The organism is Atlanticothrix silvestris CENA357, assembly GCF_016056295.1.
Classification (GTDB): domain Bacteria; phylum Cyanobacteriota; class Cyanobacteriia; order Cyanobacteriales; family Nostocaceae; genus Atlanticothrix; species Atlanticothrix silvestris.
Map to the genome: position 1 here is coordinate 1 of NZ_JAECZB010000012.1, position 80,807 is coordinate 80,807.

57 protein-coding genes and 2 pseudogenes are annotated in these 80,807 nt (G+C 40.5%); 39 read left to right on the forward strand and 20 right to left on the reverse strand.

Annotated features, from left to right (window positions below; genetic code table 11):
• From I8751_RS07715 to I8751_RS07790, 16 genes are all read left to right on the forward strand, one after another.
• Nucleotides 1-3,031, forward strand: a 3,031-nt coding sequence (locus I8751_RS07715) for a type I polyketide synthase (protein WP_225894022.1), incomplete at its 5' end; no start/stop codon positions are given.
• 172 nt (nt 3,032-3,203) lie between these two features.
• Nucleotides 3,204-8,249, forward strand: a complete 5,046-nt coding sequence (locus I8751_RS07720) for a non-ribosomal peptide synthetase (protein ID WP_214438589.1) — start codon at nt 3,204-3,206, stop codon at nt 8,247-8,249.
• A gap of 253 nt (nt 8,250-8,502) precedes the next feature.
• On the forward strand, nt 8,503-9,456 hold the full coding sequence (locus I8751_RS07725) for a hypothetical protein (RefSeq protein ID WP_225894023.1): 954 nt from the start codon (nt 8,503-8,505) through the stop codon (nt 9,454-9,456).
• Nucleotides 9,457-9,532: 76 nt separating this feature from the next.
• Nucleotides 9,533-10,615, forward strand: coding sequence for a spondin domain-containing protein (locus I8751_RS07730; protein WP_214438591.1), 1,083 nt, complete (start codon nt 9,533-9,535; stop codon nt 10,613-10,615).
• Between the two features lie 522 nt (nt 10,616-11,137).
• Nucleotides 11,138-11,572 (forward strand): hypothetical protein, encoded by a 435-nt coding sequence (locus I8751_RS07735; protein WP_214438592.1) that lies wholly within the window; start codon nt 11,138-11,140, stop codon nt 11,570-11,572.
• 215 nt (nt 11,573-11,787) lie between these two features.
• Complete coding sequence (locus I8751_RS07740; RefSeq protein WP_214438593.1) at nt 11,788-12,384, forward strand: cupin domain-containing protein; 597 nt, start codon at nt 11,788-11,790, stop codon at nt 12,382-12,384.
• A gap of 87 nt (nt 12,385-12,471) precedes the next feature.
• Entirely contained in the window at nt 12,472-13,224 is a 753-nt protein-coding gene (locus I8751_RS07745) for a DUF4386 domain-containing protein (RefSeq protein ID WP_214438594.1), read from the forward strand.
• A 104-nt stretch (nt 13,225-13,328) separates the two neighbouring features.
• Nucleotides 13,329-14,084, forward strand: a complete 756-nt coding sequence (locus I8751_RS07750; protein WP_214438595.1) for a thioesterase II family protein — start codon at nt 13,329-13,331, stop codon at nt 14,082-14,084.
• Nucleotides 14,085-14,220: 136 nt separating this feature from the next.
• Nucleotides 14,221-15,351 (forward strand): 3-deoxy-7-phosphoheptulonate synthase, encoded by a 1,131-nt coding sequence (locus tag I8751_RS07755; RefSeq protein WP_214438596.1) that lies wholly within the window; start codon nt 14,221-14,223, stop codon nt 15,349-15,351.
• Nucleotides 15,352-16,031: 680 nt separating this feature from the next.
• Nucleotides 16,032-16,277 carry an acyl carrier protein gene (acpP, locus tag I8751_RS07760; RefSeq protein WP_214438597.1) on the forward strand — a complete coding sequence of 82 codons (246 nt, stop codon included), beginning with the start codon at nt 16,032-16,034 and terminating at the stop codon, nt 16,275-16,277.
• Between the two features lie 8 nt (nt 16,278-16,285).
• Nucleotides 16,286-17,542, forward strand: coding sequence for a beta-ketoacyl-ACP synthase II (fabF, locus tag I8751_RS07765; protein ID WP_214438598.1), 1,257 nt, complete (start codon nt 16,286-16,288; stop codon nt 17,540-17,542).
• A gap of 193 nt (nt 17,543-17,735) precedes the next feature.
• Complete coding sequence (locus tag I8751_RS07770) at nt 17,736-18,746, forward strand: beta-ketoacyl-ACP synthase 3 (RefSeq protein ID WP_214438599.1); 1,011 nt, start codon at nt 17,736-17,738, stop codon at nt 18,744-18,746.
• A 198-nt stretch (nt 18,747-18,944) separates the two neighbouring features.
• The gene (locus I8751_RS07775) at nt 18,945-20,648 is read left to right on the forward strand and encodes an HAL/PAL/TAL family ammonia-lyase (protein ID WP_214438600.1); all 1,704 of its coding nucleotides are present in this window, start codon (nt 18,945-18,947) and stop codon (nt 20,646-20,648) included.
• Between the two features lie 145 nt (nt 20,649-20,793).
• Nucleotides 20,794-22,314: a long-chain-fatty-acid--CoA ligase gene (locus tag I8751_RS07780; protein ID WP_214438601.1), complete on the forward strand. Its 1,521-nt coding sequence runs from the start codon at nt 20,794-20,796 to the stop codon at nt 22,312-22,314.
• Nucleotides 22,315-22,344: 30 nt separating this feature from the next.
• Nucleotides 22,345-24,099 carry a ScyA-related TPP-binding enzyme gene (locus tag I8751_RS07785; protein ID WP_214438602.1) on the forward strand — a complete coding sequence of 585 codons (1,755 nt, stop codon included), beginning with the start codon at nt 22,345-22,347 and terminating at the stop codon, nt 24,097-24,099.
• A 296-nt stretch (nt 24,100-24,395) separates the two neighbouring features.
• Nucleotides 24,396-25,547, forward strand: a complete 1,152-nt coding sequence (locus I8751_RS07790) for a 3-oxoacyl-ACP synthase III family protein (protein ID WP_214438603.1) — start codon at nt 24,396-24,398, stop codon at nt 25,545-25,547.
• Nucleotides 25,548-25,785: 238 nt separating this feature from the next.
• Here the strand turns inward: I8751_RS07790 and I8751_RS07795 are convergent, their stop codons facing one another.
• Nucleotides 25,786-29,322 (reverse strand): WD40 domain-containing protein, encoded by a 3,537-nt coding sequence (locus tag I8751_RS07795; RefSeq protein WP_214438604.1) that lies wholly within the window; start codon nt 29,320-29,322, stop codon nt 25,786-25,788.
• A 787-nt stretch (nt 29,323-30,109) separates the two neighbouring features.
• Between I8751_RS07795 and I8751_RS07800 the strand changes: the two genes are divergently transcribed.
• Nucleotides 30,110-30,451: a transposase gene (locus I8751_RS07800; RefSeq protein WP_214438605.1), complete on the forward strand. Its 342-nt coding sequence runs from the start codon at nt 30,110-30,112 to the stop codon at nt 30,449-30,451.
• Nucleotides 30,452-30,690: 239 nt separating this feature from the next.
• Here the strand turns inward: I8751_RS07800 and I8751_RS07805 are convergent, their stop codons facing one another.
• Nucleotides 30,691-31,989 (reverse strand): tyrosinase family protein, encoded by a 1,299-nt coding sequence (locus I8751_RS07805; RefSeq protein ID WP_214438606.1) that lies wholly within the window; start codon nt 31,987-31,989, stop codon nt 30,691-30,693.
• Nucleotides 31,990-32,527: 538 nt separating this feature from the next.
• Between I8751_RS07805 and I8751_RS07810 the strand changes: the two genes are divergently transcribed.
• Nucleotides 32,528-33,796: a glycosyltransferase family 4 protein gene (locus I8751_RS07810; RefSeq protein ID WP_214438607.1), complete on the forward strand. Its 1,269-nt coding sequence runs from the start codon at nt 32,528-32,530 to the stop codon at nt 33,794-33,796.
• A gap of 101 nt (nt 33,797-33,897) precedes the next feature.
• Here I8751_RS07810 and I8751_RS07815 read toward each other — a convergent pair whose 3' ends face one another.
• From I8751_RS07815 to I8751_RS07845, 7 genes are all read right to left on the reverse strand, one after another.
• Entirely contained in the window at nt 33,898-34,887 is a 990-nt protein-coding gene (locus I8751_RS07815) for a phosphotransferase enzyme family protein (protein WP_214438608.1), read from the reverse strand.
• A gap of 43 nt (nt 34,888-34,930) precedes the next feature.
• On the reverse strand, nt 34,931-36,040 hold the full coding sequence (proB, locus tag I8751_RS07820) for a glutamate 5-kinase (RefSeq protein WP_214438609.1): 1,110 nt from the start codon (nt 36,038-36,040) through the stop codon (nt 34,931-34,933).
• Nucleotides 36,041-36,300: 260 nt separating this feature from the next.
• Nucleotides 36,301-36,825, reverse strand: coding sequence for a YqeG family HAD IIIA-type phosphatase (locus I8751_RS07825; RefSeq protein ID WP_214438610.1), 525 nt, complete (start codon nt 36,823-36,825; stop codon nt 36,301-36,303).
• Between the two features lie 148 nt (nt 36,826-36,973).
• Nucleotides 36,974-37,558, reverse strand: a complete 585-nt coding sequence (locus tag I8751_RS07830) for a CPBP family intramembrane glutamic endopeptidase (protein ID WP_214438611.1) — start codon at nt 37,556-37,558, stop codon at nt 36,974-36,976.
• Between the two features lie 86 nt (nt 37,559-37,644).
• Entirely contained in the window at nt 37,645-38,706 is a 1,062-nt protein-coding gene (locus tag I8751_RS07835) for a DUF3326 domain-containing protein (RefSeq protein WP_214438612.1), read from the reverse strand.
• Nucleotides 38,707-38,820: 114 nt separating this feature from the next.
• A complete protein-coding gene (locus I8751_RS07840; RefSeq protein WP_214438613.1) occupies nt 38,821-39,000 on the reverse strand; it encodes a hypothetical protein in 180 nt (59 codons plus the stop codon).
• Nucleotides 39,001-39,078: 78 nt separating this feature from the next.
• A complete protein-coding gene (locus tag I8751_RS07845) occupies nt 39,079-39,399 on the reverse strand; it encodes a 2Fe-2S iron-sulfur cluster-binding protein (protein WP_214438614.1) in 321 nt (106 codons plus the stop codon).
• A 439-nt stretch (nt 39,400-39,838) separates the two neighbouring features.
• Between I8751_RS07845 and I8751_RS07850 the strand changes: the two genes are divergently transcribed.
• The 3 genes from I8751_RS07850 to I8751_RS07860 all read left to right on the forward strand — a co-directional run bounded on the left by I8751_RS07850 (nt 39,839) and on the right by I8751_RS07860 (nt 45,248).
• Nucleotides 39,839-42,310: a sensor histidine kinase gene (locus I8751_RS07850; RefSeq protein WP_318780302.1), complete on the forward strand. Its 2,472-nt coding sequence runs from the start codon at nt 39,839-39,841 to the stop codon at nt 42,308-42,310.
• Between the two features lie 98 nt (nt 42,311-42,408).
• Complete coding sequence (locus tag I8751_RS07855) at nt 42,409-44,187, forward strand: sensor histidine kinase (protein ID WP_214438616.1); 1,779 nt, start codon at nt 42,409-42,411, stop codon at nt 44,185-44,187.
• Between the two features lie 170 nt (nt 44,188-44,357).
• Nucleotides 44,358-45,248: an alpha/beta fold hydrolase gene (locus I8751_RS07860; RefSeq protein ID WP_214438617.1), complete on the forward strand. Its 891-nt coding sequence runs from the start codon at nt 44,358-44,360 to the stop codon at nt 45,246-45,248.
• A gap of 107 nt (nt 45,249-45,355) precedes the next feature.
• Here the strand turns inward: I8751_RS07860 and I8751_RS07865 are convergent, their stop codons facing one another.
• Nucleotides 45,356-45,685 (reverse strand): type II toxin-antitoxin system RelE/ParE family toxin, encoded by a 330-nt coding sequence (locus I8751_RS07865; protein ID WP_214438618.1) that lies wholly within the window; start codon nt 45,683-45,685, stop codon nt 45,356-45,358.
• Nucleotides 45,685-45,954, reverse strand: a complete 270-nt coding sequence (locus tag I8751_RS07870; RefSeq protein WP_214438619.1) for a type II toxin-antitoxin system ParD family antitoxin — start codon at nt 45,952-45,954, stop codon at nt 45,685-45,687. The genes I8751_RS07865 and I8751_RS07870 overlap by 1 nt, the downstream gene beginning before the upstream one ends.
• Nucleotides 45,955-46,040: 86 nt before the next feature.
• Between I8751_RS07870 and I8751_RS07875 the strand changes: the two genes are divergently transcribed.
• Together I8751_RS07875 and I8751_RS07880 are read left to right on the forward strand one after the other, a co-directional pair.
• On the forward strand, nt 46,041-46,289 hold the full coding sequence (locus I8751_RS07875) for a type II toxin-antitoxin system Phd/YefM family antitoxin (protein WP_214438620.1): 249 nt from the start codon (nt 46,041-46,043) through the stop codon (nt 46,287-46,289).
• 270 nt (nt 46,290-46,559) lie between these two features.
• Nucleotides 46,560-48,668 (forward strand): annotated as a pseudogene (locus I8751_RS07880) (pentapeptide repeat-containing protein).
• Between the two features lie 156 nt (nt 48,669-48,824).
• On the opposite strand, the gene I8751_RS07885 reads toward I8751_RS07880, so the two are convergent.
• Nucleotides 48,825-49,415: a hypothetical protein gene (locus I8751_RS07885; protein ID WP_214438621.1), complete on the reverse strand. Its 591-nt coding sequence runs from the start codon at nt 49,413-49,415 to the stop codon at nt 48,825-48,827.
• Complete coding sequence (locus I8751_RS07890) at nt 49,415-50,047, reverse strand: AAA family ATPase (protein WP_214438622.1); 633 nt, start codon at nt 50,045-50,047, stop codon at nt 49,415-49,417. The genes I8751_RS07885 and I8751_RS07890 overlap by 1 nt, the downstream gene beginning before the upstream one ends.
• 109 nt (nt 50,048-50,156) lie before the next feature.
• On the opposite strand from I8751_RS07890, the gene I8751_RS07895 reads away from it, so the two are divergent.
• The 4 genes and pseudogenes from I8751_RS07895 to I8751_RS07910 all read left to right on the forward strand — a co-directional run bounded on the left by I8751_RS07895 (nt 50,157) and on the right by I8751_RS07910 (nt 54,397).
• Nucleotides 50,157-51,536: a cytochrome P450 gene (locus I8751_RS07895; protein WP_214438623.1), complete on the forward strand. Its 1,380-nt coding sequence runs from the start codon at nt 50,157-50,159 to the stop codon at nt 51,534-51,536.
• A 719-nt stretch (nt 51,537-52,255) separates the two neighbouring features.
• Nucleotides 52,256-52,612 carry a hypothetical protein gene (locus tag I8751_RS07900; protein ID WP_214438624.1) on the forward strand — a complete coding sequence of 119 codons (357 nt, stop codon included), beginning with the start codon at nt 52,256-52,258 and terminating at the stop codon, nt 52,610-52,612.
• 367 nt (nt 52,613-52,979) lie between these two features.
• Nucleotides 52,980-53,576, forward strand: a pseudogene (recR, locus tag I8751_RS07905) (recombination mediator RecR); the annotation flags it as partial.
• A gap of 116 nt (nt 53,577-53,692) precedes the next feature.
• Nucleotides 53,693-54,397, forward strand: a complete 705-nt coding sequence (locus I8751_RS07910) for a Uma2 family endonuclease (RefSeq protein ID WP_214438625.1) — start codon at nt 53,693-53,695, stop codon at nt 54,395-54,397.
• A 23-nt stretch (nt 54,398-54,420) separates the two neighbouring features.
• On the opposite strand, the gene I8751_RS07915 is transcribed toward I8751_RS07910, so the two are convergent.
• The 4 genes from I8751_RS07915 to I8751_RS07930 all read right to left on the reverse strand — a co-directional run bounded on the left by I8751_RS07915 (nt 54,421) and on the right by I8751_RS07930 (nt 59,731).
• On the reverse strand, nt 54,421-55,452 hold the full coding sequence (locus tag I8751_RS07915; RefSeq protein ID WP_214438626.1) for a methyltransferase: 1,032 nt from the start codon (nt 55,450-55,452) through the stop codon (nt 54,421-54,423).
• Nucleotides 55,453-55,492: 40 nt separating this feature from the next.
• Nucleotides 55,493-56,473: an SGNH/GDSL hydrolase family protein gene (locus tag I8751_RS07920; protein WP_214438627.1), complete on the reverse strand. Its 981-nt coding sequence runs from the start codon at nt 56,471-56,473 to the stop codon at nt 55,493-55,495.
• 268 nt (nt 56,474-56,741) lie between these two features.
• Nucleotides 56,742-57,881, reverse strand: a complete 1,140-nt coding sequence (locus I8751_RS07925) for a 3-oxoacyl-ACP synthase III family protein (RefSeq protein ID WP_214438628.1) — start codon at nt 57,879-57,881, stop codon at nt 56,742-56,744.
• 14 nt (nt 57,882-57,895) lie between these two features.
• Nucleotides 57,896-59,731, reverse strand: a complete 1,836-nt coding sequence (locus I8751_RS07930) for a ScyA-related TPP-binding enzyme (protein WP_214438644.1) — start codon at nt 59,729-59,731, stop codon at nt 57,896-57,898.
• A 1,435-nt stretch (nt 59,732-61,166) separates the two neighbouring features.
• On the opposite strand from I8751_RS07930, the gene I8751_RS07935 reads away from it, so the two are divergent.
• Nucleotides 61,167-61,826, forward strand: coding sequence for a LuxR C-terminal-related transcriptional regulator (locus I8751_RS07935; protein WP_214438629.1), 660 nt, complete (start codon nt 61,167-61,169; stop codon nt 61,824-61,826).
• Between the two features lie 49 nt (nt 61,827-61,875).
• On the opposite strand, the gene I8751_RS07940 is transcribed toward I8751_RS07935, so the two are convergent.
• Both I8751_RS07940 and I8751_RS07945 read right to left on the reverse strand, forming a co-directional pair.
• Entirely contained in the window at nt 61,876-62,475 is a 600-nt protein-coding gene (locus tag I8751_RS07940) for a LysE family translocator (RefSeq protein WP_214438630.1), read from the reverse strand.
• Nucleotides 62,476-62,588: 113 nt separating this feature from the next.
• On the reverse strand, nt 62,589-63,296 hold the full coding sequence (locus I8751_RS07945) for a hypothetical protein (RefSeq protein ID WP_214438631.1): 708 nt from the start codon (nt 63,294-63,296) through the stop codon (nt 62,589-62,591).
• Nucleotides 63,297-63,711: 415 nt separating this feature from the next.
• On the opposite strand from I8751_RS07945, the gene I8751_RS07950 reads away from it, so the two are divergent.
• The 5 genes from I8751_RS07950 (at nt 63,712) to I8751_RS07970 (ending at nt 68,006) form a co-directional block, all read left to right on the forward strand.
• Complete coding sequence (locus I8751_RS07950; protein ID WP_214438632.1) at nt 63,712-63,918, forward strand: hypothetical protein; 207 nt, start codon at nt 63,712-63,714, stop codon at nt 63,916-63,918.
• Nucleotides 63,919-63,972: 54 nt separating this feature from the next.
• Complete coding sequence (locus I8751_RS07955; protein WP_214438633.1) at nt 63,973-65,262, forward strand: ABC exporter membrane fusion protein; 1,290 nt, start codon at nt 63,973-63,975, stop codon at nt 65,260-65,262.
• 343 nt (nt 65,263-65,605) lie between these two features.
• Nucleotides 65,606-66,766, forward strand: a complete 1,161-nt coding sequence (gene devC / locus I8751_RS07960; RefSeq protein ID WP_214438634.1) for an ABC transporter permease DevC — start codon at nt 65,606-65,608, stop codon at nt 66,764-66,766.
• 87 nt (nt 66,767-66,853) lie between these two features.
• Nucleotides 66,854-67,609 carry a DevA family ABC transporter ATP-binding protein gene (locus I8751_RS07965; protein WP_214438635.1) on the forward strand — a complete coding sequence of 252 codons (756 nt, stop codon included), beginning with the start codon at nt 66,854-66,856 and terminating at the stop codon, nt 67,607-67,609.
• Nucleotides 67,610-67,667: 58 nt separating this feature from the next.
• Nucleotides 67,668-68,006 carry a hypothetical protein gene (locus I8751_RS07970; protein WP_214438636.1) on the forward strand — a complete coding sequence of 113 codons (339 nt, stop codon included), beginning with the start codon at nt 67,668-67,670 and terminating at the stop codon, nt 68,004-68,006.
• Between the two features lie 25 nt (nt 68,007-68,031).
• On the opposite strand, the gene I8751_RS07975 is transcribed toward I8751_RS07970, so the two are convergent.
• Nucleotides 68,032-69,417, reverse strand: a complete 1,386-nt coding sequence (locus I8751_RS07975) for a cytochrome P450 (RefSeq protein WP_214438637.1) — start codon at nt 69,415-69,417, stop codon at nt 68,032-68,034.
• Between the two features lie 816 nt (nt 69,418-70,233).
• On the opposite strand from I8751_RS07975, the gene I8751_RS07980 reads away from it, so the two are divergent.
• From I8751_RS07980 to I8751_RS08005, 6 genes are all read left to right on the forward strand, one after another.
• Nucleotides 70,234-70,371 carry a hypothetical protein gene (locus I8751_RS07980; RefSeq protein ID WP_214438638.1) on the forward strand — a complete coding sequence of 46 codons (138 nt, stop codon included), beginning with the start codon at nt 70,234-70,236 and terminating at the stop codon, nt 70,369-70,371.
• Nucleotides 70,372-70,406: 35 nt separating this feature from the next.
• Nucleotides 70,407-71,267, forward strand: a complete 861-nt coding sequence (locus tag I8751_RS07985) for a response regulator transcription factor (protein WP_225894026.1) — start codon at nt 70,407-70,409, stop codon at nt 71,265-71,267.
• Between the two features lie 267 nt (nt 71,268-71,534).
• Nucleotides 71,535-72,701, forward strand: coding sequence for an MFS transporter (locus I8751_RS07990; protein ID WP_214438639.1), 1,167 nt, complete (start codon nt 71,535-71,537; stop codon nt 72,699-72,701).
• Nucleotides 72,702-72,747: 46 nt separating this feature from the next.
• Nucleotides 72,748-73,170 (forward strand): acyl carrier protein, encoded by a 423-nt coding sequence (locus tag I8751_RS07995; protein WP_214438640.1) that lies wholly within the window; start codon nt 72,748-72,750, stop codon nt 73,168-73,170.
• 33 nt (nt 73,171-73,203) lie between these two features.
• Nucleotides 73,204-73,950: a 4'-phosphopantetheinyl transferase family protein gene (locus I8751_RS08000; protein WP_214438641.1), complete on the forward strand. Its 747-nt coding sequence runs from the start codon at nt 73,204-73,206 to the stop codon at nt 73,948-73,950.
• A 387-nt stretch (nt 73,951-74,337) separates the two neighbouring features.
• Nucleotides 74,338-80,807, forward strand: a 6,470-nt coding sequence (locus I8751_RS08005; RefSeq protein WP_214438642.1) for a type I polyketide synthase, incomplete at its 3' end; no start/stop codon positions are given.

Genomic DNA, 80,807 nt, shown 5'->3' on the forward strand with positions numbered 1-80,807 from the left:
CCCTAGTCCCCAGCCCCTAGTCCCTCTTCCCCAAGCCAAAACTCAAAATATCCGGCGACTGGTTCGAGACATACTCAGTCAATATGTGACAATTCCCCAACAACAAGTAGAAGGATACAGGTCTTTTCAAGAGTTAGGGCTAGATTCTCTAGGCGCTGTAGAAGCAATCAAACAATTAAGCCTAACCTTCAAACATCAGTTATCTCCCACACTTTTCTTTGAGTATCAAACACCAGATGAACTAGCAGACCATCTAGAAAAACAGTATGGCGCATCTATGATTTCAACTCCAGAAACGCCAATAAACAACCATGAAGAAGGGGTCATTACGCCTTCTGCCTCTCTGACTAAAAAGGAAACTCCAGCTAATTTGATGCTGCAACAATCAAACTTTAAAGCAATGGATGTGAAACAAGAAGATATTGCCATTATCGGCATGGCTTGCAAAATTCCAGGGGCTGATAATTTAGAGCAATATTGGCAGTTTCTCAACGAGAAACGCTCTTTTATTAAAGAAGTTCCGAGCGATCGCTGGTTAATTGAGGATTATTATGAGAAGAATGGAACAGCCCCGCATACGACTTACTGCAAGCACGGTGGCTTTATCGAAAATCCCTTTGACTTTGACCCGATGTTCTTTGGCATTTCGCCACGAGAAGCAACGGCGATGGATCCCCAACAAAGGGTATTTTTAGAAGTATCTTGGCAAGCATTGCAACAAGCAGGTTACGGCGGCAAATACCGTACCAAAGACATTGCTGTAATTGTTGGTGGCGACCAAAATAACTATGTAGAACACTTCTTTAATTATCAGTACGGTACTGTCCTCAAGAGACGTTTGCACAAGAGTTCTTGGTTTAAGCAACTCACTCCTGCTGAACAGAAAAATTTACTCGATACCGTCTCAGATGTTCTCAAACCTAGCGAATTGATGCCCGAAGCAACCGCAGGTAACGAATTAAATCAAATCGCGGCGCGGGTGAGTCATTGCTTAGACCTCATGGGGCCAAGTTTGGAAGTAGGTACTGCATGTTCCTCTTCTTTAGTAGCAATTCACCTAGCTTGTGAGAGTATCCGGGCGGGAGATACTTGCATGGCGATCGCAGGCGGTGTTAACCTCAACCTCAGTCCTACTCCTTTTACTTTCCTCAGCCGCGTCCAAGCTTTTTCACCCACAGGTGAATGCTTCCCATTCGATAGCCGCGCTAATGGCATGGTTGTTGGCGAAGGTACAGGTGCAGTTGTTCTCAAATCTTTGCGGAAAGCCCTAGAAGATGGCGATTACATTCACGCTGTGATTAAAGGTTCCGCCATCAACAACGACGGACATTCCCAAGGAATCACCGCCCCGAAACCTGAAGGTCAAGCTGAAGCTATTCGTAAGGCTTACAATAAGTTTGGCATCGACCCCGAAACCATCTCCTACATTGAAACTCACGGCACAGGCACAATGTTAGGCGACCCTGTAGAAGTCGAGGGAATCACCAAAGCTTTTCGGGATTTCACCAGCCGTAAAGGTTTTTGCGGCATCGGTTCTGTCAAATCCTCCATCGGTCATTTGATGGCTGGTTCCGGCGTTGTTAGCTTGATTAAAGTTGTACTTGCCATGCAGCACGGCAAAATTCCGCCAACTGTCGGCTTTGAACAACCTAGTCCTCATATCGATTTTGCCAATACACCTTTATATGTAGTAGGTGGAGAAGGTAAACCTTGGACAAGCGATGGTGAATTGTTACGCGCCGGAGTTAACGGATTTGGATTTGGCGGCACAAATTGTCACCTAATTGTGGAACAATCTCCCATTTCACAATCTGTTAAATCCGAAGAATCAACTTCTCCACATTTATTGTGCTTAACTGGACGCAATCAAAAAGTCCTCAAAGAAATTGTCAAACAACTACACGAGCATGTTAGCAAACATCCAGAACACAAACTATCTGAAATTTGCTTAACGCTAAGTAATTCCCAACGAGAACTGTCTTTTAAAGCGGCATTGGTTGTAAATAATCGCCAACATTTATTAGATTCTCTCAACGCTATTTCTTCAGAGCAAAATCAGCCAAATATACAACTTGGTCGCTGTAATCCTCAGAAAGCTACACCAAATTATCTAGTTTTAGATAACAGTTGTACTTTTACACCAAAAGAGGCGAAAATATTAAGCGATCGCTATCCAGAATTTAGAAAAGCCTACGCTGATTGTGAGTTTCTCTGGCGACGCACACTATCAAACTCGGAGTTAAACAATAACACCAACCTCTCACAAAAAGCACATAGTTTTGCAGTTCAATATGCTTGGTGCAACTTGTTGATGTCTCTCAAAATTCAACCAAGCGCCATATTAGCAGAAGGAATAGGAATCTTAGTCGGGGCTTGTTTAACTGCAATGTCCTCTCTCAAAGAGGCATTCATTTTATTAGCAGAATTAGAAGGAAAACACACCAACAATTTTGTCGAAGAGCCAAGACTAGAAACCCCGCTAATAACAGTTTGGAATTGCTCATTAGTAACACCACTAGGTACTTACAAACCTTCTGGTAAATTTACAGCCACACAATTACAGTCACTCTTACATGTTTCTGGTTCATTAAAAACCGAACATTGCCAAGAAGCATGTAGTGAAACAGGAGCTTATTTTTATCTAGGAAACTCTGCATTGATTAGACAGCAACTAAATATTGCAGATGACCCCCAAACTTGGATTCATGCCGATACAAATCAGCCAGTCATTAATAGCTTGCTGACAATAATCGCTCGGTTATACACCGCAGGAGTTCAACTTAATAGCCTAGGTTTATTTCCTCAAGGACTGCGGAGAGTACCATTACCGACTTATCCATTCGAGCGTAAAACCTATAAAGCACCCATTGATTATAGCGAACCGACATTTACAGAATCTGTAGAAATTGATGGCTTGCTATTAATAGAACACCTAGTAACACTATCACCAGAACAGCGACAGACTAGCTATAATGCTTTACTTCAAGAATTTGGATTCGCTGCTAAAACTGTTGAGAATATCAATAATTAGAGTAGGAATTTAAACGCAAAGGGGCGCAAAGTTTAGCGCAGAGGAGCGCAAAGTTTGTTTTAATGCCGCCATAACGCAAAATCCCTTTATAACTCTTACTTCTTGGCGTACTTGGCGTACTTGGCGGTTCGTTTCTCTTCATTTTTCATTTACTAGTATGTATTGGAGCATTATGAGCCAGAACAACTTGCAACTACAAATCTTCACTTTTATTGCCAAAATCACGGGACACGATGTCGAAGATTTAGAACCAGATATGTATCTGGAAAGCGACATGGGGCTAGACTCTATCAAAATGGTAGAGCTACTCAACACCTTTATTCAAATGGTTCCGCAGGAAAAACAAGCTGAATTTTTGCAAGTTGTTCCAATGGAACAATTACTGCAACTCCAAACTTTAGCAGAAGTTTTGCAACTCGCTCAAACTTGGATTGCTCCTCAAGAATCAGTTACATCTACACCAACCGTTGCTGCGCCTCAAACCACTACTGTTGTATCATCCCAGCCAGAAACAAAAGCAGAAGAAGTACCAATTCTCGATGCTCAATATATATTTTTAGCTTCACACTGGGCTGTATCAACTTGCAGTTTATGCTCCACATTGCGGTTGAATGGGGCTTTTAATCCCCAAGTTTTTCGCCAAAGCTGGCAAGAGTTGCTGACTCGCCACCCCATGCTCAGAGCATACTTTTCCATCCCTGCGGGAGCAACTAGTTTTAAAGATTATCGTTTGATGGTTCTGGATAATCCGACTCCAGAAGAAATCGCTATTACAGATTTAAGACATTGCGATCGCCCTACTCAAGAATACCGCATCAACGAAGAAGTTCATCGTTGTATCAATTCCAGATGGGATATCTCACAGTGGCCATTGCATAAGTTCTTTATCTTCCAATTAGAAGATGCTGTTTACGAAGTCTTTTTCACCAATCATCACCTCATTTCTGATGGTTTGAGTAACCAAATTGTGTTACGCGACTTCATGGAAATTTATGGTGCAAGACTAAACGGCACTGAGCCGATTTTACCAGCTGCGATCGCAGTTGCAGATTATCAAGCGATCGCTAACACCCTCAATACCTGGGAAAATCAACAAGCAGAACAATCTCTGCACAAATATTTAAGTAAGCAGGGCAAAGATAAATCTGTTTGGAATCCCCAAGGCAGTACCGTCAAATATAACTCTACCAATATTCGGACTTTATCCTACCGTTTAAGTCGCAAAGTCACAGATGACTTAATCAGCCGTACCCGCGACTGGCGCTTACCACTAAATTCTTTGGTAGTTGGTGCTTATTTAAGAGCTGCTGCTAAGTTCTGTAAATTGCCTGACTCTGCAATTGTTAACGTCCCAACAAGTGGACGCATCTATCCTGGAATAGATATTCCTAATGAAATCGGCTGTTTTGCTCAAAATCTCGCATTGAGTTTCAAATCACCGACAGCTGATGAGAATTGGTCTAATTTTCTCTACGGGGTTCATTCGGAAATTCACACAACCCTAGCAGCAAATCATGACAACGCTCAAACCCGTCAAATGGGGATTTGGCTGCGTGACAAGGTAGCCCTCGAAAATGGCAAAATTCCCCCAACTGCTGCTAGTTTGATGCAGATGGGAATGAAAGCTAATTTATTCCTCTCCAACATGGGTCAAACCCATATCAAACCTGAGTATGGTTCCTTGAAGATTCTCAACTACCGTTCGGCTACTGTCACCAATGCTGGAACTGTAGACACATTAGTAGAGATATTCGACAACTGTTTGCACTTAAACACTAGCTACGATAGCAGTTTCTTTAATGAATCTCTCGTTGATAGTTTCTGCAAACAATTGATTGCAAATATTGAAGAATTAGCGTCTTTGCAAATTCAGCCCCAGCAAACGACTCAGCCACTATCATCGTTACCAACAGATACTCACATCAAGTCTATCCTCCAACAAATAGCCACAGAAATTTGCCATAATTCCATCACTGACACAGCTTTAGACCAAGATTTAGTAGTGGATTTGGGATTAGATTCCCTAGAACTTATCCGCATCATTACCAAATTAGAAAAGCAGTTAGGTAAGGTGAATCGTCAGGCTTTACTATCTTGCAGAAGTTTGCGAGAAATGCTTCATACACTCAGCGAAGGACAAGCACCTGCGATTGTTGCAGCCACTTCCCAGCCAATAGAAATTCCTTACTTAGAGATTATCGAACAAGTTAAACGCACTCCTGATGCAGTGGCTATTATTGATGGCAACATCAAGCTTACTTATCAACAATTGCATCGTCTGTCTAATCAAGTTGCTAATTACTTGCAAACTCTGGGAGTTAAACCAGGTGTTTTAGTAGGTATGATGCTCAACCCTGGTTACTTAATGTGGGTGGGCATATTAGGCATTCTCAAGGCTGGAGGAGCTTATGTTCCATTAGATCCTACTTATCCCAATGAACGCATTCAATACATATTAGAACATGCTGAAGTTCAAACTTTATTAACTGAGCATCAATTGAATGCAAAATTAACAGAATGTTTAACAGCACAGTTACCGTTGTCTACTTTAGTCTTCTTGGATGAAGGAGAGGCTTTAAGGGGGACAACTTTAACTCAAGTTAATCAGAGTGCTTGGTCTAATAGTTCTGAACAAGTTCCTGTTAGTGTTAACACCCCTGATGATTTGATGACCGTTTTATACACCTCCGGTTCTACAGGTCGTCCCAAGGGAGTAATGCTGAATCACCGGGGTTACATGAACCGCCTCAACTGGATGCAAAAAGCCTTTCAGTTGTCTGTTGGGGAGCGAGTCGCTCAAAAAACATCCTGCTGCTTTGATATCTCAGTTTGGGAAATATTCTGGCCGCTGATGGTAGGCGCTACAGCTTGTCCTGTGCAGCGGGAAGTTGTAAGAAATCCCTGGAACTTAGTGCAGTGGATGCATGACACCCAAATTAATATCATGCATTTTGTTCCTTCTCTATTCGGAGAGTTTGTCACTGCTTTAGAATCAGAAGCGTGGACATTTCCTCACTTGCGTTGGTTGGTGTTTAGCGGTGAAGCCTTACCGGTATCTTTTATTCAACGTTGGTTAGATAAATATGGCACTAAAGTTGGTTTAGCCAATCTTTACGGCCCCACGGAAGCATCTATAGATGTTACCGCCCATATTGTTTCTGATAGTGTGCGAGAAGCAACCAGTATTCCGATTGGGAAAGCAATTGACAATGTGAATCTCGTCCTCCTAGATGAACAAATGCAACCCGTGAAGCAGGGTGAGTTAGGAGAACTCTGGATTGGTGGCGTACAATTGGCACTTGGTTATCTGAAAAATCCGGAAAAAACAGAACAATCTTTCCGCCCCAACCCCTTTGCAGACATCAATAGCAAGTCTCTCTACCGGACTGGGGATTTAGCCAAGCAATTACCCGATGGTAGTTTTGAATATCACGGACGAATTGACCATCAGGTTAAAATACGCGGTTTCCGTGTGGAATTGGGAGAAATCGAGAACGTTCTTAACAGCCATCCAGATATTCGAGAAGCCGCTGTTGTAGCTATAGACTATGAATCAGGACAGAAAAAGCTGGTTGCTGGTGTAGTTGGTCAACAAGTAGATAACAAACAACTCAAAGAATATGTGGGACGTTGGCTACCTGATTACATGATTCCTCATCGGATAGAACTGCTAGACAGTCTACCTAAAAATCATAATGGTAAACTGGATCGTAAAGCGATCGCAGCTATCCTTAATGGCGAAACCCCTTGTACAGACGCGATTAATAGCGTCTCAATTAATGACAAAGACGCGATTAATCGCGTCTCTACAGAGGAATACGTACCTCTAGGCCCTGCACAACGCTGGGTAATGAAATACTTTGAACCTCCTTATCAATGGACTGGTTACACCCGTTTTCTTTACCGCCATCCTTTAGAACTTAGCGTTTTCCACCAAGCTTTTAACCTCCTCGTAGAACGCTATTCTGCTTTGCGGACAGTATTTGTTCAAAAAGATGGTCAATGGCAACAAAAAGTCATTCAACCAACTGAACCATTAAAGGCGGTACTATACGATGGCACTCATCTAACAGTTGAAAAACGAAATGAAGCAGTTCGTAACTTAATCCAACAAGCTGGTGAACAACTGCAAATTGACCAGTGGCCGTTAATTAAGATAATTATCGTCAAAGTCAATGATTCTTGTTACGATATTGCCTTCATTGGTCATCATTTAATTGGTGATTTACTCAGCAATGGTTTAGTTTTCCAAGAATTTTGGTTTACCTACACTCAAAATTTAGGCAACCCAAATAATATTAATCTGACAACAACCAATAAACCTTCCTACAATGATTATGTGCGTCTATTAATAGAAAAAGAAGCACAGGGAGATTTAGATAAGCACATTTATTACTGGTTGTACCAATTCCCTTCACAAAAATATGCTTTCCAGGTTCCTTTTGATCATGAAAAAGGAGAAAATATTGAATCTTCTGCGGCTCAAAAAAGATTTCTCCTACCCAAACTCCAAAGTGAAATTTTACTAACCAAAGGTAAGCAATATTATGTTTGCAATCTTTATAGCCTTTTACTTGCTCCTCTATATCGCTTACTGGCTGAATGGAGTGGACGAGGTGGAGTAGTATTAAGTCATCGAAGTCATGGTAGAGACTTAGGCGATAATTACAGATTCTTTGACAGTGTGGGTAATTTTGCAGTTAATTTTCCTATGGGTATTACGGTTGAAGAAAAAACCAGATGGGAACCAATAATTAAGCAAATCAAGCAACAATTTGAATGGTTGCCAATGAACGGTGTTACCTTCGATTGGTTATCTGACAAACTCCCAGATTATATGTATCCAGATACGCGTTTAACACCTGTGAGAGCTAATTATTTGGGCAATCGAACTATTCCTGATTCTCAGGTATTTGAGTTCATTCAAGAAGATTGGGATCGTCGTTTATCTCCTCCCCAACAAAAACGTACAACTCTGTTAGAGTTTTTCTTCACTCTTGCTAATGGATGTTTAGAGGTGGAGATTGAATACTCTAGTAATTTCCATCTACCAACGACTATTAATCAGTTGGGTGAAAGATATTTAGAATTAGTGAATGACATGGTAGGAGCAATACCAGTGACCTCTGTAACTAACGGGAGTAAAAGCCATCAATCTAAACTTAACTCTCATCGTCAAAATGGTCGCAGTACAAGTTTGCAGGAGCTAACAGTTTAACTAGTAGTTTGTTTGTAGTAAGGACTTTAGTGGTTAGGTAAATCAGAACTAAAGTCCTTACTACGAACTTTAATTCGTAATATCCTAATTAATTACGAATTACAAATTTTTAACCTAGCAATAACTTAATGCTAACCTCAAAGTTGCTAGAATAAAAAATTTGTAAAAATTAGCAGAAAAACAAAACTTGAATTAAGTGAAAGTACTGGTAAAGTACTGAAGAGAATAAGTAATGAAGGTGCAACTTTTAACTATGCGTAATTCCTTTTCAACTGTCCTTGTTACCACTACTGTTGCAGTTTCGGCTGCTTTACCAGTTCAAGCTGCGACTTTCGACTTCAGTAAATTACAATTAATTTCCACAAAACCCATTGCAGCTAGTTCTGAATTATCTTTTTTTGGAAGTTTAGATAATAACGAAGGTCAAACAGCATTCTTTAATCCTGACCCCAATGCTTTAGACAGAGGTCATACAGAAATTAGCCTCAACTCAGGAAACTTCGCACCTTATTACGCAACTGGCCGCAATGCTAGTCCTGAAAATAGTGGTGCTACTAGAGCCGCGAGTTTAGAAGGTGGGAAAAGTTTTCCTAATTTCTTCAATTATTTGAACAATAACTCAATTGCTCTCAACAACATTGGCTTTAGTTACGGTCAAAAAAGCGATCGCGATTTCAAGGAAGCCTGGAATTTAGGGGATGATCTTCTTGGTCAAGATTGGCTGGCTAGTCCTACTTCTACAATCGAAGAAAGAATTTATACAGCTAATCCTGATGCTGTAGAGAGCTATTTTTCTTTAGGTGATACCAAGATAGTCAATTTAGGATATACACCTTTTTACGTACTTTTTGAGTACGGTGAAACACTAGCACTTGAAGATAACATTGACCTCTTCTATACAGATCCAGTCAAAGCCACAAAAGTGGCTGGGCTAGATCCATTAGCAGAAGGTTTAGCAGATGCATTTTTACAAGACATTGAAAACAACGGAGGTAATGTTCAACTAGTTCTAGAAGACATTGCAGCTGAAGATGGTGCTTTTGCATTTGGCAATGGCTTTAATATATTAAACTTTCCATTACCTTTATCGGTTCGTGCAGTCTCCGTTTCTGAACCCTCTGCAATCTTAGGGTTTTTGATGCTTGCATTTTCAGGTATATTCTCTTTCTCTAAACAACAAAAAAAAGCCAAAAATACCTTGAAATAATACCAATTCTCTAAAATTCGGTAACAAACTCAAACCTCGAACTACGAATTACGAATTACGAATTGGAGAAACAGAGATGGCTATTTTGAGAAAAATGGGTATGTATTTTCATACCTTGCTCACAGCTACAATGATTACAACTGGAGCAGTCATAACACCACCATCTACAGCAGCAACTTTAAAAGTGACTATTGAAAATGTGGCTCCAGATAAAGGAATTAATTTAGGTCACTTCTGGCTAGGCTTTCATGATGGTAGTTTTGATGCTTTCAACGCAGGTGAGCCTGCTTCAGGTGCGATCGCTCTTTTAGCTGAAGAACAGGTGGTTGGCCTTGGCGCTAGGATTCTAGCGGATTTTAATATTCCTACCCCACAACTCACTGACATAGTTATTTTCACTTTTGCAGCGGGTACTGACTATGGTTTTATATCTCCAGAGCTGCAATCTGCGTTAGAAGGAGGTAGCGATCGCTCCGCCATATCTGCAATCCTAGATTCGATTTTTAACTCTGACTTGGACGTGAACGATTTACCTCCCTCACCAGGAACCATTGCTGCTGAGTTTGCTGATAGTCCCATAGGAAAAAATGGTGGTGTTCAAGATATCTTGTTTTATCCGACATTAGCACCAATTCCTGTAGTACAGCCTCCTGGTACAACTGCCTCCACAGTTTTTGAAGTCACAGATCCTCAAAAAAATCGTTTCTTCAGCTACGCTACAATGCTTTATCCTAGCGATGATGCCTTCATTGGTAATGATGATCCAAAAGCAATTCAAGTTTTTGATGAGCAAGGACAATTTTTAGGAGGTGACTTCGTTGTTTTTGGTAATCAATCTTGGGATGCAGGTACTCAAGTCAATAACGAGCAAATCTTTCCTACACGAGTAAAAGTACCTGAAAACGGTACTATTCAACCCCATCTCGGCTTAAAAGCATCTGGTGAAGGGGGGGTTGTAGATTCCCAATTAGATGGATTAAGCTTTGCCAATGCTAATTTTTTAAATCCAGGTTATCAGGTAGCACGCATCACTATCACACAAGTGGATGAACCAACCACAACTCAAGGTTTACTAGTTCTTGGTAGTTTATTGTCAATAGTTACAGTCGTGAGCAGATTAAAGCAAAAAAAAGACAATTTATCGTCACGTTTTGACTAAGAAAGTTGGCGTTGCTAAATCAAGGGATGAAATTTATGTATTGAAATCTAAAACTCCTTATTCTCTCTGCGCCTCTGCGTGAGATAATTCATCCCGCATTTATGCAAAGCCAGAAAGTTGTTTAAAGGAAGCCTACATTAGAAGTAGGTTTCCTCTCTCTTCGATCAGCCAAAAATTGTACAATAATAGTTTGTAGTGAGGGTTTCACCCCTCTTCAATAACAAAGCTTATGGCTAAAATCACTTACTACAAATTCACAACAATTGACTTGGCGGATTCTAGAAAAAACTCACTTCAATATTCATCACCATAAGTCCAAGATGTCAATTCAGTTCCAACTCAAAAATTTCTTTTTCATGTGAATAACGTTCATAAAATAAGGCTAGTCAAGAGTTCTGTCTAGTACTTGTTACCAGTTTCCATGCATAAATATCACAACCAAACATGAAACCAATCTCTACTACCTAGTTTCAAGCTAGATCAGAGTTAATTCAACTACATCATTCCCATAGGTTCAAAATTATGTCTACATCAACTCCAATTATGCCTGTATCAACTCAAATAACAACTCCTGAAATTATGTCTCTTTCCACTCCAACGATGCTTATCCCAACTCAAACAGCAACTCCTGAAATTCAGAAAGGCTTCAATCTTTTAGGATTAAAAGTTTCGGACATAGAATTAAATGAGCTTCAACATGGCAATACCGTTTCCCTAGAAAGTAGACGTTTAAGTGAAATTGGTTCAGTTTTGATACTTGCAGAAGCCCTTTCATCATTACATTCAGTTAAAAATATTACCTTCAAAGATTTGCCAAAAGTTGTTACAGAATCTTTAAGTTGTTCTGGAATTCCAGTTCATCGCTGGAATGATGATATACTTGGTAAGTGTTACCTTCTTTTAACTTTATTAGATGGTAAACCCGCATTTAAGATTTCATCTCAGAACGTAGCGTAAATCCCAAACACTTCAGGTACATTTTCTGGGTAAATAAACAATAAAAACTTCACCCATAAAGAGATGTTTTGTCAGTGGTCAGTGGTTGGTAGTCAGTAGTGAAAACGTTTTAAAACCACCCACAAGGGGAATAGATTATTAAACCAGATCAATAACAACTGACAACTGACAATTGACAACTGACACTACACATTTGAACACCAAAGGATTTTTCCATGACGACATCGAAATCTTATGAAGATTTGTCGGTTTTGCATGAAAGCTTGGTTTTATCGAAACAAATTGTCAATCCTGTAACAGGCGATCGCATGATAATTCTTTGCTCTAGCGCTGATAGTAATGGGGAGTATTTAAAAATTCAGTTTGACCTACCGCCAGGAGCGAAAGGTAGTCCCTTACACTACCACGGTTCTATGGGTGAGACATTTGAAGTTATCAGCGGCTCACTCAATATGGAACTGGGTGAAAAAAGAAACAAAAAAATATTGCGATCGGGAAACAAAATACACGTTTATCCTGGAATGCACCACAGTTTCTGGAATGAATCAGACGACTGGGTAACGTTCATTAATGAAATGCATCCTGCTGGTAATTTCGAGCAATTCATCAAAGCTTGGTACGGTCTAGGTGTGGATGGCAAAGTAAATCAGGATGGAGTACCTACCAATTTATTGCAACTAGCCTTGATTGTGCAAAAATCTGACACCACAGTTGTTGGACAGGCACCATTTCTACAAAACTTGATACTCAATGGACTAGCTAAAATTGGTCAAATTTTAAAAGTAGACCAAACCCTAGTTAAGTACTGGTAGTAACTCCCAAACGAATAACAGTAATTCGTAATTAGAATAATTTTTAATTACGAATTACGAATTACGAATTACAAATTAGAGGCAGCCATGACAAATCGTGTACAACTTTTGAGAACAACAGGAACTGTGCTGACTTTTCTATCTATCTCCATCAACATACCCTATATTTTGCTGATTCAAAACTTTGAATACGATGATATTTTGCGTGAACCTACTAACTATGTTCTAACTAAATTTTATGAAGGCGGTTCTGGACTTATATATACTTGGTTTATTTTTGCCTTATTAGCATTGCTGTTCATTCCAGCCAGTACTTTTATGCAAAAAGTATTAGCGCGAGAAGATACTACATATTTATCTGCTGCAACCTTTATGGGTGTGCTTTCGGGTATATTACAGTCTATTGGACTTATGCGCTGGGTGTTTGTAGTTCCAGTCTTAGCCGATCAGTATGTTCAACAAACAACCGATAGAGCAACTCGTGCTGCGATCGCTGTTGTCTTTCAAGCAGTTAATCAATATGGTGGCGTTGTCATCGGTGAACATTTAGGACAAACCTTACTTGCTTTTTGGACATTAGGAGTTGGTTTAGCAATGCTTGGTTCACCCTTTTTTAAACCTTGGATTGCTTGGTTGGGTTTTTTCACAGTCCCTCTTTTACTTCTCGGACAAAGTGAATTACTAGCAACAGTTATTCCATCTATACCTGTATGGGAAGTAACTCCTATTGGTTTCATGCTTTGGGAACTTTGGCTGCTAATTACAGGAATCAGTCTACTTTTGACAGCAAACAAGTATGAGAGTAGTGAAAAAAATAATAAACAAATCTCCAGAGTTTGATAACCAATAGATATTCCTAGAGTGTAATTAAAAATTAACTTAATCGAGTAATACAGTTGTTAATGCTCATTCATTAATAACACCACTAATTAAATTAAAAATTCATGATTAACACAAACAGATGGATTGTCCGCTATCAATCCCATCCTAGAGTTCGTTTACGCTTATTTTGTTTTCCTTATGCCGGAGGTAATGCTTCTATATATCGTCAATGGTCAGAGCTATTACCATCAGATATTGAAGTTTGTCCCATACAACTTCCTGGACGGGAAAACAGATCGACGGAACCTCCCTTCACGCATGTTACGCCACTCGTAGAGAGCTTGTTAAAAATATTAGTTCCTTACCTAGACCTACCTTATGCCTTTTTTGGTCATAGTATGGGAGCCTTAATCAGTTTTGAATTAGCTCGTCAAATCCGTAATCAATGTTACCCTGAACCTCAACATTTATTTGTTTCTGGTCGTCGTTCTCCTCATCTTTTTACCTCAGATTATCCTATTCATCAACTACCTGATACCGCTTTCTGGGAAGAACTTCGTTTATATGATGGTGTACCAGATATGCTACTACAAAATCCTCAAATAGCAAAATTTTTTCTACCGCTTTTACGAGCAGATTTTGCTATCAATGAAACATATAAATACACTCCAGGTATGCGATTTAATTATCCTATAACTGCCTTTGGAGGTTTACAGGATAAAAAAGTTGGTTCTGAAGAAATTATGGCTTGGCGAGAGATGACTAACAGCGATTTTTACGTACACTTATTTTCTGGCAATCATTTCTTTATCCGCCAAGAATATCATCAAATTTTATCAATCATAGCGCGATATTTTAGTAATGAAATTGCAGCCTAATTTATCCTATTGAATGGTCAACAAAAGGTAAAAACCCACCGAAAATTTTGCAGTGCCATCAATTTTCTGGACGGATATAATTAGTCAACTCCAGCTTTAGTCCGTATAAATTAGAACAATAGCGTGGTTTAACATCATGAAAATTAGCAAGTTACTTAATACTAATATCGAATCTTCGATGGTTTTAATGACTCCAATACAAATTAAGCAGCAGTTACCTTTAAACGAAATTGCTACAGAAACTGTATTGCATGGTAGACAAGCTATCCAAAATATTCTAGATGGTAAAGATTCCCGGAAATTTTTGATAGTTGGGCCTTGCTCTATCCACGATTTCAAAGCTACCTTAGCTTATGCACAAAAATTGAAAATTCTTGCCGATAAAGTCAAAGATGAACTCTTGGTTGTGATGAGAGTTTATTTTGAAAAACCTAGAACTACTATAGGATGGAAAGGGCTAATCAATGACCCAGATTTAGATGGTTCTTTCAATATTCAAAAAGGTTTATTTACAGCACGTAAATTACTACTTAAAATTGCTGAGTTAGGATTACCTACTGCTACAGAAGCTTTAGATCCTGTAACACCTCAATATTTCTCTGATTTAATTTCTTGGGCTGCAATTGGTGCGCGCACGATTGAATCTCAAACCCATCGGGAAATGGCAAGCGGCTTATCAATGCCAGTAGGTTTTAAAAATGGCACTGACGGTAACATTCAAGTTGCTCTTGATGCCATTCAATCAGCCAACAAATTCCATCATTTTTTAGGGATTGACCAAATGGGTCAAGTTTGTACCTTCAAAGCAAAAGGAAATCTCTACGGTCATATAATTTTACGTGGAGGAGATGGCAAACCAAATTTTGATGCCCCTACTGTAGCTTGGGTAGATAAAAAGCTAGAAGCACTTAAATTACCCCAGAGAATTGTCATTGATTGTAGTCATGGTAATTCTTATAAGGATCATAAGTTACAAGCTACAGTCTTTAATAATATTCTCCAGCAAATTACAGATGGAAATAAGTCTATTGTTGGCATGATGTTGGAATCAAATCTCTATGAAGGCAATCAAAAAATTCCTACAGATCTAAAAAAATTACAGTACGGTGTGTCTGTTACAGACAAATGTATTGGTTGGGAAGAAACAGAAGAAATTATTTTATCTGCTCATCAAAAATTAAGAGTCGGTAAAAAGATAAAACTACAAACTGCAAGAATGTTTGTATCTGGAACTCGTGCCCAAAACTTGTTGGCAACTGTAAAATAGCTGTTACCAATAGTATAGTTTGAAAATCGCTAGATAGATTTGGATAGGGCAGTCTCTCTAAGGTCTACGTCGAGTGCTACTGCCTACTTGTTCTTTAGTGCGTAAATTTAGAAAGTCTAATTCGTTACTAGTAATCTCTGTATGTCTGTTTCTAATTATTAGCATAACTCATAGATAGCTAGTTTGAGAAACAGGCTGAAGCTATTACCGTAGTATAAAATTTGCAAACTTAGTTAAGATGCAGAAAACAAAGAAAGCTTACCTTTTATTTGACTGCTCCTACTTTTTGCATAAATGGCAAAGATAAAGGCGATAAGTATTCAACAAGAGTAAAAATTAGTTTTTCTTAGAACTCAAATTATAGCAAGGCTAAAGGTATGCATTAATAAATCTCTTCCATCGGTGGTTTATTTGATCTAATTAATGCACTGTTTAAGTATGTCATATCAGTTTTTTTGCGCCATGACTAATATCCATAACGTACTTTATACGGTTAAATTTCATCTGCACAAAAACTACTATAAACACCATACAAATTACTATTAATAACAACCAACAAATATCCTAATAATTCAAACATAAGTCCCTTTGAATTATAGATCAACTAGCTTAAATTATAAGTGTCAACTTACTTGCAGAGTCCTGAAAAGTTTTTATATCAACAAAAAGAGAGGCCGATTATGACTAGACAAGAAATATTTAATAAAGTCCAAGTTGTTGTTTCCGAAGAATTGGCAAATGAACAACAAAAAATTACACCTGAAGCTCATCTCACTTTAGATTTAGGAGCAGATTACTTAGACTTAATAGCAGTATTCCAAGCACTAGAAGATGCTTTCAATACAAAAATCCCTGCTCAGGAGGCAAAGCAACTTGTAACAGTGCAACAAGTTGTTAATTACATAGGTCAGAAAGTTATTTTTTGAGTTTTACTATGATTAACAAAAATTTAAGGCGAGTTGTAGTTACAGGGATGGGAGCTATTACTCCTTTAGGGAATACAGTGAAGGAGTATTGGGAGGGGTTGATTGCCGGACGCAGTGGTATTAGTGCAATTACCCACTTTGATGCTTCTTTGCATACTTGTAAAATTGCGGCTGAAGTTAGGGATTTTAATCCTTACGACTATCTAGAACGCAAAGAGGCCAAGCATATATCTCGTTTTGCTCAATTTGCTGTTGCTGCCAGTTTACAAGCGATCGCTAATGCTGAATTTAAAATCGACGACTCAAATGCTACTGAAGTTGGCATCATTATAGGCAATGGCATCGGCGGTCTGCAAGTTATCGAAGAACAGCAAAAAATTTTCCTGACTCAAGGGCCTAAACGCTGTAGTCCTTTTACAATTCCTATGACAATCTCTAATATCGCAGCAGGACTCACAGCAATTCATACAGGGGCTAAAGGGCCGAACTTTTGTACTGTTACAGCTTGTGCTGCTGGTTCTAATGCGATTGGAGAAGCTTTTCGCCTAATTCAAACAGGTCAGGCTCAGGCAATGATTTGTGGTGGTACAGAAGCAGCAATTACACCTTTGTGTATAGCTGCCTTCAATTCTGCTAAAACCCTATCAAACAGAAATGAAGAACCCACCCGTGCCTCTCGTCCCTTTGATAAAGAACGAAATGGCTTTGTGATGGGAGAAGGAGCAGGCATTTTACTCATAGAGGATTTAGAACACGCTATCCGCCGGGGAGCTACTCATATATATGCAGAGATTGTAGGCTACGGTTTAACTTGTGATGCTTATCATATAACTACTCCAAGCCCTAACGGCGAGGGAGCAACCAGAGCTATGGAACTAGCCTTAAAAGATGCTGGTTTATTCCCCAACGAGGTAAGCTATATTAACGCTCACGGCACCAGCACTATAGCCAACGATGCCACAGAAACTTTAGCTATTAAGCAAGCTCTAGGAAATCGTGCCCTCGAAATTCCCATTAGTTCCACAAAATCGATGACTGGTCATCTTTTGGGGGCTTCTGGAGGCATTGAAGCTATTGCAACAGTGTTAACAGTAGGTCTTGATCTCATTCCACCAACAATTAATCTAGACCAACCAGATCCAAAATGTGACTTAGATTATGTTCCCCACACAAGCCGAAATCAAAGAGTAGATGTTGCTCTTTCTAACTCTTTCGGTTTTGGAGGTCATAATGTTTCTTTAGCTTTCAAAAAATTTGAAGATTAATAAGGGGCAAGGGTCATGGGGCATGAAAAAGAGGAATTGGAGCAGGGTGTAGGGGGGAGTGAAGAATGTCTTGAATTTGTTCATAATCTTTCTTTTTCCTTGTCTCCTTGCTCCCCTGGTTCCTCTGCCTATCCTTGCAACTCAAGCAGAATCAAAGATTTCGATTACAAGCCCTAATTAGCAAATAAAGCAGATGAAATCCTTAGTAAGACAAGGTGTTGTCCTGACGGGGACTGGTTCTGCGGTTTCTGAGACGTATTTAGATAATCATCAACTCAATCAAATGGTGGTTACCTCTGATGATTGGATAAAAACTCGTACAGGAATCAGCCGCCGCCATCTTCTTCCGGCTCAGGATTCGCTCACAACTATGGCAACTGAAGCTGCTCAAAAAGCCATAGATATGGCAGGCATAGAACCACAAAAACTAGATTTAATTATTTTAGCTACATCTACCCCTGATGATTTGTTTGGTAGTGCCGGTTTAATTCAAGCTCGACTAGGAGCTACCCAAGCTGTAGCTTTTGATTTAACAGCAGCCTGTTCTGGTTTTGTGTTTGGTTTGGTAACTGCTGCCCAATTTATGCGTACTGGTACTTATCAAAATGTTCTCTTAATCGGTGCTGAAGTACTTTCTCGGTGGGTAGATTGGTCTGACCGACGTACCTGTATTCTTTTTGGTGATGGAGCAGGCGCAGTAGTTCTCCAAGCAAGTGACCATGATTGTCTGTTGGGTTTTCAACTTCATACTAATGGTACGCAAAATCAATATCTGAAATTGGAGTTCCAAGGCCAAGAGAAACTACTGGTTGATAATATCCGCGTTGGACAAGGTACGTATCAACCCATTTCTATGAACGGGCAAGAAGTTTACCGCTTTGCCATTCAAAAAGTCCCTGAAGTTATTGAAAAGGCACTATATAGGGCAGGTTTAGAAATTGAGCAGGTAGACTGGCTGTTGATGCATCAGGCCAATCGGCGGATTTTAGATGCTGTGGCTGAGCGCTTAGGTATCCCTGAGCAAAAAATCATTAGCAATTTAGCAAATTATGGAAATACCTCTGCTGCTTCAATTCCTTTGGCTTTGGATGAAGCTGTTCGCCGTGGGCAAATTAAAGCAAATGATGTCGTGGCTTTAGCTGGATTTGGAGCCGGACTTTCTTGGGGGGCTGCCATTGTTGAGTGGGGTTCTCTTAATTCGTAAAGCAGTACGGTCTTGGGGTCTCCCCTAGTGGAGTAACTGCTGTTAGCGTAGCGCTAGCGAGCTTGCGAGCGCCACCCGAAGGGTAATTCTTAATTCAAACATCAACTCTTACCTTTGCGCCTTTGCGCGGCAGTCGCTTCAAGTCGGCAGAGCCGCCCAATGCGCTACCTTGCCTTTGCGTGAAACAAAAATCATCCCATGAATACATTATCTCTACAACAGAACATTACGCGTTCTTGGCAACTACCCTTCATTGACACTTCAGATTCAACCGTAATTGTAGGCGATCGCAGTCTCACAATCGATGAAGTTGTGAGTGTGGCACGTTATGGCACACGAGTCACCTTAACTGATAATGCAGATGTCATCAAAGGTGTTCAGGCATCCTGTGATTACATTAACAATGCAGTTGAAACAGGACAGCCAATATATGGTGTAACTTCTGGCTTTGGTGGCATGGCCCATGTTGTCGTTTCTCGCGAACAAGCAGCCGAACTTCAAACCAACTTAATTTGGTTTCTAAAGTCTGGAGCCGGGGGAAGATTACCCTTAGCAGATGTCCGCGCTGCCATGCTTTTACGTGCCAACTCCCATCTATATGGTGCATCAGGCATTCGTCTGGAATTGATTCGGCGGCTCGAAACTTTCCTCAATACTGGCGTTACACCTCATGTATATGAGTTTGGCTCTATTGGTGCTAGTGGTGATTTAGTGCCGTTATCTTATATTACTGGTGCGCTAATCGGTCTAGATTCCAGTTTTAGCGTTGACTTCAACGGTAAAGAAATGAGTGCCCCAACAGCTCTGCGCCAGCTAAGTTTGCCACAGTTGCAACTGCAACCGAAGGAAGGCTTGGCGATGATGAATGGCACTTCAGTCATGACAGGTATTGCAGCTAACTGTGTGTATGATGCTAGAGTTTTACTCGCACTCGCAATGGGTGTACACGCCTTAGCTATCCAAGGTTTATACGGCACAAATCAATCTTTCCACCCATTTATCCATCAGCGCAAACCACATCATGGTCAACTATGGACAGCGAACCAGATGTTTACCCTGCTTCAGGGTTCACACTTAGTTCGTGATGAATTAGATGGTAAACACGAATACCGTGGTCAAGAGTTAATCCAGGATCGTTACTCTCTGAGGTGTTTACCACAGTACATAGGGCCAATCGTTGACGGAGTATTGCAAATTACCAAACAAATCGAGATAGAAATGAACTCAGTCACCGACAACCCACTGATTGATGTCGAGAACCAAGCTAGCTATCATGGCGGTAATTTTCTTGGACAGTACGTGGGTATGGGAATGGATCACCTGCGTTACTACATCGGGCTATTGGCTAAGCATATCGATGTACAAATTGCACTTCTTGTTTCACCAGAGTTTAGTAATGGGCTACCACCGTCTTTAGTTGGCAACCCAGAACGTAGCGTGAACATGGGACTCAAAGGTCTGCAAATTAGTGGTAACTCGATTATGCCTCTGTTGACCTTCTATGGAAATTCTTTAGCCGATCGCTTTCCTACCCATGCTGAACAATTTAATCAAAACATCAACAGCCAAGGATACACTTCAGCAACTCTAGCCCGCCGTTCTGTAGATATATTTCAGAATTATATGGCGATCGCCCTGATGTTTGGAGTCCAAGCCGTTGATCTCCGCACATATAAAATGGCTGGTCATTACGACGCGCGTCAATGTCTATCACCTGCCACTGTTGAGTTATACACAGCAGTTCGTCAAGTAGTTGGAAAGCCGCCAAGTTCTTTACGTCCATACATTTGGAACGATAATGAGCAGTCCCTAGATAAACATATTGCCCGAATTTCTGCTGATATAGCTACTGGTGGTCTAATTGTGCAAGCTGTTCAAGATCTCTTGTCAAGCTTGCATTAGGCCATTTCAAAAAGTACAAACCTCCTGCTCTTTGGCGTTGTCAATTATTAGTGAGTGAATCAACACATTTGTTGCATAAAGTCCTTACATCAAGCTGATAACTACAACAACAAGAGCTACAAATTCAAATTTCGCAACAACTTTTATGAATATTGCACAAAATGTAGAGCTTGGTTGCTATCTTTTTCCTAACAAACCAGCGCTAATTTTTGAAGGATTATATTTCACGTATAAACACCTCAACGAAATGGCAAATCGCTTTGCCAATGCTTTGCTTGGGTTAGGAGTTAGGCGTGGAGATCGGATAGCTTTATTTTTACCAAACATTCCCGAATTTGTCATTTCCTATCTTGGTATTCTCAAAATCGGTGCGATCGCAGTTTCAATCAATGTCATGCTCAAAAGTGATGAAGTCAGCTATATTCTCAACGATTGTGCTGCCAAAATTATCATTACAACAGAGTTACAAAGTGAGTATGTACAAGAGGCAGATTTACCTCAGCTAAAACACATTCTGATTGCAGAAGGCACAGCTAAAAAAGGTATTAGTCTCACCAAATTAATGGCAAAGGCTTCTCCTGAAGCACGCGCAATTGAAATGGATCGCCATGCTCCTGCAAGTATCCTCTATACATCAGGCACAACAGGCTTTCCCAAAGGAGCAACCTTATCTCATAGCAATGTACTTTTTAATAGTTACTGTGCTAACTCTTGTTATCGCATTCAAAAGAGCGATCGCCTACTACTTTACTTACCTTTATTTCATTGTTTTGGTCAAAATGCTATTCTGAATGCTGGTTTGTCTGCCTGTGCGACTATTATCTTACAACGCCGATTTGAACCAGAGCAAGTCTTAAAAACTATCACTGATCATCAAGTAACAATGTTATTTGGAGTGCCGACTGTATTCATCAAACTGCTGAATATGGATACCTCTGAATGTAATCTTAAAAACATTCGTTATTACTTCTCAGCAGCCGCACCTATGCCTTTTGAAGTGGCCAATAATTGGTATAAAAAGTATAAATTTGTTATTCACGAAGGATATGGTCTAACTGAAACATCGCCATTTGCTACTTATAATCACAACCAAAAATATAAATTAGGTAGCGTGGGAACTTCTGTTGCAAATGTAGAAATAAAAATTGTCGATGATCATGGTGATCAAGTACCAACAGGAGAATCAGGTGAGATATTAATCAAGGGTTCAAATGTGATGCTTGGTTATTGGAATCGTCCCTTTGAAACCGCAGAAGTGATTAAAAATGGTTGGTTTCACACTGGCGATATTGGCCGGACAGATGAAGAGGGTTTTTTCTACATAATTGATCGCTTAAAAGACATGATCAATGTTTCTGGATTTAAAGTATACCCAACCGAAGTTGAAAATGTGATTTATCAACATCCAGCAGTTGCTGAAGTAGCTGTTTATGGAGTTTGCGATCGCTTCAAAAGTGAGACTGTCAAAGCAAATATTGTTCTCAAAACTGGCTATGCGATCGCAGCACAACAAATCATTGATTTTTGTTCTCAAAGGATGGCAACCTACAAAATTCCTCGTGTCATTAAATTTGTAGATGCAATTCCTAAAAACTCAACCGGGAAAGCGCTAAAGCGAGTTTTACGTCAAGAATCATCATCTCAGCTTGCTGCTGTGACTCATTAATACAATTTTGTAAAATTAAAGTAGGCGATCGTGAAAATTAAAACTATTACCAAAACCTTAAATCCATTAGAGCAGTTACCAAGAAATACTACTATCCCATCCAATCCCATATCAATTGAACAAACAAATGATTGGACGGTTGCAACAGCTTTAGTCAAGACATTAGAAGATTTGGGAGTCCGCTATGCTTTTGGTCTGTTTGGAGGCGGAATCACACCCCTTGTAGCCAGCCTAGAGCAAAGCTCAATCCAAGTGCTGCAATTTCGCCATGAAGCCGGAGCCGCATTTGCAGCTATTGAGTCTTATTTTGCTAGCGGACACCCCGTTGTCGTATTCAGCACAACTGGCCCAGGTATTACCAACGCTCTAACTGGACTGTTTGCTGCTCGTTGGGAAGGAGCAAAAATTATTTTCTTGTCACCTTGCACCTCTGCAACCCAACGCGGACGCTGGGCTTTTCAAGAAACCAGCCCATACACCATGTCTAATACAGGCATTTTTACATCAGGAACATTATTTAACTATGCCACCACTGTTGAATGCAGTTCGGAACTTCCAGAAATTGCTCGCAGACTTGCACTAGGTTTAGGAAAACCAGGCGGCTTTGTAGGCCATATCAGTATTCCCAGATCAATTCAGACAAGTTCACTCACGACACCATTACCTCGCGTGAATTTCTCACAAACTCCCGTAACTGCTGGAGAAGATGCTATCAGCAAATCTTTACAACTGCTATGTGAAGGGCCATTTGCGATTTGGGTCGGATTCGGTGCAAGGGGTGCAACTGCGGAAATCCGCCAACTTGCTGAGAGAACTAACGCTCCAGTGATGACATCCTCCCGTGGTAAGGGGATATTTCCTGAAGATCATCCTCAGTTTATCGGTGTAACAGGCTTCGGCGGACATAGCTCTGTTCTGGAATATATGCAAAAACAGCGTCCTTTGCGTATCTTAGTTTTGGGAACTAGGCTAGGTGAATTTACCTCATTTTGGAGTCCGGCGATGGTTCCCTCACGCGGTTTTGTACATGTGGATATCGACCCAGAAGTACCGGGAACTGCTTATCCATTGGCAGAGACATTCTCCATTCAATCTGACGTAGGAACTTTTGTTAAGGCTTTATTAAAGTATTTTCCAGAGTCTTCTCGTCCATCACCAACGTTACCCCTACCCCGTCCTGAATACGAGGCAATTAAGCCCTGCATAAATGGTCTAATACGTCCTGAAATGCTAATGGATGCTATTCAAAGGACAATTGTCGAAAACAGCGATGCCGTAATCATTACTGAGGCTGGTAACTCTTTTGCTTGGGGAACCCACACACTGCGATTTGCAACACCAGGGCGCTATCGGGTAAGTACCGGGTTTGGCTCAATGGGACACGCTGGTACGGGTGTCTTAGGTGCAGCACTAGCGCGAAATCGTAAAGCTGTAGCCATTCTTGGTGATGGTGCCATGCTCATGAATAGCGAAATCAGTACCGCTGTCAAACACAAAATTCCTGCTGTCTGGATTGTCCTCAACGATGCACGTTACAACATGTGCGACCAGGGCATGAACATGGAGGGATTTTACGGTGTAGATGCAGAAATTGAGACCGCAGATTTCGTAATGATTGCCCGTGGTATGGGAGCCGATGGCATTCGTGTACATAACGAATCTGATATTGCAGCAGCTCTAGAAACAGCCCTAACTTCACTTGTCCCATTTGTTGTCGATGTCATCATCGATCCAACTCGACCAGCACCGATTGGCAGCCGGATTAACAGCCTTATTAGTCAATAAGGCGTTGCATATTTGCGAGATGAATGTAAGATTTTGGCGTTGCTGAATTAAGATATGAAATTCAAAAATCAAGTATTCTCCACTCTTACTCTCTGCGGCTCTGCGCTACGCCAGTCGCTTCAAGGGGGAGGCAGCCGTGTGGGCGGGTTTCCCGACTTGAACGAACTGCCGTGGGAACCCCCGCACAGCGCTGGCTCCTCTGCGTGAGACAAAAATCATCTCATCAATCAGCAACACCGTCAATAATAATTCCTTCCTTTGCTCCCTCATTTCCCCACTTTTTAACGAGATTCATCATGATCTATCCACCAGTAGGTATTCGTTCAATTGCAGTCAACTTTCCCAGGGTCATTCGCACAAACGATTATTGGCGAGAAAATTACCCTGATGTAGTTGCAACAGCCGAGCAAAAAAGTTTATCAAAAGTATTTTCACCTGCTGATGCCACTCCCAGTAATGAATTTGAACTCGAAATGGCACCATATCTCAAAGACCCTTTCCGTGGTACTGTCGAGCGCCGGATACTGAGTCCGGACGAGTCATCACTCACACTAGAATATGGCGCAGCCAAAGATGCGATCGCAGCAACACAAATGTCTCCTGAAGACATCGATTTGATGATTGTTGCTTCACTTTGGCCAGAAAATATTCTACCTGGCAATGCCGCCTTTCTCGCTAATCAACTAGGTTTGCGTGGTGCTGCTTGGAATCTTGATTCTACCTGTTCTAATGCTATGGTTGCATTGCAAAATGCCACGGCGCTAGTGCGAACTGGAGAATACCGCAATGTATTGGTGGTAGTATCTTGCACCTATTCTCGCTTTACTGACGAAAACGATACTCTTTCGTGGTTTTTTGGTGACGGTGCTGGAGCTTTTGTGGTAGCACCGCTAAGATCAAATCAAGGAATCCTTAGTACTAAAATTGTCAATACATCTGCAACTTGTGGCACCTTCTATAATGAATTAACTACGAATGCTGAAGGCAAGCCGAGGATGTTAATCCGAGCAGCCAAAAACACCAATAGGGTATTGAGCGAAACTGCTGTAGATTACCTCCGTGAGTGTTGCTTGGGCGCGATGGTTGCTGCTGGTGTAACCCTTAATGAAATTAAATTTTTTGCTTTTAATACACCCACTGCTTGGTATTCGCGTCTCTGCATCGAAGCATTAGGAATCGATCCAGAACGAACAATCAACCTTTATCCGCACTATGCAAACATCGGGCCAATGCTGCCCATTGCTAATCTTTACCACGGCGCACAATTAGGCAAGATTCACGAAAACGATTTGGTTCTTGTATACACTATTGGCTCAGTATCCAACGCTGCTGCAACTGTAATGCGCTGGGGCAATGTTGCTCTAGGCTCAGCACCTGTCACCTCAACTAATCTAACTGTTGATACCGAGTTGCGCTCAAAGATAGTAACTCAGGGTTCAGATAGATAAGCAATGCCCCATTTCTAGATACTATTTCTGAATGCAACTTAGTATGAGTCAATACATTTCGGTTAAGGTTTTTTGATAGATCACAAAGACGCGATAAATCGCCGTCTTTACAAGAATCAGCCCTTCGTAGAGACGGCGATTTATCGAGGTTCGTAGTAAGCACTTTAGTACTTAAATATTGAGGACTAAAGTCCTGACTACGAACTTATTATCCCGTCTTAACTTATAAGACAGACCACTAGCTCTCTCCGTACTTAACCGCCCCTAAAGCTTTTAAAGTGGTAATAGTTGCTAGAGTTACGCCTGTAACACCCTTGATATTCATACCTTCGTAGTGTCTAGGACTTTTGAGGGTTTCTAAGCACTCACCACTATTAACATCCCAAAGTTTAATCGTTGCATCTTCACTAGCACTAACCAAGGTTTGATTATCAGGACTAAAAGCGACTGACCAGACCCACTTAGTATGACCTTGCAAAGTTTTGACACAATTACCAGTGCTGACATCCCACAACTTCACACTTTGATCCCCACTGCCGCTAGCTAAGATTCGATTATCCGGACTGAAGGCGACTGAATACACACCATGTTGATGTCCCTGCAAAGTTTTGATACAACTACCGGTGCTGACATCCCACAACCTCACCGTTTGATCCCCACTACCGCTAGCTAAGATGCGACCATCCGGGCTGAAAGCAACTGACCAAATCCAGTCAGTATGGTTTTTGAGATGATGAAGGCAGTTACCAGTCTTAACATCCCAAAGCTTTACTGTTTGGTCATGGGAGCCACTAGCTAGGAACTGACCATCTGGGCTGAAAGCAACTGACCAAACCCGATGAGTGTGTCCATGCAAGATCTTGAAACATTGACCAGTAGTAATATCCCATAATCTGACCATTTGATCTTGAGAACCACTAACTAGCGTCTGATTGTCTGGACTGAAGGCTACAGACCAGACCCGATTAGTATGTCCATGCAAAATCTTAAAACATTCACCACTAGTGATATTCCATAGCTTGATTATTTGATCCTCACTAGCGCTTGCAAGAGTGCGACCATCAGGACTAATAGAAACTGATGTCACCCGACTACTGTGCCCACGCCAAGTTTTTAAGCGTTTACCAGTGTTGGCATCCCACAAACTCAATGTTTGGTCGTTACTACCACTAGCAAAGATGCAACCACTGGGACTAAAAGCAACTGACCAAATTCCACTGGTACGACCTTGTAAGACCCTTAGACATCGGCCAGTGTTGACATTCCACAGCCTTACTGTTTGGTCATCGCTAGCACTTGCCAACACTTGTTTATCTGGACTAAAGGCTACTCCCCACACTCGTGTGTCATGTCCGTGTAGAATTTTGAGACATTGACCAGTGTTGACATCCCACAATCTTATTGTTTGGTCATCACTGGCAGTTGCAAGGTTACAACCATCTGTACTAAAAGCAACTGAATTTACTAAATCAATATGACCTTGGAAAGTATGAAGGCATTGACCAGTGTGGATATTCCACAACTTCACTGTTTGGTCATGAGAACTGCTTGCCAACATATTACCATCTGGACTAAAGGCCAGAGACTGTACTCTGCGGGTATGTCCCTTCAACGCCTTAAGGCATTGATTTGTGTTTACATCCCATAGCTTTACCGTTTGGTCGTTATTTCCAATAGCAAGTGTATGATTATCTGGACTAAAGGCAACTGCCCACACCTGACTACCCAATCCTTTTAAGGTATGAAGGCATTGAGCTGTGCCGACATCCCACAACTTTACTGTTGTATCTTCACTGCCACTTGCCAGAGTATCACCATCTGAACTGAAGGTGAGTGACCAAATTCTGCCGCCATGACCTTGCAAAGTTGCTAGGCACTGACCTGTATTAATATCCCACAGTTTGACTGTTTTATCATCACCACCGCTAGCAATAACTTGACCATTAGGACTAAAGATAACCGGCCAGACCCAACCTGTATGTCCTTTGCATGTGAATAGTTGTTTTCCATCTGCAACCTGATATAGGCGTACTTCTCCATTAGTATCTCCTGTAGTTAAGAGTTTCCCATCAGGGCTGAATGCTACTGAATGAATACCGCCAAGGGTTTCAGCAAAAACACTCTTAGCTAAATTAGCATTCGTAAAATTTACATTGTGCAAATTCACATTTCGCAGATCTGCTTGCCAAACAGTTAAATTAGAAAAATCATAACCATTTAGATCTGTTTCTAAATGGCAGAGTAAATTCAAAATATTTCCAGATGTATAACTTTGTTCTAATGGAGATGTTTTACGTATGGTTGTTAATATTTGATTTAGCTGATTTACCAGAGTTATTTGACTTCTGAAAACAGCAAGCAGTTGCTCTATAATTGGTTGCAGGATAAGATGAATTTGATTTTCTTTTACATAGTCTTTTGCAGTTGCCTTCATCAAAGCATGGCATCTGAAAATTTCAATTTCCTGAGTGGCAATTTCTTCACAAACTTGCTGTACTAATCGATTAATTACATACTCCATAACTACAGGTTGTAGAGTAAAGAGTGCTTTGCTTTGCTCAATTAGCGATCGCCTCACTAAAGACTCCACAATTTCTAATAATTTTTGTAGTGGGAGTGCTGATATAATGTCTTTTTGTATTTCTGCAAGCGAAACCGCCTCATGATTAATCGCCAACCAATAAATTATTTCTTTTTCTAAATCTGATAAACGTTCAAATTGCTGCTCTAAAATATCCCAAATGTCACCGAAAACAATTGCATCTTGTTTTAAAAATTCAGAAACATTACCACTAAATAAATCTTGAATGGTTGTAGCAACTACTTTTAAAGCTAAGGCGTTACCTCCATATAGCTCAACTAACGCTCTTACTTCATGATCAGCAGCAGATATTCCTTTAATTTTTAAAATTTCTTGTCCGTCATTTGCTAAAAGACCTTTCAGCATGAATGAGCGAACGCATAACCCACCTCCTTCCATTGAAGCTATTTCTTTCGGTTTTTCCCTACTTGTCAGTATTAAACAACTTTGTTGTTCTGTTTGCCCTAATCGTTTTAGAAGTTCACTATATCCTTCGTATCCTTCTCGATAACGCCCAGCCCGACTACCGCTACGTAAAATTGACTCCATATTGTCTAAAATCAGCAAACAGCGATACTGTCGCAGATAATAAAGCAGTCGCGTTACTCTCTCAGCTGTGCCTTCTGGAAGGACTGCTTCTGTTTCTCGTTGATCAGAAAGAAATTGAATGAAACTAGCTACAAGCGTGTTTATTGGTGGTGCATCTTGTAGCGATCGCCAAATAACATACTCAAAATTCTCTTTAATTTGTTCTACAAGCTTCACACAAAGAGAAGTTTTGCCCATCCCCCCCATACCTAAAATCGCCACTATTTGGCAGCGATCTTTTAAAATCCAATGCTCTAATTTCGCGATTTCTTCTGTGCGCCCATAAAAAACCGATGCACCGATCGCTTCTCCCCAATCTAGGTGTCGAGTTTTGTCTGAATTTGTATAGTCAGCTTTATCTAACTCTAAATTGAAAGCTTGGAAAAAAAACTCAAGTGTCTTTTTGTCAACTCCTTCTTCACGGGATAATACTTTAGAAACTGTAACAGAATTTACTCCTACACGTTCACTTAAATCTTCAAGGGTATATCTATTACCGTAATTTTCTTGATCTTCAAAGGCAATTTTACCAGATTGAAGCTTTTGTAATCCTTCAGGTGTAAGAATCAGACCGCGCTTACGTTTTTGCTTTGGAAGCTGCGTCATAGCTACTAACCTTATGAATGTAAAATAAATAACTTGTAATTATTAATACGATATTCACTCTAACCTTAGCTATCTTTAAATTTGTAGCTGCAAGTGAATTTAAGGCTCTTTTGCTATGCTTACTTGCATTATGGATGATCAATCAATACCTTTTGGTTAAGAAAGAAAAGCAAAAGGGTAAAGGTTTTAATTTACCCATCAGGGCGAACGCACGGGATTTCCGAAACCCCTACTGGACAAGGATCTTGATGAAAAAATAGGCTAAATTAGAAAACGCCGAAACCCTTGCCATTGAAGGATTCTTATACTTTAGATGCGTTTGCCCTGATTTACCCATGACTTTTAACCCTTAATCTTTTCATAAACTATAGCGATCCGATTTGATTTATAAAATTATTTGCGTAGTAAGGCAATAGGCAATAGTCAAGAAGCCTCTTTGAGTCATATTGAATTTTTTCACAAATCAAATATGAGTCCTACAGAAGAGAATGTGTTATTACCGTTTTGAAAAGTATTGGTTGATAAATCAAGAATAAACATAAAAACCAAAAGTCTCCGCATGGAGTATAACAACAAGCATAAGGGCTTAAGTCCTTATGTTATATTTTGCAAAAATTATTTAAAAAACTTCAAATTTCGATAATTTTTCAGACAAAAATACCTCTTTCCCCCAACCAAATTCACCTAAAAATCTCGCGGGAGTGTGGAAGCCGCGTCTATTCATAGGACGGAGTAAAAACGACTCGACTATTTTTAAATAGCTATCACAGGTGATATAGTTCGTCTTATGGAACAAGTACTGACACTAGTTTGCAAGCTCAACCCCACTCCTGAACAAGTTGCCCAAATAGAGGCGACACTGAAGACGTTTGCGGATGCTTGCAATTATGCCAATCAGCAAGTTAAACCGCAAACAACAAGCAAGACAACCATCCAAAACATGGTCTATCAAGACTCGCGTTCGTTGTTTGGGTTGTCTGCTAATTTGGTAGTTAGAGCTTGTGCCAGAGTAGGGGCTAACCGTAAAACCGCTAAACAGAAGAACAAGGCAGTTAAAGACTTTAAACCCACTAGCGCCGACTACGACGCTAATTCGCAATTCGCAATTCGCAATTGCGAAAGTAATTGAATAATTGATTCATTCAGGATACAAGCCTCTCGATTTATTGAGAAAAAGCAAGAATACGTAGTATCAGTATTCAAGCCCCCGCCTTTAGACATGGGGCAATAATTGCGAATTGCGAATTCACAATTGCGAATTGGTGTGACGCCATATTTTTTGTTGAGGCTAGAGGAGGGAAAGAGGTGAGTGTGGGAGGAGCAACTTTCAGCAGACTTAAGAAGGCATTATCTGAGAATTTATTTAAACTATTGAGGCCACCATACTAATCGGTGTCGGTCATGTCTAAGAGTGTCGTAGGTATAACCATACTTTCTAAGATTGAGAGTGTCTTTGGGCGTAACAATGTCATTGGTTGCAAAACTTGGTAACAGAGATAATATATCTCCTGGGCCAATTGTTGCTGGAGTTGACTGACCTCCATCCCAAGGCCACATACGGTCATTGAGATTGTGTCCGTAAGGTTGATTTGTTTTTGGATAAAAAGCCTTTCTAGAGTAATTGTTCTCTTGCCATTGGGCCCAAAGGCGATCCACATTGGCATGATGCAGCCAGAAAACAGGATCATTGGGAGAGCCAGGAACGTTGCTCATAGTACCTAATCTTTGAAGCAGAAGAGGCGGAAACTGAGTTAAATCAGCAAGAACTCCACCGACCAAGCCATGAAGGTAATTATGAGTAAATACTCCAGGAATTTCATTACCATTTTGATCTACAGTAATGTCTCCTTCCATAGCAGGGCGAAACTGAAGATAATCATTGATGTTAAGTAAATTATTTATCTCTGTTTGAGGTAGGGGGTAATTATTGGCAGGAGGTATTTGTAGAAAACGTATAAGTGACTTTCCTAGAGTTTTGTTTGTTAATTGATTAATGTGTAAGTTTTCGTTCAAAACCCAACCATCAATTTGAGAAAAATTACCGACTTGAACAGAACCTCCAAAAAAGCTACCTGCGCCTGGAACATTGATTGTTCTTCCTGTACCATTTGCTCCTAAAAAGTCGGGTTGAAAAATAACATCAATAGCTTTAGGATCTGTCCAATCCCAATATGGAATAGTTATGTGAGGATTAACTGACTGCAAAGCTTTTTCAAATCGTCTTACATATTCACGGTGCCAAGGCAGAAATGCTGCATTTCCATGAGCAGCATCAGTTCCCGCAGCAGGCCCAGAGGGAAGCGACATCATATTTTGTTGATTTGTATTCATGCCTCCTGTATGCATTGATGAGAATCCCATAGCTCCCACATGTATTGCAACAATTTGGTCATAGAGGCTAATATTACTGCCTGGGGGTATTGTATTTTTTAATGTCTTAATAGCATTAACAAAGTCTGCTTTTTCTTGTGGAGTCAGGTCAATAACGTTCTTTCTTACTAGAGTGGTTTCCATTGCTGGAGTTTTCACCATAGTTATGGCAAAAATAATGCCAATACTTAACATGATGAATGTTTTACGGAGAAAGTTTAAAGTCTTTTTTTTAAGCTTGAAATGTTGTGTCCACGATTGAGCTTTTCTACTATTTGTGTCGATTTTTGTTTTCATTCAAATAAGTCCCTGATTAAAGTAGTTTTGCGATCGCTTCTGTATCTAGTACACAAAAGCTGCTGAAAAGCATTTTACGGGGTAAAAGGTACATGATTCACAACGGACAAGTCAAGGAAATAAAAAAAGTAGACATCAGTGTTCAAGTTAATTTTGCTGGTAAAATCTTGAGATAGATAAATAATTAGTTTTCATTTATACAAATATTTTTTCTTGACAGACTTTAGTAGCACAACTACTCTAATTACTGGCTTAAAAGAACTTTTGAGTCTGAACTTCAAATGTTCATAGACGAGTTTATACTTAAGCCTGGTTTTTAATTTACACATTACATTTTATATCTAAGAAGTAAAATTTATATCAAATTTTACTTAAGTAATCATTAACAAAATTCACTGAATCTTCAATGACAAACCACTGACATAGAAAGATTCTAAAGAGAGAATTAAATATAGGTGCTTCAAAATGCTAAACAATAATTTTTTGAAGTAAAAAACTTTACTATCCACAAAGCCAGGGGATCTCTGACTAATTTGTTATGCGGATTTTAATTTACTCTTACAACTACTATCCAGAACCAATTGGTATTGCCCCGCTGATGACGGAACTAGCAGAGGGACTGGCCAAGCGTGGGCATGAAGTGCGTGTAGTGACAGCTATGCCTAACTATCCTGAGCGCCAAATTTACGAGGGCTATCGGGGCAAACTATATCTCAACGAATATAAAAATGGTGTTCAAATTCAACGCAGTTATGTTTGGATTCGTCCACAACCTAATCTTTTAGATCGAGTATTACTAGATGCTAGTTTTGTTTTTACTAGTTTTGTGCCTGCCCTCTTTGGTTGGCGACCAGATGTAATTCTCTCAACGTCGCCATCACTGCCTGTTTGTGTACCTGCTGCTCTTTTAGGATGGTTGCGTGCCTGCCCTGTGGTCTTAAATCTTCAAGATATATTACCAGAAGCAGCTGTTCATGTTGGACTATTAAAAAATAAACTGCTTATCAAACTCTTTGCAGGATTGGAAAAATTTGCTTACCGCAGCGCCTCTAAAATTAGTGTTATTGCCGATGGTTTTGTAGAAAACTTGCTGTCTAAAGGTGTAGCACCTGACAAAATTGAGCAAATTCCTAATTGGGTAGATGTCAACTTCATTCGCCCTTTACCCAAAGAAAATAATCCTTTCCGTACAGCACATAACCTAAATGGCAAATTTGTAGTGCAATATTCTGGAAATATTGCCCTTACCCAAGGCTTAGAAACCGTCGTTCAAGCTGCTTCTTTATTGCGTCATATTCCAGAAATAGCCTTTGTGATTGTTGGAGAAGCGAAAGGTTTACAGCGATTGCAACAATATTGTTTAGATTGCGGAGCCGATAACGTTTTATTACTACCGTTTCAACCCCGCGAACATTTACCACAAATGTTAGCAGCCGCAGATGTCGGTTTGGTAGTGCAAAAGAAAAACGTTATATCTTTCAATATGCCATCAAAAATTCAAGTGCTACTTGCCAGTGGTCGGGCGTTAATTGCATCTGTACCCGATAATGGTACGGCAGCAAGAGCAGTTAGACAAAGTGGCGGTGGAGTTATTGTTTCTCCAGAAGACCACCAAGCTTTAGCAATGGCAATTTTGGAACTGTACAAACACCCAGAAAAAGTCAAAACTTTAAGTTATAACAGTCGTAAATATGCTACTGAACAATATGCTTTTGAACATGCTTTAAATCATTATGAAAATTTGTTTTACTCAGTGACGGTCGACACTCAAACAGCTGAATCTAAAGTGGTGTCAAAAATTATTTAAAGCCCAATTTTTGTTTAAGTACTGAGTGGCTGATTGTTACTGCGATCGCCACACCAAAATCCTTAAAATAATGTGCTTTGCCGTGATCGCCTCCAACTATCTTAATACTTGTCAAACAAGAATGACCGACCCTGAAGATACAAAGGAATGTGCTTCTTCGCGACATCTTTCACGGTGCCTGAAAGCCCCTCATGCTCTTCTGGATTATTCACATGAAAAGAAAGCACGTCTATCAATGCCATGATAAAGAAACCTTCTGTAATTTGCACGTAATTTTCAGGAAGTTCTCGACTTACTTGATATCCTTCAAAAAAGGAAGATCTGACAGCAGGATGTAAATATTGAAGCGAACTCGCAACATCATAAAGATAGTACCCAAAGCCACAGCGAGCAAAATCAATCGGTCGAAGTTCTTCATTGTGGAATAGATAGTTACCGTCATGGAGATCGGCGTGAATTACTCCCCAATTATTTTGTGTTTGACCAAGGGTTCCTATCATATCTTGAACTCGGCAAACTCCTGCTTCGAGGACACTGTAATCTTCTGCTGAAATCAGTTTTTGTGATACTGCTGGATGAAGTGCCAGTAGTGCTGCTTGGAATCGATTCTTGTCATAGATTGGACGAACAAAGTTTTGTGGTAGTTGCCATTGATTACTATGCTGATGCAGTTGAGCTAGCAAGGAACCAAGTTGGTAAGCCTGTTGTGGAGTTCGTTCTGTGTTGAGGACATTACCATCAATCCAGCGCAGCAGAGAGCAATAAAAGACTTCTTTGCTCTCATCTACCACAACTTGAGTGACCCATCTATTCTGTAGATTTTTGATTGGCTCCTGCACAACTACTACTGTGTCACGATGCAAGGCAGCAAGCCAAAGAAGTTCGGACTCAATCACTTCTGGTCTGTGCCACACATCATCTTGATGCCTAGAGATTGCTTGGTGAATACGGAGAAGAAATTTTTCCTCTTGTGTTTCTATGCAGAAGGTTAAGCTTCCACTATGACCTAAAAATGAACGTTGCTCTTGAGTTACACCATATTGGTTAAGGGCGGCTTTCGTGATGTAATCATAGACACTAAATTGAAGCATCCTCATACACCGTCTTGAGATATCTCGTCTAATCTTACAGCCATTAAGTTAGAACCAAGTTATCTCGGTGAATTACGGTTTCTGCACCTACATAGCCTAAAATTGTAGGAATTTCTCTAGACTGACATCCGCGAATCTTTTCTAAATCATCGCTATTGTAGTTCACAAGACCTCTAGCAATTTCATTTCCACTGGTATCGCATAACTGTACAGCCTCTTGAGTGTCAAATTTTCCTTCTACTGCTTTAATTCCAGCTGCCAACAATGATTTTCCCGCCTGGGAGATTGCCGCGATCGCTCCTGAATCTAAGTATAATTTACCAGCAGGTACTAGACCGTAAGCTATCCAACGTTTACGGGCAGAAGTTGGTTCGGGTTGTGGTTTAAAATGAGTACCAAGTAATTCTCCCTGTAAAATTTTTTCTATATTGTGAGGAAATCGTCCTTCTGTGATTACAGTCCGCACTCCCGCAGCAACGGCAATTCTGGCAGCAGAAATTTTTGTCACCATCCCACCAGTACCCCATTGAGAGCCTTGAGTGCCTGTTTGTACCTGTAATTGTGCCAACTCTTTCATACTACTCACTAAAGCGATCGGCTGGGCATCAGGTACAGAACGGGGATCAGCCGAGTAAAGCCTATCGACATCGGTAAGTAAAAATAGCCAATCTGCTTCTACTAAACTGGCAACTAAAGCAGAGAGGGTATCATTGTCACCAAATTTTAGTTCATCCACTGCTACTGTGTCATTTTCATTGACAACGGGGATCACTCCCAGTCCTAGCAATTCTCGAAAGGTGTTGTAAGCGTTGAGATAGCGACTGCGTTGTACTAAATCACTACGAGTGAGTAAAACCTGAGCAATTGGCTGTTGTAAAGTAGTAAATAAATCGTCGTACACACGCATTAATCGTCCTTGCCCAACTGCTGCTACTGCTTGTTTGAGGGCGATCGCTTTGGGACGTTCAGTTAAGCCCAACCGCGCACAACCCACGCCTACAGCGCCAGAAGATACTAAAATTACCCGATGACCTTGCCGCCTCAAAGAAGAAAGTATTTCCGCTAAAGTAGCAATAGTGGAAAGTGCTAGTTGTCCAGTTTCTGGTTGAGTTAAGCTAGAAGTGCCGATTTTGACGACAATCGTTTTAGTCATTGGTCAATGGTCAATAGCCAAAAATAAAAAAATTTTAATGATTAACTCTAAAGTCTTAGCTAAATTGTAAAGCGCCAGTCCCTCTATATTTGAAGGCTGACGCTTTACGGGTTTATAGTTATTTATTATGGGCTAGGGTCTTTTTTGGCTGACCCCATGTTATTAATACTTATATTCCCAGATTTTTCAGTTTTCTAAATATTTCTTAACTATTTCTTTAGATTTAATTTCCTGACGTTTTTTCAATATTTGAGAGCTAGCTAGTATTTTTTGGGATTAATAGAGGCTCCCAAGATTTCAGAAAACCAAACTTCAAAGTTTCGTATTGGGTGAGTTCTAAGAGCAGCATCGGCATGGACAATAGGCTCAACCAAAATAGTAAACATGCCTAAACGATTACCTGCTAAGACATCAGTAAATAAGCGATCGCCTACCATCCCTACTTGTTGCACTGGTAAATTCATGGTGTTTAATGCAGCTCTAATTTTGCGTCGAGAAGGCTTGGCTGCACCTAAGTAATATGGCAGATTTAGAGAGCGAGCGATTCCACCAATTCTTGCTTCACTAAGGTTATTGCTCACTAAATAAAGCACAGTATGAGTACGGATTTGTTCCACCCACTGTTGTAGTTCTGGTGAAGCTATTCCCACTCTCATAGGTACTAAAGTTTCATCTACATCTAATACTAGCCCCTTTAGCTTGTATTGTTGGATAATTTCTGGTGTCAGGTTTAATACTGAACCTGACAAAATCAAATCAGGCTGTAATAGCTTGTTCCAAGTCATAGTCAAGAATTAAAGTTCAAAGTAGAATTGCTAATCAGAAGAACACATTAGCAAAGAAATCAATAACCCAAAAGTACAGCCTACTCAAAGGTAAGGACTAAAGTCCTTACAACAAACACGCAAAACTGCATTGATAAATCACTAGTCCCTAGTCCCTAACTCCCATTTTCCACAAATAACTAGAAATCAAATTTGTCGTAATATGAGCGATGATCGGTACTAATAAATTGCCACTAATGAGGGCACTATACCCCAGTATCAACCCAATAATACTTGCCCAAATTACGTAAGGCCATTGTTGAGAACCGCTGAAATGCAACACGCCAAAGCAAAGGCTAGAGACAATTACAGCTACATGATCTAAGCCTAAAGCTGGGAGCATCACACCTCTAAATAATAATTCTTCACTTAACCCTGGTAGCAACCCCAGCCAAATTAAGTCGGGCATTGCTAATGGACTCAGTACTAACTCTAGGTAATAGTCTGCACTTTTTCGGTAGGGAGGGCAAAGGCGATAAGCTAAACCACTCAAAGCAGTGATGACTAAACCCAACCCCAGTCCTAAGAGCAAATCTTTTTCGTCCCAGTGCAACTTGAATAGGTAAACGTTACCAAAGCTTAACCACAACTTGGCGACTATCCATAAAAGGATGGAAGTCACTCCCATAGCTACCAAAACTTGGATACGTGACAGGTAGGGAATTTCTGGTTCGTGTTTTTGTTGTTTAACCACGGGTATTTAGAGAGAAGGATATAAGGAAGACTATTGACTTTTTTTGAGTTAAAAATTCTTTTTAATTTTTAATTCTTCATTTTTAATTAAGCGAAGGGACTGACTACTGGTTGCAAAGGGGATATTTGGGGACGAAGCGCAGATGGATTGATCCCTGCTTTATGTGCTACCAATATACCCGCTGCTTCTAAATATGAGTTTACTTGGATGGATTTGATCCTTAGGGGTTGGGGAGGAACTTGTATTAAAGTTTTATTTTCCTCTACTGTAATGATTTGGCATTGACTTTGGCTTAAACTGAGTAAGGCGCTACTACCACAAGCATTTGCAGGTGCGATCGCAGCATCTATTTGATCTGCCCAAATATCTTGGTGTTTTTTTTCTACAACAAATTTTGGGGCACGACTCAAGCCTACAAGGACGCTCGGCAAAAAAGTATAGCCCACTTCTTCGGCGGCAGAACGGGGGGATAAATTGGGATCTGGGGGTACATCTGCCAACGCCGGAGAATGAGCGCAAGGAATTTGAAAAGTCCGCACTATTAAATGGCTAATGACTGCTTCTGCACCCGCGAGGGGGTCTACACCTTTGCCCTGGCGGTAGTTTTGCACTGCATCTTCATCCATATCATCGGGGAAACGGGCAACAACTGCGATCGCTTCTGCTCCTGCTTTTTTGATTAATACTTCAGCTGCCCTTAATAAGCTATCAGGGTTGCCAATAGTTCCCCAACTTGCTCCTGATGGCGCGGTTCGTAATTCCACATTTAATGGCGCATCAGTAATTACATAATCTGTAAGGGTTAAACCAAGGGTTGCTCTGGCTGCATCTGCTGCTTGGAGATGTCGCAGTCGCAATTCTGGCTCAATGCCTTGGTCTAAGAGCAAACCTATTTTGTTAGTGTGTACTGGACGTAAACCCCAACACCCAGCAGCAAATTTGTCAAGACCATAACCTTCAACATAGAAAGCATTGGGGAGGTTCCAGTACAAACTCGCACCGTTGAGGACGTTGGGGTGAGTAATCAGGCGATCGCAAACTTGTGCTAAAACTTTGGCAACAGGTAAAGCATCTCCTGCATAACCCCCAATCGCAGCCCCAATACCAGTAGGTATAATCAAAATAGCAGTGTAGGGACGTTGATTCACAAGTTGGGCTCCAATTCTCAATAACGTCCACAGGCTAAAATTTTAGCGCGACAAAAACAAAGCCTGCCCGTGCAGGCTAATTACATGCAACTTCATATAAAAACGGTATAACTTCTAAATCTCTACTTTAGTTACAACCGCTTCTACTGTAGCTTTTTGCTGTTCTTTATCTACAGAGGCAATTGCCCAACGTAAGGGTTCGCCTTGTTTTTTTAATTCTGTTTCAATGGCTTTTTGCAGTTCTGTAGGAGTTTCTTGGAAGTCAATCTCTGCGGTAATAAAATGAGTAGTCATCGTGGTCAATCCTGTTGATTTGTAGTTCCTAGAATAGCCGATTTCAGCATCTAGAGCGAATTTTCAGTTTTTATCCTTTTATTGATCTTTACCAAATTGCAATTGATAAACTATTTCTTCTTTTTCTGTTTCAATTTTTAAATCAGAACGAGGATAGGCGATACAAAGTAATACGTAACCTTGTTTTTGCAAATCTAAACTAACACCCATGCCGTCAGTTTGATCTACAGTCCCCTCAATGATTTGACCAGCGCAAGTCGTACAAACGCCTGCATGACAAGAACTGGGTAAATCTATACCTGCTGCATCGGCTACCGATAAAATAGTTTCATTTTCAGGAACTTGCAAAGTATGAACTTTGCCTTGGTGGTTAATTTCTACAGTGAAAGTTTGGGTCATAAACAGAAGCAGTTAAATGCAACGGACAAATGAAATATTTTATCTGATAAGTAGATGCACCGCACAATCGAATTTTGCAATGCCAAGGAAATGATTGTGTTGCCAAAAAATTTTATGTTCTCAATAAATATTATTTGTTGACAAAGTTGTCTCAACTATGCTGTTAACAGCACTCTTTTTAAGAGTATACTAACAATCTAATAAGGAATAATCTCAGTTTATTGTAGCTAAATATTTTTTTGCAACCCAACTCTTTATTTGCCCGATAAGTAACTGGTTCACCCGATTGGGTGAATGCGATCGCTATATCTGGAACTACTCTGAAAGAAGGCGTGGTTTTTATTCGGTTAGCAATTATGCTCACAGAACGAAAGCTGTCAAAATAGCTATGGTTGCCTTTAATCTCACACTACTTGCTTGTGTATCAAAGGGTCAAAGAGTGGATGAAACCGTAAAATCACTGGATAAACCAGATTTTCCATCAGAGACTATTACTGTCTTGGAAAGGGTTGCTGCCAATTTACCGGGGGTAATTTTCCAATTTCTGCAACAGCAAGATGGTTTTTGGAACGTTTTATATATTAGTTCTGGCTGTCAAGCACTTTATGAATTAGAACCAGAAGTTGTACAGGCAGATTTTAGGGTGATTTGTGAACTGATTCATCCCCAGGATATGACAGCCTTTGCACAGTCAATTGCGGTTGCAACAGCTACTTTGACACCTTGGAATTGGGAAGGTCGCATCATCACACCTAGTGGTAAACTCAAGTGGATTCATGGTTCTGCCCAACTCCAACGGCAAGTTAACAGTAATATTCTTTGGGATGGCTTGGTCATAGATATTACAGACCGGAAACGAGTAGAGGAGCAACTACGAGAAAGCGAAGCTCGATACCAAGCAATTTTATGCGCTATTCCCGATTTGATGTTTCGCATTAGCCGTGATGGCGAATATCTAGACTTGAAAGGTGAAGGAGCAAACGTCATTCTTGCCAAAGAAGAGATAATTGGTAAAAATATGTGGGATCTCTTACCAACTGACGTTGCTGCTATTGGCCAAGAGGCGATCGCCAAAACTTTAGATTCCGAAACTTTGCAAACTTGTGAATATCATTTGCCAACGCCTTCAGGAATTCGAGATTATGAAGCTAGGTTGGTAGTCAGTGGCCCAAATGAAGTTTTAGCCATTGTCCGAGACATTACCCAGCGCAAACAAGCAGAAGTCACCCTGCGAAATCTCGCTCAAAAATTTTCTAAAGCCTTCAATTGCAGCCCTGACCCTATTACTATCAGCACACTTCAAGCAGGACGCTTCATAGAAGTTAACGATAGTTTTGTCAGACTCTCAGGTTATGAGCGAGACGAGGTGATTGACCGTACAGCCTTTGAGTTAAATATTTGGGTAAATGAAAGCGATCGCGCCAGACTATTACAAGAGTTGCAGACAAATAAAGTTGTTCGCAACTTGGAATGCGAATTTCGCCAAAAGTCGGGTGAGATTATTACAGCAGTGCTTTCAGCCGAAATCATTGACTTGGATGATATTCCCTGCATTTTGGTAGTTCATCACGACATTACCGAACGCAAGCAGGTGGAAGCACAATTACGTCTCTCTGCACAACGCGATCGCTTGTTGACAAAAACCTTAGTCCAAATTCGCTCTTCTTTGAATTTAGAGCAAATTCTCCAAACTACTGTGACGGAAGTCCGGCAATTTTTACAAGCAGACCGGGTTTTCATTGGTCTGAATCACACCCATGCAGCAGCCAAAGCGATCGCAGAATCAGTAAATCCTGAATATCCTTCAGTCTTGGGTTGGAAAACTGATGATAAAACTTATTTGCAAGAATTGAGAAATTTGCTTACAACTAATCGAGTGCGTGTAGTTGAAGATATCAGCCAAATCACAGTATCTGCCAAATTGCAAGCACATTACCAACAATTCCATACAAAAGCTACCTTGGCTGTACCTATTATGCTGGGTGGCGAATTATTGGGCGCTTTGGTTGCTCATCAATGTTCTGGCCCTCGACATTGGCAATCCATAGAAATTGATTTAGTACAGCAGATGTCTGAGCAACTAGCGATCGCCATTCAGCAAGTACGACTTTACCAAGAATTAGCTCAACTCAACACTAATCTAGAACACCAAGTAGAAGAACGTACTGCTCAGTTGCAGCAAAAAATGCAAGAATTGGCAGAAATGCAACGGGTGAAAGACGTGGTTTTACACACAGTTGCCCACGATTTACGAACTTCAGTTATGGGTAACTTGATGGTATTACAGAATTTGCTGAAAAATCAGGAATTGGCTCCAGAATCCGCCCCATGTCTGATTCCAGTACCTAAATCTATTCTTGAGCGAATGATTCAAGGTAATGACCGCCAGTTGGCAATGATTGACTCATTGCTAGAAATTCATTGTTGTAAAAATCAAGGAGTTATCCTCAATCGAGAAATGTTGAGGTTTAGCACACTGCTAGATGCAATTATTCAAGACTTACAGCCCATATTAAACCACAACCAAGCGACTCTGAAAAACTTGGTTCCTCAAGATTTACCGCTAGTAATGGCAGATAAAACTCGGTTACAGCGGGTTTTAAAAAATTTGTTTACACACAGCTTGCAACATAATCCACCAGGATTAAACTTTACCCTCAAAGCCACAGTTGCAGACAAAATGATTCGCGTTCAGATTCAAAATAATGGTGTGGGGATGAGCAAATTAGAAGGCGATCGCCTCTTCGATTTATACGTTCCCGATCCCCAAGCCTCTTGTTCCATAGACATTGGCTTAAAAATGTATCTTTGTCGGCAAATTATTCAAGCACATGGTGGTGAAATGGGTGTCATTAGTAATACCAGACGCGGTTTAACCTTCTGGTTCACGTTACCCTTAGCAACATCGTGAACAACAAGATCCTCGACTTCTTTGAGAAGTCGGGGATCTGAGCCTCGTAACAGTTTGACAGATAATAATAAAACAAAGGTTTTATGGCAGTCTGAAAAATGGGCAAAGTTGGAAGGTGGTGGCAAAAATTCCTTTCTGCGCCAACTCTAGATGAAATTAGTGTTTTTTATCAGGCTTCGTCTCAAAAGACACAGTGGCTAGCCAAGAGACATCGCTTTTTATGGCAAAGGTTGCATCTATGGTTATGGCTGGCGCTGATTTGTTTGCTGACCTTTACTTTGCGAAATATTTACGACTTTTTCTTCCCTTTAAAAGAGTTGCAGAAGCTGTCACCACTTCTTAAAACTCAAGGACTGGTAATTAATCTGGCGATGCTGCTGAGTTTAGTGATTTGTTTTATCTTGCATAAAACTCAGTTTGGTCATCGTCGTCCAGGGTTATTATTTTTAGGGTCATCATGGTCAATTACTTTAGCGTCACAATTGTTCGCCACGCTCAAAGGTTTTGCACTACCAGATACCCTCGGTTGGTCGCTGCTATTTTTAAGTCAAGCTACATTCATCCCAGTCCGCTGGACTCTGCATGTACTATCTCAGGTGGGTATTTTAGCTTACTATTTTGGTGTCAATACGGCACTAGGCTTAAAAACACCAATTCCTGCACACCCGGAAATATATAATGTCACATTCATTTTATACATTTTATGGTTCTGTATTATATGTGATCTTGGTGTTTACTTATACGATCGCCTGCAACGCTCTGAGTTTTACGCCCGTCAAGAAATGGAGTCTACCTACCAAAAACTAGAAGTTGCAGAAGCTAAATATCGTAGTATTTTTGAAAACGCCATTGAAGGTATTTTTCAAAGTAGTCCCGATGGACGCTATATTACAGCAAATCCGGCATTAGCACGTATTTACGGATATTCATTTCCTGAAGAAGTCACAGCAAATTTTACTGATATTGAACATCAATTGTATGTTGATCCAAAGCGTCGTGCAGAGTTTGTGCGCTTAATTGAACAAGATGGGATCGTTTCTCAGTTTGAGTCCCAAATTTACCGCCGAGATGGCAGTATTGTCTGGATTTCGGAAAAAGCTTATGCAGTCCGAGACGAACAGGGAAAATTACTTTACTATGAGGGGTTAATTGAAGATATCACCCAGCGCAAACAAGCAGAAGAAGCCTTAAGAGTATTTTTTCATGCTGTTTCTCATGACTTACGCAACCCTGTACTAGGCACTTCAATGGTACTCAAGAATTTGCTGAATAATGGGGAACAAGAATTTTCCGCAATTCCAGTGTCACGATCAATTTTAGAACGGATGGTACAAAGTAGCGATCGCCAACTAAATTTGATTAATTCCTTGATGGAAGCTCATCTGAGCGAGGTGCAAGGGATTGTTTTACAACGCCAACCTGTAAAATTGCATACTATAGTAGAGTCTGCGATCGCAGATTTAGAGCCAATATTGAAAGAAAATCAAACTACGCTGATCAATCTAGTCACGGCAGATTTACCACTAGTTAACGCCGATCCCACCCAACTATGGCGAGTATTTTCTAATTTAATTGTTAATGCTATTAAACATAATCCGCCTGAGTTAATGTTGACGCTCAATGCTATCGATGAAGGCAAAACAATTTATTGTACTGTCAGCGATAACGGCGTGGGAATAAGTCAAGAACAAAGCGAACAGCTGTTTAACCTTTACTTCCGAATTGGTAATAACCGCAATTCTGTAAGTTTAGGATTAGGGTTGTATTTGTGTAAGCAAATTATCAACGCCCACGGCGGCGAAATTGGCATGAATAGTGGGTTGGACGTAGGAGCAACATTTTGGTTTACATTGCCAATTAGTAGTAGGTTGGGTTGACGTAGGAAAACCCAACATTTGCGTTTTTTTGTTGGGTTGCGCCGTGCTTAAACGCCACTTGCTACAACGCGGGAAACCCGCGCAACGCAGTGGCTCCCCAACCTACTTTTTTGAAGTACTTACTACAAACCCAGCGCGATCGCTCACAATTCTAGAGTAAACTAAAATTTATGTTTCCTAGTTTCTTACCTACCACAGTTGGGCAACTGACAGAACCTGCTTCGATAGCTCTGGCTCAGAAGATTCAAAGTCAAGCGATCGCTACCCCTTTAACTACTCAACCAATTACCACCACTTATGTTCATCAAGGAAGTGGTGGCATACCCATATTATTAATTCACGGCTTTGACAGTTCTATATTAGAATTTCGTCGCCTTTTACCACTCCTAGCAGCAGATAATGAAACTTGGGCAGTCGATTTGCTGGGTTTTGGGTTTACAGATAGACTAGCAGGGCTAAAATTTAGCCCAGTTGCCATTAAAACTCATCTGTATTATTTCTGGAAAACTCTGATTAACCAACCTGTAATTTTGCTTGGTGTATCGATGGGTGGTGCAGCAGCGATTGATTTTGCACTCACTTACCCAGAAGTCGTACAAAAATTGGTGTTAATAGACAGCGCTGGTTTGAAGGGAGGTTCACCTTTAAGTCGGTTGATGTTTCCCCCTTTGGGTTATTTAGCCACAGAGTTTTTGCGTAACCCTAAAGTCCGCGATCGCATTTCTCGTCTTGCTTACAAAAACCTCAATCTTGTTTCAGTTGATGCCTTAGATTGTGGCTCACTACATCTACAAATGCAAAGTTGGAGTCAAGCTTTGATTGCTTTCACTAAAAGCGGTGGCTATAGTGCTTTTAGATTCAAGAAACTGTCAGAAATTGTCCAACCAACGCTGATATTATGGGGTGATAACGATAAGATATTGGGCACAGAAGATGCCAAAAGATTTAAAAGAGCAATTCCCAATAGTCAACTCATTTGGATTCAAGATTGTGGTCATATCCCTCATTTGGAACAACCCGAAATCACTGCTCAACATATTCTAAATTTTCGGGATAACTAAAAATTAAGTTGGAAGAATTACCTTCGTTATGCCTTGAGAGAAACAATATCGAATGACCATGTTGTAGCGATAATTCATGCTTAATCCATATAAATTCTTCCTACTATTCAGTCATCTTGACTAAAATTATCATCCAAAATTGCCTCAAGATCTCGCGCACCATGAATCACCCGTACAATTTCCACACCAGTATTTGTAGAACGGTAAAAAACAAGATAATTTTTAAATCCCTTGATCGATTGCTGCCTAAATTCTGCTAAATGAGGGCTAGAAAATTGGCAAAGTTTCCCTACTCCTGGCATTTTACCCAGTTGTTTAAATGTTTCTTCAGCTGCTATCAGAAAACGGTCAGAAGCATCCAGGTTATCTTCTGCTATATAAGTCGCTAGTTCTATTAAGTCACGAATGACTTGTGGTCGTTTATATACTTGACACATTAACCTTGATCTTGCTCTTTACGCTTCATGGCTCGTTCCCGTACAACTTGACGAATATCTTGCCAGTCTTGAGTAGTCATCTCGGTTGCTGTTCCAGAATTCAAACCTTCTAACAGCAGTGTTTCTACCTGTTCCTTGGCTTTACGCTTTTGATCTTGACGCACCAATTCACGAAAATACTCACTAGCACTGCTGTAGCCACCACTTGTGACTTGTTGCTCTATATATGCACCCATTGAGTCAGGCAGAGAAATATTTATACTGGTCATTTGTTTTGGTGTTTTGGTTTCTCTACAATAATTATGGCAATTTTTGCTATTTTCTGTGATGGCTGGATAAAAAAGAGGTTGTAATCATGGATGTAATTAATGTTAATGATGCACAACAACACCTTGATGCTGTCATTGATGAAAGCGCACAATTTCACACACCAATAATAATTACTGGTAATCAAAATCAAGCGGTACTTATTGCTCTTGAAGATTGGAAAGCTATCCAAGAAACATTGTATATACTGCAAGTTCCTGGAATGCGAGAGGATATCCTAGAAGGAATGCGTACTCCTGTTGAGGAATGTGTGACTAAAGAGGAGCTTGATTGGTAGTGTGGGAATTACACTTTACCAAGCGAATACACGGGTAGGGGCACAACATGTTGTGCCCCTACGATTATCTGTATCTCACCAAGTTACAATCTGCTGTATTGATGAAAATTTCCCAAAATCGGGAACATTGCACAGTCAAGTTGTATAAAATCTCAGTAACGGCAACTCTCTAAAATCCGTCACCAGATTCAAACCCCCAAACCCAAATTTAATCTAACTTTCTCAATTACGAATTACGAATTACGAATTACGAATTACGAATTAGTAATTATGCCACCAGACTACGCCGGACAAAATCTCCGAGGTCGCTCTTTTAAAGGCCAAGACCTGACAGGAGCCAATTTTAGCAAGGCGGATATTCGAGGGGTAAACTTTACCAATGCGATTCTTAAAGATACTGATTTTACAGGTGCTAAAGCAGGACTACAGCGGAGTTGGACAATTGGGTTGCTTATAGTCTCATTGCTGCTGTCGGGACTATCAGGATTTTTTTCAATCTTTGTTAGTCTATTGGTAGCATATATTTTTGACACCAAAGGCACTCAAAACACCATTATCGGGATAGTTTGTCTAATTCTTCTGCTAATTTTTTGTATTATTACCATTCGTAAGGGTTTAACAGCAGGTTTAGGAGTCTTCGTCGTAAGCTTCGCCGTAAACTTCGCCTTAGCCTTAGCCGTAGGCGTAGCCGGAGCCGTAGCCTTAGTCGGAGCCGAAGCCGTAGCCGGAGCCATATCCTTTGCCTTAGCCGTAGGCGTAGCCGGAGCCGGAGCCGTAGCCGGAGCCATATCCTTTGCCTTAGCCGTAGGCGTGGCCGGAGCCGGAGCCGTAGCCTTAGTCGGAGCCGGAGCCGTAGCCGGAGCCGTAGCCGTAGCCGGAGCCGTAGCCAGAGCCACAGCCACAGCCGTAACCTTAGCCTTAGCCGTAGCCGTAGCCATTACATTATTTACTGCTTACATTGGTTGGCGTAGTCTGGCTGGTAATGAAAAAGATGCTTGGGTTCGCTCATTTGCTGTTGCCTTTGCTGCAACAGGTGGAACTAGCTTTCGTGGTGCTAATTTAACCGATGCTGATTTTACTGGTGCAATTCTTAGAAATACAGATTTCAGAAATGCCAACCTCACACGTACTCGTTTTTATGAAGCCAAAAAACTTGACCTTGCCAGAGTTGGAGATGCAATATTAGCTAAACGAGATATTCTCAATTTACTAGTAAGTTGCAATGGTAGAGAAAAATCATATCTTGGCGCTAACCTGAAAGGCGCAAACCTCATCGGTGCAGATTTGTCTTTGTCAAATCTTAAAGATGCCAATATTACTGAAGCTACATTCCAAGGAGCTTGTTTAGAGTGGGCAAATTTAACTTTAGCTCAAGCTGTGGGTGCTGATTTTACTAGTGCTAAAATGACTGGTGCTTGTGTGGAAGCATGGAATATTGAAAATTCAACTCTATTAGATAATGTAGATTGTCGCTTTGTTTATCTTCTAGAACGCCCCAAACCTAGAACTGATGACCGCGAACGTCGTCCTAGTAGCGGCGATTTTCAACCAGGAGAATTTACCAAACTGTTTGAAGAAGTGTTAAATACTGTTGATTTAATTTTCCGTAATGGCATTGATTGGAAAGCTTTTGTTAATGCTTTTCAAAATGTGCAACACCAAAATGAAGATACAGAATTAGCCTTACAAAGTATTGAAAATAAAGGTGATGGAGTAGTCGTTGTTAAACTTGGTGTACCTGATGGTGCTGATAAAGAAAAGATTCACAGTGATTTTACCCAAAATTATCAATTGGCACTGCAAGCTGTAGAAGAAAAATATAAGGCACAATTACAAGCTAAAGATAATGAGATAATCATTTATCGCCAACAAAGTGCAGATATGAAAGAGATTGTGAACTTATTGGCAAATAAGCCTATTAATGTTCAAGTTGACAATAAATTAGAAAATAAAAATATGACTAACAGTAATGATGCGAGCCGTAATATTAATATCGGCAATATTGGTGGCGATTTTAATGCTAGTGGGCAAGCTTTGAACTTGGGTGATATTAGTGGCACGGTGACAAATACTATTAATGAGTTACCAAGTTTACCCGAACCAGAAAAACCAGGAATTAAGGAATTGTTAATGCAATTACAAGCAGCGATTGAGGCTGAGAAAGATTTATCTCCCAAGGATAAAGGGAAGGCTTTAACACAAGTAAAATCCTTGGCAGAAGCATCAAAAAATCCTCAAAACTAAGAAAAGCAAAATTTAGCTGATACGGCAATTACGATGTTAAAAGGCATACTTACCAGTTTGCCGAGTGCGACTAAGTTGGTTGAAGAATGTGGTAAGTTGTTGCCGTTAATTTCTCAGTTTTTGGGTTTGGACTAAACTGAATATACAGCTAAATTGCATAACACAAAAATGTAAAATTACTGTAGTTCAATATAGTTACTAACCTTCGGTAAGCCACACCGTCCCTGGCGGTTTCCCGACTTATAGGGAGTGGCGTGAGACCTAAAGACCGCAGTAGTTACCCTTAAAAATTTAATCGTACAACCAAGTATTGTCGGCAAAATCATCATTCGTATCTATCGGCTGTTGTGGCATTTTTTGAGTTGCCAAATGTGATTTTCTATAGGCAATTGGGTTGTATTTTTCTTTGACTTGGATTGCGGATGATTTTTCTTGTTCTTTGACTAAAGCTTTATGTTCTATTTCTTGTTCTTGTTTTGCAACTTTATTTTCTTCTATAAGTTTAGAATTAGCTTCTGCAAGTTGCAAGGCTGTTTTTTTGGTTTCATTAAGCTCTTTTGTGAGCCGTTCTGCTGAAGCTTGCTGTTCAGATAAAGCTGCTTGCAAATCAGCAAGTTTTTTCTGGAAAGTTTTTTCCTTTTTTTGTGACTGTTCGAGAGTTTCTTTTAGCTCTTTAATTATGACTTCTAAATCAGCCTTAGTAGGATTAGTACGTCTGGCAGAAGTTGGTTCTGGTGTCTCAGTTGATGATGTGTCTGCTGCTAAAGTATTTTCTTCCACAACTTTTTCAGCTTGAACTTCGATAGTAGATTCGTCTTCAGTGGGTGTCAATTTTTGTGCTTCTTCTTGGATTAAATCCGAAAGACTTTGTTTCTTAACCATTATTTTCTCCAATCACGCTGTAATTCATTAGCCACGCTGCGGTAGTCTGACGCAGCTTCCCAAGCATTCTTTCCTCGCCATTCAGAAATTGCTACACCCTCCAACGCTGCTCGTTCGTGAGCTTTATAGGCACGGATGAAAGCTTTGCAAGCAGGGATTCCTAACTGCTGGAGAGTGTTTTGTGCTTCTAGTGCTTCGCCTACACTCCGCATATCGACTTTAGTGAGTAGTACCCGATGGGGAACTCCTACAGGGATGACGGCTTTCTTTACTGTTTCCACGAGGACAGCTAAATCCATTGGTGCTGGAGGTGTAGGTAAAACTAGATAATCTGCGATCGCTACTACTGTCGCTAATGCTTCAGAGTGCAGCGCCGGAGGTGTATCCACCACTACTAAATCGTAACCTTTTATTTTTCGTAAATGACCTAAAAGCTGCGGATCAGTCTCTTGGGATAGATCAAACCCCATACCATTCTCATTCCGCCCAACCCACCAACTGGCGGAACCTTGAATATCTGCATCAACAAGAAGAACCTTGTGCTTTGTCCCAAACTGTGCAGCCAAATTGACTGAGGTAGTCGTTTTGCCGACTCCTCCTTTACCGTTAAGGATAGCGATGATTTTTGGCACTACTTACTTCCGATGCTGCCATACATGAATATACCCCTTTGTGCGACCCCCAAGTACAAAAAAATCCGCAAAAATTAAATTCATCAGCCATTAACTCCAACAAAAATCTATGACAGTAACTACAAATCTCCCTGAAGGGCCAAATATGCCCCGTTTTCTGCGGTTGATCAAGTTCATTACTCAGCCAGTAAAATACTTGGAAGATTTTGCTCAAGTCTATGGTGACAATTTTGCCATTTTGGGACGTGATGATAAACATCTTGTGTACTTTAGTCATCCAAAAGCACTGGAAGAGATTTTTGCTGCTGATGTTACTCACTTTGAGACAGGCAGAGGCAATGGAATTTTAAGGTTTTTGCTTGGCGATAGCTCTTTGATTTTACTAGATGGCGATCGCCATCAGCGTCAACGACAATTATTAACGCCTCCTTTTCATGGCGAAAGAATGCGGGCTTATGGTGAAGCGATTCGCGAAATCACTCAGCAGGTAAGCAATGAGTGGACTATTGGTAAGCCCTTTAATATCCGAGATTCGATGCAAGAAATTACCTTGCGCGCCATCTTACGGGTAGTGTTTGGTGTAGATGAAGGGCCAATGTTTCAAGAACTGCGCCAATTGCTAACTTCTCTTCTCGATTTTATGGGTACGCCTTTGATATCTACCGCCTTCTTTTTTAATTTCATGCAAAAAGATTTTGGTGCATGGAGTCCTTGGGGTCGAATAGTAATGTTGGTACAAAAAGTTGATCAACTGATTTACGCTTTGATTCAAGAACGTCGCGCTGAACCAGAGCAACATCGCCAAGATATTCTCAGTTTATTGATTTCTGCTCGTTATGAAGACGGACAACCGATGTCGGATCAGGAATTGCGCGATGAATTAATGACAATGTTGGTTGCAGGGCATGAAACTACCTCTTCTGCATTGACTTGGGCTTTTTACTGGATTGATCAGTTACCAGAAGTACGGCAGAAGTTGTTACGAGAAATAAATAGCCTTGGTATCAACCCAGAACCAATGAATATTGCAAAACTGCCTTATTTAACAGCAGTTTGCCAAGAAACGTTGCGGATATACCCAATTTTGATTAGTGGTTTTTTGAGAATTGTCAAATCGCCCATTAAAATTATGGGCTACCAATTGTCAAAGGGAACAGCAATAGTCCCCAGTATTTATTTAGCGCACCATCGCGAAGCAGTTTACTCACAACCCAAACAGTTTAAACCAGAACGCTTTTTAGAAAGGCAATTTTCTCCTTATGAATACTTACCTTTTGGTGGTGGAAATCGTCGCTGTATTGGTTTGGCATTTGCCCAGTATGAAATGAAAATTGCTTTGGCAACAATTCTGTCCCAGTTTCAATTATCTCTGGTTAATAAACGCCCGGTGCGTCCTGTGCGCCGTGGTTTAACTTTAGCCGCACCAGCCGGAATGCGGATGGTGGCGACACCGCAAGTAAAACTGGCGAATACACCTGTTGTAGTGTGACCAAAACGGGGAAGGGTTAAAGGGTAAGGGAAAATTCCATACCTTTACCCTTTAACCTTTCCCCAACGTCTTGCAAAAGTAACTTTTGCAAGATGTTTATTCTCTTTTGAGCATATTTGCATGTAGGCGAAGCCCACAGTAATTTAAGTAGGGGCACGGCAATGCCGTGCCCCTACGAGAAATCTATATGTATCAAGACTTTTGTGAATTGGTATTACCTGCAAGTTACGAGTTCCAAGCTCGCTGTTTCGTGTTTCAAGCTCAATGTTCCGAGTTCCAAGCTCGCTGTTTCGTGTTTCAAGCTCGACATTCCGAGTTTTGAGGTGGAAAGATGGTGTTGCAAAAATTATTTTTTTGTTATGCCTGTCAATATTTCATGACTTAATTAAGATTTTAATCAACCCTCTCTTTAAGATAAGAAGATTTTCATGAATCAATGCCAACAATATTAAGTAAATCTTAAGATTATTCGTCTTTTTCTTTAAGTAATTTACCTTTAATAATTTTATTTTCTATATTTTGTAACCTGGCATTATTTGCAACATTACTGTCACAGCATTTTGTCTCTTTATCTTCATCAAGACTGCCATAAAAATATTGACAATCCACGTATTGTTTCAATAATATTGTGCATGGATATAGATAATTTGTAAAAATCAAAAAACAGTTCACTCAGAGAATAATAACAAACAACAAATTAAAGAATTGGGGTAAAACTAATGAACGCTAAAATTATTGCTGCATTGGCAATTATGGCAGCTTTTGCAAGCTTAGGAAGCCCGGTTCGCGCTCAGTCACCAGAAACACCCGTCTTAAATACGGAAAACTATCAACTAACTGGTGATTCTCTAGAAGGGGTTGGGACTAGAACAGCCCAGGACGATTTTACAAAATTCTTTAATGGCCAAAACTCAGGAAGTAGATCCATTAATAAGGGAGAGAATAATACCCTTCTAGATGGATTTCGTTTAAACGAAGCAATATCCTTGCCAGAGAATCCAATTATCTTGCAGCCTATTCAATCTATGAACGGCAACGATGGGGTGCAAGTACAGTTAGATCTGGGAAATGAGTAAACAAATTAACAGCAAAGTACTCGAACTTTGATATTAAAAAAGTGCCCACAACCGTACTTATTGGGTAAGGTGGTGGGCTTTGGACTGACTCCTGATACCAATTCTGTATGAAGATGCGCCCAATTATCTCAGACTTAGTATAAGAAATCAAAAACGAACCGCCCTTCGGGTTCAGCAGTTCGCAATCGACGCAAAGCGCCAAGACTGCGACTGCTTCACCAAGTACGCCAAGTACGCCAAGATTAAGAGTTTAAGAGAGTTTGGCGCAGCTTCACAAAGAAACGGTATTAGTGCCATTATACAGAGAAGATCATTCAAAAAAATGTCATCATAGTAATGAGATTTATAACCTTCTGGAGATAAGACAACGGTTTACGCACGCCCTTTAGCACGGTTAATTGAGCAGTTGCAACGCCTACCAGGAGTTGGCCCCAAATCAGCCCAACGACTAGCTTTGCATATTTTAAAGCGACCAGAGTCAGAAGTAGAGGCTTTGGCGCAAGCCCTGATTGAAGCAAAAAAACAGATAGGTTTATGTTCTGTTTGCTTTCACTTATCTGCGGAGGCGGTTTGTGAAATCTGCCGCAATCCCAACCGTGAAAATCAGACTATCTGCGTGGTAGTAGATTCTCGCGATGTCATTGCGCTAGAAAAAACCCGCGAGTTCAAAGGCAAATATCACGTCTTGGGTGGAGTAATTTCCCCTATGGATGGCATTGGGCCAGAACAGTTGAATATTCAAGCTTTGGTGCGACGAGTCAGTCAGCAACAACCCCAAGAAGTAATTTTAGCAATTAGTCCGAGTGTGGAAGGCGAGACAACAACTTTGTATGTCGGTCAGCTATTGAAACCATTTACCAAGGTGACACGGATTGCCTTTGGTTTACCTGTGGGTGGGGATTTAGAATACGCGGATGAGGTGACGCTAGCAAGAGCCTTAGAAGGACGACGAGAGTTAGATTAATTTGTATCTCGCCTTATTTAGGATTTTCTTTATGGTACAGCTTTACGCATCACGACTCTAACAAGCATTGCTAAATCAAAATAGTTAACTGTCATCAGTCAACCGTTAACATGATTATGTTCAACTACAATCCATTAGATTGTCTACCTTCATCAGCAGAATTGCCAGATTCAGACGATACCCCTGTGGATAACGAACTGCAAATATTAATTCCCAATTTGTTATTAGCAATCTTAGCCTCAATTTGGCAAAACCGGGATGATTGGTTTTTCGGCATTAATATGGGAATTTATTATACACCTAGTAAACCTGCAATAGTTCCTGATGGTTTCTTGAGTTTGGGCGTAGAACGTTTTGTTGGAGAAAATGGACGTTCTAGTTATGTTTTGTGGGAAGAAGAAGGCATTTCACCAATTTTAACTTTAGAAGTTGTTTCTCAAACTTACAACGGCGAATACGAACAAAAAAAAGTAGATTATGCCCAATTAGGCATTTTGTATTATGTGATTTATGCTCCAGCGCGTCTACGTCGTAAGCGTCAGCGTTTAGAAGTTTATCGCTTAGTTGAAGGTAAATACGTTTTACAACCAGGGGATAAAATCTGGATACCAGAAGTTGGGTTAGGTATTGGACGAGAACAAGGTACTTATCAAGGACGAATACGAGAATGGCTGTTTTGGTATGACGAAAATGGTAACAGATACCAAACCCCAGAAGAAGTAAACGTAGCACAGCAACAACAACTCGAACAAACTCAGCAACAACTTCAGGAGCTTTTGGCCAGATTACAGCAACAAGGAATTGATCCCAACACACTGTGACATCTTCCCAAGATTACTCTTTGTCAAGGTTTGTAGCCAGTGACAATACTCCAGTATCCAAAGGTTGGCTTAACTTCAACATCTATGAAACCTACATCCATCAACATTGTTGATAATTCATCAGCTGAATATTGCTGGCCTTCTGTCCATAAAAGCATGGCAATATCATAGGCAGCAACAGCAGAATTAATTTTTTGGTCATGATAAAGCATCTCATGAATAATGATGCGACCTCCTGTTTCCAAGCTATCAAAGCTTTTTTGAGTGAGAAAATGACCTTTTTCTAGTGGCCAATCATGGTAAATATCAGAATAAAAGTGAATATCGGCTGTGGGAAAAGGCTGATTCCACATATCAGTAACTTGGGTTTTGATGCGGTTTTGTAAGCCGTAGCGTTCTACAAACTCTTGCGCTACTTCACATATAGGAGCAAGATCAATAATTAAAGCTTGTAAGTTTGCCCATTTTAATGTGGCGTGAATAGCGTGAACACCTGAACCTCCGCCAATATCTAACAAGAGTTTGTGTGCAGATAAATCAATAACTTCTGGCCAAACTTGGGCTGCTCCTAGATTTCGGCTATGTATTGCATTGGTGAAAGTACGCGCTAAATCGGCTTGTTTTTCATGGGTCTGAAAAAGTTTTTCACCAGAGTAAATTTGTGAGGAATTGGAAAGTACAGCTTGCTTGATGTTCTCAAAAGAATACATAGAGGCAGTAGCAACTGTCACGTCTAAGAAATCGCCTAAATAAGTTGAACTGCTTTCGAGAAGATAATCTTCTGCAAAAGAGGTAAGTGAATAAAAGTCATCTTTGACTTGTAAAAGCCCCAAAGATGCATTCATTGACAAGAGAGCTTTCGCTGGACGCTCATGAATCTTTAGCACTTCACAAACTTCTGTAAGAGTCCGTGGTTTTTCGGCTAAAAATGGAAAAAGTTTGAGGTCATAAGCAACAAGAAATGTGCCAAATCCTATATTTCCAGAAATAAGATCCCAAAGTAGTCGCTCATCTGTCTTTAGTTTGGGAAGGGCTACAGAAGTATGTTGGTTCATTTCAATTTTCCTTATCGGGTTACAATTTTTTGACTGCGATTCATCTACTGGGAAAGCGAAAGCGTTTCCTTAGCGATATTGCACTTAAAGCAAACGTCAATACTCCCAACACAACAGAAGGTTCAGGAACAGATGCTCTTAAAAGTGCTGCAAATGCTAATTCTCCGATTAGCTGATGCGTGGTGGTTGTTGGATGAATTTCGTCCCAAAACAAAAATTCGTCTGGGATACATACAACTGGTTGTGGGGAAATGTCGATAGGTACTATTGGTGAATCTCCAATGCAAGAGTCGGTAACATTTGTAAAACCAAATTTCTTGGGATTGGCGATCGCCTGATTAAATAAGTAATTAACATCTACAGGGATAATGTTAATATCAGGGCTAAGTTGCTGGCTCAAAGAGTTGAGAGACGCAGCCAAACTAGAATTATGGGCGCTGGTTAAAGTACTAAATTCGTTGGAACTAGGAGTATCGCCCCCAGTAACCGGAAACTTTCCCAAATCCGGCAAGTTAACCACCATAATATCTTCAGCACCAATAGCAGTCAGCGAGGTTATTGCTGCTGATAAATTTGCAACCGAGTTGGTGGGATTGGGAATGTTACCCAAAAAATAATCAAGATAATCATTAGTACCAGCCCACACTACATAAAGAGCATTTGGGTTAGCAGAGTTATTAGCTGTCGTAAAACTACTTATCTGTTGCTGTAATCCTGGCAAAATCGAAAGTCCGATGTTATCGACTCCAGTCGTAGTACCACCAAAAGCAAAGTTGGTATTGGGATTGAAAGTTAAATTCAACTCTGAGGCTAGATATTCTACCCAAACTGGGCCATTAGAAAAACGTCCATTGAAGTATGGTTTGGGAGGAATAGCCCCAGATGTGAAATGGAAGACGTTACCTGTATCAGAGAAGCTATCACCAAAAACATAAATCTCGTCATAATTCTGTGCCGATACTTTTAGCGGCAACACCAAAGATAACAGGAAAAATCCTACCGACAGAATTTGTTTTTGCATACTCAAAGGTATATAAATCTTCTCTCTGTGTCACGCCAGTTGCTACAATGCGGCAGCACTTCCTTCTCCTGTCGGAGACGCTACGCGAACAAGTCGGCAAAGCCGACGACACTTGCTACAACGGGGGGAACCCCCGCAACGCAGTGTCTCCCCAACGGAGTGCCTTGGGAACCCGCGCAACGCACTGGCTCCCCAGCGTCTCTGTGGTTAAATCAATTACTTTTAAACCGCAGAGACGCTGAGGACGCTGAGAAAAATCTTGATAGATTTAGCAAAGAGCGAAACTCTGGTCTGAAGAACTCGTCAATAACGAGTCAAGTTCATGCAGATGCGGAACAGCACCGAGCGCTACATCGCCCCAGCGCATCACACTGGCAGAGGCGACACCTGCTGCACCCAAGCCATAGATTAGAACTAAGTCATTTTCGTGAATTTTATTCAACTGGGCAGCGTAGTACAGATTAGCCACAGTAATTACTGGCCCGATGTTTGCATAATGAGAATAAAGGTTGATTGTGCGCTCTATGTCAATACCCAATACTTGCGCGCAGAATTGTGCCCCCCAAGCAGTAGATGTATTGAAAATAAAAAAGTCAACTTGGTCAATAGTGACACCAGCAGCAGCAATTGCACCTTCACAACACGTCCGTAGCTGATCCACAGCTGTTTCGCGGATTGCCCTATTGGCGCTTTTGTCCATCCGCATCCGCACCTGTGGATTGCCTTGCTCATCCTCAGTGAATTTAGCAAAGAAAATGTCACATAAAGCAGCAGTATGAATGGTCTTAGTACCGAGGATACCTTGGTTAGGTGCGAGGGAACCAACTACAAATGCTCCAACACCATCACTCATAAACCATGAAAGGGTATCGTCTTCAGCAAAAAAGCGAGAGTATGAACATGAGATTACTACTAACACGTTACGATACTCTTGCGATCGTACTAAAGCACAGGCAGTTTGTAGGGCTACTGGGGTAACTCCGCAGGCAGCATCAATATTCCAAGCAGCACCTTGTAAGTTTAATTGACGAGACAAAAAGGCAGCATCACCAAATCCAATGCGTTCCGGCCAAATTGAAGCCACGAGCATTAAGTCAACTTCTTGGGGAGTCAGGTTCGCCGCATTAAGAGCTTCACGAGCCGCACGTTCTTGTAACATCAGCGAGGATTCATCTGGAGCAAGTACCCATCGATTAACAGTGCCACGAAAAGGGTCTTGCAGATAAGGCAACATATTGAAGTCAAATTCATTGTTGGGGTTAGAGTTAGTGACTGAAAATAACCTTGCCAAACTTTTTTGTTCAGACTGAGCAATTAATTCCGGGTATTTTTCTCTGTAATAATCGTTTGAACGTTTGATACTTGGCAAACTCAGTGCTAGCGATCGCATACCTACTGGATGATGCATAATCAAAATCTCCTTTAATTCTTAGCGCCTTGTGAAATCAAACTGAAAATCCGAGTTCCAATCGGTGCAATTCGAGTTGGGTCGATAAGGATATCAACAACGAAGGGACTAGTCGACAGCATGGCCATTTCTAAAGCTGCTTGGATGTCAGACTCTTTTTCTACCCGAACACCGTCGGCTCCCATGCTGCGGGCAAGCATAACGAAATCTGCTTGGGGAATATATACGTCCATATCTTTGTAACCCTGCATCTTTGAACCTTGGTCACACATGTTGTAGCGTCCATCGTTGAGTACAATCCAAACGGCAGGAGCGCGGTAGCTGACAGCGGTGCTGACTTCGTTGTTCATCAACATTGCGCCATCCCCGACAATTGCCACAGCTTTGCCATGATGTGTTAACGCTGCACCCACAACACTAGTCACAAAATGACCCATAGCCCCGAACCCAGTGCTGACTCGAAAACGATTTGGTTTAGTAAATCGCAGGAGGTTAATTGCCCAAGCAAATGAGTTTCCTCCTTCAGCCATCACAATTGCATTGCTGCCTTCAACGATGACTCGTTGCATGAGATTCATCAATACTTCTGGCCGCACTGGACTATATTGACTAGGATTGATTGCACTACGTTCAGGTCTAGGCAAAGACTGGATTTGTGATTGATTTTGCTGCTTTGGTAAGTGCTTAAGCAGAGCCTTGACAAATAGTTTTGCGTCAGACTGAATTGCTATTGTCTCGGCAGATGGATATGCGGTTCCTGGCACTTCTGGGTCAATATCCACATGTACGAAGCCTCGTGATGGAACCATTGCCGGACTCCAAAAAGAGGTAAATTCACCAAGGCGTGTTCCCAGTACCAGCGTCCGCAAAGGGCAGCACTCTGTCATATATTTCAAAACCGATTCATGCCCAGCAAAGCCCGTAATCCCCACAAATTGAGGATGATCTTCGGGAAAAATACCTTTAGCGCGCGGTGAACACATCACAGCTGCCCCTGTTTTCTCTGCCAACTGACGAATTTCCGCAGCTGCAAACCGCGCCCCAAAACCCACCCAAATAGCAAACGATCCTTCTGTAAGTAATCGCGCACATTCTGAAATTGCTTCTTCGCTGACTGTTGCAGGAGTACAAGACAGATTTACTGATGCTAAAGATGTCTCGACTGAACTTGCTTGGATGTTGGTAGGTATGCTCAAGTGTGCTACAAAGCCATTCGGTTTAGCTAAACCTTTCGCCAGCCGTCGATAGACTTCTGGAAGTTCTTCGCTACATTCGAGAGTCGTTGCATAATGAAATAGTGACTCAGAGGTAAAAATCCCAGCACTAGGCATGGTGTAATTACTAGTCTCTTGGAGTGCCCACCGTCCCCGCTTTGGTGCTGAGGTAGAAGCCGAGATAAAAATTACTTTGGCATCTTCCCAACGGGCAGTAAATAATCCCGTTAAGGCGTTTGTGATTCCTGGGCCTGTTGTTGCAAATACTACGACGGGACGACCACTGGCAAAGTACGCTTCCGTGGCTGCAAAAGCGGCTCCGGCTTCATGGCGAAAGTGGCGTAACTTGATGGAACTATGTTGTAGTGTATGCCATATCGGAGCGATCGCACCTCCGGAAACTCCAAATGCATATTGCACTCCCAAATCTTCTAGCATTTTCACAATTGCAGAGGCAACTGAGATAGACTCTAACTCTTGACTATTGTCAGAAGATGTATCCAACAACGTATTTGGTTGGATATCTGCAATAGATGATTTATTCAAAGGGGACGAAGATGGAAATGAAATAAAATTCGTTTTTGGCTCTAAATATTGAGGTATATAAGGATTGATAGGGGAATGAGTTGAACTCATATTGATGGTGGAGTGCCATATATTAGGTTGTAACGCCATAGCGATTGTTCCTTAATTTATGTAAGGTGGTTCAAATTATTTATTGTTTAGGTAGCACAAAGTGCCCAAGTCCTTTTCCAGAGAAAATTAAAAAGTGCCTAAGCCCTTTTTCAGAGAAAATAAATCCCAACTTTTAGTCAGACTCTTGTACTTTAAGATTGCAACTCCAGAATTCCATTCACATTGGAGTCTTTCGTTTTTATCTATCAATGACAAATTTTTTTCACCACCAAGCTATACTGTCAAAACTGCAAATTACAAATAGAGCAACTGGTAGAGGTGGCAACTTAGTTTTAGACTCAACTTAGTGTTACTTCGTTAAATGTTGTTATGGTCATCCATGATTTTGGTTAGATTATACAAAAACAATTAGTAAAAATCTTCTCCGTTCATCATAGTCTAATACTCATGTTTTGCATCTATCTAAAGGAACTCTTTATAAACGAAGATTTGCTTCAAGGTTAAGAATTGGTTGCTTTATGATTAAGGGATAATAACAGCTTACGTTTTTTGTAAACGACATTGTTGTTTGGTATTCATCTAGCTAAAATCAGCAACATAAATATATGAAAGATAATGAAATATAACGCATCAACTAGATATCTCGTCGCCAGATAAATTTGTTTTAAAATCAGTTCTAGTTGATGCAATTCAGTCTCGCTACTTAATCAAATCTTGTCGATTCAAGATCACTAACTTAAGGATCAACTTAAGGTTATGCTGTAAAAACTTGAGATATTTGTGTTCTAGATTACAAAAAATTGTTATCACTTAAAACCAAGCAATAACAAAATAATTTACAACTTATCTAAAGATTTTCTATTGTTATTAGATATTATCCCTTATAAAGTCTAGTGCTAGACGGCAGAAATAACTAATACTAATTCACAATTCGCAATTCGCAATGACGCTCCTTCGTCGCTCTAAGCGTAGCTATGCCGCAGGCTTTACGCTGCGAAGATCGCAATTCGCAATTAAAGAACTTAGATACAGCAAAGCTTTCAGGCTTTACATCTGTATCAGATTTTGCGTGAAATGGTATGACCAGATGAAAATGGTTCAAAAGTCTAAATTCTTAAGCTTTATCAACTTCTATGGATGAATAATTTGTAGTTAGGGCTACAGTTCTGAGCTTGAGCGCTAAGACGCTAACTACAAACCTAGTCAAGTTGCTTTGTTAGAGAATGTTTGAAAAGTCGAAAAGTACACCAAGAACCCCGCTTTCATTCCTTTCCTCGAAACGAAGAGAGGCTTTTAAACCCCCATTCATTTGTAGAGAAGGGGGCTTGGGGGTTAGGTTTTTAAGATTTTGTAGCCATAATACTTTTTAAACATCCTCTTAGAATAGAGACTAGAAAATTATTCTTTTACTTAAATAATAAATAGGAACGTACAGATGTACAAAATTATTCGAGTATTACTTGCTGAAAAAAATTCACTCGTGGGAGTTGGGATTCGTGCTACTCTCAATTTGGAAGAAGATTTAATCTTAGTAGGTGAAACCAATGATGTCTCTAAGCTTGCAAAATTAAATCTAAAATTTCAGCCAGATTTGTTAATAATTGATCTGGATTTAACTAATTTTATATTAGCTAAATTAATTGCTGATCTACATGAATTGTGTTCATATTCGAGAGTGCTAACGCTGGCTAGCTCTGATAAATTTGACTTATCTATTTTAAAGATAAATGGTATAAAAGGCTGTGTTTTTAAGTCTGAAGAGCCACAAACGTTAGTTAGTGCTATTCGTGCAGTAGCTCAAGGCAATACATGGTACAGTCAAACAATTATCGAGAAGCTTATTCAACAACAAATAGGTAAGCAAGATGAAAATGTAGAAGCTACATTGACGGAGCGAGAACAACAAGTTATTGGATTGATAGCACAGGGTTGGGATAATGCTCGTATCTCTGTTGAGCTAAGTCTAGCTCAACAGACAGTGCGTAATTATATGAGCCGTATATACACCAAATTAGCAGTAAATTCGCGATCTGAAGCGGTTATTTGGGCAATAAAACATAGCTTAGGGAAACAACACGAAAAAGTGCAAATATAGAGCTTCTTGATTGTGTGTAAAAAAGTTTGCTGTTATGTGCAATCTTAAGCTAATTTATTTGCGAAAAAGCAATATGAATGCCAAGAAAAATTAGAACGCCGCCTGTAAACCATTGTTGTAAACGAGAGAATTTTGGACGATTTTTTAGCCAATCTCCTGCAAAACCAGCCATGAAAGCTACAATAATGTTCCACAGAGTACCTATGATATTAAAAATGATACCTAATATTAGAATTTGCCACCCTAATCCACCTTCTGATATGTTTACGAACTGAGGCAAAAAAGCCAGAAAAAACAGTGCTATTTTGGGGTTTAGTATGTTTGTAATGATGGCTTGACTAAAAATGCGTTTGAAGCTTGCTTGTTTTAACTTTCCTAATGAGCTAGTGCTTTTTTTGCTCAAAAGCATACTAATCCCTAAAAATATTAAGTACGCAGCGCCTACATACTTCACAATGCTGTAAGCAAGGGGTGAAGACATTAGTAATGCTGAAAAACCGAGTGCAGCAGCACAAGTATGTACTAATAACCCAATGCTAAAACCAAAAGCTGAAACAATTCCTGCTTTGCGTCCTTGTCCAATACTGCGTGCAATAACATACAACATATCGGGGCCAGGAATAGCACACAAAGTTAATGTAGCAACCAAAAAAACAGCAAAATTTCCTGTAATTAGCATAGCTTTTTAGTGAATCACAACTACATCGTATTATGAGACGCGATTTATCGCGTCTCTACATGAGGCTTTTTGGCTTAACTGAACTAAACAAATTTAAGCTCATCTAAAATTTGTTCTAAGTAATCAAATGCAGGTATTTCAAACAGTTTATTTTGAAATTCATCATGTCTAATATTGGCATGAATTAAAGATTGTAAATCAAATGAGTACACTTTAGCTTGATCGTTTAGAGCATAGTGAATTTCATCAAAGCTTGATAATTGACTTGCACCATAAACTCTGCGTTCACCATTTTCTTGACAAATACCGGACTCTATTGTGTACCAATAAATATTAGCAATTTGCTGTTTTTGTATCTCATTTTTTGTCAACCAGAGCTTAGCTATATCCTCGACAAAATTGCTATATAAGGGAGATGTTAAAAGTGGCAAATGTCCAAAAATATCATGCCAAACATCTGGAAGTGGTGAAAAACCGTCATTCTTGGTATCTCTGATATCTACCGCGACAGGAAATTGTTTATTTGCTAAATACATGTAATATTCTTGGCTTTTGATCATGCCTCTAACAGGGACGAGCTTCCAGCCGACAAATTCTTGAAGCCGCACTGAAAGTATTTCTAGTTTTGGAAGAGGCTGAATTAATTCTTTTAACATTTCAACCCCTTCTATAAATTCTTTACATGCTCTACCTTTGAGAATGCTTAACTGTCGATTATATAATTTATTCCAAGCAAAATGCTGCTCTTCTGTATAAACAGAATAGTCTCGTGAAAGAGTGATAGTTTTCATGATACCTACAAAATTTGGAGAGTTGTTTACTTTTAAAATTGCCCAGAAAACTTCTTTTGTTTGATAGTAGCGATCGCCTGCGAAGAAGTGCTAATGCAGTGCGTTGTTCAATTACTCTCAAATTTACAGAATATTACTTGCTCTGTATAGACACGCGAATACTATTTCGATAGGTATTTTTGTACTCAAGTTATTTACTAAATAAAATTTTGATTTTATATATTGTGTAATTGATTACATCTAATTATTGATGAAAATGAATTTAGATAAAGGCGATCTAAATTGATAGTGCTTAAGTTGTTAGTTATCTTTACGAACTTATATGGTCAAATTTTAAAAAATACAAAAAAATAGAAATTGTTACCTTTTTTTGGCAGCATTCGTGCTGTAAACTTGAAAACAAAGATAGTTTTTTATGCAACCAACTATAACCATTCCCCGAAATTGGGCATATCCAAAATTCCTCCTTGGACAGCAAACTAAGCAAGGATTAATAGTGGGTATTGAGTACTTAACTAAAGAGCATCGTGGCTCATGGCGTTATGCTGTCCTAAATTCCCAGAATGTTGAAGAATTAAACTATTTGGCGGAAGAAGATATTCAGTTATTTCTATCAAAATAATTGTCAGTCCCCAGGCTCCAGACAGCACCTTAAAATCTGATAGAGGATAAAAAGATGAGTCAAAGGTTATTACTAAAACCAACCAATAAAGGATTATTAGCATTAATAATTGCTGCTACTGCTATGACAGGTGGAATTGTTGTTTATGGTATTTCTCAATTTGGGCAAGTTGAGCAAACAGCCTCATCTGAACCAATACCAACTACACCTGTTAGGCCAAAAGTCACAGCATTAGGACGACTAGAACCAGAAGCAGAGGTAATTAGTCTATCTGCACCTCTAGCTTTAGATGGCGATCGCGTTGCCCAAATCTTAGTTAAAGAAGGAGAACGCGTCCAAGCCGGACAGGTTGTAGCGATTTTAGACTCACGCGATCGCTTGCAAACAGCTGTAGTACAAGCCCAACAACAAATTAAAGTTGCTCAAGCGAAACTCGCTCAAGTTGAAGCAGGGGCAAAAACAGGAGAAATTCAGGCACAGCAAGCAAACATTGAACGCATACAAGCACAGTCACGAGGAGACAAAACAGCCCAAAAAGAAGCTATATCACGCATAGAGGCACAGTGGGAAGGAGACAAAATAGCGCAAGAGGCAACAATTAAGAAACTAGAAGCAGAACTTAAAAATGCTGAAGCCGAATATCAACGTTATCAGCAACTATATTCTCAAGGAGCAGTTTCTAATTCTTTGTATGACAGCAAAGGTTTAACCGTAGAAACTGCCAAACAGCAATTAGATGAAGCCAAAGCAGTTCTTAACCGCATTAACACCACTGCTAGCAAACAACTAGCCGAAGCCAAAGCAGAATTTGCCCGTACTCAAGCTACCGGTAACAAACAAGTAACTCAAGCTCAAGCCACGCTGACTAGTATTACCGAAGTTCGACCTGTAGATGTAGAAGCAGCAAAAACAGAAGTTGAAAATGCGATCGCCACACTAAAACGTACCCAAACTGAGTTAATCGGCGCTGATATCAAAGCACCAATGGCGGGCCAGATAATTAAAATTCATACACGAGTCGGTGAAAAAATTAGTGATGCTGGCATTGTAGACCTAGCACAAACTGACCAAATGATGGCAGTAGCAGAAGTTTATCAAACCGACATCGGTAAAGTGAAACTGGGACATCCAGCAGTGATTACCAGTCAGGCATTTCCTGGAGAACTGCGAGGAACCGTTGATCACATTGGCTTGCTAGTCAAGCGACAAAACGTTTTCAGCAATCAACCAGGAGAGAACCTGGATAGCCGAGTCGTAGAAGTGAAAATTCGCCTCACTCCTGAAGGTAGCAAGCGAGTTGCAGGTTTTACTAACTTACAAGTACAGACAGCAATTGAATTGTAAATAGGAATGGGAGTAGAGGAAGAATATAACGGTGTTGCATATTTACGGGATCATTTATCTCACGCAGAGACGCAGAGACGCAGAGATTATTAAAGATTTTGACGTTGCTGAATTAGGATATGAAATTCAAAAATCAACTCTTCTCAACTCTTACTCTCTGCGACTCTGCGCGACGGACACTTTCCTCAACGGGGGGAACCCCCGCACAGAAGTGTCCTCCTCTGCGTGATACAAATTCATATTTACACTCAGCCACGCCAAGAGTTTTAGACTTTATCATCTCTTGATTCAGTAACACCGAAATAACTAACTCCCATTCTTAATGCCCTATTCCCCAAATAATATGAAACTATTTCGCAGAACGCCGCTAGCATGGCGGCAGCTAATGAAAGAAAAAACGCGTCTTGTTGTGGCAATTGCAGGTATTACTTTTGCCGATATGCTGATGTTTATTCAGTTGGGATTTGAAAGTGCGCTGTTTGATGCAGCCGCGAAGCCCCATCGCAATTTACAAGCAGATTTAGTTTTGATTAATCCCCAGTTTCAAACTTTATCTTCGGTAAAAAGCTTTTCTAGAGAGCGACTGTATCAGGTGTTGGGTTATGAGGGTATTCAATCAGTAAACTCAGTTTATATTGGTACCGGACAATGGCGAAATCCTGAAACACGTCTTGAACGCGCCATCTTAGTTTGGGGTGTTGATCCGGCACAACCTGTTTTTAAATCGCCAGAAATTAAACAAAACCAAGATCAGCTTAAACAGTTGTATCAAGTTATGTTTGACCAAGTGGGTCGCCCAGAATATGGGGCAGTCGGTGATATTTTTAAGAAAACAGGCAATTTTGGGACGGAACTAAATAGTATAGCCATCGACGTTAAGGCTTTATTTACTGATGGGGCTTCTTTTACTGCCGATGGCAATGTTATCGCTAGTGATTCCACTTTTTTACAGTTATTTCCAGAGCATCAACGCGATCGCATCGAAGTTGGGTTAATTACGCTCAAACCAGATGCCGTTCTCGAAACAGTGCGATCGCAATTAGCCGATGGGCTACCTCAAGATGTCAGAGTCTTGACTCCAGAAGAATTTGCCCAAATTGAAAAAAAATACTGGGAAAGTAGTACTGCTATTGGTTTTATTTTCGGTTTAGGTACAACAGTTGGGTTTATTGTCGGCATCGTTATTGTTTACCAGATTCTTTATTCCGATGTTTCTGAACACCTGCCAGAATACGCCACCCTCAAAGCAATGGGCTATAGCGATCGCTATCTTTTAGGAATCTTGCTCCAAGAAGCATTATTTTTAGCAATCTTGGGTTTTCTGCCTGGATTTATGCTTTCGGTGGGGTTGTATCAAGTTGCTTATACTGCCACAATGCTGCCTGTTTTCATGAAGTTGGAACGAGCAATCACTGTTTGTATTTTGACTGTGATTATGTGTACTTTTTCTGGGGCGATCGCAATGCGAAAATTACGTTCTGCTGATCCTGCTGATGTTTTTTAGTTAGTTGTTAGTGGTCAGTTGTTAGTGGTCAGTTGTCAGTTGTCAGTTGTCAGTGGTATTTTTTTGTTCCTCGTCTCTATTGTTATTATGTTGCAAAAATCTTTACCATTAACTTTAAATTCCCAAGTTTCTGCTGTAGAGCCAGTGATTGCTGTTCGCAATCTCAATCACTATTTTGGTGGAGGTGCGCTGCGTAAACAAGTTTTATTCGATATTAATTTATCAATTAACACCGGCGATATTGTAATTATGACTGGCCCCTCTGGCTCAGGAAAAACCACTCTGTTAACTTTGATGGGTGGATTGCGTTCTGCTCAAGAAGGAAGTTTAAAAATTTTAGGACAGGAAATTTGTGGAGCTAACAAAAAGCTATTAACTAAGCTGCGCTGTCAGATTGGCTATATTTTTCAAGCACATAATTTGATGACTTTTTTATCTGCTAAAGAAAATGTGCGAATGTCTTTAGAGTTACACGAAGAGTTATTGAATCAGGATATTAATGCTCAGGCGATCGCCATGTTAGAAGCTGTAGGCCTAGGACAGCGTGTAAATTACTACCCAGAAAATTTATCAGGGGGACAAAAGCAAAGAGTAGCGATCGCTCGTGCCTTAGTCAGTCATCCTAAAATTATCTTGGCAGATGAACCCACAGCGGCACTCGACAAAAAATCTGGGCGCGATGTCGTGGAATTAATGCGGAAATTAGCTAAAGAACAAGGATGTACAATTTTGCTGGTTACTCACGACAACCGTATTTTAGATATTGCAGATCGCATAGTCTATATGGAAGATGGTCAGATCAAAACCGATGGTGTAGATGCTGCCGCTACAGTTAGTCAATAACGGAGAAAAATCAAACTCAAATTTTATTGACAACAACAGAATTTAGAAAAAATCTTGTATGACAGTGGCTAAAAACGAAATCACAGAATTTGAAGTAGTCAAGGGAACTATACCAAAATCACTAAAAATTCAATTCAAAGTTTTCTGCGTCCAAAAAAATTTAGAAATGAGTGAGGTGCTAGAAGCTTTAATTAAACAATGGATACAAACAGATGCACCTGTTTCTCAACTGTCTTATAACTTAGTTCCAGAAGAATTAGAAGAACTAAAAGGATACGTTCCCAAAAGTCTCAAATATCAGTTTAAATCTCTCTGCAAACAAAAACGAGTTACGATGCGCTCTGTTTTATATGCACTCATCATCAAGTTACTAGAGATGGATAATTACAGAGAATAAAAGTTTTTTAAATTCATCTGAAAATCTAAGTACTTTCTGCTATTAAAGATGACTTTGCAGAATTATTACTAGCTCGTGTTCCTAAAAAGACCATTTTCACACCATCGCCAGGCACAAGGTTTAAACCACTAAGAATAGGGCGTACAGGTTTATTATTAGCTAATTTTAGCTGATAGTGTGACAAAACTGTTGCTAATGCCAGCTTCATTGTAAATTCAGCAAATGCTGAACCTGGGCAGCGGCGATCGCCACCACCATAGGGTAGATACTCATAATAAGAAAATTGCTTTTCTAGAAAACGTTCTGGCTTAAACTGTTGAGGTTCTGGGTATAAATCTTGGCGTTGATGAACAAGATAAATAGAAGGAATTAATATTGTACCTATTGGCAACTCGTATCCTAACAACTCAACTGGTGATTTCACAATTCTTGGTTCAGCCTGAATTTCAACTGGACTGATACGCAGAATTTCTTTGTAAACTGCATTGAGATAGGGTAGTCGAACAATACTTACAGGATCGGGTGAAAAACCAAGAGTATCAAGTTCTTGGATCAGCTTTTCCCTAATATGAGGTAGGCTATGAACCCAATACAATGACCAAGCCATTGCTGACGCTATACCATCTTTACCACCAACTATTAGTGTTAGTAGCTCATCGCGTAATTCTTCATCAGTCATTGGCTCACCATTTTCATCGCGAGATGACATGAGTAAAGTGAGAATATCAGTACTTTCAGGGTTATAGTTTTGGCGGCATTCTTGAATTTCAGTGTACAAAAGTTCGTCAATTTGCCGCACCAAATGACAAACATAACCCCACGGACTCCACCGACCTAAATCCTTTCTTAAAAAAGGTAAAAAGAATAAGCTGGAAGCAAAGGGATACTTAGCATATTCCAACATTGAGCCAATGAGTTGATTGAGTTTTTGTAAGCGCTCTCCTTTATTAACACCAAATACAGCCTTGAGGATCACTTGTTCTGAGATATCTTGCATAGCAGAACGTGCCAAAAAGATTTTCCCAGGAGTTAATTTACTAAATACCTGATCAGTGATGTCACAGATCAAATTTCCATAGGCCTTCAAACGCCCTCCATGAAATGAAGGCATGATTAACTGGCGATGGCGGCGATGGTTCTCGCCAGTGAGCGTGGCTAACGAGTATTTTCCTAAAATTGGTTGAAAAAGTTGATTACCAGTATTGTCAAACTGCTTAGACTCACCGATTAATATCTGCTGAATGGCTTGGGGATTGCTAACATACACTGTCAAGTTTGAGTTTGAGCCAAGCCTAGCACTAAAGATGTCACCATAAGACTCAGTTGAAGACTCCATATATCCTAGTGTGTCATTTGACCACTGTATTAACTGCAACAAGGGAGAAGTCTTAGGTCCATCAGGTAGTTTCATGATTTTACTCAACATGTAGTTAGTTCTGGTCTGTGAGTAATTGGCACCAGTTGATTAATGTACTAAAAAATATTCTGGCTAAAATTGCCAACCGTACTCAATCAAAGACTCTATATTTAATTGATTAAGGCGCTATTATAATTAGTTTATTTTTCAAGTTTTTAACACGGTTTTAATTTCTATTCCAATTTAGTATTAAAAAATACAAACAAGCAGCCAGACCGAAGTCAATTAACAAATTTCAATAATTTTCACGAAAATTAAGGAATGATTGTGACTTGTTAAAACTTAGGTTAAACATTTATAGTAATCTTCAATTTAAGTTCCTCAACTATCTTTATTTCAGTTTATAACTGGCGCGCTTCAGCAATAGCATTAAGCACTTATGACCGAAGAGGCAGAGGGGCAGGGGGCTCTTAGCAGGGATTGCTCACCCTGCTAAGAGCCGTGAAGCAAAGCGGAACATGGGTATCAAGCTCCGCACTTGGCGGGCGCTCTGGGTTGGTCGGAGTACAAGATCCGTTACTACCTTCCCCCTGCCCCCTGCTCCCTGCCTGACAAACTTATCCGCTGCCAAGAAATGATTTTTCATTAACTTTATCCTTAAATTTTAGATACTTGCTGGTTAAAATCATCAAGAATTGGCATTCTTATCAATAACAAGGTTCACGAATAAATTTAGTTGCGATAACAAATAAGCTTTTGCAGGTTTTGTCATCTCTGTTTCTAGATTTTATAAACAGAGATGCTAGATGTGTTTGTAAATTTGCAGCATTCAACAATAAAAGTTACAAACTTTAAGTTTACTCAAGAGCGATGGCTCCGCCAACGCCAAAGGCGATCGCACTGGTAGTTTTGATTCCTGCAACTCTGATTTTCCATAGTAGAAAAATTCACTTTATTTGTTCGCTAACAGAAAAGCTAGCTCACAAATCCTTAGTTATTACAGGTTGAACTCCAAAATTCTGCTCTGGAAGAAGGAAAAAATTATGGCTTTGATTCCTCAGAACTGTAGTAAGTCATTAGCAGGAGAAACAGTGAAAAATATCTTAGTGATTGAAGATGAGACGAAAATCCGCAACCTTTTTCTTAATTGCCTTAAATCTGAAGGTTTCTGCACTATTGGTGCTGAAAATGGCATTATTGGTATTCAACGCGCACGGGAATGTTCACCTGATTTAGTACTTTGCGATATTTCAATGCCAGAACTTGATGGTTATGGCGTTCTCAACACATTACGCCAAGACCCTGTGACAGCAGTTATTCCGTTTATTTTTCTCACTGTCACACTTACTAAGTCTGAACTCCGCAAAGGTATGAACTTAGGAGCAGATGATTATCTAACTAAACCTTGTAGTGTGGAAGAATTATTGGGAGCGATCGCGGCTCGATTAGAAAAACAAACTGCTCTCAAGCAGTGGTATCTTAATCAGCACCAATCGCTCAAAAAGTCACAATCTACAGACACCGCAACTTTTTATCCTACTAGCTCCCGACTGAGTAAAGTCTTTCAATATATTGAAGAAAATTATCATCAGCAAATCAACCTTTCTGATGTAGCTCAAGCAGTAGGTTATTCTCATGCTTACTTAACAAATTTAGTAAAACGCCAAACTCAGCGATCGGTACACGATTGGATTGTCGAACGCCGGATGACAGAAGCACGCTACTTACTCATCAATACTGACGAAACCGTTAATAGAATCGCTACAAAAGTTGGGTATGTGGATGCAGGTTATTTCATCCGCTTGTTTCGCCAGATTCATAAACTTCCTCCCAAAGAATGGAGAAACACATCTCGTATACAACTAGTCGAGGAATGTTTCTCCGCCTCATCTTCTTTAAATTAACGTGAGTTCGACAAGTCTTATTTGACCTCTCCCCCAACCCCTCTCCGACACGGAGAGGGGAGCAAAAAGCTGAATTGTTGCTCCCCCGTTCCGTTTCACAGAGGGAGGGAGTGAGTGAGAGGTTTATCGAATTCAAGTTAAATTAATTACTTTCGTCTATGTGTCTTTGTGGTTCAAGATTTTTTACCACGAAGACACATAGAGAAAATGAGTTTTTATTCATGACAGCTACTAATCTAAACATCAATTTTTAATTGGACAAAGACAATGGAAAATTTGACTTCCGCTAAACCCAACTCTGCCTTTTCTAATGGATTACCAGCTTTATACGTCATTGCTTTTTTATCGGGTATATCTATAGGGCTGTTTAATCCTTTTATCTCAACACTGATGGCTCAAAATCAAGTTGAGGAGTTATGGATAGGTGCTAACTCTACAGTGTATTTTCTCATGATATTTATTGGAACTCCTTTGGTGGCAAAAATATTACGCCAAATAGGACTCCGTAAAACCATGACATTAGGTCTAATGCTGATGGGTTGTAGCGCCCCTTTGTTCCCTATGACAACACAACTGTCTTTGTGGTTTGTAATCCGCGCAGTTATGGGTTTTGGTTGTTGTTTGTACTTAGTTTGTGGGCAAACAGCATTAAATTACTTTTGTCATGAAAGTAATCGGACACTCGCCAGTGGTTTGTACTCTCTAGCTTTTTCCTTTGGATTTGGTATGGGGCCAGTTATGGGTTCTTCTCTCTACAATATTTCTCCACAATTGACTTTCTCTTTAGGTAGTCTTTTAATTCTCAGTGGCTTAATTGTGGTTTGGTTAAACTTACCTGAAAAGTCTGTTGTTTTTAATTCTTCTATACCCATAGAGCTTTTTAGAAAATTGAAACTTCCTCTTTATAGTGCTTATGCCTATGGTTTTGTTGATGCTACTTTGGTTTCTTTATATCCAGTGTATTTACTACAACAAAATTATGGTGTGGAACAAATAGGCTCTACATTTGTTTTATTTGTACTGGGAGGTTTACTTGCTACTCTTCCAGTTACTCATTTAGCAGATCGTTTTGATAAATTAAAGGTTCTTTTGATGACAGTATGTATCATAATAATTTCTCTGTCATCTCTTTCATTAATTACAAATTCTGTTACTACACAGGTACTGGCATTTATTGCTGGAGCTAGCATCAGTCCTATTTTTCCCTTAGCGATCGCAATGATTGGAAACAAAGTTTCTCAGAATGAATTATCTTCTGGAAGCGCCCTATTCACAACCGTCTATGGTTTTGGATGTACCGCTGGCCCTATACTTTCCTCCATAGTTATGCAAATTTTTGGGGTGCGTCAGATTTTTATTTTGTCAATAATTAGCTTTGCTTTAGTTTTAGTTTATACAGTGAACGAATTGAACAAATCTGAGAGAGCTTACTAACGATATTTATAAACTTTGATGCCATTAATTGTAGGAAATTTTCAGTATGAAAGATCTGCAAACTGTCACTAACAATTTCACGAATACTGGCTTATTCCAGTTTCTAGCAAGTAGTCAAAATCCACTAGTTGAGTGGATACAAAATTTTAGTAATAGCACAGAAACCGTTTTGTGTCAGAGTAATTCTGAAACACAATATTCCCAAAAACAGTTTCAAACAGAGAAAATCATTGAAGGCTGGTTAGTTTTCTATCTCTCTAAACTGCTGCTAGTTAATCACAGTGAAATCAACATTCATCTGCCCTTTGAATACTACGGAATAACTTCACTAGAAGCGTTACGTTTAACATACGCCATAGAAGTTTGGCTGGGACGTAAGTTTTCTCTAGAGTTGGTGTATGAGTATCCCACAGTCAAGGTATTAGCGCAGCATTTAGCCCAAGAAATTGAATGTGTCTGCGTGTCTTAATTACGAATTACGAATTACGAATTACGAATTACTATGATCACCGTTGATTGCCTATGGCGTTCTCCACCTACAAACTGGTCACTGTTAAGTGAAGATGTTCATGTCTGGTGTACTTTTCTCAACCAATCTACATCTCGCGTTCAGACGTTAGCACAATTACTTTCACAAGACGAACGCACAAGATCTGAGCGTTTTTATTTGGAAAGAGACAGAAAACGTTTCATTGTTGGACGTGGTTTATTGAGGACAATCTTAGGCTCTTATTTAGGGACTAGTGCCAGTCAATTGCAGTTTTGTTATGGGCAGCATGGCAAACCAACTTTGGAAGAAACATCTGGTGGGAGTATCTTGAGTTTTAATTTATCTCACTCCCATGAACTTGTTTTATATGCCATAACGCGTAAACGTGAAATTGGTGTTGATATTGAATATATCCGTCCTATTTCTGATTTTGAACAAATTGCCGATCGCTGCTTTTCAGAACGAGAAAAAAATGTCTTTCAAAAATTGTCTACTGATCAAAAGTTAGGAGCTTTTTTTAATTGTTGGACACGTAAAGAAGCTTATTTAAAAGCCACTGGTTATGGACTCCTTTTCCCAATGGATCAGTTAGATGTTTCATTATCTCCTAGCGAACCAGTTCAACTTTACAGTATTAAAGGCGATCGCTCCACTGTCACCCGTTGGTCACTCCAAGAGTTTACACCTGCTTACGGCTATGTGGGCGCTTTGGCTGTCGAAGGGCATGACTGGCAACTCAAATGCTGGCAATGGGAGTAAGAAGTCAGTGGTCAGTTGTTAGTGGTCAGTGGTCAGTGGTATTTTTCCCCCCTGCTTTCTCATCTTCCCACTTCCTAAGATACATCCCTGATTAGCGAAAGATTTTCCATTGATTATTCATCTCACATTCCGTAAATTTAACTTTGTTACTGATAGCTGTAACTTAAATACTCACGAATCAATATAAGTAGTTGAAGCAAACTTACTCTTCAAAAATAGAATTTTCGTGTTATTCTTTGCGTCTTTGTGCCTTTGCGTGAGAAAAAATATTTATGCATTTGTGCAAGAACAATAAATAATCAAATCAAAAAATAGGGATGAAAATAGATTTTTATCTAATCCCTAACCCCCCTAGCCCCTAATCCCTAACTCATAGGAAAAGGTAATATGACTGTTTCCTTTCAATATTTAAAATTTTCTTCCTTAGTAGAACTACTGCGCTACAGAGCCTTACACCAACCTGATAGATTAGCTTTTTCCTTTTTACAAGATGGAGAAATAGAAACAGCTAGTTTAACTTACAAAGAACTAGATCAACAAGTAAGAGCGATCGCAGCTTATCTCCAATCTATCAAAGCTACTGGCGAACGAGCGCTATTACTCTACCCATCTGGCTTAGAATTTATTACTGCTTTTTTCGGCTGTTTATATGCAGGAGTGGTGGCTGTTCCAGCTTACCCACCCAAACAAAATCAAAAGCTCACCAGATTACAATCAATCATCACAGATGCTCAAGCAAAGGTAGCTCTTACTACCACATCTTTGTTCGAGAACATCAAAAAACGCTTTGATCAAGATACAGAACTGACAGATTTACATTTAATTGCTACCGATGGTATTGCTCACGACTTAGCCTCAGACTGGCAACAACCAGAAGTTAACAGCAATACTTTAGCCTTTCTGCAATACACTTCGGGTTCTACTGGTTCGCCCAAGGGAGTCATGGTCACTCATGGCAATCTGCTGCATAACTTGGAATATATCAAGCAGGCATTTGAACTTACTGCTGATACTGTGTCTGTGTCTTGGCTGCCTGGGTTTCATGACATGGGTCTAATTGACGGACATCTCCAACCCATATATACAGGGTTTAAATGCATCCTGATGCCGCCTGCATCGTTTGTACAGCGTCCGATTCGCTGGCTGCAAGCAATTTCGCGTTATCAAGCAAATCATTCCGGCGGCCCTAACTTTGGTTATGACCTTTGTGCTAGCAGCAAACTGACTCCAGAACAAATAGAATCTCTCGATTTGAGTCATTGGCACAGCGCTTATAGCGGTTCTGAGCCTGTTCGTAAAGAAACAATGGAACGGTTTGCGGCGAAATTTAAACCCGCTGGTTTCCAGACTAACTTATTTTATCCCTGCTATGGTTTGGCGGAGTCCACTTTGATGGTTTCAGGTGGCAATGTCAAAGACGAACCGATTTATTGTCAAGTTGAGGCTGAAGCACTCGAACAAAATCGGATTGTTCCAGCTAACGCAGATACCAAAAATATTAGGCATTTGGTAGGATGTGGACATTCTTGGCTGGATACAAACATTGTCATTGCTAATCCAGAAACAATGACGCAATGTGCAGCTAATGAAGTCGGAGAAATTTGGGTTTCTAGTTCCAGCATGGCTCAAGGCTATTGGCAAAGGCCGGAAGCGACAACGCAAACATTTCAAGCATATCTGCAAGATGGAAGTGGCCCATTTCTCCGCACGGGTGATTTCGGATTTTTGCAAGATGGTGAAGTGTTCGTCACTGGACGCGTCAAGGACATGATTATTATCCGGGGTCGCAATCACTATCCCCAAGATATTGAATCGACGGCGGTCAAAAGTCACTCAGCTTTACGGATTGGTTTTGCAGCAGCATTTGCAATTGAAGTAGATGGCGAAGAACAACTCGTTGTGACTTGTGAGGTTGAACGGACTGCGATTCGTAAGCTGAACATCGATGAAGTTGTAAGGGCTATTCGGCAAGCAGTGTCTGAGGAACATGAATTACAAGTTTATGCTGTATCGCTGCTTAAGCCTGCAAGTATTCCGAAAACTTCTAGTGGTAAGATTCAGCGTCATGCTTGCCGGGCTAAGTTTCTGGAGGGTACGCTGGATGTTGTGGATATGTGGCAAAGTCAAGAAACTGGTGTTGTTGAATCAGGATATGAAAAGCTCACGCCAAGTCAAGGCAGCGCGTTGGGCGGGTTTCCCGACTTGAAGCGACTGCCGCGCAAAGGCGCAAAGGTAGAAGGAAAGCAAGCAGAAGTTATTCAAGTTTGGTTGGTTGATAAGGTTTCACAGCAGTTAAAGATTGCATCTCAAACTATAGATGTTCAAGAACCTTTTGCTCGCTACGGTTTGGATTCGTTGGCGGCGATGATGCTTTCTACAGAATTAGAAGATTGGTTGGGATTGAGCCTTTCTCCGACTTTGGTTTATGATTATCCTTCTATTGCTGCTTTGGCTGAACATTTGGCTGTGTTGGTGGAAAATTCCCAGCCAGAATTAGAGTCTGATGGGGTGATAGATGAAACTGGCGGGAGTGATGAAACAGATGCGATCGCAATTATAGGCATAGGCTGTCGTTTTCCTGGGGCAAAAGACCCGGAGGCTTTTTGGCAACTGCTACAAAGTGGTACTGATGCCATTGTAGAAGTACCAGGCGATCGCTGGGATATTCAACAAGTTTACGATGCCCAACCAGCGACACCAGGAAAGATGAACACCCGTTGGGGCGGATTCCTGGAAGATGTGGATCAATTTGATGCTGGTTTCTTTGGTATCAGTCCCCGCGAAGCCGAAAGTATTGACCCACAACAACGGCTGGTGTTAGAGGTGAGTTGGGAAGCGCTAGAAAATGCTGGGATTGCTCCACAGCGGTTAAAAGGTAGTCAGACTGGGGTATTTATCGGCATTAGCACTAACGATTATGCGCGGTTACAGTTTAATCATCCCACTGGCACTGATGCTTACTTTGGTACTAGTTCGGCGTTTAGCATTACTGCTAATCGCTTGTCTTATTTGTTAGATTTACGCGGGCCGAGTTGGGCAGTAGATACAGCTTGTTCTTCTTCATTAGTGGCGGTGCATCAAGCTTGCCAAAGTCTGCGTCAAAAAGAGTCGGAATTAGCTTTAGCTGGTGGAGTCAATCTGATCCTAACTCCTGAATTAACGATCGCTTTTTCTCAAGCGCAAATGATGGCAGACGATGGCCATTGTAAAACATTTGATGCTAGTGCTAACGGTTACGTTCGTGGTGAAGGCTGCGGTGTTGTTGTTCTGAAGCGTCTCGGTGATGCCCAACGAGATGGAGACAATATTTTAGGAATTATTAGAGGTTCGGCGGTTAACCAAGATGGTCGTAGTAATGGATTGACAGCACCAAATGGCCCTTCTCAACAAGCGGTTGTGCGTCAGGCTTTAGAAAAGGCACAAGTACAACCTGCACAAATTAGCTATGTCGAAGCGCATGGTACTGGTACGCCGTTGGGAGATCCCATTGAGGTCAATTCTCTCAAAGAAGTGTTGAAACAGGGGAGAACGCCATCATGTTCTTGCTGGATTGGTTCGGTAAAAACTAATATCGGTCACTTGGAGGCGGCATCGGGAATTGCCAGCTTGATTAAAGTGGTGCTGGCGTTACAGCATCAAGAGATTCCGCCTCATTTACATTTGCAGCGGCTGAATCCTCATATCAAGTTAGAGGGCACTGGTTTGGCGATTCCTACTGAAGGTCAGGTATGGACGGGAGAATCGCGATTTGCTGGGGTGAGTGCGTTTGGGTTTGGTGGGACTAATGCTCATGTGATTTTGGAAGAAAGTCAAGAAACGAACCGCCAAGAGCGCCAAGTACGCCAAGAAATAAGAGCTTCAGAAGTTGAGCGTCCTAAGCATTTGCTGAGTCTCTCGGCGAAGAGTGAAAAGGCGTTGCGGGAGTTAGCGCAGAAGTATGGGCAGTTTTTAGCGGCGAATCCGGAAGTTGCTGTTACTGATGTTTGTTTTACTAGTAACACGGGGCGATCGCATTTTGATTATCGTTTAGCTGTGGTTGCTGAATCTACTGCCCAGTTAAGCGAACAACTCGGTACTTTTGCTAATTCGGTGGTAGTCAGTCAGCCAGAAACAAATAAGCCTCGTAAAATCGCATTTCTGTTTACTGGACAAGGTTCTCAGTATCCTGGGATGGGACGGCAACTCTACGAAACTCAACCAGTTTTTCGCCGCACTCTGGAACGTTGCGATCAAATTCTTCGGGCTTATCTAGAACAACCTCTGCTATCAGTTATTTACCCTGGGTCAAATGCAAACTCAGTGTTAAATGAAACTGCATATACGCAACCTGCTTTATTTGCCTTGGAATATGCCCTGTTTGAACTGTGGAAGTCTTGGGGAATTGTTCCAGATGTAGTTATCGGTCACAGTGTTGGAGAGTATGCCGCCGCTTGTGCTGCTGGGGTGTTCAGTTTAGAAGATGGACTGAAGTTGATTGCTCAAAGGGGACGGCTGATGCAAGCGTTACCTCCTAATGGGATGATGGCGGCAGTTTTGACTGATGAGCAACGAGTGGCTGAGGCGATATCACGTTACTCGGAAGTATCCATTGCTACTGTGAATAGTCCAAAGCAAACTGTGATTTCGGGAACCAAAGCAGCTGTGCAGGAAGTGCTGAAATACTTTGAGTCTCAGAAAATTTCAGCTAAAGCTTTAAAAGTCTCGCACGCTTTTCACTCTCCTTTGATGAACCCGATGTTGGAGTCTTTTGAAAAGATTGCCGCTTCGGTGAAGTTTAACGCGCCTAGTATTCCTTTAGTTTCTAATTTGACAGGCGAAATCCTTACTAATCAAGATGTTCTCGATACAAATTATTGGTGTCGTCATATTCGAGAAGCGGTGAGATTTTCAGCGGGGATGGAGACGCTGCATCGCCAAGGTTATGACTTGTTTTTGGAAATTGGCCCCAATTCCACACTGTCAAATTTAGGAAAGCAGTGTTTACCGCAGGGAGTAGGAACTTGGTTAACTTCTCTCACCAAAGAAGATAACTGGCAATCATTACTCAGTAGTTTAGGGACACTATACACCCTTGGCGTGGATGTGGACTGGTCTGGATTTGACCGAGATTTTACACGCAATAAGTTAGCACTTCCTACTTATCCGTTTCAGCGTCAACGTTTTTGGATTAAAACCGATGGAGGAAAAAATACAAAATTGAATACTACAACAGACGAATTCGGCAAACAAAGACAGAATCAGGCATCTCAGTCTACACAGAATTATGAAGAAACGAACCGCCAAGTGCGCCAAGTACGCCAAGAAATAAGAGTTTTAGAGAGTTCTAAATACTTTTATGAGTGGCAATGGCAATCTCAGCAGCTAGTTAAAACAGGAGAGATTTCGCCGGGGGCTGTCCTCATTTTTAAGGACGCTCAAATGGTTGCTAAGAACCTAGAGAAGCTGTTTGATGCAGAAAAATATCCTGTTTATTTTGTCACTGCTGGTCAAAAGTTCCAACAAAAAAAAGAACGCCACTTTACTATCAATCCTGCTTCACCGGAAGACTATGACCAACTAATTCAAGCTTTAAAACAGCAAGGTCTGACGATTACAGCTATTATCCACCTCTGGAATTACAATCAGGCTGCTATCTCCCGGTTGCCTGTGGATTCTCACGATTCTGTACTGCAAGAAGGCATGTACAGCGTGTTGTATTTGGGGCAAGCACTAATCAAACATTACTCAAATTCTCCCATCAATCTCCTACTGTTAACTCAAGGTGCTTATGTAACATCTGCAAATGAAACACTCCAGGGTTTACACCAAGCGATGGGCGCAACTTTAACCCAGACAATTACTCAAGAACACAACAATATTCAAGCAAAAGTAGTAGATATTACACCGGGGAGTGCATCTCCAGAAGCTCTGGCTCAAATTTTATTCCAAGAACTACCAGCCAAACCAGACAAAGAAGGAATTGTAGTTATCCGCCAAGGAAAACGGTTGATCAGGATTTTAGAAAGAATGGAAATTCCTGCTAATAAGGAATTTCAGTCAGTCTTAACACCGGGAGATACTTGGTTAATTACTGGTGGTGTGAGTGATGTCGGGGCAGAAATCGCTAAGGGAATGGTGAATCGCGCACCGATTAATTTAGTCCTAACTGGTCGTCATCCCCTACCACCAAAAGCAGAATGGCACTTGCATGACGGTGACAACAGCACCAGTAAACGCATCCGCATTGTTCAAGACTTAGAGCAACTGGGAGCTACGGTACTGTATCACGCTGTCGATGTGACAGATGCCGAAGGGATGCAGCTGTTAATGGAAACTATCCATGAGCAGTTTGGACAATTACATGGAGTCATCCACGCTGCTGGAGTACAAGATCAAACTCGATTTAAGCTGTTGCAAAAAACACCCGAAACAGTTGCCGAGGTACTTGCACCCAAGGTTGAGGGAACCATTATTTTAGATAATGTCACCCAAAACGAACCTTTGAAATGCTTTGCTGTCATCTCCTCGGCGGCTGCATCTAAAGCTGAATGGGGAGCTAACTTAGGAGATTATGCAGCAGCTAATATTTTCTTAGATAATTATGCAATATACCGTACCCAACGGGGCGCACCAGGACATTCACTCGCCGTTAATTTCTCCCTTTGGCGCGACAAGGGAATGGCAAAAATTGGCGGACAAGCGCTGGTAATTTTGGCGAAAGTTAAAGGATTGAAACTTCTGGAAGCAGACCAAGCTGTGAATGCTTTTATTGAAGCTTTGTCTTTAGATGAGCCTGTAGTTCACATTGTGGATTTGCTGGAAAAAGAAACAAAATCCCCCAAAATTACTGAATTACCCCAACCCCTAGCCCCTAGTCC

What these genes read in the sequence shown, in the direction of transcription:
- I8751_RS07995 (WP_214438640.1), top strand. Translation starts at nt 72,748, where the DNA reads ATGAAAGATCTGCAAACTGTCACTAACAATTTCACGAATACTGGCTTA.
- I8751_RS07900 (WP_214438624.1), top strand. Translation starts at nt 52,256, where the DNA reads ATGAACGCTAAAATTATTGCTGCATTGGCAATTATGGCAGCTTTTGCA.
- I8751_RS07885 (WP_214438621.1), bottom strand. Translation starts at nt 49,415, where the DNA reads ATGGTTAAGAAACAAAGTCTTTCGGATTTAATCCAAGAAGAAGCACAA.
- I8751_RS07990 (WP_214438639.1), top strand. Translation starts at nt 71,535, where the DNA reads ATGGAAAATTTGACTTCCGCTAAACCCAACTCTGCCTTTTCTAATGGA.
- I8751_RS07870 (WP_214438619.1), bottom strand. Translation starts at nt 45,954, where the DNA reads ATGACCAGTATAAATATTTCTCTGCCTGACTCAATGGGTGCATATATA.
- I8751_RS07955 (WP_214438633.1), top strand. Translation starts at nt 63,973, where the DNA reads ATGAGTCAAAGGTTATTACTAAAACCAACCAATAAAGGATTATTAGCA.
- I8751_RS07865 (WP_214438618.1), bottom strand. Translation starts at nt 45,685, where the DNA reads ATGTGTCAAGTATATAAACGACCACAAGTCATTCGTGACTTAATAGAA.
- I8751_RS07740 (WP_214438593.1), top strand. Translation starts at nt 11,788, where the DNA reads ATGACGACATCGAAATCTTATGAAGATTTGTCGGTTTTGCATGAAAGC.
- I8751_RS07725 (WP_225894023.1), top strand. Translation starts at nt 8,503, where the DNA reads ATGCGTAATTCCTTTTCAACTGTCCTTGTTACCACTACTGTTGCAGTT.
- I8751_RS07775 (WP_214438600.1), top strand. Translation starts at nt 18,945, where the DNA reads ATGAATACATTATCTCTACAACAGAACATTACGCGTTCTTGGCAACTA.
- I8751_RS07925 (WP_214438628.1), bottom strand. Translation starts at nt 57,881, where the DNA reads ATGCATCATCCAGTAGGTATGCGATCGCTAGCACTGAGTTTGCCAAGT.
- I8751_RS07810 (WP_214438607.1), top strand. Translation starts at nt 32,528, where the DNA reads ATGCGGATTTTAATTTACTCTTACAACTACTATCCAGAACCAATTGGT.
- I8751_RS07945 (WP_214438631.1), bottom strand. Translation starts at nt 63,296, where the DNA reads ATGAAAACTATCACTCTTTCACGAGACTATTCTGTTTATACAGAAGAG.
- I8751_RS07720 (WP_214438589.1), top strand. Translation starts at nt 3,204, where the DNA reads ATGAGCCAGAACAACTTGCAACTACAAATCTTCACTTTTATTGCCAAA.
- fabF (WP_214438598.1), top strand. Translation starts at nt 16,286, where the DNA reads ATGATTAACAAAAATTTAAGGCGAGTTGTAGTTACAGGGATGGGAGCT.
- devC (WP_214438634.1), top strand. Translation starts at nt 65,606, where the DNA reads ATGAAACTATTTCGCAGAACGCCGCTAGCATGGCGGCAGCTAATGAAA.
- I8751_RS07965 (WP_214438635.1), top strand. Translation starts at nt 66,854, where the DNA reads ATGTTGCAAAAATCTTTACCATTAACTTTAAATTCCCAAGTTTCTGCT.
- I8751_RS07935 (WP_214438629.1), top strand. Translation starts at nt 61,167, where the DNA reads ATGTACAAAATTATTCGAGTATTACTTGCTGAAAAAAATTCACTCGTG.
- I8751_RS07805 (WP_214438606.1), bottom strand. Translation starts at nt 31,989, where the DNA reads ATGAAAACAAAAATCGACACAAATAGTAGAAAAGCTCAATCGTGGACA.
- I8751_RS07735 (WP_214438592.1), top strand. Translation starts at nt 11,138, where the DNA reads ATGTCTACATCAACTCCAATTATGCCTGTATCAACTCAAATAACAACT.
- I8751_RS07855 (WP_214438616.1), top strand. Translation starts at nt 42,409, where the DNA reads ATGGGCAAAGTTGGAAGGTGGTGGCAAAAATTCCTTTCTGCGCCAACT.
- I8751_RS07750 (WP_214438595.1), top strand. Translation starts at nt 13,329, where the DNA reads ATGATTAACACAAACAGATGGATTGTCCGCTATCAATCCCATCCTAGA.
- I8751_RS07770 (WP_214438599.1), top strand. Translation starts at nt 17,736, where the DNA reads ATGAAATCCTTAGTAAGACAAGGTGTTGTCCTGACGGGGACTGGTTCT.
- I8751_RS07860 (WP_214438617.1), top strand. Translation starts at nt 44,358, where the DNA reads ATGTTTCCTAGTTTCTTACCTACCACAGTTGGGCAACTGACAGAACCT.
- I8751_RS07730 (WP_214438591.1), top strand. Translation starts at nt 9,533, where the DNA reads ATGGCTATTTTGAGAAAAATGGGTATGTATTTTCATACCTTGCTCACA.
- I8751_RS07815 (WP_214438608.1), bottom strand. Translation starts at nt 34,887, where the DNA reads ATGCTTCAATTTAGTGTCTATGATTACATCACGAAAGCCGCCCTTAAC.
- I8751_RS07895 (WP_214438623.1), top strand. Translation starts at nt 50,157, where the DNA reads ATGACAGTAACTACAAATCTCCCTGAAGGGCCAAATATGCCCCGTTTT.
- I8751_RS07975 (WP_214438637.1), bottom strand. Translation starts at nt 69,417, where the DNA reads ATGAAACTACCTGATGGACCTAAGACTTCTCCCTTGTTGCAGTTAATA.
- proB (WP_214438609.1), bottom strand. Translation starts at nt 36,040, where the DNA reads ATGACTAAAACGATTGTCGTCAAAATCGGCACTTCTAGCTTAACTCAA.
- I8751_RS08000 (WP_214438641.1), top strand. Translation starts at nt 73,204, where the DNA reads ATGATCACCGTTGATTGCCTATGGCGTTCTCCACCTACAAACTGGTCA.
- I8751_RS07755 (WP_214438596.1), top strand. Translation starts at nt 14,221, where the DNA reads ATGAAAATTAGCAAGTTACTTAATACTAATATCGAATCTTCGATGGTT.
- I8751_RS07985 (WP_225894026.1), top strand. Translation starts at nt 70,407, where the DNA reads ATGGCTTTGATTCCTCAGAACTGTAGTAAGTCATTAGCAGGAGAAACA.
- I8751_RS07825 (WP_214438610.1), bottom strand. Translation starts at nt 36,825, where the DNA reads ATGACTTGGAACAAGCTATTACAGCCTGATTTGATTTTGTCAGGTTCA.
- I8751_RS07790 (WP_214438603.1), top strand. Translation starts at nt 24,396, where the DNA reads ATGATCTATCCACCAGTAGGTATTCGTTCAATTGCAGTCAACTTTCCC.
- I8751_RS07980 (WP_214438638.1), top strand. Translation starts at nt 70,234, where the DNA reads ATGGCTCCGCCAACGCCAAAGGCGATCGCACTGGTAGTTTTGATTCCT.
- I8751_RS07840 (WP_214438613.1), bottom strand. Translation starts at nt 39,000, where the DNA reads ATGACTACTCATTTTATTACCGCAGAGATTGACTTCCAAGAAACTCCT.
- I8751_RS07920 (WP_214438627.1), bottom strand. Translation starts at nt 56,473, where the DNA reads ATGCAAAAACAAATTCTGTCGGTAGGATTTTTCCTGTTATCTTTGGTG.
- I8751_RS07800 (WP_214438605.1), top strand. Translation starts at nt 30,110, where the DNA reads ATGGAACAAGTACTGACACTAGTTTGCAAGCTCAACCCCACTCCTGAA.
- acpP (WP_214438597.1), top strand. Translation starts at nt 16,032, where the DNA reads ATGACTAGACAAGAAATATTTAATAAAGTCCAAGTTGTTGTTTCCGAA.
- I8751_RS07875 (WP_214438620.1), top strand. Translation starts at nt 46,041, where the DNA reads ATGGATGTAATTAATGTTAATGATGCACAACAACACCTTGATGCTGTC.
- I8751_RS07930 (WP_214438644.1), bottom strand. Translation starts at nt 59,731, where the DNA reads ATGAGTTCAACTCATTCCCCTATCAATCCTTATATACCTCAATATTTA.
- I8751_RS07970 (WP_214438636.1), top strand. Translation starts at nt 67,668, where the DNA reads ATGACAGTGGCTAAAAACGAAATCACAGAATTTGAAGTAGTCAAGGGA.
- I8751_RS07915 (WP_214438626.1), bottom strand. Translation starts at nt 55,452, where the DNA reads ATGAACCAACATACTTCTGTAGCCCTTCCCAAACTAAAGACAGATGAG.
- I8751_RS07910 (WP_214438625.1), top strand. Translation starts at nt 53,693, where the DNA reads ATGTTCAACTACAATCCATTAGATTGTCTACCTTCATCAGCAGAATTG.
- I8751_RS07780 (WP_214438601.1), top strand. Translation starts at nt 20,794, where the DNA reads ATGAATATTGCACAAAATGTAGAGCTTGGTTGCTATCTTTTTCCTAAC.
- I8751_RS07745 (WP_214438594.1), top strand. Translation starts at nt 12,472, where the DNA reads ATGACAAATCGTGTACAACTTTTGAGAACAACAGGAACTGTGCTGACT.
- I8751_RS07950 (WP_214438632.1), top strand. Translation starts at nt 63,712, where the DNA reads ATGCAACCAACTATAACCATTCCCCGAAATTGGGCATATCCAAAATTC.
- I8751_RS07845 (WP_214438614.1), bottom strand. Translation starts at nt 39,399, where the DNA reads ATGACCCAAACTTTCACTGTAGAAATTAACCACCAAGGCAAAGTTCAT.
- I8751_RS07795 (WP_214438604.1), bottom strand. Translation starts at nt 29,322, where the DNA reads ATGACGCAGCTTCCAAAGCAAAAACGTAAGCGCGGTCTGATTCTTACA.